99 protein-coding genes and 7 tRNA genes (2 of these 106 cut by a window edge) are annotated in these 115,343 nt (G+C 40.9%); 29 read left to right on the top strand and 77 right to left on the bottom strand.

What is annotated here, in order from left to right; translation table 11 throughout:
• The 3 genes from L0657_RS15580 to L0657_RS15570 all read left to right on the top strand — a co-directional run.
• Positions 1–352 carry the 3' portion of a hypothetical protein gene (locus tag L0657_RS15580; protein WP_235151709.1) on the top strand. 53 nt of this gene lie to the left of the window's left edge, so 352 of the gene's 405 nt are visible here — the last part of the coding sequence; its start codon lies off the left edge, out of view; the stop codon is at positions 350–352.
• Positions 353–493: 141 nt separating this feature from the next.
• Positions 494–697 carry a hypothetical protein gene (locus L0657_RS15575; protein WP_235151708.1) on the top strand — a complete coding sequence of 68 codons (204 nt, stop codon included), beginning with the start codon at positions 494–496 and terminating at the stop codon, positions 695–697.
• Positions 690–950 (top strand): type II toxin-antitoxin system RelE/ParE family toxin, encoded by a 261-nt coding sequence (locus L0657_RS15570; protein ID WP_235151707.1) that lies wholly within the window; start codon positions 690–692, stop codon positions 948–950. The genes L0657_RS15575 and L0657_RS15570 overlap by 8 nt, the downstream gene beginning before the upstream one ends.
• A 15-nt stretch (positions 951–965) precedes the next feature.
• Here L0657_RS15570 and L0657_RS15565 read toward each other — a convergent pair whose 3' ends face one another.
• From L0657_RS15565 to L0657_RS15555, 3 genes are all read right to left on the bottom strand, one after another.
• The gene (locus L0657_RS15565; protein ID WP_235151706.1) at positions 966–2,633 is read right to left on the bottom strand and encodes a NuoM family protein; all 1,668 of its coding nucleotides are present in this window, start codon (positions 2,631–2,633) and stop codon (positions 966–968) included.
• A gap of 60 nt (positions 2,634–2,693) precedes the next feature.
• The gene (gene nuoL / locus L0657_RS15560; protein WP_235151705.1) at positions 2,694–4,658 is read right to left on the bottom strand and encodes an NADH-quinone oxidoreductase subunit L; all 1,965 of its coding nucleotides are present in this window, start codon (positions 4,656–4,658) and stop codon (positions 2,694–2,696) included.
• A gap of 61 nt (positions 4,659–4,719) precedes the next feature.
• Complete coding sequence (locus tag L0657_RS15555; protein ID WP_235151704.1) at positions 4,720–5,991, bottom strand: serine hydrolase; 1,272 nt, start codon at positions 5,989–5,991, stop codon at positions 4,720–4,722.
• Positions 5,992–6,194: 203 nt separating this feature from the next.
• Between L0657_RS15555 and L0657_RS15550 the strand changes: the two genes are divergently transcribed.
• On the top strand, positions 6,195–6,917 hold the full coding sequence (locus L0657_RS15550; RefSeq protein WP_235151703.1) for a class I SAM-dependent methyltransferase: 723 nt from the start codon (positions 6,195–6,197) through the stop codon (positions 6,915–6,917).
• A 16-nt stretch (positions 6,918–6,933) separates the two neighbouring features.
• Here the strand turns inward: L0657_RS15550 and asnS are convergent, their stop codons facing one another.
• On the bottom strand, positions 6,934–8,370 hold the full coding sequence (gene asnS / locus L0657_RS15545) for an asparagine--tRNA ligase (RefSeq protein ID WP_235151702.1): 1,437 nt from the start codon (positions 8,368–8,370) through the stop codon (positions 6,934–6,936).
• 170 nt (positions 8,371–8,540) lie between these two features.
• Between asnS and L0657_RS15540 the strand changes: the two genes are divergently transcribed.
• From L0657_RS15540 to L0657_RS15525, 4 genes are all read left to right on the top strand, one after another.
• The gene (locus L0657_RS15540; protein WP_235151701.1) at positions 8,541–9,200 is read left to right on the top strand and encodes a hypothetical protein; all 660 of its coding nucleotides are present in this window, start codon (positions 8,541–8,543) and stop codon (positions 9,198–9,200) included.
• 167 nt (positions 9,201–9,367) lie between these two features.
• Positions 9,368–10,147, top strand: a complete 780-nt coding sequence (locus tag L0657_RS15535; RefSeq protein ID WP_235151700.1) for an enoyl-CoA hydratase/isomerase family protein — start codon at positions 9,368–9,370, stop codon at positions 10,145–10,147.
• 90 nt (positions 10,148–10,237) lie between these two features.
• Positions 10,238–10,311: transfer RNA gene (locus tag L0657_RS15530), tRNA-Arg, on the top strand.
• Between the two features lie 60 nt (positions 10,312–10,371).
• Positions 10,372–10,445: transfer RNA gene (locus tag L0657_RS15525), tRNA-Pro, on the top strand.
• A gap of 119 nt (positions 10,446–10,564) precedes the next feature.
• Here the strand turns inward: L0657_RS15525 and L0657_RS15520 are convergent.
• The 5 genes from L0657_RS15520 to L0657_RS15500 form a co-directional block, all read right to left on the bottom strand.
• Positions 10,565–12,544 (bottom strand): gliding motility-associated C-terminal domain-containing protein, encoded by a 1,980-nt coding sequence (locus L0657_RS15520; RefSeq protein ID WP_235151699.1) that lies wholly within the window; start codon positions 12,542–12,544, stop codon positions 10,565–10,567.
• Between the two features lie 79 nt (positions 12,545–12,623).
• Positions 12,624–13,409 carry an IS982 family transposase gene (locus L0657_RS15515; protein ID WP_235151987.1) on the bottom strand — a complete coding sequence of 262 codons (786 nt, stop codon included), beginning with the start codon at positions 13,407–13,409 and terminating at the stop codon, positions 12,624–12,626.
• A 400-nt stretch (positions 13,410–13,809) separates the two neighbouring features.
• Positions 13,810–14,205, bottom strand: coding sequence for a DUF2958 domain-containing protein (locus L0657_RS15510; protein WP_235151698.1), 396 nt, complete (start codon positions 14,203–14,205; stop codon positions 13,810–13,812).
• A 514-nt stretch (positions 14,206–14,719) separates the two neighbouring features.
• Positions 14,720–15,295, bottom strand: coding sequence for a TetR/AcrR family transcriptional regulator (locus L0657_RS15505; RefSeq protein ID WP_235151697.1), 576 nt, complete (start codon positions 15,293–15,295; stop codon positions 14,720–14,722).
• Between the two features lie 173 nt (positions 15,296–15,468).
• A complete protein-coding gene (locus tag L0657_RS15500) occupies positions 15,469–17,037 on the bottom strand; it encodes a glycoside hydrolase family 43 protein (RefSeq protein ID WP_235151696.1) in 1,569 nt (522 codons plus the stop codon).
• 79 nt (positions 17,038–17,116) lie between these two features.
• Here L0657_RS15500 and nfi point away from each other — a divergent pair, with 79 nt between their 5' ends.
• On the top strand, positions 17,117–17,917 hold the full coding sequence (nfi, locus tag L0657_RS15495; RefSeq protein WP_235151695.1) for a deoxyribonuclease V: 801 nt from the start codon (positions 17,117–17,119) through the stop codon (positions 17,915–17,917).
• On the opposite strand, the gene L0657_RS15490 is transcribed toward nfi, so the two are convergent.
• From L0657_RS15490 to L0657_RS15405, 18 genes are all read right to left on the bottom strand, one after another.
• Entirely contained in the window at positions 17,909–18,997 is a 1,089-nt protein-coding gene (locus L0657_RS15490; protein ID WP_235151694.1) for a glutaminyl-peptide cyclotransferase, read from the bottom strand. The genes nfi and L0657_RS15490 overlap by 9 nt on opposite strands.
• A 175-nt stretch (positions 18,998–19,172) precedes the next feature.
• Positions 19,173–19,502 carry a DUF3467 domain-containing protein gene (locus tag L0657_RS15485; protein WP_235151693.1) on the bottom strand — a complete coding sequence of 110 codons (330 nt, stop codon included), beginning with the start codon at positions 19,500–19,502 and terminating at the stop codon, positions 19,173–19,175.
• A 153-nt stretch (positions 19,503–19,655) separates the two neighbouring features.
• Complete coding sequence (gene rpoC, locus L0657_RS15480) at positions 19,656–23,978, bottom strand: DNA-directed RNA polymerase subunit beta' (protein WP_235151692.1); 4,323 nt, start codon at positions 23,976–23,978, stop codon at positions 19,656–19,658.
• 93 nt (positions 23,979–24,071) lie between these two features.
• Positions 24,072–27,935, bottom strand: a complete 3,864-nt coding sequence (rpoB, locus tag L0657_RS15475) for a DNA-directed RNA polymerase subunit beta (RefSeq protein ID WP_235151691.1) — start codon at positions 27,933–27,935, stop codon at positions 24,072–24,074.
• Between the two features lie 333 nt (positions 27,936–28,268).
• Complete coding sequence (rplL, locus tag L0657_RS15470; protein WP_235151690.1) at positions 28,269–28,649, bottom strand: 50S ribosomal protein L7/L12; 381 nt, start codon at positions 28,647–28,649, stop codon at positions 28,269–28,271.
• A gap of 96 nt (positions 28,650–28,745) precedes the next feature.
• A complete protein-coding gene (rplJ, locus tag L0657_RS15465) occupies positions 28,746–29,276 on the bottom strand; it encodes a 50S ribosomal protein L10 (protein ID WP_235151689.1) in 531 nt (176 codons plus the stop codon).
• Position 29,277: 1 nt separating this feature from the next.
• On the bottom strand, positions 29,278–29,976 hold the full coding sequence (rplA, locus tag L0657_RS15460) for a 50S ribosomal protein L1 (protein WP_235151688.1): 699 nt from the start codon (positions 29,974–29,976) through the stop codon (positions 29,278–29,280).
• Positions 29,977–30,009: 33 nt separating this feature from the next.
• A complete protein-coding gene (rplK, locus tag L0657_RS15455) occupies positions 30,010–30,459 on the bottom strand; it encodes a 50S ribosomal protein L11 (protein ID WP_090339956.1) in 450 nt (149 codons plus the stop codon).
• A 79-nt stretch (positions 30,460–30,538) separates the two neighbouring features.
• Positions 30,539–31,093: a transcription termination/antitermination protein NusG gene (gene nusG / locus L0657_RS15450; protein ID WP_159469231.1), complete on the bottom strand. Its 555-nt coding sequence runs from the start codon at positions 31,091–31,093 to the stop codon at positions 30,539–30,541.
• Between the two features lie 32 nt (positions 31,094–31,125).
• Positions 31,126–31,317 (bottom strand): preprotein translocase subunit SecE, encoded by a 192-nt coding sequence (gene secE / locus L0657_RS15445; RefSeq protein WP_090340809.1) that lies wholly within the window; start codon positions 31,315–31,317, stop codon positions 31,126–31,128.
• An 18-nt stretch (positions 31,318–31,335) separates the two neighbouring features.
• Positions 31,336–31,406 (bottom strand) — tRNA-Trp (locus L0657_RS15440).
• 101 nt (positions 31,407–31,507) lie between these two features.
• A complete protein-coding gene (gene tuf, locus L0657_RS15435) occupies positions 31,508–32,695 on the bottom strand; it encodes an elongation factor Tu (RefSeq protein WP_235151687.1) in 1,188 nt (395 codons plus the stop codon).
• Between the two features lie 186 nt (positions 32,696–32,881).
• Positions 32,882–32,953: transfer RNA gene (locus L0657_RS15430), tRNA-Thr, on the bottom strand.
• Positions 32,954–33,093: 140 nt separating this feature from the next.
• Positions 33,094–33,166: transfer RNA gene (locus L0657_RS15425), tRNA-Gly, on the bottom strand.
• A gap of 58 nt (positions 33,167–33,224) precedes the next feature.
• Positions 33,225–33,307: transfer RNA gene (locus L0657_RS15420), tRNA-Tyr, on the bottom strand.
• 165 nt (positions 33,308–33,472) lie between these two features.
• Positions 33,473–34,582 (bottom strand): outer membrane beta-barrel protein, encoded by a 1,110-nt coding sequence (locus L0657_RS15415; RefSeq protein WP_235151686.1) that lies wholly within the window; start codon positions 34,580–34,582, stop codon positions 33,473–33,475.
• Between the two features lie 19 nt (positions 34,583–34,601).
• Complete coding sequence (locus L0657_RS15410; RefSeq protein WP_235151685.1) at positions 34,602–35,402, bottom strand: hypothetical protein; 801 nt, start codon at positions 35,400–35,402, stop codon at positions 34,602–34,604.
• Positions 35,383–35,973: an RNA polymerase sigma factor gene (locus L0657_RS15405; protein WP_235151684.1), complete on the bottom strand. Its 591-nt coding sequence runs from the start codon at positions 35,971–35,973 to the stop codon at positions 35,383–35,385. The genes L0657_RS15410 and L0657_RS15405 overlap by 20 nt, the downstream gene beginning before the upstream one ends.
• Before the next feature lie 251 nt (positions 35,974–36,224).
• Between L0657_RS15405 and murI the strand changes: the two genes are divergently transcribed.
• Positions 36,225–37,034 carry a glutamate racemase gene (gene murI / locus L0657_RS15400; protein ID WP_235151683.1) on the top strand — a complete coding sequence of 270 codons (810 nt, stop codon included), beginning with the start codon at positions 36,225–36,227 and terminating at the stop codon, positions 37,032–37,034.
• A 55-nt stretch (positions 37,035–37,089) separates the two neighbouring features.
• On the opposite strand, the gene L0657_RS15395 is transcribed toward murI, so the two are convergent.
• The 21 genes from L0657_RS15395 to smpB form a co-directional block, all read right to left on the bottom strand.
• Positions 37,090–39,615, bottom strand: a complete 2,526-nt coding sequence (locus L0657_RS15395) for a glycosyl hydrolase (RefSeq protein WP_235151682.1) — start codon at positions 39,613–39,615, stop codon at positions 37,090–37,092.
• Positions 39,616–39,774: 159 nt separating this feature from the next.
• Positions 39,775–40,062 (bottom strand): hypothetical protein, encoded by a 288-nt coding sequence (locus L0657_RS15390; protein ID WP_235151681.1) that lies wholly within the window; start codon positions 40,060–40,062, stop codon positions 39,775–39,777.
• Positions 40,059–40,598 carry a DUF420 domain-containing protein gene (locus tag L0657_RS15385; protein ID WP_235151680.1) on the bottom strand — a complete coding sequence of 180 codons (540 nt, stop codon included), beginning with the start codon at positions 40,596–40,598 and terminating at the stop codon, positions 40,059–40,061. Before L0657_RS15385 ends, L0657_RS15390 begins: the two co-directional genes overlap by 4 nt.
• An 11-nt stretch (positions 40,599–40,609) precedes the next feature.
• Complete coding sequence (locus L0657_RS15380; protein ID WP_235151679.1) at positions 40,610–41,254, bottom strand: hypothetical protein; 645 nt, start codon at positions 41,252–41,254, stop codon at positions 40,610–40,612.
• A gap of 12 nt (positions 41,255–41,266) precedes the next feature.
• Positions 41,267–41,596: a cytochrome C oxidase subunit IV family protein gene (locus L0657_RS15375; protein WP_235151678.1), complete on the bottom strand. Its 330-nt coding sequence runs from the start codon at positions 41,594–41,596 to the stop codon at positions 41,267–41,269.
• A gap of 27 nt (positions 41,597–41,623) precedes the next feature.
• Complete coding sequence (locus L0657_RS15370; RefSeq protein WP_235151677.1) at positions 41,624–42,394, bottom strand: cytochrome c oxidase subunit 3; 771 nt, start codon at positions 42,392–42,394, stop codon at positions 41,624–41,626.
• Positions 42,395–42,407: 13 nt separating this feature from the next.
• Complete coding sequence (locus L0657_RS15365; RefSeq protein ID WP_235151676.1) at positions 42,408–42,995, bottom strand: cytochrome c oxidase subunit 3; 588 nt, start codon at positions 42,993–42,995, stop codon at positions 42,408–42,410.
• Between the two features lie 17 nt (positions 42,996–43,012).
• Entirely contained in the window at positions 43,013–43,903 is an 891-nt protein-coding gene (cyoE, locus tag L0657_RS15360; RefSeq protein WP_235151675.1) for a heme o synthase, read from the bottom strand.
• A gap of 20 nt (positions 43,904–43,923) precedes the next feature.
• Positions 43,924–44,952 carry a heme A synthase gene (locus tag L0657_RS15355; RefSeq protein WP_235151674.1) on the bottom strand — a complete coding sequence of 343 codons (1,029 nt, stop codon included), beginning with the start codon at positions 44,950–44,952 and terminating at the stop codon, positions 43,924–43,926.
• On the bottom strand, positions 44,927–46,807 hold the full coding sequence (locus L0657_RS15350; protein WP_235151673.1) for a cbb3-type cytochrome c oxidase subunit I: 1,881 nt from the start codon (positions 46,805–46,807) through the stop codon (positions 44,927–44,929). Before L0657_RS15350 ends, L0657_RS15355 begins: the two co-directional genes overlap by 26 nt.
• Before the next feature lie 29 nt (positions 46,808–46,836).
• Positions 46,837–47,949 (bottom strand): cytochrome c oxidase subunit II, encoded by a 1,113-nt coding sequence (locus tag L0657_RS15345; protein WP_235151672.1) that lies wholly within the window; start codon positions 47,947–47,949, stop codon positions 46,837–46,839.
• 21 nt (positions 47,950–47,970) lie between these two features.
• On the bottom strand, positions 47,971–49,314 hold the full coding sequence (locus tag L0657_RS15340; protein ID WP_235151671.1) for a quinol:cytochrome C oxidoreductase: 1,344 nt from the start codon (positions 49,312–49,314) through the stop codon (positions 47,971–47,973).
• Between the two features lie 35 nt (positions 49,315–49,349).
• Positions 49,350–49,958, bottom strand: a complete 609-nt coding sequence (locus tag L0657_RS15335) for a cytochrome c (RefSeq protein WP_235151670.1) — start codon at positions 49,956–49,958, stop codon at positions 49,350–49,352.
• Between the two features lie 13 nt (positions 49,959–49,971).
• Entirely contained in the window at positions 49,972–50,502 is a 531-nt protein-coding gene (locus L0657_RS15330; RefSeq protein ID WP_235151669.1) for a DUF3341 domain-containing protein, read from the bottom strand.
• 47 nt (positions 50,503–50,549) lie between these two features.
• Entirely contained in the window at positions 50,550–51,983 is a 1,434-nt protein-coding gene (gene nrfD / locus L0657_RS15325) for an NrfD/PsrC family molybdoenzyme membrane anchor subunit (RefSeq protein ID WP_235151668.1), read from the bottom strand.
• Positions 51,984–52,038: 55 nt separating this feature from the next.
• Positions 52,039–55,137, bottom strand: a complete 3,099-nt coding sequence (locus tag L0657_RS15320) for a TAT-variant-translocated molybdopterin oxidoreductase (RefSeq protein WP_235151667.1) — start codon at positions 55,135–55,137, stop codon at positions 52,039–52,041.
• 47 nt (positions 55,138–55,184) lie between these two features.
• The gene (locus L0657_RS15315) at positions 55,185–56,486 is read right to left on the bottom strand and encodes a c-type cytochrome (protein ID WP_235151666.1); all 1,302 of its coding nucleotides are present in this window, start codon (positions 56,484–56,486) and stop codon (positions 55,185–55,187) included.
• A 242-nt stretch (positions 56,487–56,728) separates the two neighbouring features.
• Positions 56,729–56,799 (bottom strand) — tRNA-Cys (locus L0657_RS15310).
• A gap of 68 nt (positions 56,800–56,867) precedes the next feature.
• On the bottom strand, positions 56,868–58,730 hold the full coding sequence (gene rpsA / locus L0657_RS15305; RefSeq protein WP_235151665.1) for a 30S ribosomal protein S1: 1,863 nt from the start codon (positions 58,728–58,730) through the stop codon (positions 56,868–56,870).
• Positions 58,731–58,913: 183 nt separating this feature from the next.
• Positions 58,914–59,426: an HNH endonuclease gene (locus L0657_RS15300; RefSeq protein WP_235151664.1), complete on the bottom strand. Its 513-nt coding sequence runs from the start codon at positions 59,424–59,426 to the stop codon at positions 58,914–58,916.
• A gap of 168 nt (positions 59,427–59,594) precedes the next feature.
• Positions 59,595–60,053, bottom strand: a complete 459-nt coding sequence (gene smpB / locus L0657_RS15295) for an SsrA-binding protein SmpB (protein ID WP_235151663.1) — start codon at positions 60,051–60,053, stop codon at positions 59,595–59,597.
• A 61-nt stretch (positions 60,054–60,114) separates the two neighbouring features.
• Here smpB and L0657_RS15290 point away from each other — a divergent pair, with 61 nt between their 5' ends.
• Positions 60,115–60,594: a nuclear transport factor 2 family protein gene (locus L0657_RS15290; RefSeq protein WP_235151662.1), complete on the top strand. Its 480-nt coding sequence runs from the start codon at positions 60,115–60,117 to the stop codon at positions 60,592–60,594.
• A gap of 117 nt (positions 60,595–60,711) precedes the next feature.
• Here L0657_RS15290 and accD read toward each other — a convergent pair whose 3' ends face one another.
• Complete coding sequence (gene accD / locus L0657_RS15285; RefSeq protein WP_235151661.1) at positions 60,712–61,554, bottom strand: acetyl-CoA carboxylase, carboxyltransferase subunit beta; 843 nt, start codon at positions 61,552–61,554, stop codon at positions 60,712–60,714.
• A 263-nt stretch (positions 61,555–61,817) separates the two neighbouring features.
• Here accD and L0657_RS15280 point away from each other — a divergent pair, with 263 nt between their 5' ends.
• Complete coding sequence (locus L0657_RS15280) at positions 61,818–62,357, top strand: NADPH-dependent FMN reductase (RefSeq protein WP_255717872.1); 540 nt, start codon at positions 61,818–61,820, stop codon at positions 62,355–62,357.
• 33 nt (positions 62,358–62,390) lie between these two features.
• Here the strand turns inward: L0657_RS15280 and ftsZ are convergent, their stop codons facing one another.
• The 16 genes from ftsZ to rplM all read right to left on the bottom strand — a co-directional run bounded on the left by ftsZ (position 62,391) and on the right by rplM (position 77,324).
• A complete protein-coding gene (ftsZ, locus tag L0657_RS15275; RefSeq protein WP_235151660.1) occupies positions 62,391–63,821 on the bottom strand; it encodes a cell division protein FtsZ in 1,431 nt (476 codons plus the stop codon).
• 41 nt (positions 63,822–63,862) lie between these two features.
• The gene (gene ftsA, locus L0657_RS15270) at positions 63,863–65,206 is read right to left on the bottom strand and encodes a cell division protein FtsA (RefSeq protein ID WP_235151659.1); all 1,344 of its coding nucleotides are present in this window, start codon (positions 65,204–65,206) and stop codon (positions 63,863–63,865) included.
• A gap of 15 nt (positions 65,207–65,221) precedes the next feature.
• A complete protein-coding gene (locus L0657_RS15265; RefSeq protein ID WP_235151658.1) occupies positions 65,222–65,998 on the bottom strand; it encodes a cell division protein FtsQ/DivIB in 777 nt (258 codons plus the stop codon).
• A 25-nt stretch (positions 65,999–66,023) separates the two neighbouring features.
• Positions 66,024–67,415: a UDP-N-acetylmuramate--L-alanine ligase gene (gene murC / locus L0657_RS15260; protein ID WP_235151657.1), complete on the bottom strand. Its 1,392-nt coding sequence runs from the start codon at positions 67,413–67,415 to the stop codon at positions 66,024–66,026.
• A 42-nt stretch (positions 67,416–67,457) separates the two neighbouring features.
• On the bottom strand, positions 67,458–68,555 hold the full coding sequence (murG, locus tag L0657_RS15255; RefSeq protein WP_235151656.1) for an undecaprenyldiphospho-muramoylpentapeptide beta-N-acetylglucosaminyltransferase: 1,098 nt from the start codon (positions 68,553–68,555) through the stop codon (positions 67,458–67,460).
• Between the two features lie 7 nt (positions 68,556–68,562).
• Positions 68,563–69,717, bottom strand: coding sequence for an FtsW/RodA/SpoVE family cell cycle protein (locus tag L0657_RS15250; RefSeq protein WP_235151655.1), 1,155 nt, complete (start codon positions 69,715–69,717; stop codon positions 68,563–68,565).
• Between the two features lie 9 nt (positions 69,718–69,726).
• On the bottom strand, positions 69,727–71,073 hold the full coding sequence (murD, locus tag L0657_RS15245; protein ID WP_235151654.1) for a UDP-N-acetylmuramoyl-L-alanine--D-glutamate ligase: 1,347 nt from the start codon (positions 71,071–71,073) through the stop codon (positions 69,727–69,729).
• Between the two features lie 144 nt (positions 71,074–71,217).
• The gene (gene mscL, locus L0657_RS15240) at positions 71,218–71,550 is read right to left on the bottom strand and encodes a large-conductance mechanosensitive channel protein MscL (RefSeq protein WP_235151653.1); all 333 of its coding nucleotides are present in this window, start codon (positions 71,548–71,550) and stop codon (positions 71,218–71,220) included.
• A gap of 38 nt (positions 71,551–71,588) precedes the next feature.
• The gene (locus L0657_RS15235) at positions 71,589–72,551 is read right to left on the bottom strand and encodes a DUF3078 domain-containing protein (protein WP_235151652.1); all 963 of its coding nucleotides are present in this window, start codon (positions 72,549–72,551) and stop codon (positions 71,589–71,591) included.
• Positions 72,552–72,566: 15 nt separating this feature from the next.
• The gene (locus tag L0657_RS15230) at positions 72,567–73,394 is read right to left on the bottom strand and encodes a mechanosensitive ion channel family protein (RefSeq protein ID WP_235151651.1); all 828 of its coding nucleotides are present in this window, start codon (positions 73,392–73,394) and stop codon (positions 72,567–72,569) included.
• 48 nt (positions 73,395–73,442) lie between these two features.
• On the bottom strand, positions 73,443–73,625 hold the full coding sequence (locus tag L0657_RS15225) for a hypothetical protein (RefSeq protein ID WP_235151650.1): 183 nt from the start codon (positions 73,623–73,625) through the stop codon (positions 73,443–73,445).
• A 3-nt stretch (positions 73,626–73,628) separates the two neighbouring features.
• Positions 73,629–74,270: an RNA polymerase sigma factor gene (locus L0657_RS15220; protein ID WP_090340107.1), complete on the bottom strand. Its 642-nt coding sequence runs from the start codon at positions 74,268–74,270 to the stop codon at positions 73,629–73,631.
• A gap of 133 nt (positions 74,271–74,403) precedes the next feature.
• Positions 74,404–75,240 (bottom strand): translation elongation factor Ts, encoded by an 837-nt coding sequence (tsf, locus tag L0657_RS15215; protein WP_235151649.1) that lies wholly within the window; start codon positions 75,238–75,240, stop codon positions 74,404–74,406.
• A gap of 203 nt (positions 75,241–75,443) precedes the next feature.
• Positions 75,444–76,259 (bottom strand): 30S ribosomal protein S2, encoded by an 816-nt coding sequence (gene rpsB, locus L0657_RS15210; protein ID WP_234648219.1) that lies wholly within the window; start codon positions 76,257–76,259, stop codon positions 75,444–75,446.
• Between the two features lie 196 nt (positions 76,260–76,455).
• Positions 76,456–76,842, bottom strand: a complete 387-nt coding sequence (gene rpsI / locus L0657_RS15205) for a 30S ribosomal protein S9 (protein WP_234648220.1) — start codon at positions 76,840–76,842, stop codon at positions 76,456–76,458.
• A 38-nt stretch (positions 76,843–76,880) separates the two neighbouring features.
• Positions 76,881–77,324, bottom strand: a complete 444-nt coding sequence (gene rplM / locus L0657_RS15200; protein ID WP_090340119.1) for a 50S ribosomal protein L13 — start codon at positions 77,322–77,324, stop codon at positions 76,881–76,883.
• 345 nt (positions 77,325–77,669) lie between these two features.
• Here rplM and L0657_RS15195 point away from each other — a divergent pair, with 345 nt between their 5' ends.
• From L0657_RS15195 to L0657_RS15180, 4 genes are all read left to right on the top strand, one after another.
• Positions 77,670–78,377, top strand: a complete 708-nt coding sequence (locus tag L0657_RS15195; protein ID WP_235151648.1) for a DUF1080 domain-containing protein — start codon at positions 77,670–77,672, stop codon at positions 78,375–78,377.
• A 59-nt stretch (positions 78,378–78,436) separates the two neighbouring features.
• Entirely contained in the window at positions 78,437–79,243 is an 807-nt protein-coding gene (locus L0657_RS15190; RefSeq protein ID WP_235151647.1) for a Rossmann-like and DUF2520 domain-containing protein, read from the top strand.
• Positions 79,244–79,305: 62 nt separating this feature from the next.
• Positions 79,306–79,833: an HAD family hydrolase gene (locus L0657_RS15185; RefSeq protein WP_235151646.1), complete on the top strand. Its 528-nt coding sequence runs from the start codon at positions 79,306–79,308 to the stop codon at positions 79,831–79,833.
• A 12-nt stretch (positions 79,834–79,845) separates the two neighbouring features.
• The gene (locus L0657_RS15180) at positions 79,846–80,970 is read left to right on the top strand and encodes an acyltransferase (RefSeq protein WP_235151645.1); all 1,125 of its coding nucleotides are present in this window, start codon (positions 79,846–79,848) and stop codon (positions 80,968–80,970) included.
• A 52-nt stretch (positions 80,971–81,022) separates the two neighbouring features.
• Here L0657_RS15180 and L0657_RS15175 read toward each other — a convergent pair whose 3' ends face one another.
• Positions 81,023–81,871, bottom strand: a complete 849-nt coding sequence (locus tag L0657_RS15175) for a polysaccharide deacetylase family protein (RefSeq protein ID WP_235151644.1) — start codon at positions 81,869–81,871, stop codon at positions 81,023–81,025.
• Entirely contained in the window at positions 81,840–82,835 is a 996-nt protein-coding gene (locus L0657_RS15170; RefSeq protein ID WP_235151643.1) for a virulence RhuM family protein, read from the bottom strand. Before L0657_RS15170 ends, L0657_RS15175 begins: the two co-directional genes overlap by 32 nt.
• Before the next feature lie 145 nt (positions 82,836–82,980).
• Between L0657_RS15170 and L0657_RS15165 the strand changes: the two genes are divergently transcribed.
• On the top strand, positions 82,981–84,201 hold the full coding sequence (locus tag L0657_RS15165) for an exonuclease subunit SbcD (RefSeq protein ID WP_235151642.1): 1,221 nt from the start codon (positions 82,981–82,983) through the stop codon (positions 84,199–84,201).
• A gap of 100 nt (positions 84,202–84,301) precedes the next feature.
• Here the strand turns inward: L0657_RS15165 and L0657_RS15160 are convergent, their stop codons facing one another.
• The 5 genes from L0657_RS15160 to L0657_RS15140 form a co-directional block, all read right to left on the bottom strand.
• A complete protein-coding gene (locus L0657_RS15160; RefSeq protein ID WP_234648227.1) occupies positions 84,302–84,685 on the bottom strand; it encodes a TraR/DksA C4-type zinc finger protein in 384 nt (127 codons plus the stop codon).
• A gap of 204 nt (positions 84,686–84,889) precedes the next feature.
• Positions 84,890–85,870 carry a pyruvate dehydrogenase complex E1 component subunit beta gene (locus tag L0657_RS15155; protein ID WP_234648228.1) on the bottom strand — a complete coding sequence of 327 codons (981 nt, stop codon included), beginning with the start codon at positions 85,868–85,870 and terminating at the stop codon, positions 84,890–84,892.
• Between the two features lie 223 nt (positions 85,871–86,093).
• A complete protein-coding gene (locus L0657_RS15150; RefSeq protein WP_235151641.1) occupies positions 86,094–86,969 on the bottom strand; it encodes a transglutaminase family protein in 876 nt (291 codons plus the stop codon).
• A complete protein-coding gene (locus L0657_RS15145) occupies positions 86,959–89,514 on the bottom strand; it encodes a circularly permuted type 2 ATP-grasp protein (protein WP_235151640.1) in 2,556 nt (851 codons plus the stop codon). The genes L0657_RS15150 and L0657_RS15145 overlap by 11 nt, the downstream gene beginning before the upstream one ends.
• 36 nt (positions 89,515–89,550) lie before the next feature.
• Positions 89,551–92,973: a DUF2126 domain-containing protein gene (locus L0657_RS15140; RefSeq protein ID WP_235151639.1), complete on the bottom strand. Its 3,423-nt coding sequence runs from the start codon at positions 92,971–92,973 to the stop codon at positions 89,551–89,553.
• A 397-nt stretch (positions 92,974–93,370) separates the two neighbouring features.
• Here L0657_RS15140 and proC point away from each other — a divergent pair, with 397 nt between their 5' ends.
• From proC to L0657_RS15105, 7 genes are all read left to right on the top strand, one after another.
• Positions 93,371–94,174 (top strand): pyrroline-5-carboxylate reductase, encoded by an 804-nt coding sequence (gene proC / locus L0657_RS15135; RefSeq protein ID WP_235151638.1) that lies wholly within the window; start codon positions 93,371–93,373, stop codon positions 94,172–94,174.
• 143 nt (positions 94,175–94,317) lie between these two features.
• Entirely contained in the window at positions 94,318–95,172 is an 855-nt protein-coding gene (locus tag L0657_RS15130; RefSeq protein WP_235151637.1) for a hypothetical protein, read from the top strand.
• 187 nt (positions 95,173–95,359) lie between these two features.
• Complete coding sequence (gene fic, locus L0657_RS15125; protein ID WP_235151636.1) at positions 95,360–95,917, top strand: protein adenylyltransferase Fic; 558 nt, start codon at positions 95,360–95,362, stop codon at positions 95,915–95,917.
• 563 nt (positions 95,918–96,480) lie between these two features.
• Entirely contained in the window at positions 96,481–98,499 is a 2,019-nt protein-coding gene (locus L0657_RS15120) for a RecQ family ATP-dependent DNA helicase (protein WP_235151635.1), read from the top strand.
• 1 nt (position 98,500) lies between these two features.
• Positions 98,501–99,652, top strand: coding sequence for a DNA-processing protein DprA (locus L0657_RS15115; protein ID WP_235151634.1), 1,152 nt, complete (start codon positions 98,501–98,503; stop codon positions 99,650–99,652).
• Positions 99,653–100,047: 395 nt separating this feature from the next.
• Positions 100,048–102,597, top strand: a complete 2,550-nt coding sequence (locus tag L0657_RS15110; RefSeq protein ID WP_235151633.1) for an adenosylcobalamin-dependent ribonucleoside-diphosphate reductase — start codon at positions 100,048–100,050, stop codon at positions 102,595–102,597.
• 73 nt (positions 102,598–102,670) lie between these two features.
• The gene (locus L0657_RS15105) at positions 102,671–103,552 is read left to right on the top strand and encodes a KilA-N domain-containing protein (protein ID WP_235151632.1); all 882 of its coding nucleotides are present in this window, start codon (positions 102,671–102,673) and stop codon (positions 103,550–103,552) included.
• Between the two features lie 60 nt (positions 103,553–103,612).
• Here L0657_RS15105 and purB read toward each other — a convergent pair whose 3' ends face one another.
• On the bottom strand, positions 103,613–104,968 hold the full coding sequence (gene purB / locus L0657_RS15100; RefSeq protein WP_234648239.1) for an adenylosuccinate lyase: 1,356 nt from the start codon (positions 104,966–104,968) through the stop codon (positions 103,613–103,615).
• 158 nt (positions 104,969–105,126) lie between these two features.
• Here purB and L0657_RS15095 point away from each other — a divergent pair, with 158 nt between their 5' ends.
• Positions 105,127–105,867, top strand: coding sequence for an MIP/aquaporin family protein (locus L0657_RS15095; RefSeq protein WP_235151631.1), 741 nt, complete (start codon positions 105,127–105,129; stop codon positions 105,865–105,867).
• Between the two features lie 8 nt (positions 105,868–105,875).
• On the opposite strand, the gene L0657_RS15090 is transcribed toward L0657_RS15095, so the two are convergent.
• From L0657_RS15090 to L0657_RS15080, 3 genes are all read right to left on the bottom strand, one after another.
• Positions 105,876–108,059 (bottom strand): DUF2231 domain-containing protein, encoded by a 2,184-nt coding sequence (locus L0657_RS15090; protein ID WP_235151630.1) that lies wholly within the window; start codon positions 108,057–108,059, stop codon positions 105,876–105,878.
• A complete protein-coding gene (locus tag L0657_RS15085; RefSeq protein WP_234648243.1) occupies positions 108,060–109,517 on the bottom strand; it encodes a DUF1501 domain-containing protein in 1,458 nt (485 codons plus the stop codon).
• A 118-nt stretch (positions 109,518–109,635) separates the two neighbouring features.
• The gene (locus L0657_RS15080) at positions 109,636–111,960 is read right to left on the bottom strand and encodes a PSD1 and planctomycete cytochrome C domain-containing protein (RefSeq protein ID WP_235151629.1); all 2,325 of its coding nucleotides are present in this window, start codon (positions 111,958–111,960) and stop codon (positions 109,636–109,638) included.
• A gap of 216 nt (positions 111,961–112,176) precedes the next feature.
• Between L0657_RS15080 and L0657_RS15075 the strand changes: the two genes are divergently transcribed.
• The 4 genes from L0657_RS15075 (at position 112,177) to L0657_RS15060 (ending at position 114,026) form a co-directional block, all read left to right on the top strand.
• Positions 112,177–113,091, top strand: a complete 915-nt coding sequence (locus L0657_RS15075) for a DUF1338 domain-containing protein (protein WP_235151628.1) — start codon at positions 112,177–112,179, stop codon at positions 113,089–113,091.
• Between the two features lie 107 nt (positions 113,092–113,198).
• The gene (locus tag L0657_RS15070; protein ID WP_235151627.1) at positions 113,199–113,375 is read left to right on the top strand and encodes a hypothetical protein; all 177 of its coding nucleotides are present in this window, start codon (positions 113,199–113,201) and stop codon (positions 113,373–113,375) included.
• The gene (locus L0657_RS15065) at positions 113,362–113,739 is read left to right on the top strand and encodes a type II toxin-antitoxin system VapC family toxin (protein WP_235151626.1); all 378 of its coding nucleotides are present in this window, start codon (positions 113,362–113,364) and stop codon (positions 113,737–113,739) included. The genes L0657_RS15070 and L0657_RS15065 overlap by 14 nt, the downstream gene beginning before the upstream one ends.
• A gap of 50 nt (positions 113,740–113,789) precedes the next feature.
• Positions 113,790–114,026, top strand: coding sequence for a DUF4926 domain-containing protein (locus tag L0657_RS15060; protein WP_235151625.1), 237 nt, complete (start codon positions 113,790–113,792; stop codon positions 114,024–114,026).
• A gap of 29 nt (positions 114,027–114,055) precedes the next feature.
• Here L0657_RS15060 and L0657_RS15055 read toward each other — a convergent pair whose 3' ends face one another.
• Positions 114,056–115,343: the 3' portion of an SGNH/GDSL hydrolase family protein gene (locus L0657_RS15055; RefSeq protein WP_235151624.1), read on the bottom strand. It continues 662 nt past the right edge of the window; only the last 1,288 of its 1,950 coding nucleotides appear in the window; its start codon lies off the right edge, out of view; its stop codon occupies positions 114,056–114,058.

Genomic DNA, 115,343 nt, shown 5'->3' with positions numbered 1-115,343 from the left:
ATGCGCCACGTCGACCAACCAATCTTCAAAAGATTCTGATGATTATGAAGAAACCTCCACGGTAAATCCGAAGTTGAACAATAAGCGGCTGGAAAAAAATCTGGAAAAATTTGCAGCTGATCTTGATCTCTCAAAGAGACAAGTTAAGCAGATTAAGAAAATTGAGAAACGGTACGCGCGGAAGGATAGAAAACTTTCAAAAAATGACGATGCCAAACGTCGCGATCATAACCAGCTTTCCGAGGCGAAAAGAGAGGAGATTTTGTATGTACTAACAAATGAACAGCAACAAAAACTGGAAGTTTTGGCCAAGAAAAACAGGTTCAGTCTGGACCGGATTTTTGGGAAATAATAGTAACAATAGTGACTTCTATTGACATTATTCGTTAGGTTCAATAGAGGTCATTTTTGAAATTATAAGATCATTACTTAAATTGATATACCATAGGCCAAATTTCATTTCCCCAATTTATCGAATGTAACCAAAAAGATTATGATCGCTTTACATCCAAAATACGCAACGAATGATGATGGAGAAAAACTCGTCATACTTTCTCAGAAGGAATTTGATAACATTATTGAAGCATTGGAAGATCAGGAAGATCTAAGATTATATGATGAGGCAAAAAATGAAGACGACGGCACCCGAATCTTATTCTCAGATTTCTTAAAGAGCAGAGAATATAAAAATGTCTGATTATACTCTTTTCCTATCTAAAAAAGCTAAAAAACAATTAGAAAACCTTCCTGAAAAAATCGTCCCTACAATTATTTTAGCTATCGGTGCGCTTCAAAGTGATCCGCGTCCAGATGGATGTAAAAAATTGAAAGGTAGAAAAAGCGGTTACCGAATTCGTATTGGCAATTACCGTGTTCTTTATGATATTTTCGATCGGGAATTAGTTATTGAAGTTATAACCTTAGGACATAGAAAAGATGTCTATGAATAAGAGCCCTGAAAATAACTACTGTAACCGCTCCAAAAACGCCTGAACCGTTGGCCCGGTCATATCAAATAGCAATCCCGGAAAAATCCCAAGCAATACAGAAATAACGGCTAATGGCGTCAATAATGCAATTTCGCGGGTTGTCAGATCGGTAAGCATGATTGAATCGTCCGCTTTGTACCAAAACGTTCCAAAAAACATACGCTGGTAAGTCCAGAGAAAATAAGCCGCGGCAAGAACAATCCCCAAAGTTGAAAGTGCCGGAATCCAGACCGGCAAAGGACCTGCCTGAAACGCGCCCATCAGCGTGAATAATTCTCCAACAAAACCCGAAAATCCGGGTAATCCCAAGGAAGCAAAAAAGGCAATTCCAGTCAGAATGGTATAACGTGGCATCGGTCCGATGAGACCGCGGTAATTATCAATTTGCCGGTCGTGGGTCCGGTCGTAAATTACCCCGGCCAAAAGAAAGAGCATTGAAGAAAGTATACCATGGCTAACCATCTGATAAATAGCTCCGTTAATTCCTTCCGCCGTGAAAGCTGCAACACCTAATAACACAAAACCCATGTGTGAAACCGAAGAAAAAGCAATCATCTTTTTCAGATCCGTTTGTGCCAGAGCATTGAAGCCGCCGTATACGATAGAAATCATACCGAGTATTGCCAAAGGAATCATGCTGTATTGAGCCTCAGCCGGGAAAAATCCATCTACTATCCGGATAAAACCATAACCTCCGATTTTTAAAAGAATTCCGGCCAGCACAACCGAAATAGGTGTCGGTGCTTCAACGTGTGCGTCGGGCAACCAGGTATGCACCGGGAATACAGGAAGTTTGACAGCAAAACCGGCAAACAAAAACCAGAACGCAAGCAGGCGAACAGGTATACCCATTAAATTAAATTCTGTTTCAGGACTTAAAATGGAACCGGGAATATAATTTCCGGCATCCGTCAGATAGGCAAAGCGAAAAGTATGAACCAACTGATCCGGGGCAATTCTGCCATCTGCAAGCCATTGTTGAATTTGTAAAATAACATCCGTCTGTACAAGATCTTCAGGACCAACAATACCGACTGCGCGGGCTGTTTCCACAGGGTCGATCACGGAAAGATAAAGTCCGATCATCACGATCAGAATTAACAGCGATCCGAAAAATGTATAAATGAAAAATTTGAGTGCGGCATATTCCCTTCTTGGCCCACCCCACAAACCGATAAGAAAATACATCGGCAACAGCATAAACTCAAAAAACAGGTAAAACAGGAAGAAATCCTGCGCCAGAAAACAACCGATCACACTTCCGCTTAACACAAGGTATAAAGCAAAATAAGCCCTGGTTTTCTGGCTGATACTCCATGAACTGATCATACCGACGAACAATACAACAACAGCCAATATCACCAGCGGAAAACTGATACCATCTACTGCCAACGCATAATCAATCGAAACCACGCCAAGAGATCCGATTGGCAATGTGATCCAGTCAACCGTTTCGCTTAACTGATATCCCGTATTTTGATTCTGAAAAAAGAGAAATAAGGATAATCCGGTCAATAATTCCAGTAGCAATACTGAAAGCGCGATCATCCTGAAATCACCGGGACGTTGCGAAGGCCAGACAGAAACCGCAGCGGCTCCGAATAAGGGAATGGCGATCAGTAAAGAAAGTATATGGTCAATCATTATATAAACTGAAACAAAAATATATGAGATAAAAGAGCGCTGAACGCTCCAACTATTTTCCTATAAAACAGTAAGCCACAAAATCAGAAGTAAAACTCCCAAGGCGGTGACAAGGTAATAGGATTGTATTTTACCATTCTGAAATCCACGGACGCCCTGACCCGCTGATTTAATTGTGAAAACAGTCAGCTTAACCCCTCCATCCACAATATTCTTGTCTCCCCAACTTAGTATATGTGCAAACACAACGCTCCATTTTGCAACACCATCCACAAAAGCGTCGACGAACTTGCTTTCAAATTGTTTTAATCCGTTTGAAATAAAAGCAAATGATTTGATAAAAAATGCTTCTCTTGAAAATTCGTTAAGCCCGGCCAGCTTTTTCAATAAAGGAACCGAATTTTTAGAATTCCCTGCATAGATTGAGAATGGATCTTCGGCTTTTGTTTCGCGAAATGCCAGAAAAATTGATATCAAAGTTATACCCGTTGCCACAAAGGGCACCCAAAGAATATGACCGAACTCTTCCGCTCCGACAAGTTCTAAAAACCAGCCATGGGAAGCATCGAACGGATTCCACGAAAACCAGATGAAAACTGAAAGTGATGCAAGTAAAGCCATAGGCCCCCACATCAATACAGGAGATTCGTGTGGATGAACAGATTTAAAAATCTGGTATCGTTTTTCTCCCAAAAAAATCAACCAAACCTGGCGGGTCATGTAATAAGCTGTTATCCCCGCCGAAATCATAATGACAATTGGAAACAAATAAGCCCAGGCACCGTGTTTCTCTGCCCAGAAAAATGCCTCTACAATAATCGCATCCTTTGATAAAAATCCGGAGAAAAACGGAAGTCCCGCCAAAGCCGACGAACAGATGGCAAAGCAGACAAAGGTAACCGGCAGATATTTTCTCAGGCCGCCCATGGTACGCATATCCTGCGGATCAAAAGTTTCGTCCGTTTCAGAAGGCGTTACAGCGTGGATTACAGAACCTGCGGAAAGAAATAATCCTGATTTGAAAAATGCATGGGTTGCTAAATGGAAAAGCGCCGTGCGCCAGCTTCCCAGCCCGACTGCAATAACCATCAGTCCCAACTGTGACATGGTAGAATATGCCAGCACGCGTTTAATATCCCAAACCTGCGTTGCTTTCACTGCTCCAATTACCATCGTAATGGTTCCGATGCAGGCGATAACGATTTGGGCTTCGGGTGTTAATAAGAAAGATATTCTTGCTAATAAAAATATTCCGGCAGCAACCATCGTCGCTGCGTGGATCAGCGCGGATACCGGCGTTGGCCCTTCCATCGCGTCAGGAAGCCAGCCAGATAAAGGGAATTGGGCTGATTTTCCCATACAACCTCCAAAAAGGCATAAGCCGATTGCGGTTAAAATTCCGGCATCTAGCGACTGGATTGAAGTGGCAAGCACCTCAAAGTCGGTAGAACCAATATAGTAAAACAGCATTAAAATTCCGGTCAGAAATGCTGCGTCTCCGATTCTGTTTAAAACAAAAGCTTTTTGTGCAGCCCAGACAGCACGTGGCTTGAAATACCAGAAACCAATTAAAAGATAAGATGACAAACCAACCAGCTCCCAGAAGATATACATAACCAGTAAACTTCCCGACAGGACGATACCAACCATGGAAAACAGGAAAAGCTGAATGAAAGCAAAATAACGGTGCAGATTTTTGTCGCCATGCAGATAAGATATGGAGTAAATCTGCACAAGCAAAGCCACAAAATGAACGATGATCAACATAATGGCCGTCAGCTCATCAAAGAGAAAAGATAGAATTATTTTTGTCTGCCCGATCAGAGCCCAATTGAAAGAAACGGTATGAAGCGTGTCGATATCCGCATAAACGATACTTGCTCCCAGTCCAATTGCCGTTATGAAAGCGCCAATCCAGCCTGCTGATTTGTTCAGGTTCTTTCCGCCAAGCCACAATACAAAAAATGCCAGAATCGGTAAACCCAGAAGTAAGGAAGCAGGTACGGTATAATCGGTTTCTGACATTGAGGTGAGTATTCGTTTAGTCCGGCAAATATCCTGAATTACCGTCCGATTTCAAATTAAGCTAGAGATCTTTCTCAATATCTTCAAGCTTATCGCTTTCGCTGCCATGCAGCACAGTCAACAATTCTTTGATATCGTAAATATTTCGGTTGTATGAATTTCCCAGGATGATAATAACTGCCTCATCTTCCGGACATATCCAGAACATGGAATTATAACCTTTCCACCATCCGCCATGATAAATAAAACGGGTTGAGTGATCAGGTTTTACGTGCATCCGGAATCCATAACCATAATTCCTGATACCGTCGCGCTCGAAACTTCTTGGCGTCCAGGCTTCTTTTAAAAGATTTTTATTGATCAGCAAACCGGAAGTCAGGCCGGCATAAAAACGGTAAATATCTCCTGTCGTTGAGTATAATCCTTTATCTCCGACAACATCATCATAATAATCTTTCGCCAGCATCCGGCCATATTGATGACCAACCGTTCTATACATCATTGAAGCTTCGGAAGTGTCGGTCACCAAAACTGTGTTGTTCATGCCGAGCGGCGCGAAAATTTCATTGTGCAAATAATTGTCAAAAGACGCACCGGTCACCTTTTCGACGATTGCCGCCAGAACGCAATAGTTGGTGTTACAATAATTAAAGGACCGCCCCGGTCTGTTGTATGGATGGGGCGTCGGAACTACTTTCGCATACCAATCCATCACCGTCATATTGGTTGGAAATTTCTTGCCATGCCGAACACTATCCGGGAATGAGTAAATATAATTTGGCAAACCACTTCTATGACTCAGCAGCATATCCACTTTTACCCCATGGTATGGAAAATCAGGAAAAAATCTTTGTACAGAATCTTCCAAACTTACCTTTCCGTCCTGAATCAATTTAAGCACAGCAACCGCCGTGAACGGTTTTGACAAAGAGGCCAGCTGAAACTTGGAATGACTTTGCAATGAATCCTTATCTTTCAAATGCGCATAACCAAACGAGCCTTGATACAGGATATGTCCTTTCTGAACGACCAGAACATTTCCATTAAAACCGGCTCTTCTTTTCCTTCTGAATATATCTTCTATTTGTGTTATTTTAAGAAGTGTTTTCGCATCCGGATTTCGGATTTCCGTTGGATCCAGATTTGGGTTGGATTTGGCATTTCTCTTGAAATTTACAAGATCATGAGACCTGCTGTTGCTCACCCAAACCCAGGAAAGCACAATTACTACTACGGCAAACAACGCCGCCCACCACATTTTCGGCTGCACTTTTTTCAACATAGGCTTTTGGCCATTAAATTTTTCAAACGTTACATACCAACGAAAACTCATTGGCATTTTTTATATCTTGTCTTTTAATTTCAATCTAATCCAGGTCTGGCAATCCGGAATATTACTTTTTCGTTTTATATCAAAAAAATATACAAATCTTAGATTACCAGGCTTACAAAGATATAAATTAGAAAGTAACGACCCTAACACTGGTTTAGATTGATTCCAAAATAACTTAACACCAGCATTTTTCACGAATGACAATGACGACTTCCTTATCGCAAAAATCAACAATCCAGGAGATTCAGACACGATTTGACAATGATGTTGATCGTTTTAGCAAACTAGAAACAGGACAGCAGGCAACGATCGATGCACCACTGGTTCTTGATCTGGTTGCTCAAACGGCAGCTTTGCATTTGAAACCCAATGACACAATGCTTGACCTGGGCTGCGGAGCGGGCAATTTTACGCTGCGTGTTTTGCAGGAAATTCACCCGCTTGAATGCCATCTGGTTGATCTGAGCCAACCTATGCTAACCCGGGCCAGCGAGCGCGTCGAAGCGGCAGGCGTTAAATATGTGCAAACTTATCAGTCTGATCTGCGCGATCTGGATTTTGAAGAAAACACTTTCGATTGTATGCTCGCAGGCGCAGTTTTACATCATCTTCGCGATCATGAGGACTGGCAGGAAACTTTCGAGAAATTATATAAATGGCTGAAACCGGGTGGCAGGATTTATGTTTCCGATCTCGTTTCCTTTGATGAACCGGGCGTTAATAAATTAATGTGGAAGCGGTATGGCGATTATCTTGAATCTTTGGGAGGAGCAGAATATAAAGAAAAAGTCTTCGCTTATATCGATAAGGAAGACTCTCCGCGTTCGTTGCCGTTTCAGCTTGGTTTACTGAGGTATGCCGGCTTTTCTCATTATGATATTCTTCACCGCAACAGCGTTTTTGCTTGCTATTACGGTGAAAAATAGTTTCAAAAAGCGCTGATTAAAACTCAGCGCTTTTTGGATATCTTGGGAAAGGAATTACGTCGCGAATGTTGCTCATTCCTGTTACAAACAATACCAGACGCTCAAAACCCAGACCGAAACCGGAGTGAGGCGCGGTACCGAATTTACGTGTTTCCAGGTACCACCAGATCGTTTCAGGATCAATTCCCACTTCGTGAACACGTTCCAGAAGTTTCTCGTAATTATCTTCACGCTGGCTACCACCGATAATTTCACCAATACCAGGGAAAAGAACGTCCATCGCACGAACCGTTTTTCCATCGTCATCAAGTTTCATATAGAACGACTTGATTTCTCGTGGATAATTAGTCAGGATAACTGGTTTTTTGAAATGTTTTTCTACCAGATAACGCTCGTGCTCACTTGATAAGTCAATTCCCCATCCTACCGGAAACTGGAATTTCTTTTCTTTATGCGGTTTTGATTTTAACAAAATATCAATCGCCTCAGTGTAAGTCAGACGCTCGAACGCATTTTCAACAACAAAATTCAGTTTCTCCAAAAGCGGGATCGAACGTTCATTTTGCGGCTTGTTTTTATCTTCCTCAGCCAGACGGTTTTCAAGAAATGCCAGATCATCTTTGCAGTTTTCCAACGCATAACCGATCACATATTTGATAAAATCCTCTGCCAGATCCATATTATCTTCCAGCTCGAAGAAAGCCATTTCAGGCTCAATCATCCAGAACTCGGCAAGGTGACGTGTTGTATTTGAGTTTTCAGCGCGGAAAGTCGGGCCAAAAGTATATATTTTAGAAAGAGCCATAGCGCCAAGCTCTCCTTCCAGTTGTCCGGAAACAGTCAGGTTTGCCTCTCTTCCAAAAAAGTCTTCTTTAAAATTAATTGCACCTTCATCCGTTCTTGGCAATTTTTCCAGGTCCAAAGTGGTTACCCGGAACATTTCTCCCGCTCCTTCTGCATCAGAAGCGGTGATGATTGGCGTATGCAGATAGAAAAAACCTCTATCGTTATAGTATTTATGAACGGCAAACGCCAGTGTATGACGAATACGCAAAATAGCACTGAATGTATTAGTCCGTGGGCGCAAATGCGCTATTTCACGCAGAAATTCCAGTGAATGTCTTTTCGGTTGCAACGGGTAAGCATCAGGATCGGCAGCTCCATACACGTGTATATCCTCAATTTTAACTTCGACAGCCTGGCCTGAGCCCTGCGATTCTACAAGCTGGCCCGTTATTTTTAAACAAGAGCCGGTGGTAACAGTAAGTAAAAGTTCAGCTGAGAATTGTCCGGGAGCTGCAACCGCCTGTATATTATGAATGGTTGATCCGTCGTTGAGCGCTATGAAAATTGCATTTTTACTTTCACGCTTCGTACGTACCCAACCTTTCAGGGTAACGGATTGTCCATCCGGAGTCTGTTGTAATAATTCTTTGATCTGCAAAGGTCCCATCTTAATATAAATTCAATCCTTATATAAAACTCAACTGTAAACTTCTTTTTTATGAGGCGCAAAATTACAAAATACCCTACGAAAACCTATTTTAATAGACCAACTTACTTTTATGTTTTGAAAGACATTGTCTGAACTGGTTTATGGATTAAATTTGTTTCTTGCAAACTATGACTAACGTTTTTCCTGTTTTGAATACCCGTATCGCGACTTTTTTATCCGTAGTATTTCACCCTCTGATTATTACTACCTACCTGTTTGCAGTTCTTTTCCTGATCACTCCCGACCTTATGGGTGTCAGCGCACTGGAACTTCCGGGACTGGGCAGTTTACTGCTTTTGATATTTTTAAACACGTTTGTTGCGCCTACGATAATCATATATTATTTCTACCGTCTGGGCATCGTGAGCACTTTACACGTCGATTCCCTGCGTGAAAGAAGATTGCCCTATTTGGCTTGTGCGATCATTTATGCCATCGCAACGTATCTGTTCGGCTGGCAGCTGCAACCAATCGCAGAACTGGCACCACAGATTGCGATACTTTTAGGCAGTGTCACCGTCTCTATGATCGCCATTGCGCTCGTAAGTTTGTCATGGAAAATAAGTGCGCATGCTACGGGAATGGGCGGCGCCATTGGTATCATCACCGGTATGATCATTCGTTTTGATGAACAATTATTACTTATGCCACTGCTGGTTATCGTACTTATCAGTGGATTTTTATTAAGCGCAAGATTATATTTAAACGCACATACACCAGCCCAGATTATCGCAGGATTGGCTTGCGGATTGACGATCAGCAGCGCAACGGTATATTTGTTCTTTTAATTTGGCTGTCGGCAATCAGCTTTCGGCACTCGGCGGTTGATAGAAAATAGTTGTAGAAAAACGAAATGGCTCGCGTTTTGAAATTGTAGAATTCCAACCGACCTCCGGTTGCTGACAGCTGACAACCGACCGCCACATAAGAATTATTCATCTCAAACTGATTTGCCATGTACCAGAACCTCCTTTTTGATTGTAACGACGGCGTTGTCAGAATATCACTGAACAGGCCGGCGGTTCATAATGCTCTAAGCCTTGATCTGATCAGAGAAATTACCGAGGCAGTTCGCGAGGCAGAAGCAGATCCGACGGTTCGCGTGATTGTTTTGACCGGTGAAGGAGATAAGGCATTTTGTTCTGGGGCTGATTTGAAAACTGCGATGGAATCTGGAAAAACCGCTGGCGAAATGCTTCGCGATGGATATAACCCGATGATCGAAGCACTGAGAAATATTCCAAAACCAGTGATTTGCAAATTAAATGGCCTGGCAGTTGGCGCTGGCTGCTCGCTCGCTTTGGCCTGCGATATGATTATTTCCAGTGACGACGCCTATCTAAGCCAGATGTTTGTGCACATAGGTCTGATGCCGGATGCTGGGGCTTCCTTCTTTTTACCAAGATTGGTCGGTATGGCAAGAGCCTTTGAACTGGCGTCAACTGGTAGAAAAGTTTTCGCACCGGAAGCCGTTCAGATTGGGTTAATCAACAAATCAGTTCCAAGAGATAAATTGGACGAAGCAGTGGAAGAAGCAGTTTCTTATTACCGCAATGCTCCTACCCTGGCGATCGGTGCTATGAAAAGAGTTCTAAACCGATCTTTCGAGTCGAATCTGTCTGAAATTCTAAATATGGAAATGGAGAATCAGGATATGCTATACAAAACCCGGGATGCAGCCGAAGGAATTTCTTCTTTTTTACAAAAGAAAAAACCTGATTATCAGTGTAGATAGTAAGTAGTTTAAAAATATTTCAAAATTATTTACCCCGATACTTGCATAAGCCGAAGTCATCTTCTACCTTTGCAGTCCAATTCAAGGAATGGATTTGTAGCTCAATTGGATAGAGCACCTCACTACGGATGAGGAGGTTTGGGGTTCGAATCCCTACAAGTCCACAAAAAAAGCACTTATCACTATTGATAAGTGCTTTTTACTGAAAAGAAAAATTCTTGATTCGGGGAGTGGCGCAGCCCGGTAGCGCATCTGGTTTGGGACCAGAGGGTCGCAGGTTCGAATCCTGTCTCCCCGACAAAAAAGTCTCTGAATTTTCAGAGACTTTTTTTATGCCCTAGCGGGAAAATTTATTTCCGCTATCCGTCAATCTGTGATGATACCAAAAGTTTGACAACAATGACAAACAACTTCAAACTACCGAATCAGTAAAACTGTGCCACTTCTGTTAAGCACTTCTCCATCATCGGTCACCGCCTCCATTTTCCATACATAACTACCATTATCCAACTTAATACCTTTCAAACTTCCATCCCAACCTTCGCTAAGCTCTTTCGAAAAATAAATAACTTCTCCCCAGCGATTGAATATTTTTAGATAGTTAAGCGAAGAAATGTTGTTAAAAACCGGCCTTAATAATTCGTTTTCATTGTCTCCGTTGGGAGTAAAAACATCGGGCAGGTTTATCCAGGTGGGAGGTATTATCGTCAATTTAACTGTACCTGCTCCGCTACATCCCTGGGGTGTAGTAACTGTAACGACATAAGTCTGACTGGAATTAATGGTTGCGGTTGGATTCGGAATAGCAGCGTTGTCAAGCCCGGCAGGCGGACTCCACAAATAACTTCCATTCGATATTCCAACCAACTGGTCAGACGAGGCCTTGAGCTGGTATGCGACATTGGGTGGAATCATGGCGTTTGGAGAAACTTCTAATTCAATCTGCTGAATCACTTCTATTTGTACTGTATCTTTTAAAACACAGTTTTCCCTGACCGCTGTTATGATATAATCCATTGTCTGAGCAGGCGAAGCATGTGGATCTTTACTTGCTGGGTTATCAAGCCCAATTTCCGGGCTCCAGGCATACGATATCGCATCGCCCGTCGTAGCAAGTTGAATTTCCTGGCCAACACATATGGTCGTATCGGGAATACTTTTAAGTGAAAGATTTCCATTTACCTTAATGACAACGGACGTATCCTTAACGCAGCCATTATCATCTTTTGCAAAAACCCTGTAATTACCTGCTGGTAAATTAAAGATCGCCGATGATTGGAAAGTCACAGAATCCAGAGAATATACATACGGCTCAGCACCATTCGTGGCCAAAACCGTCATCACAGACTGACCTTTACATTCTTCAGGAATAATTTCCAGGGAAATCGTTGGCAAAACTGCTGTGGTAATGTTTTTTATATTTATAATTTTATTTCCGCATGTACTATTTGTAACTGTCAGCCCAACAAATTTCTTGCCCACAATATTCCAATGGATCAGATATGGGCCCCTTCCTGAACCACTCAGAACGGTGGCACCGTCGAAAGTCCATTGAAAATCGTATTCCGTATCGGATGGTAAATTACCCGTATACGCAACTTTAACATTACCAACTCCACACAATGGATTAGGATCAACCAGAAAATCGGCAGCCTGATTTATGGAGGAAATAAAACAGATGTCTGTAAATTCTTGTCTGACTTCCGCTTCTTTCAGGTATTTATTTCTAACAGACAAAAACGCAAAATTGGCTTCACCAGACTCACAGGGCACCACACCATCATCTTTATAAAAACTGATTGGTATTCCTGCCTTACCCACATATTTTTTGTCAACGTCTTTATAACTGGCAAACAGGATTCCTTCGGCGTATAAAGTCACAATGTCAGTTGCACTTTCACGTGTTAAGGTGAGCAGATAATAGGTGTTTTCTTTAAAATATGGACAGGGGCCAACACTTCCGGTAACATCAAATTCAATACATCGTCTGTCTGCTCCACTATTACTAGTAAAGTAAATCCCCTCATCTTTCTGACCATTTGAAAAATCGATAATCCTTGTTCTGCCGCCTCCCCATTTCGTATTTTTTACATACAGCTGAATGGTATAATCATCGCCAATTATGCCATCTGTATTTGGATACATCAAACCGAAATTCTGATTATTATGGTAAACCCTTCGCTGCAAGCCACAAGATAATTCATCATCAACGAAGCCCCCCGGATTATTAGAAGTAGTACAAGTGCCAATAGCTTTCGTTGGAATAAGATCGGGAGCGCAAGTGGGTTCGGCGACTTTAAGATTATTTACAAAACGATAAGCGTGCTCGACAGTTTGGGCGTGCGCATTGATATACAAAAAAAGTATAACGATCGTTTTAAGAAATATCGACTTCATGATGAGGGTGTATGCATACGCTTAACGTGAGTAAATAGAATAATTACATCGAATTATTTCTACAACCTGTTGGGTGAAATTATGTGATTTGAATTTTGATGTTGTTTATATTCCTTTTAAATACAAATTTGTTAAGGTATTGAATCAAAGTAAGAGAAGTAATTTTTGCAAGGATTCTTGTCCTAAATCCATCAAAACTTTTCGCATAATTTCTCCTAATCATGAATTGATCACATAGTTGAGAGAATAGCGTTTCTATTCTTTTTCTGGTTCTTCTAAAAACATATGCTTGTTTTTTATATTTCTTTTGATTGCTTCTCATCGGCGTTTCCAGTCGGACATTGACATTATGAAACAGATCTAGTTGTTGTTCATTGGATATGTAGCCTTTGTCTCCAAGTAAAACAGAATCAGATAGTTGTGATTTAACATCTTTTAGATAAGCAATATCATGAACATTTGCCTTGCTAATATCAATAGAATGAAAAACACCAGACATCGTACAGATTCCATGGAGCTTATAGCCATAAAACCATGTGTTTTGAGACGCACAAAAGCCTTTTTCGGGAGCTGTCTCAAAAGATTCTTTACAGATTTTGGCCCTTTTATGTCTAGCCATTTTACATATTTCCAATGGCATTGAGTCAACTACAAAGTAGTCCTCAAATTCAATGAAACTTTGATTTAATTTCGTTCTGATCAATTCGGTATAGGCAAATAATTTTCGGCGACGTTTGTTAAATTGGCTTCTCTCTAAAATATTGGAAATCCCGTCTTCTGGTATCATTTGAAATAAGAGATTCTCGCTATCTATGCTCATAAATTCAGCTGTCAAACTTAAAGCAACAACTTGGTTATCAGACATCTTAGGTTTACGACCAGCTTTCTTTACTCTACAATCGATATTTAGTAATTCAATTGTTTCCAGGATTTTATAATAATTTTTTGCTATTTTTGACATACATATTGGGGTTTGTTTGGCGACTTTAAGATACTGAATTTCAGTATCTTAACCCAATATGTGTTTAACTTTCTTCCTTAATTCTATTTCACCCAACGGGTTTCTACATTTTAAATTTACGAGAAAACTCGCAATTCAGTCTTGAAGTCAGAATAATTTATTCGGTAAGATATCTGGATTCAGGTATCCAGTTGACAGGTGAAGGAGTAGTAAGTTTAGACCAATCCCAAAATAAAATTGGTATGACTGGTAAAAGGCCGCACAAGAACCCTGAGTTCAGATACGGCCGTAAAGTGGTGTAAGTTTAACTGAATTCCCGTTCTGCAATAACCTTTACAGCGCGTTTCAAAATCTCTTCATCCTCCGTTATTCTTTTAACCATTTTAGCAGCTTCCGCATAAACGCTCATGGGATATTGGGGCACAAAATTCGTATCCATTTCCACCATCGGCACTTTCAGCCTTGCATGTTTGATACTTTCAAGATGTTCGATCGAAACGTAACTTAATTCAGTTAGCCCCTGGCCCAAATCGCAAAGGCCAAATGCGATGTTGTTGGTCGCATCAAGTTCTGATAAAAGCCAGATCGCTTTACCATATTGTGAATATAATTTTACTACCGGAGCATGATCTTTGCCAAGTTCGTTTTGAACTTCAAGAGCATTCTGGATCATGATCGCTCTGAGATCTTCTGTAATCATTTTTGACATGTTCCAAATATACTAGCTTAGGGAATATTTGACAATTAATAACAATAGAGAAAAATATCACTAGTCGTTTTCATCTTAATTTTCATCCCCACAAACGAAAAAAGGAAACCACAAATGCCGGCTTCCTCTCATTATTCTCGACCTATTTCAGGATAGAAGAATTATTGGATGATAATCAATAATCTCATTATTGAACTTTTCGGAATTTTCAACCCACCACTTCACCCATTTTTGGTAAGCTTTTTTGCGCAGCCTCTTTTTCATATCAAATCTTTTTTAAGTAGAGCACAGTTAACTCAAAAAGCAGGCCAACAGTAAAATGTTAGTTTGTTGTTTGACAAATTGTGCGACAATTTAGGAGAATCTTACTATGCTGTAATAACATATAATACCCTAAATTATTGTACGTTCAAAAGATCTGCTGGTCACAATTTATTAACTATTTATTCTCTACAACTTATACGATTATCAAGCTTGTAATTTTAGACTTTTAACTCCGAAAATTCTAGTTTTTAATCATATCTATCAAAAATTGAGCCAATTTCTCGACCTGCTTTTTGTCCTTCGATAATATGTATGTTTGCCATAATCCTGTAAAATTGGCCGCTATAAACTCAGCCAATAATCGTGGATCTTTGTCTGCTGATATCTCGCCAACTTCTTTGGCATCCGTGAGAAGCTGTTCAAAAAATTCAACAATATCTTTCCAATTGTTATTAATAATGGAATGAACACTCTGATCCACCGTAGCCAGCTCAAATGTTGAGTTCACTGCCATACAACATTTCCCTGTATTAACAGTAGCTTCTACGACGCTTAGGATCATATTTTCCACCTTTTCCATGGGAGAAGTTCCCAAAGCGGCTTCCTTATGCTCTCTTAATTTTTCAGCCGCATAGTTTCCCAGGCATTGCAAATAAAGGCTGTGTTTATCGCCATACGTGTCATATATACTACCCCGGTTCAGCCCCATAGTCTGTACGAGGTCCTCCATGGAAGTTGCGTTATAACCTTTCTGCCAAAAAAGATCACGCGCCTTTTCCATCCTTTCTTCCGGATCAAACTCTTTCTTACGTGCCATGATGCAAAATTACTATCCGGAACATTTGTTCCAAAATATTTATTAAATACAATCTTGTTAGTAAAACAATTAATTTTCGGTATTCGTGCGTCAACTTGAATAATTATGACTAACCTCAGGGATAGTTACTTATAGCGTAATGGAGTTGGGAAAGATGCAAAAACTCATCAGCCTTAATCATACTTCATTTGAACGGCTTTGATCTCACCTTTGCCCGCCTTGTTTCCTGCAACATTAATTCCCACACGAGGCGCTCTGTCCCAACGGGGCAACCACGGCGCTTCTATTTTTACAGAATTGGTCAGAGAATCAATTTTCTGTCCTTTCACATCCCAGCTAAATTCGTATAAACTGCCGTAACGTGTTTTTAATTTCAGCTTGATGTCTTTATATTTTTCAGGAATTTCCTGTTTATTGATCACTTCAACCACACCGTCTTTAATCTGCCAAAGTTCAACATGATCCTTCCGAACGCCATAACCGACGGCATTATTCGCATCTCCATATATGATAATATTCTGAGTCAGATCATTTTTAGAAATCACCTCTGCCGAAAAAGTGAAATTGCCCTTTTTGACCGTTAATCCAAGAAAATTTCCCGTGTTTGTGTGGTTATTGTTTTCAATCTGAAGTGATCCGTTCTGCACTGTATATTCTGGTTTTGGAAAACTGACATCATAAACCCACGGAGCCTTCAGCGTATCCTTATCATAATTGATGAGCAGATTGGAATTGATTACAGCACTCGTTCCGATAGGAGCTTCTGCTTGTGCCGGCGGCGTTTTTCCGTAACGAAAAGCAGGCCATTTTGAGGCTTCGTCCCAAATAAGCTCGCTAAGAATTCCTTGTCTGCCTGAAAAAGTAAAATCTACACCATTGTAAGCATGATGTAAATAAAAATAACGGTTATCCGGCGTTACAACGACGGTTCCGTGCCCGGGACATTTCCAGGTATCGTCGCCGAACAGAACGGGATTTCCCGAATATTTTGTCCAAGGGCCCTGCAATTTCTCTGCTCTGGCAAAGCCGACCTGATAGTCACATTTATCACCACAGCAAGCGTTTCCCGAATAAAGCATATACCAGAAATTCCCCCTTTTAAAAATTGCCTGCCCCTCTGCCCCACCCGATTCCCATCCGGCAGGATCTGCTTTTATCAAACTAAACTCTTTGCCAATAACTTTCAAACCATCAGGTGATAGCTCAGCACCAAGAATTTCTATACCTCTGTCCTTATCCAGCCCGTATGCTTTCCAGGTAATAAATAATTTCCCTTTATCTTCTACGATAAAAGCATCGATAGCTTCTTTCGTCCACTCAATAATGACACCCTGATCGTTGAAACCCTGTTTTAAATTTTTTGTAGTTGCGACGCCGATAAAAGACTGTCTGTCTGATTTGCGGCGGGCGGTATAATAGACGAAGAAAGTACCGTTACGATAAAACAATTCCGGCGCCCAGAAACTGCCCATCGTCCATTCTGGTAATTCAGCAAAGACAGGGCCAACGTATTCCCAGTCAACCAGATTTTTGGAACTATAAATGGGATATGCCGGTCCCCATTCTGACGAAGTGCCGACTGCATAATAGGTATCTCCCACACGTATCACGGACGGGTCTGCAAAATCACCGGAAATAACCGGGTTCCGATAAGTGACTACTGGCCCCGGATTTAGCTTCTGAGCAACTACGTTTCCGATCAGCGTAATTGATATTAAAAATATTATTGAAAGAATTTTCATTCGGGTTAGGATTGATTGGTCGGCTAAGGAAGCAATTTATTTTAATATAAGACAGACGATCGCAGGTTAATTTCGTAATATGTTCAATCGCCGGGAACTGGTAACTTGTCAGATAGAGATGTGGAATGAGTTTTGTAATTCATGCATCCTAAATGACAGCATGATGGAAGAGGACGATTTAAATTACGATGAACTTAATCTGGCAGAAGCCAAAGCAATACAATCGGAACTTAGAGAAAGAATAATTATCGAACCTTTAACGAAACCAATTCAGACCATTGCCGGCGCTGATATTTCTTTAAACAGGTTTAGTGAAGTAATTTTTGCAGGAATTGTTGTACTAAGTTATCCGGATTTACAGCCCATTGCATACTCGATGGTAGAGAGCAAAACACGTTTTCCGTACATTCCCGGATTTTTGGCATTTCGGGAGGTCCCAGCTTTGGTGCAAGCATTTGATCAAATGCCGGTAAAACCTGATGTAATTATGGTTGACGGCCATGGTATCGCCCATCCCAGGAAAATGGGAATTGCCGCTCACTTCGGGGCAATAACGGGAGCTACAACGATGGGCTGCGCTAAAAATATTTTGTTCGGAAAATGGCAGGAACCAGGACTTCAAAAAGGGGATTTTTCTCCCATCATGACGAAGGACGAAATAATCGGTTATGCCTTCCGATCCAAATTTAAGACAAATCCGGTTTTTGTTTCCCCAGGCAATAAAATGGATTTGCAGGACAGTCTGGATATCATGCAGCATTGTTCAGGCAGTTATCGGTTGCCTGAGCCAACGCGTCGCGCACATGATTTTGTCAACCTATTTCGAACAGGAAAATTAGAAGCCGGCTATCATGAATTAACCCCACAATTATTATTTTGAAGCTATTGTTTTTTGGGACTTTTTTGCGGCACCAGACACTTTAATTTTAAACAAAGTCGGCCAGTTTTTTCCTGTTATATAAAAAGCATTTTCCAAGGCCTGAAAAGCGATTCCGTTTAAAACACTGGATCCGGTCTGATCAACTTCGGCCGGAATTATTTTCTTCATGTCCATACTGCCAACAACTTTTCCGGAGGAAAGATCAATCTGAATTATTTTGTCAGTTTCCCAGATATTAGCGAAAACATAACCGTCGACATATTCCAATTCATTTATTTTCAAAACCGGACCTTTGTCGTCATAAACTTCCAACTCGCCTGTTTTTTTAAACTCTGCGTCGAAGTAATATAGTTTGTTAGAACCATCTCCCATGATGATACTGGAATCGGTATGCGTCATCCCCCAGCCCTGGGTGTAATATGTGAAAGTTTTATCCAGTGTAAAATCCATATTATATCTAAAACCTACACCGGTCGTCCAGGTGAGCTGATAAATTTTATCTTTAAAAATGGTCAAACCTTCTCCGAAATACTGATCGGTAAGCGGCACTGATTTCAGCGTAGCTCCTGTTTTTAAATCGATTTTTAGTAAAAGGGATTTTCCATTCTCACCGGTACTTTCATACAATTCACCTTTATAAAATTCAAGTCCTTCTGTAAAACTTGTTTTCTGGTGTGGGTATGAAGATAACACGGAGTAAGTAAGCTCTTTGGGTGTGATGTCTGACAAGAGTTCTACGGATAAAGTGTCAGCAAATGTTTCTTTGCTTTTCGTAGTACCACTCACAATCAGTTGCTTCCACCCGGTTTTTTCAGAGACTGCACTTACGAAAACAGAATCAGAAACTAATTTGGTATCAGGAACCAACACACCATTCCATTTTACTTCAATTTGAGAAACAGGCTGGGAAAATCCGATTGCTATGGAATCGCCGATAGTGAATCTTGTTCTGGCCAATACTGCTGTTGCTGGTTTTTGTTCAGTTTCCGGATTTCTCTCCGTTTTCTTCTCTTGCTTACAAGAAAATACAGCAAGGCTTATTAATAGAATAAAAAGAAAATGCGTGTTACGGGTATTCATAAAAGGTGTTTTACAATTCTACTGCAATATCCGCAAAAAGGCTAAAACCATTTCTTCTTTGTTGGGATAAAAAATAATTATTGAATTGAAATGGCTGAATCAACCGCATTATAACAAGAAATCCTGCCGCCAAAGTATTCGAGCAGCAGGATTTAAACAAAAAATTATTTACTTATCAGGCTTCTCCGCCCGGTCCTCCGAAACTGATTGGAAAGTTGAAGGACGGATCAGCGTCGTGATTGCTTTGGATCGGACCATATTGATCCTCGTATTTTTCAATATTGTCGTTCAGTGCAGCAACCAAACGCTTGGCATGCTCAGGGGTGATGATTATTCGCGCCTTCACTTTTGCACGAGGTACTCCCGGCATCAGACGAATAAAGTCCAGTATAAATTCGCTGTTTGAATGAGCGATCATGGCAAGATTAGAATATACACCCTCGGCCATATCTTCCGAAAGTTCTACATTGATCTGCTGCTCGGTTTCTTTGTTGTTATCTTCCATCGTCAAGTTTTCGGTAGTTATTCAGGTGCTGGATAATTACTTATGATTTTCACAGGTTTCAAAGGTGGAAATTACTAAAATAATATGTATCTAAAAACAAAGAGTCGGTTCCGCTTGCACAGAACCGACTCTTTTATTCTATTAAAATTCCGACTAAACTAATTCACGTTTTTTACGTGATTGTTTTTCGCGGGATTCAGCTAAGGCATCATATTCTTCTTTCGAACCAACAAGGATGTCTATGTATTTACGCATACCTGTACCGGCCGGGATCAAATGACCAACGATCACGTTTTCTTTCAGACCTTTCAGTTCGTCACGTTTTCCACGTACAGCAGCCTCAGACAATACTTTGGTTGTTTCCTGGAACGAAGCCGCAGAAACAAAACTCTCAGTACCTAACGAAGCTTGTGTGATACCCATCAAAGTAGGTTTCGCCACAGCTGCCTGTGCATCACGAGCAGTCACCAATTTAAGGTCACGACGTTTTAAGCTTGAATTCTCATCACGCAGACGGCGTACAGAGATAATCATACCTGGTTTCAGTGTTTCGGAGCTACCAGCTTCCTCAACCACTTTCATGTCAAGAATCTTATCATTTTCTTCACGGAACACAACTCGGTCAACCGCTTGCATTTCCAGGAAGTTAGTATCACCTGCATCAAGGATTTCAACTTTCTGCATCATCTGGCGTACGATACACTCGATATGCTTGTCATTGATCTTCACACCTTGCAGACGATATACCTCCTGAATTTCATTCACAAGATATTCCTGAACTGCTGTTGGCCCTTTGATAGACAAGATATCAGCTGGTGTGATCGCTCCATCCGATAACGGATCACCTGCTTTCACGAAGTCACCATCCTGTACAAGAATGTGTTTCGAAAGAGCAACCATATAGCGGCGTTGTGTACCATCTCTTGATTCGATATGAATCTCACGGTTACCACGTTTAACACCACCATAAGCAACTACACCGTCAATTTCAGAAACTGTTGCGGGGTTTGATGGGTTACGTGCTTCGAATAATTCCGTTACACGCGGCAGACCTCCCGTAATATCGCGGGTTTTTCCAACCACACGTGGGATTTTTGCCAAAGGCTGACCAGCTTTGATATTCGCACCAGCCTTCACAACCAAACGAGCTCCAACCGGAAGGTTATAACCTTTTTCACCCTGATCTTTCAACAACGTGCTCTTCCCTTTCACCACGATAGCCGGGTTTTTGGTTTTATCACGTGTTTCAATAATAACTGATTCCTGGAAACCTGTTTGCTCATCAAATTCTTCACGGTAAGTAATTCCTTCTTCAATAGCGTCGAAAGAAACAACACCAGTGAATTCAGAAAGGATAACTGCGTGATATGGATCCCAAGTACAAAGCTCCTGTCCTTTCGTTACCTTGTCGCCATCTTTTACAAGAAGCTGAGCACCGTAAGGAACGTTATTAGAGATTAGCAACTGACCAGTTTCAAGGTTAACGATTTTTACCTCACCTGAACGGCCCATTACCACTGTAATCGGATCTCCGTCATTATTTACAGAATCAACCAGACGAAGTTCTTCAAACTGAATTGTTCCGTCAAACTTCGCTTTGATGTTGGCATCAACAGAAATGTTGGATGCCGTACCACCCACGTGGAAAGTACGAAGTGTAAGCTGCGTACCTGGCTCACCAATTGACTGCGATGCAATTACACCCACAGCTTCACCGATGTTAACCATGTAAGCCGAAGCAAGAGAACGTCCGTAACATTTCGCACAAACACCATTACGCGTTTCGCAAGTAAGTACAGAGCGGATTTCTACGCTTTCGATACTAGTTTCATCAATGTAGTTAGCAATCTCTTCTGTGATTTCCTGACCAGATGTAAGGATAATTTCTCCTGACAAAGGATCAAAAACATCATGTACACTAACACGGCCCAAAATACGCTCAGAAAGTGGTTCAACGATATCTTCGTTGTCTTTCAAAGCAGAGATTGCAATACCACGAAGCGAACCACAGTCGTTTTCAACTACTACAACATCCTGCGCAACATCATGTAAACGACGGGTCAGGTAACCTGCATCCGCTGTTTTCAAGGCTGTATCCGCAAGACCTTTACGCGCACCGTGCGTTGAGATAAAGTATTCCAAAACGTCAAGACCTTCTTTAAAGTTAGAAAGAATTGGGTTTTCAATAATTTCACCTGCTCCACCAGCCATGTTTTTCTGAGGCTTGGCCATAAGACCCCTCATTCCACCCAGCTGACGAATTTGTTCACGGGAACCACGTGCACCGGAGTGCATCATCATATAGATGGAGTTAAATCCACCCTGATCTGTTTCCAATTGCTTCATCAACGTTTCTGTGATACGTGAGTTCACACGTGTCCAGATGTCGATAACCTGGTTGTAACGTTCGTTTTCAGTGATAAGACCCATCAAGTAGTTACTCCAGACGTTTTCAACGTCTATTTTCGCCTGCTCGATCAGTTTTACTTTTTCGTCTGGTACCATTACATCATTAAGCCCCATTGACAAACCACCTTTAAAGGCCATTTGGAAACCGAGTTCTTTGATCTCATCCAGGAATTGCGCCGTACGGGCAACACCTGCAAGTTTGAATACCAAACCGATGATCTGCTGTAATTTTTTCTTGGTAAGCAATTCATTAATATAACCTACCTCAGCTGGAACCGCCTGGTTGAACAGGATACGGCCGGCAACTGTGTCGACTAATTTAATTTCAAAGGTTCCGTCATCGTTACGTACACGCAGACGGCATTTGATATTGGCATGCTTAGAAAGTTTGCCTTCGTTGATCGCGATGATAACTTCATCAGGACCGTAGAAAATCATTCCTTCACCAATAATTGGATACTCAGGAGTACTTACACGACCTTTTGTTACATAATACAGACCCAAAACCATGTCTTGTGAGGGTACCGTAATCGGTGCACCATTCGCAGGGTTAAGGATGTTATGAGAAGAAAGCATCAACATCGAAGCTTCCAAAACGGCTTCCTGACCCAATGGCACGTGAACGGCCATCTGGTCACCGTCAAAGTCAGCGTTGAATGCAGTACACACCAATGGGTGCAACTGGATCGCTTTTCCTTCGATCAACTTAGGTTGGAACGCCTGGATACCTAAACGGTGAAGCGTTGGAGCACGGTTTAGAAGAACAGGGTGTCCTTTCAAAACGTTTTCCAAAATATCCCAAATCACAGGATCCTTACGATCTACGATTTTCTTAGCTGATTTTACAGTTTTAACAATTCCGCGCTCGATAAGCTTGCGAATGATAAACGGCTTGAATAATTCAGCAGCCATATCTTTCGGCAAACCACACTCATGCAGTTTCAATTCCGGTCCTACAACAATTACAGAACGACCAGAATAATCGACACGCTTTCCGAGTAAGTTTTGACGGAAACGTCCTTGCTTACCTTTAAGCATATCAGAAAGTGATTTCAAAGCACGGTTCCCTTCAGAACGTACTGCGTTCACTTTACGGCTGTTATCAAAAAGCGAATCAACCGCTTCCTGCAACATACGTTTTTCGTTACGTAAGATTACCTCAGGCGCTTTGATCTCGATCAAACGTTTCAGACGATTGTTACGAATGATAACGCGGCGATACAAGTCATTTAAGTCAGAAGTCGCAAAACGACCACCATCAAGAGGTACAAGCGGACGAAGTTCTGGTGGAATTACCGGAACCATTTTGATCACCATCCATTCCGGGCGGTTTTCAACACGAGTATTTGCATCACGGAAAGCTTCAACAACTTTCAGACGTTTAAGCGCTTCCGCTTTACGTTGCTGAGAAGTATCTGTTGCAGCCTGGTGACGAAGTTCGTATGAAAGCTCATCCAGTTTGATACGGTTCAAAAGCATTTCCAGCGCATCAGCACCCATCTTCGCGATAAACTTATTTGGATCCGTGTCAGGAAGCAATTGGTTTTCACGAGGAAGTTTGTCAACGATGTCAAGATATTCGTCTTCTGTAAGGAAGTCAAGGTAGCTAACGCCATCTTCTTCTTTAACACCCGCCTGAACTACGGCATATCGCTCGTAGTAAATGATCTGATCCAGTTTTTTGGTAGACAATCCCAGCAAATAACCGATTTTGTTCGGTAAGCTACGGAAGTACCAGATGTGTGCAACAGGAACCACAAGTTCAATGTGTCCCATACGCTCACGACGTACCTTTTTCTCAGTAACTTCTACACCGCAACGGTCGCAGATGATACCTTTATAACGGATACGTTTGTATTTTCCACAATGACATTCCCAGTCCTTCACAGGACCGAAAATACGCTCACAGAACAAACCACCCATTTCCGGCTTATAAGTCCGGTAGTTGATAGTTTCAGGCTGGGTTACTTCACCGAATGAACTTTCCAGTATCGATTCAGGTGATGCCAGACTGATTGTCATTCTGGAAAAATCACTATTTAGTTTTTTGTTCTTTTTGAAAGACATAATTAAAGAGTCGTTTGTCTGTTAGTCGAAACTCAATTTGTATTGCATTTCTAAGCAGAGCGACATTACTGACGCTCTGCTTACGACTAAAAATTAGTCCAGCGTAATTTCCAATGCCAATCCACGAAGCTCGTGAACAAGTACATTGAATGACTCCGGAATATTAGGTTTCGGAAGGTTTTCACCTTTTACGATAGCTTCGTATGCTTTGGCACGACCCACTACATCATCCGATTTCACGGTAAGGATTTCCTGAAGAATGTGAGATGCACCGAATGCTTCAAGTGCCCACACTTCCATTTCTCCAAAACGCTGACCCCCAAACTGAGCCTTACCACCCAATGGCTGTTGTGTAATAAGCGAGTATGGTCCAATCGAACGTGCGTGCATTTTATCGTCAACCAAGTGACCCAGTTTCATCATGTACATAAGTCCAACTGTAACTGGCTGGTCAAAACGTTCTCCGCTAAGTCCGTTGTATAGATAAGTACGTCCCCAATCCGGCAAACCAGCTTCTTTCAATTCAGCCGCAACTTCTGCTTCCGTAGCTCCATCGAAGATCGGAGTAGCATAGCGACGACCAAGTTTAAGACCTGCCCATGCAAGAATTGTTTCGTAAATCTGACCGATGTTCATACGAGAAGGTACCCCAAGTGGGTTCAACACGATGTTCATTGGCGTTCCGTCTTCAAGGAAAGGCATATCTTCATCACGTACGATACGGGCAACTACCCCTTTGTTACCGTGACGACCCGCCATTTTATCCCCTACTTTCAATTTACGTTTCTTAGCGATATATACTTTCGCAAGTTTCACGATACCGGCAGGAAGTTCATCTCCAACTTCAAGAGCGAAACGGTCACGTTTGAAACGGCCCATCAACTCGCTGCGAGCGTTAAGATAATTCTTCAATGCAAGAGAAACCTGACGGTTTGTATGCGCATCCTCAGTCCATGAATCAGTTAATACGTCACCGATTAAGTTTACTTCCTCAACCACTGCATACTGGCTTTCATCACGGTATGGGTTGTTTGCTGGGAACAAATTCTCAGAGATATTTCTCACGTTGAATTTCATTCCTTTGCTGATCAACTCATCACCAAATTTATGCTTAACGCCCTGACTTGTTTTACCATCAGTCAAAGAAACCAATTTCTCAATAATACGTCCGCGAAGTGCTGTCAAGTCACGGCCATATTTCTTCATAAGTAACTTCAACTCGTCTTTGTGCTTAGCACGCTCTTCTTTCGTAGGACGAGAGAAAAGTTTAGTATCAATAACAACACCTTTCATAGATGGTGGTGCTTTTTTCGAAGCATCCTTCACATCACCAGCTTTGTCACCAAAGATCGCACGAAGAAGTTTTTCTTCCGGAGTTGGATCTGACTCACCTTTTGGAGTGATCTTACCAATCAAAATATCTCCTTCTTTTACTTCAGTACCAACTTGTACGATACCGTTTTCATCAAGGTTTTTAACAGTTTCCTCACTTACGTTAGGAATTTCAGCAGTAAGTTCTTCTTCTCCACGTTTCGTATCACGAACTTCCAATTCAAATTCTTCAATGTGAATAGAAGTAAAGATATCATCACGAACTACTTTCTCCGAGATTACAATCGCATCCTCAAAGTTGTATCCCTGCCAAGGCATGAACGCAACCAAAAGGTTACGACCCAAAGCAAGTTCTCCACCTTCTGTACCATATCCCTGGCATAATGCTTCACCTTTTGAAACTTTCTGGCCTTTAAGAACCATTGGTTGAAGATTTAAGCAAGTATCCTGATTGGTACGACGGAATTTAACAAGATCGTAAGATACGCTGTCTTCGATAAAGCTAACAAGACGCTCTTCATCTGTTCTTTCGTAGCGAACAACAATTTTAGTTGCATCCACATACTCAATCACACCGTCACCCTCAGCTACTACCAATGCACGTGAATCCATCGCAACACGTTTTTCAAGGCCCGTTCCAACGATTGGCGCTTGTGGGCGCAACAATGGAACACCCTGACGCTGCATGTTAGATCCCATCAAGGCACGGTTGGCATCATCGTGTTCGAGGAAAGGAATAAGAGAAGCTGCTACCGATACAATCTGGTTAGCGGCAACGTCCATATAAGAAGCCTGAGAAGGATCAACCATCGGGAAGTCACCTTCAAAACGCGTCTTGATTTTGTCTACCGTAAAGTTTCCTTCTCCATCAACTGAGGCGTTAGCCTGCGCGATGTATTTGGAATCTTCTTCTTCGGCAGTCATGTATATAAGCTCGTTCGTCAATTTACCTGAACCATCGATTACGCGGTATGGAGTTTCGATGAAACCCATTCCGTTAACTTTGGCAAATACGCAAAGAGATGATATCAAACCAATGTTCGGTCCTTCCGGAGTTTCGATTGTACACAGACGACCGTAGTGGGTGTAGTGAACGTCACGAACCTCGAAACCTGCTCTTTCACGAGAAAGACCACCAGGTCCAAGCGCAGACATACGTCTTTTGTGAGTAATCTCAGCCAATGGATTTGTTTGATCCATGAACTGTGATAACTGGTTGGTACCAAAGAAAGAGTTGATAACAGAAGAAAGCGTACGCGCGTTGATCAAATCAACAGGCTTGAAATCTTCGTTATCACGTACGTTCATACGTTCTTTTATGGTACGGGCCATACGAGCCAAACCTACACCGAACTGTGCGTAAAGCTGTTCACCAACAGTACGAACACGACGGTTTGACAAGTGGTCAATATCATCGACAACTGCTTTCGCATTGATCAAACCGATCAAATACTTGACGATTGAAACGATATCACCTGTTGTCAGAACGCGAACGTCAAGACTTGTATCAGAACCCAGTTTTTTGTTGATACGATAACGACCAACATCTCCAAGGTCATAACGTTTATCACTGAAGAACAAACTTTGGATTACATCTCTGGCAGTTTGTTCATCTGGTGCCTCTGCGTTACGAAGCTGGCGGTAAATTTGCTCAACAGCCTCTTTATCAGAGTTTGAGCTATCTTTTTGCAGCGTATTATAAATGATATTATAATCCGCAACATTCATGTCTTCTTTGTGAAGGATCACTGACTTCTGGCCAGATTCCACAATAACTTCGATATCCTCAGGAGTGATTGTTGAATCACGCTCTAACAATACTTCGTTACGCTGGATAGAAACTACCTCACCGGTATCTTCATCCACGAAATCTTCTGTCCAGGTGCGAAGAACTCTCGCAGCCAAACGACGGCCAACAGCTTTTTTCAAGTTTGTAGGTGTCGCTCCGATTTCCTCAGAAAGTCCGAAGAGATCAAGAATATCCTTGTCAGAACCAAAACCGATGGCTCTTAATAGCGTAGTAACCGGGAATTTCTTCTTACGGTCAATATATGCATACATGACATTATTCACGTCAGTTGAGAATTCAATCCATGAACCCTTAAACGGAATAATACGTGCAGAATATAATTTAGAACCGTTTGTGTGCTTGCTCATTGAGAAGAACACACCCGGCGAACGGTGTAACTGAGAAACAATAACACGTTCAGCACCATTGATCACAAACGAACCTCGGTCCGTCATGTAAGGGATATTTCCTAAAAATACCTCTTGTTCAATGGTTTCAAATTCTTCATGATCAGCATCATTACATATCAAACGTAATTTTGCTTTTAGTGGAACTGCATAAGTCAATCCACGATCAATAGATTCATCAACAGAATACTTTGGTGGCTCTAATAAATAATCGATAAATTCGAGCACGAAGTTGTCGCGAGAATCGGCAATAGGAAAGTTTTCAGCGAAAACTTTGTACAATCCTTCGTCAGAACGATCTTCTACTGATGTATCAAGACTGAAGAAATCCCGGAATGATTGTACCTGGATTCCCAACAGATCCGGATAATCAATGATTTGATTGATCCTGGAGAAATTAATTCTGGGAGTTGCTTTAATTGTAGCCAAGGCTATGTCTGATTTGGGTTAGTAGAACGAAAACAAAGCGACGTGTAACAAGTTACAACACGCAATCGTACTAATTAGTTTAAAACCTTAATCGTTTGCCTCGTAGGAAAAAAAGAATAACGGCCCCTGTTCTTCTTTTCTACGAGTAAAGAAGTGTTTCAGACCAATTATCCGGAAGGAGAATTAGATTTACCAGAAATAAAATTTATTCCCGGCCATACATACCAAACGACAAGAAGTAAAATTTGTTTGGTCTACATGCAAAATAGGAAAAGACCTGACGAATGTCAGGCCTTGTTCCCAAGATTTTATTGATGATTGGTATAAAGCAAATTACTTCACTTCAACTTCAGCACCAGCTTCTTCAAGTTGTTTTTTCAAAGCTTCTGCTTCGTCCTTAGCAACTCCTTCTTTAACTGGTTTCGGTGCACCGTCAACAAGTTCTTTTGCTTCTTTAAGTCCAAGACCTGTAAGGTCTTTAACCAATTTCACAACAGCTAGTTTACTAGCACCTGCTGCTTTCAAAATTACATCAAAAGACGTTTTCTCTTCAACTACCGGAGCGTCACCGCCACCAGCTGGACCTGCAACCATAACTGCACCTGCAGCTGCTGGTTCGATACCATATTCGTCTTTAAGAATTGCAGCCAATTCGTTCACTTCTTTAACCGTAAGGTTAACAAGCTGTTCCGCGAAAGCTTTCAAATCTGCCATTTTTATTTTTGATTTTGTGATTATACAAATAGATGAATTTTTGAGCTCAATATTATCTCTGACCCGCTGAGCTCAACCGGGCAGATATTCAATAAATTAGTCTTCTTTCTCAGATAAAGTCTTAAGAATACCAGCCAATTTGTTGCCACCGCTCGAAAGAGCCGAGATAACGTTTTTGGCAGGAGATTGCAACAGACCGATAATCTCTCCAACCATCTCTTGTTTAGATTTAAGAGCGATCAGAACGTCAAGCTGGCTTTCACCAACAAAAACAGATGAATCAACAGAAGCTCCTTTAAATTTAAGCTTGTCACTACCTGCTTTTTTCTTGAATTCTTTAATCAGCTGTGCAGGAACTTTACCTGACTCCGGGTGAAACATTACTCCGGAAAAACCTTTCAAAACTGTGTCGAAAGAAGAATAATCCGTATCTAGTGTTTCTAATGCTTTTCTAATCAGAGTATTCTTTACAACACGATACTCGATACCGCGCTCGAAGCACAGGCCTCTAAGTACGTTAACCTCACTTACAGTCATTCCTGCAGCACTGGTGATATAGAAGTATGGCGTGTTCGAGAATTTCTGACTTAGCTCGTCAATAATTACTGCTTTCTCTTCCCGTGTCATATTATAATCCTGGAATCGTGTTTTTGTCAATAGTCACACCCGGGCTCATCGTAGACGACAAGTGAATGCTTTTTACGTAAGTACCCTTTGCCGACGAAGGCTTAAGGCGGATCAAGGTGTTAATAACCTCAGTCGCATTCTGTGCAAGTTGGTCTGGTCCAAAAGAAACCTTTCCTACGCTGGCGTGAATGATTCCTGATTTGTCAACCTTGAAATCAATTTTACCTGCTTTAACTTCTTTCACAGCTTTAGCTACATCTGGTGTAACTGTACCTGATTTAGGGTTTGGCATCAGACCACGAGGACCCAATACTTTACCTAACTTACCAACTTTTGCCATTACACTAGGCATTGTGATAATCACGTCGATGTCAGTCCAGCCTTGTTCTATCTTTGTGATAAACTCGTCAAGACCAACGAAATCTGCTCCTGCTTCTTTCGCTTCGGCTTCCTTATCAGGCGTACACAAAACCAATACACGAACATCCTTTCCGGTTCCGTGTGGCAATGTTACCACGCCACGTACCATTTGATCAGCTTTACGAGGATCAACGCCCAAACGAACGTCAATATCAACAGATGAATCAAATTTAGTATAAGAAATCGTCTTCAGGACCTCCGCAGCTTGTTCCAAGGTATAAGCCTGGGTTGCGTCGTATTTCGAAAGAGCGTCTTTTTGCTTTTTGGTCAATTTTCCCATGTTCTTTGTTTCTTTAGCGTAATTAAACTACGCTTAGTTGTTTTCTTCCCACGGGGCTTTGCCAGCTACGGTAATACCCATACTACGAGCCGTTCCCGCGATCATTTTCATAGCAGAATCAATTGTAAAGCAGTTTAGATCAGGCATTTTAGTCTCAGCGATCGTACGAACCTGATCCCAAGTAACTGAACCAACTTTAAGACGGTTTGGCTGAGCCGAACCAACTTTTACTTTTGATGCTTCCAGAAGAAGATTTGCGGCCGGGGGAGTCTTAATGACGAAGTCAAAAGACTTATCCTTGTAGTACGTAATAACTACCGGCAATACCACACCAGGTTTATCCTGAGTACGGCCATTGAATTGCTTACAAAACTCCATGATATTCAAACCTTTCGAACCTAATGCCGGCCCGATTGGAGGTGAAGGGTTGGCTGAGCCACCTTTTACCTGTAGTTTGACGTATCCACCTATTTCTTTTGCCATTGTTTTGGAATTTGTGCGGTTCACTGATTAATTAAACGGCTTACATGCAAGTGGAAGCTTACCCTGCCCGTTCTTTCAATCAATTATCCTTTTCTACTTGTGCGTAACTTAATTCAACGGGTGTATTACGCCCGAATATTTTTACAACTACATTGAGTTTTTTCTTCTCATCAAATACTTCTTCCACCAAACCGATGAATCCACTAAAAGGACCATCTACCACTTTAACAGTTTCACCTTTCATGAACGACATGTTCGGTGCTTCTTCGTGGTGTTCAGCTTCGTCTACTCTTCCTAAAATCCGGTTAATTTCTGCCTGACGCAGCGGCACCGGTACTTTGGAATTTCCCTGAGCATTTCCCAGAAATCCGATTACTCCTGGAATACTTGTTATAATGTGCAAAACCTCACCTTTTGACAGATCGGCGGAAATGATAATGTATCCCGGGAAAAAGTTCTTTTCCCTAACCCGCTTCTTTCCATTACGCATTTCATATATCTTCTCAGAAGGAATAAGAATCTGCGGAACGAATTCTGTGAGTTTCTGCCGTGTTATTTCATTTTCAATATAGGACTTGATCTTTTTCTCTTGTCCTGACACAGCACGCAATACAAACCAATTTAATCCACTCATACCATTCAGGGGGTGTCGCTAAAAAAAATACCTTAGAAAGACTGATAAAACAGTCTGAGTGCGTTTTCAAAGACAAAGTCCATTATCCCTACCACAAAGGCAAAAATAAGTGATCCAACAAGCACCAATGTTGTGTTCGCCTGAAGCTCGTTAAAGGGAGGCCACGTAACATGCTCGGTCATTTCTTCCCAAGATGCTTTTAGAAACGAAGTAAATTTATCCATTTTTGCTTTTTGCTTATGCACGGGTGGAGAGATTCGAACTCCCATCAACGGTTTTGGAGACCGCTATTCTACCCTTGAACTACACCCGTATTCCGTGCTAACCAATGTTTCGGGCTGCAAAGATACACTATTTTTATAAAAAACAAGTGCATTTCATCAGAAATGCACTTGTTTTTAAATCTTTCCCGACTTAGTCAAGAATTTCAGTTACCTGACCTGCACCTACGGTACGTCCACCTTCACGAATCGCGAAACGAAGACCTTTTTCCATAGCAATTTTGCTGATCAATTTCACTTCAATTGTGATGTTGTCACCTGGCATAACCATTTCAACACCAGCAGGAAGAGTGATCTCTCCAGTTACGTCCGTAGTACGGAAGTAGAACTGAGGGCGGTATTTGTTAAAGAATGGAGTGTGACGTCCACCTTCTTCTTTTGAAAGTACATAAACTTCACCTTTGAAAGATGCGTGAGGTTTAACTGAACCTGGCTTACAAATAACCATACCACGACGGATATCCTCTTTGTTAATACCACGAAGCAATAGACCTACGTTATCACCAGCTTCTCCACGGTCAAGGATTTTACGGAACATCTCAACACCAGTCACAACTGATTTAAGACCTTCTGCACCCATACCAAGAATATCAACGGCTTCACCTGAGTTGATTACTCCTCTTTCAATACGGCCAGTTGCTACAGTACCACGACCAGTGATCGAGAATACGTCTTCAACAGGCATAAGGAAAGGAAGATCAGTCATACGTGGAGGAATTGGAATGTAGCTGTCAACAGCGTCCATCAATTCTTCGATCGTTTTAACCCATTTGTCTTCACCATTCAATCCACCCAAAGCAGAACCTTGGATAACTGGAATGTTGTCTCCATCATAATCGTAGAAGCTAAGAAGCTCACGGATTTCCATTTCAACAAGTTCAAGTAGTTCAGGATCATCAACCATATCCACTTTGTTCATGAATACTACTAGTTGAGGAACACCTACCTGACGAGCCAAAAGAATGTGCTCGCGAGTTTGTGGCATAGGTCCATCAGTTGCAGCAACTACAATGATAGCTCCATCCATCTGAGCAGCACCAGTAACCATGTTCTTCACATAATCCGCGTGACCTGGACAGTCAACGTGAGCATAGTGACGGTTTGCTGTTGCGTATTCTACGTGCGATGTATTAATTGTGATACCACGTTCTTTCTCTTCAGGTGCATTATCAATTGATGAGAAATCACGCAATACTGCTAAACCCTTTTTTGCCAATACAGTTGTAATTGCCGCTGTAAGAGTAGTTTTACCGTGGTCAACGTGCCCGATAGTACCAATATTCACGTGGGGTTTCGAGCGGTCATACGTCTCTTTTGCCATGTCCTAAGTACGCTTAAAATTTGAAGTTATTACGAATTTATTAAACACTATTGATTGATCCCTTTTAGCTTACATTTACCAAGCCCTTCAAAATCAAAAAAACTAAATGCAAGGATCAAAATCTTCATTTAAACCTGACTGTTTTCAGCAGCTTTAAATTTCAGAATATTTTTAAATATTCTTCCGAGCTATTGAGGGGATTTGAACCCCTGACCTCTTCCTTACCAAGGAAGTGCTCTACCCCTGAGCTACAACAGCAAAATTTCAATATATCGAGTTGCTACGTTAAGCACCTTCGCGTGAGAAATTAATCTCAGTTTAGACCACAGCCAAAAGCGACCAGCGAAAGGGCTTCAAAATGAATGTTTTCGCTAGTCGCTTGACGTGTCTTAAAAATGAGCGAAAGACGAGGTTCGAACTCGCGACCTATAGCTTGGAAGGCTATCGCTCTACCAGCTGAGCTACTTTCGCAATTGTTATAAACCTTTCTTTATACTGGTAAACATAAAGAAAACTCTGGTTTAAACTGTGGGGGCGGATGGATTCGAACCACCGTAGGCGTACACCAGCAGATTTACAGTCTGCCCCATTTGGCCACTCTGGTACACCCCCGATCAACATTTCAATACAACCGTGAGAACCTCTTGTCTCACTTTTGGAGCTGCAAAATTATGACCTTTTTCATTAATGTCAAATACTTTATGAAAAAAATATTCAGAAAATTTTAGTGCCTGCTAGAAAAAGGATCCTAGCAGGCACTAAATCAATAACTTATATCTAAAATAATTTTATTCCAAAACTTAACATTTTCACTGACGGACCGTGATTTTTCTCATACAACTCATTCAAATCATAGTTTACGAACAAATCCGGAAATCTGCGGATGCCAAGCTCGAAGCCTAAGCCATACCGGACATCATTGGCAAAAAAGTTACGGCGATCAAAAGATTTGTCATCACTTTCCCGTTCGACAATCTTGGAATAACTCCCCAGCCTATACCCACCATAGACTCCTGCGGTGATATGTGATATAAAAGATCTGCGAAAACTTATTGTTGGCATGATTGACAGATTTACAAAAGGCAGCACGTACTTATTTTTCTGTAAATTTATCTCGTTTCCCTCGTCATTCAGCACCGGTTCAAAAATCACCATATCCTGATTTTTAATAATCTTATTATTGCCTTCAAACATCAGATTGTACCAGGAAAAATCTATCCCGAAATCAAAGCTCAACCTTGCCTTTTGGCCTCTTGCAACTGTTGTAGATGCGATATATCCCAGACTGATATACCTTGACCCAAAAGGTTTTAATTCGGGCATTTCAACCAATGTGCCTGCGGCTGTGCTTAAAGGTGTATTACTTCCATAGGTATTCAAGCCCAGGGCAATGTTAAAACCTTTCCGCGGGCTCGATCCCCAGCTTGGTACATAAGATTTTGCTGTTTGCCCTATTCTGGCAAAATTCCCATCACCATCACTCACCTCTACACTTCCGCTTTCAATCTCAACCTTCGTATCCCCGTTCCTGATACGCAGTCCCCCGCGTTTTCCAATCCGCACATAGTTTTTGTCGTCGCCCAGATCCGGCTTATTTTTCAAATAGTCGTCGCCGCTGAATTCCTCCACAATTAACGTTGTATCCTGCTGTGTACTATCCAAACGAATTTTAAGATCTTTCAGCAAAGCGTTCAAATCGTATTTCAGGATTTTCTCCAGTTCTCTTTTATTCTCTCCGTAGATGACCATTCTGGTTTTATTACCAAACCTTACAATGATCGAATCGTTCTTTATATTTTTTGTAACGGAAGAAGGGATAATGTTCTTTGCCCATAACTCTGTCAAAGACAAAAGCATAACAACGGCCAAAATGATTTTCATTTTCATGACATAATAGGGTTACCGATTAATTTTTTCTTTCACGCTTTCCTGATACTTTTCCATCATCATTAGTTCGGTCATCTGCCCTGGCAATAATACTTTTGGGATTAAAGCCTACGTCTTCCCAATCGACCGGCTCTGCTTCTCTCACATTTTTAAGCTGACGGAAAACACGTGACAAACGGGATTTTGATTTGTCTTTACCTTCGCTTTCAGGCTCCTCAACTTCGACAATAATCGTACGGTCCGGCTTTTTTTCATCGCGCTGCGCTAATTCAACTGTCTTCGGAATTACCTTTTCAGTAGAAATTGACCTTTGGATCTCCGCATTTTCTATCTTCACTTCCTCCGCTTTAACAGGCTCAATTTTAGCAATCTGAACCGGAGCTGGCTGATTTGCACTATTGATTTCAGCCTGACGTTCCGCCTTGGCCTTTATTGAAGGAGACTCCTTAACAATTTCCCGCTTTGCCAAAGTGGGCTGTTCTGAAGGCAGAGAACTTTTCGCTTCATCATTCGACAGACTTCCGCTTTCCGTTTGAATTGAATCTGCTACCTCAGCTTGCTTACTTGTAGACTTTTCGACCTTTGCAATTTCAGAACCTGCATGCATCGGAGAAGAAATGTCGTTTTGTCCCTGCCATACCAAATAACTTGTCACCAACGTCAAAACTACGCTCGCTGCCGCATACCATACCCACGCCACTATTCGCCGCGATTTCTTTTTCTGTCCTTCCTGAATTCGTTTCCAGGCGAGTTCAGATGGTTTTTTCTCCAATGAAGTGAGTCTCTTTTGGAAAAGATCATCAACCGGATGCTTTCTCATAATTCAGTTTTTTTTTGAAGTCATTTTCCCAGGCTCCCACCATTTTCTGCAACAAGGCACGTGCCCGGTGAAGCTGAGATTTCGACGTACTTTCCGTTATACCTAACAATTCTGCAATTTCGCTATGCGCATAACCTTCAATTGCATATAAATTAAAAACAGTGCGATACCCGAATGGCAACTGCTCGATCAGATCTAGCAACTCCTGTGTTTCGATATGCTGGTCGGCGTAGTTGTAATCCGGAATATTCGCCGCTTCATCAGATAAAATATCCTCAGGCATTTGCTTTCTTTTCCGTAAAAGTCCCAGCGCCTCATTTACCATAATTCTCCTGATCCACCCCTCGAAACTGCCCTCGCTATTGAACTGGTCAATTTTACCAAACACTTTCAGGAATCCCTCCACCATCACATCTTCCGCCGTCATTTCATCACCCAGATAACGAAAGCATACCCCCAGCATGCGCGGGCCATACTTTTCATACACTTGCCGCTGCGCCCTGGCGTCTTCCTGCCGGAGTGCTTTGATCAGCTGTGCTTCCTGGTTAAAAAATGATAAAATTCGACCCATTCTAATGTTGTTTCAATAGTAAGATGCAAAAGACTATTGCCGAGGTTGCATGAGGCAGGATATTTTTTAAGATTATTTTTCAAATAAAGATTCAAATGACTTCGTATACTTATAAAGACCTAACTTTCAACATTTTAATTTCGGATCTATATTAAAATTGTTATTACATAAATATATTTATCAGGATAAGAAAGATAATTACGAAGCTTCCTTTAGTTTTATAGCCGATTAGCTATTTATTCCCGATTACCATGTTCGATTCCTCAGCGCCTATTGGCATATTTGATAGCGGCATTGGCGGTATGACTGTCGCCAGCGCAGTTACCCGACTTTTGCCAAATGAAAATACCATTTATTTCGGAGATACGGCTCATTTACCTTATGGCGACAAATCCACCGCGTCCATCCAGGCATATTCTATCAAGATTTGCAATATGCTCTTACAACAAAATTGTAAGCTGATTCTGATCGCCTGCAACTCTGCGTCCGCCGCAGCATTTGAACTCGTCCGGGAGTACGTTGGCAGCAAAGCGAAAGTTCTAAATGTAATTGACCCGGTGGTTGATTATATCAAGGAGCATTATGATGGAAAAACGATCGGACTTATTGGAACGAAACAGACTGTTTTATCCAATGTCTACAAGAAAAAAGTTGATGCTTTAAATAAAAATATTCACTTAAAATCTCTTGCAACGCCGCTACTGGCTCCCATGATTGAAGAAGGTTTTTTTGATAATAATATCAGTGAAAGCATTATTGACAGCTATCTCTCAGATCCGACTCTGGAAGGAATTGAGGCACTGATTTTGGGTTGTACCCATTATCCGCTTATCAAAAACCAGATCAGTAAATATTACGAAAACGATGTTGAAATTTTGGATACTTCTGAAATTGTTGCACACTCGTTACGTGCCTGGCTTGAACAACATTATCTAGTCAACGAAAAGGGCACAGGGAAACGGCAGTTTTATGTTTCTGACTATACACTTTCTTTTGAGCAGTCAACAAACATATTTTTCGGTCAGCAAATCCAGCTTGAACATTATCCTTTGTGGGAATGATTTTTTCCCACGAATTTTCCCGAATGCGATTAGTGAAAATTCGTGGCAAAACAAATCAGTATAACAAACGAATCGGTCCCAGCAAGCCGGACGGCATAGGTTCCCAGTTGTCTGCATTGAATTTTTTATACGTTATATCAACAATATTGATATCGTAAAATTTCTTCCACTCGGGAGCCTGTTTGTCGCGCAGGCGCATGTAATTAGCCGAAAGATTTGTTACTTCGATCTCAATTTTATTTCCTTTTTCTTTAAGTGTCTCCGGAATCACTTTTAAATGAAAAGGAATAGACCACGCCGTGCCGATTTCTTCACCATTAAGCTTAACAGCGGCAACTTCGCGAACATCTCCTAAATCCAGGATGATCGATTTGGAAGATAACAACCCCGCTGGTACATCAAAGTCAAGGGCATACCTGGCAGTTCCGGAAAAATATCTGGCGGTATCAGATAATGAAACCCATGAACCTGCTTTTTTCAGTTTACCTGACGCTGGCAATGAAGGCTTGCCTTTAACAAAATCAACTGCCCAATTTCCATCGATAGAATACTGCTTTTCCGGTTTTGAAGCAGGAACGATTTCCATTGATTGGCCAGATGTCCTTAAGAAGCAAGATTCGCCTGGAAGTAATTTGAGGAAAACTTCGCTTTTACCTTTTTCCGTACGAGTGGCTAGCGTGATTAATTCATCTGTTAACGGATCATAACGTTCAACTTTTCCAGTCAGTTTACCAATATGAATCCAGCCTTCCCTGAAACCATTTGCCAGATTAGCTATAAAATATATTGAGTGGTCGCCCGACTTTTTCCTTATAAAAGTTAACCCTTGTTTGGCCCATTGTTCCTGAACAACACCATGTTTTTGCAATGCAATTTCCCAATCTTTTGATACAACAACGCCAGCGTTTTTTGCTTTCAATTCGCTAAGTTTCGTTACGAATTCCTTCTGGCGCGTTCCGTTTAAATTATAACCTGTAACGTTTGCTGGAAAATGGTCTGCGAAAATAATATTGGCGCCTGATTTTGCCAGTCTGGTCAACTCGTTTAAAGTCTCCTCCGGCATATATGTCGACGGCGGGATCAGGATCGTTTTATAAATTGATTTACCAGACGAAACATCTCCATTTTTTGTGGCGGATAATCTCGAAAATTGTCTGTCGGAGACATAGTCAAAAGCATATCCCTCCTTCCACAATTTTGTTGTCAACTGCCCGAATGGTAATTGCAATAACCAGCGATCAACATGATGAACTTCAAGTAAATGCACACCACCAGCGGATTTTGCGGGCGTCGACCAAAGATCATGGATTGGAAAATAAACCAGAATATCATTATCCGGCTGACTTTCCTGTAACAGCTTCTGACAACGCTCTACGTATTGATTTAATAATGAAAAATGCTCAGCGAAATGTGAAGCCGGTCCAAAGTTCGTTGAAGCATAGAACAACCAACCCGGATATGCTTCCTTAACCGGCGAGTAGGTTGTGCCATGATAGAAAATATGATTTATTCCACTCGTAAATAATTCGTCAATTTGCGGCTTCACCTGAGACAACGAAACTTTAAAGTGATTGGCAAGCCAAGTACCGGTTTCTGAACTCACCAACTTTTTTCCGGAAAAATGAGCAGCAGAAGACGCGAACTTCATCGCAAGCGGATTGGGCGTACCAAATTGTTTTATCGAATAGTCAGGATCAATTCTCAGTCCGGGAATCCCGAATCTACTCGTACCGAAGGATTCTGTTTCCGGAATATCGGCCTCGTCGTAAAGTTCAAGAAGATTTCCAGGAGATCCGTGTGCCTGGTATCTGGTTAAAAATCCTTTCTGCTTACTCCAGCTTGTCCAAGCGTGTGCATATCTTTCGCGGAGAAGTTCGGATAAGGTCTGGTGATAATCAATTTTCACCAATAATGATTCTGACTTTCCCGTCGAATCGGTCAGAAGTGCTGGCTCGTTTTGCAGATCATATCCCCTCCGTTTTTTGAACTCACGAAGAAAATCATCCGTCCAGTTCGCTCCGTAGGCCTCGTAAGAATCCATATACATAGATCGTGGTAATTCTTTTGCGTGAACAAAAGCGGAATCAAACCTCACCAGATAATCGGCCATGGCTGTTGGATGAAAGGGATCAAAAACCAAACCTTCTCCACCTGGTGCTGCACGTTTCACCTCCTGCTTGGTTGGTAGGATTTTCCATTTCCCATCTTTGAAGTTTATTGTTTTGGCAGCCATCTGTTTGGTAACGTTAGGTCCGCCGAATGGCCACCCGGTACCAGTTGTCATATCCACACCAAGGCCCAATCGTTTCGCTTCGATGACAGTATGTTCCATCACTTTTAACCAATGATCGGTAAGAAACGGAACAAAGTCGTTTTCGTAACCCTTTACACCATAAATCGGAATAATATGAACACCGCCTAAGCCGGCTTTTGAAAATCCTTCAAGTTGCGCTGTGATGTCTTCCTGGGTGACAGCACTCCCCATCCACCACCAATATGTCCAAGGCTTCGAAGTTGATATGGTCTGCCCGTGGCCCGGCAAACAGAAAAAAAATAATACTAAAAGAAGAATGGATCTCATGATCAAAACTGGTTTTTCAATTTAAAGACTCCATCTTCAATTTCTACACCTACAAAATCGATTTATTTTCAAAACAGGCAATATATTTTTCATCATCACCAAAAAACAAAAAGAGGCGAAACCAACAATTTGATTTCGCCTCAGCCTTTATCTTAACGTCTATTTTTGATGCAAAGCCTGCTGAACGCGAGCAGTAACAAACTGACGTTCCTGCTGATTTTTCTTGCTGCTTCTGTACCACATATACCCAATCACCGCAACCAAAATATAAGGCATCATAAATAAATAAACAATTCCAGTATTCAGGCCTACACCTACGTTATTTCTTCCATTCCCCATTGAACTTTCAACACTTCCTCTGCACATAGCACATTGCGCCATGGTTGACGGAACTGTCAAAACAAAAAATATAATTATAAACCCGCAAACCGCCAGAAGCTTTTTCATACGTAATAGGGACTAATCAATAAATAAACAATCACACCACTCACACTCACATAAAGCCAAATTGGAAATGCCCATTTAACGGCTTTCCGATGTTCCGCTAACTGATTGCTATAACCAAAGTAAACAGCTCTCAATACAAACCAGACGACTACGATTGATAACAAAATATGTGAAATCAATAAAAAATAATATATCGGCCTGATGAATCCTGAACCACCGAACGGCGTCGACTCGTTTGAAATATGATAAAGAATGTAACAAACCAGAAATATCGCTCCGAGGACAAAAGCAAATGTCATCATCAGTCGGTGCAAATTTCTATTATTCGTTTTTATAAAATAAAAGCCCATGAGAAGTAAGATCGCCGTCGCAGTATTTAACATACCGATCACGTGCGGCAAAACTTTCGTCCACGTTCCTAAATCTATCTTCTGTCTGATACCAATAAGCACGGCCACAGCAACCGGAATTGCAATGGCAAGGATATTAATAATTTTTCTGTACTTCTTATTTTCTTCAACCAATACAGTTGCCATAACAATTCGTATTAATTTGATTTTTTCTCGTAATCCAAAATTTTGATCTCACCCATCAACCTGTCTGTTTCTTCCAAATCAGATAAATTATAATATCCTCTGATCTGGCCTTTCGTGTCTATCAATACTAACTTAGATTCGAGCGAATTGGTTTTAGCTTTTGGCACTTTTGTTTCCATTTTTAAAACCCTTTTACAGACATCGTTAATCTCGTCAGTCGAACCGGTAAGCACAAGCCAGTTTTTCGAATCCATTGAGGCTGGATAACTAGCGTTCTTACCGTTCCAATTTTCAGTAAGAGTCAACAGTTGAAGATTTGGAATACTTTCTGTCAATGCAGAAATTCTTTCTATCTGTCCCAGAACAATTTTACAACTGTCATCACATGCCTGTGGCAGGAAATTTACTATCGTCATCTTGCCATCTTTGAATTTCTCAACGAAAGGATTTCCGTCAGTTTTTTTCAACGAAATATCTGGCACCTGATAAAACACAGTATCGCCATTATTCATCGCTAATTCACCAGTCGCTGTGAATTCCGGATGGTAATATGGCAAATCGTAATGATTGGTAGCAAATAGCTTAAGGAACACAAAAACCAAAGCCGGAATTACTAATGTCAATATTAGTAATCCGGCTTTACGGAAGTTTATCATAACGAGTAGCCTCTACTTGAAAATAGCCTGAAAAATAGCATTTCCTTCTAAAAGAAGCGCAAGAATCAGCCAGGCCACAAAAATAACCGGAACGATGATAGACCAAATCAGCGACTTGGTTTCATGCTTAAGGTGCATAAATTCACCTACGATATAAAATGCTTTAACAATTGTCATCACGATGAAAATTGTAACTTTCAAAGTACCGTGAGGTACAGTGAATGCAATAAGGAACTCAAGTGCTGTCAGGACCAGTAAAATCCAGAAAGTTTTCCAGATAGCTTTTCGCTGTTCCGCGCCTGCGTTAGGATCCTGCTCGTGTATATGATGTACTTCTGCCATGTGCTTTAGAATTGAAGAGGTCTACGATTAAACCAGATAAAAGAATGTAAATACAAATACCCAAACAAGGTCTACAAAGTGCCAGTAAAGACCAACTTTTTCAACCATTTCATAACTTCCGCGTTTGTCATAGAAACCAGTCGCTGAACGGAAGAATATAAGAATATTTAAAATAACACCACTAAATACGTGTGTTCCGTGGAAACCTGTGATGAAGAAAAAGAAATCTGCAAAAGCAGGAGGTCCGTATTGGTTTTCAGTAAGGTTCGCGCCATGCACCAATTTATCGACCCATGTTCCGTTCTCCATAACTTTCATCACAGTACCAGCATCCGTCCCGTGGATAAAGTGAGCCCATTCCCAGGCCTGGCAGCCAAGGAAAGTGAAACCGCCTAAAATTGTCCAGAGCATATATTTTTCAACATTTGCACGGTCCATACGGTGACCTGCTTCCACCGCAAGTACCATTGTAACACTACTTGCAATAAGAATGAATGTCATGATACCGACAAAAACCAATGGCAACGAAATTCCATGCAAGAATGGAACAGATTCATAAACCTTTTCAGGAATAGGCCAGTACAAATTTGAAAAAGTGAAATTTGCAGCTTCGCCAATATATGAAGGGAAACTAAAACGTTGCGTTCCGTATGCTACAAGCAAGGCAGAAAAGGTGAACGTATCTGAGATGAGGAAAAACCACATCATCAATTTCCCGTAACTTGCTTTCATCGGCTCGATCCCGCCCATCCACATTTTGGGTTCTACCGTGCCTGGTGTTGTTACATGTGCAGCCATTGGTGAAAAATTATCAATTAAAAGTCAATAAAAAAACAAAAAGATATAACCAGAGTAAGTCTAAAAAATGCCAGTATGTGGCGCAAATCTGTATTTGACGCAAATTCTTTGAATGCACTTTCTGCTTGAAAACCGCGATCCATGCATAGATCAGAACAATGATACCACTTATAATATGGAAACCATGAAGTCCGGTAAATACATAAAAAAACGAACCAGAAGGGTTTCCAACAAAGTAAACATTCATTGCCACCAACTGTTTCCATCCCTCAAACTGCATCCACAGAAACGTCAGGCCAAGTACAAAAGTAATAGAAATTGCTATTTTCAATAATCTGAAATCATCTTTTTTTGCTGCAAAATAAGCAGCCTGCATTGCAAGACTACTTACCAACAGTACACCGGTACTATACCAGAATATCCTGGGCATCTCAAATTCAAGCCAGTTACCTTCTGCTCTACGCACAAGATAAGCACTGGTTTGCGATGCAAAAAGCATTATTATGCTCACTACAAACAACCAAAGAATGAATTTCATTGGGTCCATAGAAAGCGTAGCCTGAGGCTCCTTGTCTACTTTCAAATGTTGAATGTTTTCCATTTCACTAAATTACGATATCACAATTTATCCAACAAAAACGCAATTTGAACGATCGGCAAATATATGAAAGAACCAAACATAAGTTGTCTTGCCGTTTTATCCGTACACTTACGCATCAGATGAAATGTTTGTGCTAAAAACAATACACCAAAAACTGTCGCTATAAAAGCAGAATTGATTCCCGTCATACCCAGTTTGTATGGCAACCACCCAACCGGCAATAAAAACAACGTGTAAATCATAATCTGCATCGTTGTATCTGCGTCTTTCAAACCATTTGCAGGTAATAATTTAAAACCCGCCCGTTTGTAATCATCATCTAATACCCATGCAATCGCCCAGAAATGTGGGAATTGCCAAAAAAACTGGATCGCGAACAAAATTCCAGGTTCTAATCCAAAGTGGTTAGTCGCTGCTACCCACCCAATCATCGGCGGAAATGCTCCTGGAAACGCTCCAACAAAAACTGCGATAGGGCCAACACGTTTCAACGGTGTATAAACAAACCCATACAAAACCAACGACAAAAGCGCCAGTAATGCACTGATCATATTAAAATAAACAACGAATACAATCAATGATGAAACTCCGAGAAATACAGCCCAAACAATCGCTTGCTCAACCGAAATTCTTCCACTTGGAAGAGGACGATTTTGCGTTCTCTTCATCATCTTATCCAGATCCTTTTCAAGAATCTGATTAATAATATTTGCGGATCCTGTGATACCGATAGACGCGATACAGAAAAGAACAATCTTCACCCAACTTACATCGGAAGCTCCGAGACAGTATCCCATCGCACCTGAAAAAGCGATCAGCGAAGCCAGCCTGAATTTTAACAATTCAAACAAGGCTTTTACTTTATCTCCAACGCTATTTAAACCTAAGCTTTCCTCTACTGATGTCATTATTTAACTCTATTTCCAATCTACACTAAATCCCTTTTCAGTCTAACAATTTCTTTGCCCCAAGAAAAACGACTGGCATTCATAAGCAGCCACATCATAAACTGTAATCCAATCATGATGACGGCCAATGTCAGGTGAATGGGTTGAGCAAATGCAGGAACGCCAAAATACGCCATTACGATCCCTGTGAAAATCTCGACACCTAAAATTACCAAACAGCCTAGACCCATTTGTTTAATTCTGGATTCTCCGGGTATAGAACGAATAATTTTATTAATCCAAAACAAATTCGCAGCAAGTACCAATATGGAAAAAGAGCGGTGTATATAAAATGGAACTCCAAGCTCTTCAACCCATTTCGCACGTCCTTCATAACCCAAAGCTCGTATCACCTCATCCATCAACTCACGTACCTGCGTTCCAATCAAGATCTGTATCAGTGATAACGTCAGGACAAGCAAACTAAATTTGTTAATCAGCCCCTGATCAGCGAACAATTTCCCATCCCTTTCCGGAGAATAAGAAGCACGGATGAACAGATATATCAAAATGAAGACAATTACAATGGCCAAAAGCATATGAATTGTAATCATCACCGGATGTAACTCTGATGATACTACCTTCGACCCAAGCCATCCCTGCAAACCAACCAGTATGAAAGCCAACAAGCTATAAAAAAACAAGCTTTTTCTGTCGGACTTCAAATAAGGAATTGAAGCAATTAGCGTCCCGAAGATCATTATCCCCGTAAAAACTCCAAAAAGCCGGTTGACATACTCAATCCATGTTTTCACAGGATTGAAAATTACCTCACCTTTTAATTTAGCTCCATAGATTTCCTTATAATCTAATGGTAGCTGAGAGACCTCCGTTGGAGGTATCCAGCTACCAAAGCATTTTGGCCAATCGGGACAACCCATGCCAGCGCCTGTACTTCTTACAACTCCACCAACCATAATCAGGATGTAAAGCGTAATTACAGTATTCAGTGTCAATCGTCGGAAACGACGATTGACACGTGAATTAATGAGCTGTGTTAAATTGGTCATTAAAATTCTGAGCCTCTATTTCTTTTTCTGTCGCAATCAGCTCGTTCTCGTGAGGGAAGTTAGATTCCAAAGTTTGAGAATAAGGAATATTCTGAGGTATAAAATCCTCTTTTGCGCCAGGTTTGCTATAATCATATGACCAGCGATAAACTGCTGGAATCTCACCTTCCCAGTTACCATGACCAGGAACAATTGGTGTAGTCCATTCCAATGTATTCGATCTCCATGGATTTTTCGGAGCAGTTTTGCCTTTGAAAATGTTCACGAAGAAATTATAAAGGAATATAAACTGTGCAAGGAATGATAAAATCGCAGCAACGGTAATGAACATATTCATGTCCATAAACTTGTGCGTGAAGTCATAACTTGTGAACTGATAGTAACGACGTGGGAAACCTGCGATACCAACATAGTGCATTGGAATAAAGACAAGATAGATACCAATGAATGAGAACCAAAAGTGGATCTGACCCAAAGTATTGTTCATCATCTTTCCAAACATCTTAGGGAACCAATGGTAAACCCCGGCAAACAATCCGAACGCCGATGCCGCACCCATTACAAGGTGAAAGTGAGCAACTACGAAGTATGTATCGTGAAGTTGAATATCGAGAGCACTGTTACCCAAAATAATACCAGTCAAACCACCTGATACGAACAACGAAACCATCCCGATTGCAAAAAGCATAGCAGGAGTGAAAACGATATTTCCTTTCCAAAGTGTAGTAATATAGTTGAACCCTTTCACAGCAGATGGAACAGCAATGATCAAAGTCAGGAACATAAATACCGATCCAAGGAACGGATTCATACCAGTCACGAACATATGGTGAGCCCAAACGATAAAGGCAAGGAACGCGATACCAAGCATTGAGGCAATCATAGCGCGGTAACCAAAGATTGGCTTACGTGCATTTGTAGCGATAACCTCAGAAGTAATACCAAGACCAGGAAGAAGGACAATGTACACCTCTGGGTGACCAAGGAACCAGAATAAATGCTGGAACAAAATTGGGCTACCACCTACATTCGGTAATGCCTCTCCATTGATATAAATTTCAGACAGATAAAAGCTCGTTCCAAAATGGCGGTCAAAGATCAAAAGCAATACTGATGATAGAAGAACCGGGAATGAAATAAGCCCAAGAACCGCAGTAATAAGGAACGCCCAGATTGTCAATGGAAGACGATCGAATGACATACCCCGTGTCCGAAGGTTAATTACAGTTGTGATATAATTGATACCACCTAAAAGCTGAGATACAATGAAGAAAGCCATACTAGCTAACCACAAAGTCATCCCCATTCCTGAACCTTGATGCGCTTGTGGCAATGCACTTAATGGCGGGTAAATAACCCATCCACCTGCCGCAGGTCCTGTTTGCAGAAATAAAGATGCAAACATGATCACACTGGCAAGGAAGAAGAACCAGTAAGATAACATGTTCATAAATCCAGATGCCATATCGCGTGCACCAATCTGCAATGGGATAAGGAAATTACTGAATGTTCCGCTCAATCCTGCCGTAAGTACGAAAAATACCATGATGGTACCGTGCATTGTTACGAGAGCAAGGTAGAAGTTAGGATCTAACTTACCTGACTCGCTGATCCAGGCACCCAAAACAGGCTTTAACCATGACAGGTTAGAATCCGGCATCCCTAATTGAATACGGAAAATAACCGACATTGTTATCCCGATAACTGCCCACATGATACCTGTGATCAGGTATTGCTTGGCAATTACTTTGTGATCTTCACTGAATACGTATTTCTGCCAAAAGCTTTGTGGCTCGTGATGGTGCGCTTGCTCCGGGTGGTGTACAGCGGTGTCCAATCCTTCAATAGCTGACATATACTTGTTTTGAATTTAATGTAATAAAATTAGCGAAGAGCCGCAGTTGTTCCAATTCCACCCCCTGTCGAAGCCGTCTTTGCAGTATCGGCAGGAGTTGCTGTATCAGCTGGCAAACCTTTCATCGCTTTTGCTTTCAAATTGTCTGGCACTTTTGCCAGATACTCCGGGTAGGTCTGTAGAAAAGTTGATTGTTCTGCACACCATTTCTTATATGACGCTTCGTCTTCAACAACCAGATTAATTTTCATTGAAAAGTGACCTTGTCCACAAACCTCTGTACAAGCGATTTCATATTTGAAATTTGGATTACCTGTCTCCGCACGCATATCAGCCGTTGTTTTGTCCGGAACAAACCAGAACTTCGTCGGCATACCTGGAACAGCATCCATCTTCACACGCATATGAGGGATAAATACACTGTGCAAAACGTCACGAGCACGGATTTTCAAAAGTACAGGACGTCCAACAGGAATATGCATTTCGGTAGGGTTCAAGAAATCGTCAAATGAATTTTCATCGGATAAATCAATACCTACTTCATTTTGGGCGTCTATTAACTTATAGTTATAGTTCCCCAATTTGTTATCACTAACACCGCCATAACGAACAATCCAGTTGAATTGCTTTCCAGTAATTTCGATTACTTCGGAATCAGCAGGAGCGTCAGAAGTGATATCAGACCAAGCTTTCCACCCTGTAAAAACCAACATGGCCATTACAATTGCGGGAATGATCGTCCATATTAATTCTAGTTTGTGGTTATCAGGATAAAAAGACGCTTTATTTCCTTTTTTATATTGATACTTCCAGGCAAAAAAGAATATTAAAAAGTTAACAAACGCGAAAGGAATTGTAAGAATTCCCATTGAGAACCAGAACAGATCGTCTGTTCTTCTACCGTGAACGGAAGAAGCAATCGGTAAAAAATGTTCTCTCGCATGCATATATGACCAGGTGATCCCAACAACAGCGGCGATTATGATCACAATAAACATTGCACCATTCCAACCGTTTCCTGAAGGAGCTTCGTCAGCTGATTCTGGTTTCTTTACATTTTTAAGAACATCCTGCAGCCGGGTTACCACGATGACCGTGAGAACCACAAAAACTAAGGCAACTAATCCAATGATAAAATACATGATAATAACAGGTTAAGCAAATTAGGCGATATCGTGATGCAATGACTCTTCCAACATTGGATGATGTTTTGGAATCAAATTTGCTTTTTCCAACTGAGTCGCCATTGACCAAACAAATCCACAAATGAAGACAATGAAAAATCCCCATTCCAACGGGCCAAATCCCGCCGTATCTCCAGCACTACCTGGCATAATGTTCGTGTAAAAATCCATATAGTGACCGATGATTACACTCCAGCAAGCAACTTTAAGAATCGAATGCGTAAACTTAGAGTCCCTTGTCATCAAAACAAGGAATGGCAAGAAAAAGTTAAGGAACAATGTAATAAAGAATGGAGCCTTGAAAATACTTCCGTGACCTCTGAAACGTTCGATGAAATAAATAATCTCTTCCGGCTGATTTGCATAATAGATCAAAAGAAACTGAGCAAACCATACATAAGTCCAGAAAATACTAAATGCAAAAACAAATTTTCCTAAATCGCGAAGGTGGCTAGAATTTACAGCTTTCAAATAACCTCTTTCTCTTAACATAACAACGGTCAGCGTGATAACGGCCAGACCAGCAACGTGCCAGCTTGCCAATGTATACCATCCAAACATTGTACTAAACCAGTGAGGATCTACAGACATTACGAAATCCCATGCAGATGTTGATGACGTAACGCCAAATACAACAAGAAATGCTGTTCCTAAACGTATTGATTTATCATATAATTCTGTTCCACCGATTTGATCTTCTTCCAACGAAAATTGACGAATTTTCCTCCACATAAAATACCAGGCAACAAAGTAAAATATCATTCTGCCAACAAAAAATGGCGTATTCAGATATCCTTGTTTTCCAGCTAGTACCTCATCATATTCAGGTCCGCCAACTTCGTAAACTTCTGAGTGTGTCCAGTGAAAAAGATCATGACCACCTAAAAAGAATACTACAAGCATAATAATCCCAGTCACAGGTAAAAATGCAGGCATTGCTTCCGGTACCCTTTTAAAAACTGCTGACCATCCCGCTTGTGCAAGATAGTTATATGATATAAAAAACATACCCACAACGGAAATCCCGGTAAAATAAACCGCGTTTACCCAAAGGTTTGCCCAAATACGTGTTAACCAGCTTACATGATGCTCTTCGGCGTGACCTGCTGCTTCATGTCCGGCTGCTGCATGTCCGGTTATAGCATTCACTGCACCATGTGCTGCTTCTGCTTCCTGATGTCCACCTCCACCGGTAGCTGCTAAATAAACACCTACCACAACCAAAGCCGCACCAATTGCGCCCCCAATTATCAGGTTTCTTTTAGCTCCCGAAGTGAATTCAAACCGTTCTTCAATAGAAGGAATCGAATGTGCTGATGCCATTATTCAAATATTATTTCTCAGTTATCAAAAATAGACTATGCTCCCTTTTGCAGCTTTTGCACGTAGTGTACAATTTTCCAGCGCTCCTCAGGATTAATTTGCGAACCATGAGGCCACATCCGTGCTTTACCGTAAGTAATAACATGGAAGATATGTCCTTCATTAAGGTTTTTGTAAGCATCACTCGCGTAGTTGGGAACCCCTTTATATATAGCGGCTACTTTTCCATCACCTGCTCCTGCTGCACCATGACAATGCTGACAGTATCTTTCATACAACACTTTACCTTCTGCCAATGTGTTCTCGTTCAAAGGAACCGGGTTTTTCAAAACTCTTTCTGAAATAGAAATACTATCAGAAGCAATGTTGTAAACCATCAAATCGACCTGAGCTGAATCTCCATCACCAAAACTGGTGTTGTAATTACGACGAGCAACAGTACCATCAACAGGCAAGCGCATAGTCAATCCCATCGGGTTGATTGGATTTGGTTTTTCCTGTCTGTATGGTTCATAACCAACCGGCAGGTACATATTCGGAGCATATTCTTTACCAGGATTGCTAGGATCACGTTTGCAACTTACTGCTGCAATCAGAATGATAGCAAAGGCTATTGAATACTTATATAAACTTTTCAATTTCATCGATCCAAGCACATTAAAATTGTTTGATGTTAACCTCTTCGGCACCGCTATCTCTAAGCGCACGGGATATTTCATCTTCACTCATTGAATTTCTACCCAAGTTAATTGCCATTACAAATTTGTTATCCGTCGCGCGAACATCAAATCTTTCATGTTTGTGGGCAGCAGGACTTAACCCGTTTGAGATGAAAAATGTAGTAACCATACCAAACGCAGTGAAAAGTACAGTCAACTCAAATGTAATAGGAATATAGTTTGGCAGAGAAATAGAATCTTTACCACCAACGATCATCGGCCAGTCAATTCCCATTGTCCAGATCATCAACGTTAAGGCTACGCAACATCCGGTAACACCGAACATGAACGCTGCAATCCCGATTCTTGTACGAGGGTGACCAAGGGCATCATCCATTCCATGGATTGGAAATGGAGAATACACTTCCTGTATTTTTACTCCTGCCTTTCTGAGTCTCGGTACTGCGTGTAATACAGTATCGTCATCGTCGTAGACTCCAACTAAATATTTACCAGATAATTCTGCCATATTTATACTAATGTTAAATATTATTCTTTCGCTGTCAGCGATTTTACTTATTCTATATCCTTGTTAAATAACGGAGCGGCAGCTTCGCGTTGTCTTACTTTCGCAACACCTGCAATTTTCTTAGGCAAGTTCGCAGAAGTCGATCTGATTACCGCTTTCACTTCCGCCATGTTTACAACCGGTAGATATTTTGAGAAAAGCAGGAATAACGTAAAGAACAACCCGAAAGAGAAGATGTAATCCCCAATATCATAACGGGTAGGGGAGAACATAGCCCAGCTCGATGGAATATAGTCACGGTGAAGTGATGTAACAATAATTACAAAACGCTCGAACCACATACCAATGTTTACAATAACAGAGATAAAGAAAGTAAATGTAATGCTGCGACGAAGTTTTCTTGACCAGAACAACTGTGGAGAGATTACGTTACAAGTCATCATCGCCCAGTATGCCCACCAGTAAGGTCCGGTAGCACGGTTGATAAATGCATAACTTTCATATTCCACTCCTGAATACCAGGCAATAAAGAACTCAGTAATATAGGCAACCCCTACAACCGAACCAGTCAAGGTAATTACCTTGTTCATGGTTTCAATGTGTTCAAGGGTGATATAGTCTTCCAGCTTGTAAACCACACGTGTGATCAACATAAGGTTTTGTACCATCGCAAATCCAGAGAAAATCGCACCCGCTACGAAGTATGGAGGGAAAATTGTTGTATGCCATCCCGGAATTACCGAAGTAGCAAAGTCCATACTTACAATCGTGTGTACTGAGAGTACAAGTGGTGTTGATAAACCTGCAAGAATTAAGCTGATATATTCGTAACGAGACCAGGTTTTTGCTGATCCGTCCCATCCCATCGCAAAAGTTCCATACATGAAACGAGAAACTTTGCTGGTTGCACGGTCGCGAATTGTAGCTAAATCAGGAATAAGACCGATATACCAGAAAACAAGGGATACAGAGAAATAAGTACTGATCGCAAAAACGTCCCATACAAGAGGAGAGTTGAAGTTTACCCAAAGAGAACCAAATGCGTTAGGCAGAGGCAAAGCCCAATATGCCATCCATGGACGACCCATGTGCATCAGGATAAAAGATGCCGCACAAATTACAGCGAAAATTGTCATCGCTTCTGCCGCACGGTTAATGGATGTTCTCCATTTCTGACGGAAGAGTAAAAGAATTGCCGAGATCAAAGTTCCAGCGTGACCGATACCAACCCACCATACGAAGTTTGTAATATCCCAGGCCCAACCTACTGTCTTATTTAATCCCCACACGCCCAGACCTTCCCACCAGGTCCATGCCAGACAACAAGTTCCATAAGCCAAAACAAGCAAAGAAATACCAAAAGCAATTTTCCATTCCTTTGTAGGCTTTCCTTCGACATGCCGGCAAATATCTTCCGTTACGTCTGCATACGTTTTCCCGCCTTGAATAAGGGGCTCTCTTACGGGTGAAGTAACATGCATACTACTGTAATTTATAATGATTTAATCTTCAAACAAATACAAAACTTTCAACTACTTAGGCGTGTTCTTTTTTAGCTTCTGCCTTTGGTGCTGCTGCTGCATCCTTATTTCTGATCTTCGTCAGATAAGAAATCTGCGGACGAACGTTAATTTCTTCCAACATGTGAAATGCGCGACCTTCTCTTTCGATTTCGAGCATCTTGGAGATACGACTTTCTGGATCATTCATATCACCGAAAGTGATTGCATCAGTCGGACAAGATGAAGCACAAGCCACATTGATCTCGCCGTCAACTACACGTCTCCGCTCTTTCTTAGCTGTTAATTTACCTTCCTGAATCTTGTGAACACACATTGAGCATTTTTCAATAACTCCGCGTGAACGCACTGTTACCTCAGGGTTGATTACCATTTTACCAAGATCATTATTGAAATGGTAATCATAGTTATCATTATCGAAATATTTAAACCAGTTGAAACGACGTACTTTATATGGACAGTTGTTTGCGCAATAACGAGTACCTACACAACGGTTATAAGTCATTTGGTTCAAGCCTTCCGAGCTATGGGTTGTCGCCAATACCGGACATACCGTTTCGCAAGGGGCATTATTACAATGCTGGCACAACATTGGCTGAAACGTAACCTCAGGGTTTTCAGAAGCAACTTCCATTGCTGTGTAATCACCTACTTCCGCGTCGCTACTGTAGTAACGGTCGATACGAAGCCAGTGCATTTCGCGGCTGTTGATAACTTCCTGACGACCAACAACTGGAATGTTATTTTCAGACTGACAGCTAATTACACAAGATCCGCAACCAAAACATGTGTTAAGGTCGATAACCATACCCCACGAGTGGTTTGGGTATTTGTGTCCATTCCAAAGAGAAAGATCCGTAGCATCTACTGATCCCTCAGAAGTTTCGATTTTTGGAATAAAACGTCCTGCCAATGGGTCTTTCTGGAAATGAGCCAACACAGTTTCCTGCAGAACCGATTTACGGCCCATGACAGTATTATGTGTTTGCGTCTGAGCTATTTCGCGTGTTTCGCCTGTTTTAGAAACAGTAACTTCGCCAGGAACAAAAGTCAAATAGCCCGCTGAATAAGATGCAAGTGGGAAAACATTTTTACCAACTCCATTTGCAGACTTACCTGCTTTCTCACGACCATAACCGATTGAAATAGCAACAGTACCATTTGCCAGACCTGGCTGAATGATTACCGGAACTTCAACAGATTTACCTTTCAAGTCCACTTTTACTACATCACCCTGAGACAATCCGAGGTCTGTGGCAGTTTTTTGTGAAAGATTTGCATGGTTGTCCCAGGTTGCTTTCGTAACAGGATCCGGCAACTCTTGCAGCCATGGGTTATTTGCAGCTGAACCATTACCTACGCCGACATTTTCAAATAGCGCAAGTTCGATTCCTGTCGAAGATGCTTTATATTTTTTGCCGATTGCCGATGCTGCTTCGTCAACATTTCCTGCAAAAACTGCCCCGCCAGCAGAAGCTGTACGGTTGGTTTTGAAAAAGCCATCATGCAGTGATTGTACCCAGAATTTTTCAAAACTTCCGGTTCCACCTTGCGTAAAGATATTCTTACTCCAGTATGACTCAAGATATGCATGGAAATCAGATGGCAAACCTGCCCATTTCAGCAAGCTTTCCTGAGCCTGACGTGTGTTGAAAATCAAGCTGATAGTCGGCTGTGTCAAGCTGTAAAATCCTGCCATTGGTTCTGCATCATTCCATGATTCCAGATAATGAGGTGCAGGAGCAATATATTTTGTTAATGATCCGGTTTCGTCTGCGCGGTCATTGAATGTAATACTTAAAGATACTTTCGGAAGAGCAGTAGCTAGCTCTGCCCCACGTGGATGGTCATAAACAGGGTTGGCTGCATAGAAAATCACCGCATCGACCTTTCCGCCTTTTATTTCATCAACGAATTCATTCATCGCGATATCATTTCCCTGACGGAAATTAACCGGCGTATCCAAATCAATTGTCGTTCCGTAACTTCCAAGTAAAGAGTTAAGCGCATTTACAACAACCTGAACAGACGGATCATTAATACCACAAACTACCAGAGCACTTCCTCTCGCCGCTACCAGATCCACAGCAGCTTTATCAAGATTAGGCACATCCAATGCAGGAGCAGAAATTGCTTTCCCTCCAAGTTTTGAAGCTACTTTATTGTAAAGAGCAGTAACAACCAAACCCAGCTGAGATGGTTTTACAGCTGAACGATAATCTGCATTTGAACCAGTCATTGAAAGAACTGATTCAAACTGATAATGACGGGACATATCCTTTTTGCCGTCTTTCGCACTGCTGACACGACGTGTTTCGGCATATTGACGAGAGAAATCGTCCGGCGAAATCCAAGCTCCTAAAAAGTCTGCATCAATACCTACGACAACCTTAGCTTTACTGAAAGCGTAATAAGGAATAACAGCTTTTCCAAATGAAAGCTCATTCCCTTTAACGATTGCGGAAGAACTATTAGCGTCGTAAATGATATGACGCGTTGTTGGATATTTTGTTGTAAAATCAGCAATTACTGATTTTGTTGAAGGACTTAATATTGTAGATGATACAATTCGAATAGCTCCTCCTTTGGCTGCAATGGAAGAAAGTTGACTTGTAATGTCTCTATCTATCGCTTCCCAGGAAACCTTTGTATCTTCACCTTTTTTCGGGCCTCTTAGTTTTTCATTATCATAAAGACCTAACAATGAGGCATGTGCTCTTGAACTAACACCTTTCGTTATACCTGAAAGTGTATTTGGCTCAATTTTAATAGGTCGTCCTTCACGTGTTTTTACAAGTATGCTTGCATAATCTCCACCTTCTGAATAAGTTGAAGCATACCAGTTAGCGATCGTTGGAAATTCACCTTCTGGCTTATTAACGTAAGGAATTGCTTTTTTCACAGGTGTTTCGCAAGCAGCCAAAGAAACAGCAGCCATACCAAACCCTAAAACTTTTAAGAAATCGCGACGGTGCGTACCTGCTCCGTCAACCAGACTTTCATATTGATTTTCTGTTGGTGCATCAGAAAACTCTGAACCTGCGTTTTTAATGAATTTTTCGTCATTACGCAGCTCTTCAAGCCCTCTCCAATATCTTTTATTAGTGTTTTCCATAAAACTTTTAATACAATGAGTTGTATTCTAGTAATTATTTGCAGTGATTAATAGTGGCACTTAGAGCATTCAAGACCACCGATATCAGCTACTTTTAAAGCTTCTTTACTATCTGATGCGTGTAATTGTACCAGCTTGTCGTAATACTTATTATCCTTAGTATTAACTTCAGTCTTACGGTGACAATCGATACACCAACCCATTGTTAATGAAGAACGCTGTTGGATAACTTCCATTTGAGCGATATCTCCGTGGCAATTTTCACATTCCAATCCGCCAACATTAACATGCTGAGAGTGATTGAAATAAGCAAGATCAGGAAGGTTGTGTACACGTACCCATTCAATAGGAGTGTTATTTTCTATTGATGTGTATATTTTTTGAATTTCAGGAGATTCTTTTTTGATCACACCGTGACAGTTCATACAAATATTCGCTGACGGAATGTGAGCGGATTTACCTCTGTTCACACCTGTATGGCAATAATTACAGTCAATCTTATATTCTCCTGCATGTAGCTTGTGAGAGAATGAAATTGGCTGCTTAGGAGCGTATCCTTGCTGAACACCAACGCTATAAGCTCCGTCAATAGTCGCCTTAGTTACCAGAAGTATAAATATCCAAAGTGTTGCTGAACGTATCGCTGGATCTCCGGCAACTCTTTTTAGCGAAGCACCAAATCGTGTCATAAAGTCTCCTTTACTTACATCAGCACCATCGCCGCTAACAGCTTTTGAAAGAATTGTTACAATGACAAGCAAGACGCCTAATACTAAGAGCATTACAACAACCAAAGCAACAAGAACGATCATGAACAGATCAGAAGGTCCGCTTGCTTGTGCAGCTCCGGCCGCAGGAGCAGCTCCGCCAGCACCCGCAGCGGCAGGAGCCGGAGCTGTAGCAGCCTGATCTACATAAGCAAAAATGCCCTTTATGTCATCTTCCGAAAGGTTCGGGAAAGCTGTCATCTGAGCCTTGTTGTACTCATTGTAGATTTTAACTGCGTATGGATCGCCTGAGGCAATCACCGCTTGGGAGTTGTGAACCCACTTAGTAAGCCACTCAATACTGTTACGTGTCGTTGCACCTTTCAAACCAGGACCTACAACTTTCTCGTCGGTTACTGCATGACACTGGGCGCAGTTATTTTTAAATATTGCTTCGCCTTTTGCAGCATCACCTCCTCCAGCGGCCGCGGCGGCTGGGGCAGCACCAGCTGCGGCTGTGCTATCCTGAGCCCATGAGAGGCTACAAGTGCTTAAAAGAATAGCTACAAAAATAGCCAAAAACGATTTTGAGCGGGGAAAGAAGGAACAAAACTTAGAGTCTTCTCGGAATGGTATATTCATAATCAACTATTCATTATACTTCAACAGACAAATCTAGTGCACGATTTTTTATCCACAAAAGTATTTAAGGGATATTTTGGATACCATACTTATTTATAATTCTTCTAATTTGACAATTTACGACAAATTAGGCCATGCGCCTGGTACCCATTGAATTTCAGCATATTAACAAAAAAATACCATTTAAAAAAAAGGCAAAAAGCCACTTTTTTAAATGGTATTTTCTCAAGAATTTTATGATGAGGTTCCGAGCGGATTCGAACCGCTGTACGAGGTTTTGCAGACCTCTGCCTAGCCGCTCGGCCACGGAACCATATCGGGTTAGCAGTAGTGATTACCCGCTAACTGCTAACCCGGGTGCAAAAGTATTAAAAAAATTGACTACTCCTCAGTTTCGTCGTCTTTTTTCACTACTTTTTTTCCTTTTCTTTCAGTTTCTTCAAATTGTTCTTTCAAAGCTGAAAGAACGCTTAGATCACCAAAGGTAGATTTCTCTCCTTCTTTGGCAGAACTGTCAGTATTTGAAGGTGCATTTTTAGCCTGGTTTGAAGCAGGTTTAGCAACTTTCTCTTCTTTTTTCTCTTCAACAGCAGGAGCAGCAGAAGGTTTCACTTTGGAGTGCGTAAGAACGATTTTCTTTTCGTCTTTCAAGAATTCCAAAACTGTGAAGTCTAAGCTTTCTCCAACCTCGGCAAACGTGCCATCTTCTTTCGTAAGATTTTTAACGGCTGCGATTCCTTCGATACCGTATGGCAATTCCAAAGTAGCGAATTTGTCACCTTTCGCTACGATTGTACTACGGTGTACAGATCCGATTGCGAAGATCGTTTCGAAAGTATCCCATGGATTTTCTTCAAGTTGTTTGTGACCAAGTGCCAAACGACGGTTGTCAGCGTCAAGCTCAAGAACAACAACTTCAAGTTCGTCATTAACTTTTACGAAATCCGAAGGATGTTTGATTTTCTTAGTCCACGATAAGTCAGAAACGTGAACCAGTCCGTCGATACCTTCTTCAAGTTCGATAAACAAACCGAAGTTGGTAAGGTTACGTACTACACCTTTATGACGAGTACCAATTGCATACTTATCTTTCAATGAACCTTGAGTCCAAGGATCTTCAGTAAGTTGTTTGATACCAAGAGACATTTTGCGCTCCTGACGGTCCAGTGTCAATACAACTGCGTTGATCTCATCGTTTACGTTCATAAACTCCTGAGGATTGCGCAGGTGCTGAGACCATGACATTTCAGATACGTGGATCAAACCTTCAACACCTGGTTTGATTTCAAGGAATGCGCCGTAATCAGCAACATTAACAATACGTCCTGTAACTTTTGATCCAACCTGGATATCTTCTGACAACGAATCCCATGGGTGAGACTGAAGTTGTTTCAAACCAAGAGAGATACGTTTTTTCTCTTCGTCAAAATCAAGAACCACAACGTTAAGCTTTTGGTCAAGTGCCAAAAGATCTGACGGATGGTTGATACGACCCCAAGAAATATCTGTGATGTGCAACAAACCGTCAACACCTCCAAGATCAATGAACACACCGAAGTTTGTCATGTTCTTAATAACACCTTCAAGAACTTGTCCTTTTTCCAGGTTATTAAGAATTTGCTGACGTTGTGCTTCAAGATCTTTTTCGATCAATATTTTATGAGAAACTACAACGTTATCGTTTGCGTAGTTAATCTTAACAACTTTCACTTCCATACGCTTTCCAACAAAAATGTCGAAATCACGAATTGGTTTCACGTCAATTTGTGAACCTGGCAAGAAAGCTTCGATACCAAATATATCTACAATAAGACCACCTTTGGTTCTTCTCTTTACGTTAGCATCGATTACCACATCCTCGTCAAACGATTTCTGGATGTTATCCCATGCAGTAATTACTTTTGCTTTCTTACGTGAAAGAACAAGCTGACCTTGTGCGTCTTCCTGGTTTTCTACATAAACTTCCACTTCGTCACCAATTTTCAGAGCTGGCAAGTCACGGAATTCATTAAATGAAACGATACCATCAGATTTGAAACCGATGTTAAGAATCACCTCGCGGTCTGTAATACCTACAACCACACCTTTAACAACTTCTTTTTCCTGAACAGGAGAAATTGTCGTTTCGTACATTTCTTCAAAACGAGTACGGTCAGCAGCTGAGTAGCCTGTACCGAATCCTTTGTCTTCTGCTTTTTCCCAATCGAAATCAGGCAATACTTGTGTTTGTTTTTCCTTAGACATAAATAGGAATTAAAGCTCTCGATTACATCAACTGGCGAGCCACGCAGTCGAAAATTAGTTTAACTTGTTATTTAAAAAGAGGACGCAAAGGTAGGTATTTTCTAAATAAAAATCCTTATCTCTAGGATTTGATTTAGAAAAAAATTATAAGTTGCCAAAACAGGCGAAGTAGGGGAGTTTCAATCAGTTAGCAGCTCTTTCTTTTGAGCCGAGATAAGGAAGCCATTCTGCATCAGTAAAACCTGAAAAGTCGCGGATAAACATCAGAAACGAAGGTCGGAATGGGCGTTGCCTTAAATGCATTCCGGCTTCTTCCGGTGTGTAATCCCCTTTTTTTGAATTGCAACGTTTGCAGGCAGTCGCTAAATTATCCCAGGTTGTTTTTCCTCCTCTGGACTTGGGCATAACATGATCCAGGGTCAGATGATCATGGGTTCCGCAATATTGACATCGGTTCCCATCCCTTTTAAAAATATTATGACGGGTCATCACGACACCACGATAGGGAAGATTTATATAGCTGTTGAGCCGGATAACAACAGGCATTGGATAGTTATCCCTGACAGTCCTGAGAAAATGAGTCGGCGACTCCGCCAGCAATTCAGCTTTGTTTAAATAAACTAACAGAAATGCTTTTGGCACTGTGCAAACGCTAAGCGCGCTGTAATCTTGATTAAGAACCAGAACTTTACCCATGAGTCTTTACGGCAATTAATTCCCACAATATAGGAAATTTACGTAAAAAAACGTTTTGTAAAATTCAATTATTGTTGAAAAAGACTTTTCGGTACCGCCTGAGATTTATGTATATAAAAATTTTCTGAACAATACATCGTATAACCAACTCTTGCACGCATTAAGTGTTTAGTAATCGGCACGATCATTTTCGCGTTTCAGATCTTTTTCTTTAATGCTGTCGCGTTTATCATAAAGCTTCTTACCCTTTGCAAGTGCAATATGCAATTTGGCAAAACCACGATCAGTTGTAAAGAGGCGTACGGGAACAATCGTTAATCCCTGATCCTTTAAATTCTCACTGAGTTTTCGCATTTCGCGTTTGGTAAGCAAAAGCTTCCGGTCGCGTAGCGGATCATGGTTCCAGTGTGTTCCTTCTGTATAAACGGATACGTGCATGCTGCGCACATAAAGTTCTCCATCCATGAACAAACAGTATGCATCGGTAAGATTGACTTTACCCTGACGTATTGATTTTATTTCGGTTCCTGTTAAAGACAAACCGGCTGTAAACTCTTCAAGGAAAAAATATTCGAACGACGCACGTCTGTTTCGGATATCGACTTTTTTTACTAATTTCTCTGACATATTCTATTACTAACACAAAAAGGTCTGCAAAATTACAGTTTTGCTAAAACTATACCAACAAATGAAAAGAACAACCAACAGGCGCCTATACAAATCTGCAATTTCAATTTGCCTTTTAATAACTATTTCAAACTTGGCCTTTGCACAATCAGAAGAAACTTCAATCCGCGCATCTGTCGACAAATTATTTGATGGAATGAGATCCGGGGATTCGTCGCTTGTCAGAAGCGCCTTTACATCACAGGCGATCTTGACATCTGTATCAATAAATGAAAAAGACTCCGTTGTGATATCGAACAGCAAAGCAGATGGCTTTGTGGCTGCGGTCGGGAAACCCCACACGGAAAAATGGGATGAAAGAATTTCAAATGTAAAAATTTCAGTCGACGGCCCGATGGCAACTGTCTGGGCTCCGTATAAATTTTTCCGCGGCGAAACATTTTCTCATTGTGGTGTTAATGTTTTCACAATGATTAAAACTAAAACCGGCTGGAAGATTAATGCAATCACGGACACGAGAAGAAAAGCAAATTGTCCATGACTTGGTTTCCAATACTCCAATTCAGATGTTCAAATAAATTTGAAAAAATAATAAAAGCCACAACCCCGCGATAAATCTTACGAAGAGTTGTGGCTAAATATTATCAGTGCGTATCCGCTATTTCAGCATTGTAAGCAGACTGCTTAGTTTATCCTTCAAATCTTTACGGTCAACGATAAAATCAAGGAAACCGTGTTCCAAAACAAATTCTGCACTTTGGAATCCTTTTGGAAGATCTTTACCAATTGTTTCACGAATAACACGAGGACCAGCAAAACCAATCAAAGCTTCGGGCTCAGAAATATTAAAATCTCCTAACATGGCATAAGATGCAGTTACGCCACCTGTCGTAGGATCTGTCAGCAATGATATGTAAGGAATTTTCTCTTCAGACAATAACGCGAGTCTTGCAGAAGTCTTAGCCATCTGCATCAATGAGAATCCCGCTTCCATCATACGCGCTCCGCCTGATTTGGAAATCATCAAAAAAGGCTGTTTGTGTTTCAATGAATAATTGATGGCACGGGCGATTTTTTCTCCTACCACAGATCCCATAGAACCGCCGATAAAATTAAAATCCATACAGGCAATAACGACTTTAACATCGTTCATTTTTCCGTGGCCGGTGCGAACCGCATCTTTTAAACCAGTTTTTGCCTGGGTAGCTTTGATACGATCCGGATATGCTTTGGTATCTACAAAATTAAGAGGATCACCAGAAGTCAGATCGGCGTCCAGTTCTGTAAATTTATTTTGGTCAAATAGTAGTTCAAAATAAACATCAGAGCCCACCTTTTCATGATAGTTGCAATGTGGACAAGTGTAAGCGTTCAATTTATGCTCTCTTGTAGCTGTAATTTTCTTACAATTTGGACATTGATACCACAACCCATCCGGAGCTTCACGTTTCATTTCGGTGGGAGTGTTGATACCTTTTTCTTTCCGAATAAACCAGGACATATTTTTAGTGGGTTAATATCTTTAATTATTGTCTGTAAAAAAATTCTTATAGACTTAATTCATAATGAAATTAGGGATCAAATATACTAATAAATGTTTGGTATCGTCAAAGAGTGATGAAGCCATGCTTCTCATTTATTAATTTTTACCGTGGTTTAACAAATTGGGCAAGGATAAAATTTATTTTTACCTTGTGGACTTATTCGCTTAATCAAGATTTCATAACGAACTCAAATCCGCGGATTTCGTTTCGTTCTTAACATATGACAGCTACTTCTTCCATTGTGATTATTGTCGGCACCAACAGGCCGAACTCGATGTCACGACGCATCGCAGAATATTACCAAAAACTTCTCAATCAGAATAATACGGCAAGTACCATTCTTGATTTAGTTAACCTGCCTCATGATTTTACTTATACGGCCCTTTACGGTAACAGTGGTAAAAATGACGCATTCAATGCACTCAGAAGCCAGATTGACGGTGCTGAAAAATTTATTTTTATTACACCTGAATACAACGGTTCTTATCCCGGGGTTTTAAAAGCCTTTATTGACGGACTTCCTTATCCCAACAGTTTCACAAATAAAAAAGCTGCGTTGGTAGGTTTGTCATCAAATATGCAAGGCGCCGTTACTGCGTTGAGTCATTTGAATGACATTTTCAGCTACCTGGGGATGAATACTTTGGCACTTCGCGTTAAGCTGGCACAAATTCAGGCACACTTTATCGACAATGAAATCACCAATCCATTATATAAAGAATTGCTGGAAATCCAGGCAGAACAAATTATCCGTTTTTAAAAGAAAAAGGAGCTTCGTGAGCTCCTTTTTCTTTTATTTCAACCAATGTTGTTCCATTTCGTTTGCCGGAATCGACGGGCGTTTCCATAATTCAATGTGGCTGCGACGGTAAGCAGGCCCTTCCAAATCACCCCATTTAACAAGGCCGCTCTGGAAAGATTTTATCATAGCTTCAATTTTCGCCGTTTCTTCGTTTGACCAGTCATTGTTTTCTCCAAGCTCCACATAAGAAACGTGTGTGAATGAAGATGTATTATTATTATCCAAAGTTAGCACGTCGGGATCAACCATGAAGTCGATTGAACCTGTGGCAGTATTTTCTTCGAGCTCCTGCGTAAGAACCAATTCAGATTGATGATTCTCAAAAACCTCGGAAACTTCAGGTACTACCTCGTGAGGATTTGTCTTTCCGTTAAATCCGTTTTTCAACGCAATTCCCGGAATAGGAGATTCAATGCTATCGAAACCTGCTGCTACAATTGTAACGCGAAGTTTGTCACTGAGAGAATCGTCTGTAATCGTACCAAGTTTAAACATTCTGGCTTCGCCTCCAACCTGAGAAAGAACATACTTCCAGATTTCGCGCTGCTCCTTCATGGTAGCTTCTCTTTTCTTGCTCGTAGCCAATGTAACAAGGATACGTTTCGCACCCCGGATATCGCGGTCGTTTAGAAGCGGCGAGTCCAGCGCCTCTTTGATGGCTATCTGGGCGCGATCAAGACCAGTCGCCTCAGCAGTTCCCATTACAGACTGTCCCGCGTTTTTAAGAACTTTTTCAACATCTTTAAAGTCAGTATTGATATTTCCATTCGTCGTGATGATTTCGGAAATACTTTTTACCGCGTTAAGAAGAATTCCATCAGCCTCGGCAAATGCCTGGGTCAATGTCATATCTTCATAGAGTTCTTCAAGTTTATCATTCAGTACCACCAGTACAGTGTCACTGAATTCTTTCAATTGTTCGATACCTTCAAGTGCCTGCTCCTTTTTGTCAAGACCTTCCCAGGTATATGGTGCTGTAACTACCGCCACAGTAAGTTTCCCCATTTCCTTGGCAAGCTGTGCGATAACAGGTGCTGCTCCGGTTCCCGTTCCACCGCCCATACCGGCCGTGATAAAAACCATCTGCGTTGAACCTCCTAACAAAGCTTTGATCTCTTCAATCGTTTCAAGAGCCGCTTCTTTTCCTTTTGTTGCATCTGTACCTGCTCCCAGCCCCTGGGTCAATGTAGCACCAAGCTGAATTTTTACAGGAACCGGACTATTCGCCAAGGCCTGTCTGTCTGTGTTACAAACCGCGAATTCTACATCTTTGATTTTCTTTTCAAACATATAGTTAACGGCATTACTTCCTCCGCCTCCAACACCTATCACTTTAATAATAGCTGGTTCAGTCATGGGATCCTTCACGATTTCGTTCACTATGTAGTCCTGGTCTAAGGAGTGCAACAAATTTTTATTCATAGTCCGGGTGGTTGATAAAAGTGCAATTCTTCCAAATAATTTCAATAATCTCCTATGCTGTCGTCTTTTCTACCGATAATGCGATCCCAAAACGAACCGTCATCTTTCGGCAATCTTTTTACTTCTTTTGGTTTAGTGGGTGTTTCTCTTAACGGGGCGCTTTGATGTACAGGAGGTCTACATATTGATTTTACGCGTGGATCTATTGACTTAATACCAGCCCAGGCTAATCCTATCGCAGTTGAATACGAAGTATTGCTAACAGCATCAGCTTTTGCAGTATGCGCCAGACGTTCAGGTAATCCGACCCGAACAGGCATATTGGTCACTTTTTCAAATAATATTTCAATTTCAGGAATGTTGGCTGTTCCGCCGGTCAGGACAAGGCCGCCAATTAAATGCTCCTCATATCCGGATTTAACAATTTCGGCATAAACCATTGCCGCAATTTCCTTCAGCCGTTCTTCAATAATCAGCGCAACATTTTTCTTTAAAACTTGCTTTGGCGCTCTTCCTGCAAGAAAGTTAACCAAAATTTCAATATTTAGCGGCACATCAGCAGAAATTGCCACGCCATGCTCCTTTTTTAATTTTTCAGCATTGGGCAATTGAATCCCGCATCCCGTTTTCAAGTCGGCGGTGATAAGTCTTCCAGACACCGGAAAAGAAGCGATATGCCGAATAATGCCTTCTGAGTAAATTACAAGATCTGTGGTATGATCACCTATATCAACCATGGCAATACCTGCTTTCATTTCACCTTCGTCAAGCACAGCCAGACTTGTTGCAAGCGGCGCGTAGATCATCTTGTCACATCTTAGATGCGGGTCGGCTTCAATCAGACTTTTCCTCGTTCTTTGTATCGATTGATTATTTGCAGAAACAATTAAAAAATTTCCTCCAAGCTTGATACCTGTCCTTCCAACAGGCTGACGAACACCCATAGAATTATCCACAACGAATTCCATTGGCAAAACATGAAGCACATCATAATTTGCCTCAGTTTTTGCCCGATACATATCGTCAACTAATTGATCTACATCCTTTTGCGTAACTTCATCACCTGCTGATGATGTCGGGCGTATGCTACCGTCACTCTGCGGTGTTACCCGTACATGACTTCCGCTAAAACTTACATTTACAATACCAATATCCAGATCGGAGCGTGATGAAGCCTCTGCGAGCGCTTCACGTAACGCAGTTCCAACCTGCATAATATTTTCCACCGAACCATTTATTACGGCTCCTTCAGGCACAAGAACCTCACTAAATCCCAAAATCTCAATATTGTCAAAACGAGATCCCGTTGCTTTGCCTTGTGCTGCGATAACGGTAATTTTCGTGCTTCCAATATCTACTCCTACTACAATATTATCCTGTGCCATGTTGATGGTGAATTATTATTCACAAACTATTTGATCTTGAAACTTAACACTAATTTTCGAATATCTGCTCCAATCTTTGCTAAGTACCCTGTCGTAAAAAATACGCAACTTGTCAAATTTCGGTGCAAAATCCTCCGGCATTCCCAACTCAATACGCTGGTCTCCCAACAAAGTCATTAACTGAACTTCGCCGTCTTTATCTACATACATTTCAGCGATCTGAGCTTTCCAGAATTCGTCCTTATTTAAAAAACGAATCAGATCCATCAGCATTACTCCTTTTTTACTTTTCAATTGCTTTGAATTTATAAAAAAAGGCCCTGAAACTAACAATGTCCGTGCTGAATAACTATCTGACAACGGAAAAAAAACGCCTTCATTATTAATATAGTATCCTGACGTATTTCGCCACTCCCCATTTTGCGATGTATTGATCCATCTTGCAAGCGGTTTTTCCTGCTCAACTTCTACGACAACATTACCTTTTAGGTCACGAAAAACCTGACATTTTTTTACAAGTTTATTTTTCCTGACCCTATTTTCAAGGTCGGAAAGATGAACATCCCGCAATCTGCTTCCCAATAATGGATCATTTCCGTTTTCAGTCAGGAGCATTTGAATATCTGTTTTATCCAGAAAATGCATCCCCGAATCACCGTCAATTGAGATGATAATATTGTTACAGCGCTGATTACCAAGGCGACTTTCGGCCATACCTATCCCAATAATAGGCAAAATGAGCCACAAGCTACGTTTAAATAAATGCCAAGAATATTCAAATTTACGTAACATCTTAGTAATTTTAAAAGGGCTGGTGCTAATTATTACTAAATGGGTTTTGTAGAATATTTTTGATAGGACCGACAAGTGTGTCAATATCACCTGCTCCAATCGTCACCACAATATCCGTATTTAATTTTGGTAAAAGGTCTAAAACATCTTTTTTACTAACCAAATGTTTGTCATCAATCTCAATTTTATCCAAAAGCATCTCAGAATTTACTCCTTCAATGGGCAATTCTCTGGCAGGATAAATATCCAAAAGTAATAGTCTGTCTACAAGTGATAAGCTTTCAGAAAATCCGTCGGCAAAATCTCTCGTGCGTGTAAATAGGTGGGGTTGGAAAATCCCAGTAATATGCCTTCCTGGATAAAGCGCTTTTACAGAAGATAAAAATGCTTCGATTTCCGAAGGATGGTGAGCGTAATCATCTATATACACTTTCGCAGGAAGTTCAACCTGATATTCGAAACGTCTCTTAACTCCTTTGTAACTTTCGAGCGCTCCTTTTATATTTTCACCGGAAACACCAAGATACAAAGCCACTGCGCTTGCCGCGATTGAATTCTCGATATTGTGATATCCGGGAATTTTCATCGCAACATCTTTGATCAAACCGTCCGGATAAATGATATCAAATACAAAACGTGCATTTTCTATTCTTATATTCCCCGCATGATAATCACCGCTATCCAAAGAATAAGTAAAGACCCGCGCTTTACTACTGTCAGCAATTTCCAATCCCTCGCGCATAAACAATGCTCCCCCCTCGTCGATCTGACTCACAAATTCTCTGAAAGATGCTAAGACATTTTCGTGTTTTCCATAGATATCCAAATGATCAGCATCTGTGGAAGTAACAATTGCGATTTCCGGAAATAGTGTTAAAAATGATCTGTCAAATTCGTCAGCCTCAACCACGCATACAACCTCATTCAAGTTGTCTGTTGGGGCATTTAACAACAAATTGGTACCATAATTCTGAGTTATTCCACCTAAAAAGGCTGTACAGTTCACGTCTGAATATCGCAGGATATGGGCAACTATCGATGAGGTTGTCGTTTTACCGTGCGTTCCGGCTACTCCTACTGTTTTTAAATTTTTCGTCAGTAGACCCAATACTTGTGACCTTTTCAGGATCATAAAATTTTCCTGCCTGAAATAATTCATTTGCTTATGCTGGATAGGTACAGCCGGCGTGTAAACAATTAAAGTTTCAGACGGATCGGTTAAAAATGCTCCGGGAATACTTTCTACTTCGTCTTCAAGCGTAACAGGAATCCCCTCTGCGATCAGATTTTGAACCAGCGGAGTTGACGTTTTGTCATAACCCGCCACTTGAAAATCGTTTGCTTTGAACCATCTGGCCAATGCGCTCATTCCTATTCCGCCTATTCCTACAAAATATATGTACTTCCAGTTATTCATAAAGTCCGGGGGTAAAAAATGTTATTGGTAAAATGTAAAAACCTACTTAATTAATTTTAAAACTTCTGCCGCTATATCGTAAGCCGCTGTCGGTTTTGCCAACTTCTGAATATTCAATTTTAAAATATCCTGTCTCTTCTGATCTTCCAATAAATTCATGGCTGCCGGAATCAATTCCTCAGCCGCATTTGAATCTTTAATAAAAACTGCCGCATCCTGCTGAACGAGATTCATTGCATTTTTCGTCTGATGATCTTCTGATGCAAAAGGAAACGGAACAAGAATCGATGGCTTGATGGCCAGACACAACTCAGAAACAGACAATGCGCCAGCTCTCGATACAACTACATCAGCTGCCGCGTATGCAAGATCCATTTCATAGATAAAGTCAAAGGCTTTTGCACGATCTGATTTCAGACCCGAAATGGTTGCCTGTGCTGTCGAAATAAATCCTTTTCCAGTCTGCCATAAAACCTGATAACCGGCTTCTACAAGATTGGCAATTCCCGCATTTAAACTTTCATTAATGGATTTTGCTCCTAAGCTGCCTCCCATAACAAAAAGCGTTTTTTTACTATCCTGAAAACCAAAATAGTCAAGCGCTTCCTTGCGTTTGGAAGTCACATCGACGATATCACTTCTTACAGGATTTCCATACAGCCTGATTTTTTCTTTTGGAAAAAAAGCCTCCATTCCCGGATAAGCTACACAGATTTTGCTGGCTCTTTTTGCTAAAAGTTTATTGGTAATACCGGCGTAAGAATTCTGCTCTTGAATTAACGTTGGAATGCCCAACAAAGACGCGATCATTAATAAAGGCCCGCTGGCAAAACCACCAACGCCCACCGCCACATCAGGACGAAAATCTTTAATTACCGATCTCGCCTTCCATAAACTGTTTGTCAGCTTGAAAGGAAAAGCAAGATTATCAATAGAAATTTCCCGCTTGATGCCTATAATAGGCAAACCTATTATTTCATATCCTGCGCGAGGTACTTTCTCCATTTCCATCTTCCCAAGCGCGCCTACAAAAAGGATATCAATACCCGGTTCAATTTTTTTTAAAGCATTGGCTATCGCGATGGCAGGGTAAATATGCCCGCCTGTTCCTCCTCCGCTTATTATTACTCGCTTAGACATAGTTTTTTCAAATCTTTTTCTCATCCATTTTTTCGCCTCTGCTCACGCTGAGGATCATTCCCATTGCCACACCGGTAAAGAGTAGCGATGTACCGCCCTGGCTAAAAAATGGAAGCGTCTGACCTGTTACCGGAACCAGGCCGACGGTAACCGCCATCGCCGAAAATGCCTGGGCGACGACTACGAAAGTGAGGCCGGCGGACAAGAGTCCTCCGAATGGCCTCTTTGTAGCTTCGATGGCTTTTAGGCCCCGATAGAGCAGGATTAAATAAGCAAGCATCAGGGTTAGTCCACCCAGTGTTCCATATTCTTCTACTACGACGGCAAAAATAAAATCTTTTTGGGGTTCGGGTAAAAATCTCCGTTGCCGGCTTTTTGCCGGGCCCTCTCCATAAAAACCTCCACGCGCCATAGCCATATAGGATTGCTGGGATTGATAGACGACTACATCCTTATCCAAAAATGCAGTGATCCGGTTTTGCGCTGTCCCTGACCTTTGCGTTGAATTAAGCAAAATTGCCAGTCCTGCAAAAAACACCAATCCCATGGCCGTAAACAGAAGATAATGAATCGGCACCTTGCCGACAAACATTAACAGGAAACAGATCCCCGCAAGCATAATAGCTGTCGAAACATTACTCGTAAAAATCAAACCGCAAACAACACCTACCAGCGCAAGTGGTTCCATAAAAAGTTCACGCGTATTCCATCCACCTTTTATATGCCGTGCAAGAATAAGAGACAAATGCGCAATGAGCGCAACCTTTGCCCACTCCGAGGGTTGAAAACGTTGACCAATGATCGGTATCTCGATCCAGCGTGAAGCTTCATTCACAGATCTCCCGAAAAACATGGCAAAAATGAGCAACAGAATAGAGCTCCAGACAGCCATCCTGGTCACATATACAAACTTGATATAAGGGATTTTGTGCACCCAATACATAATCAGGAGCGATAGAACGCAGAGGACAGAATGTTTGAAAAGATAATATTCAGTATCGCCCTGCTTCAAACTATATGCATCTTTCACACTCGCGCTATACACAACCACAATACTCGAAAGCAACATTCCTACGCAAATGCCCCAGATCCAGCGATCTCCTTTCAGGTTTCCCGCAAACCAGGCCTGTGTTTCCTCTCTTACTTTCTGAATAGCATCCATATGCGGTAATTATTGGGCTAGGTTGATAACGGCTTGCTTAAATCTATCTCCCCGGTCTTCGTAATTTTTAAATAAATCGAAACTTGCACACGCTGGCGATAGTAAAACAATATCTCCGGGAGCGCTTAATTTCTGGGCCGTATTAACCGCATCCTGTACATCCTGCGTCACATAAATTTCCGGAACGATTTCTCCAAAGTATTCTTTCAGCTTTTCAAATTTTGGGGTTAGAATAATCAGCGCCTTTACTTTCTGACGAACCAATTCTTCTATCTGGCTGTAATCATTTCCCTTATCCACACCACCAGCTATCAAAACAATAGGTTGTTGAAAACTTCCAAGCGCATAGAAAACTGAATCTACATTTGTTGCTTTGGAATCATTCACGTAGGTTACTCCAGCGAGAACCGCTACTTGTTCAAGGCGATGGGGTGCATTTTTAAATGATACCAAACCCGCCTGAATCACTTCGGCAGTTAACCCAACACATTGAGCCACCAGAATGGAAGCAAGCGCATTGACAGCATTATGAGGCCCTTTTATAGGAAGTTCTGAAAAGTTTTGTTCGTATCTGAAATCATCCTTGATTGAAACCAGTTTCTGATCCTTAAAAAATCCTCCTTGCGGCAAACTTTCGTCCAGAGAAACCCCCCATTTTTTCGACGGAATAGATCTCTTTGTCAATTCCAGACTTATCACGTCACTGTCTGCAAAATAGATAAAATTATCCTCAGAGGTCTGCTTCTGAACAATTCTGAATTTTGAGTCAACATAATTCTGAAAATTGTAATCATAACGATCCAGATGATCTGGTGTTATGTTAAGTAAAACAGCGATGGAGGGACGAAAATCATAACTATTATCCAACTGAAAACTACTGATTTCCAGTACATAATAATCGAAATTTTTCTCCGCTACCTGCCAGGCAAAACTCTCGCCAATATTTCCCGCCAGGCCGACATTTAAACCTGCTTCAACCAGCAAATGATATGTGAGCAGCGAAGTCGTTGTTTTTCCGTTGCTTCCGGTCACAGCAATGAGTTTTGCATCCGTGTAACGGGAAGCAAATTCGATTTCAGATATGACAGGAATTCCTTTGGATACCAGCGCAACTATAATCGGAGCTTTGTCCGGAATACCAGGGCTTTTGATAACTTCGTCGGCATTCAGAATGATCGAATCGGTATGAAGTCCTTCTTCGAAACTTATATTTTCACGAAGCAAAACCTCGCGGTATTTTTCAATGATCGGATTACGGTCTGAAAGGAAAACATCAAACCCTTTTGATTTACCAAGTATTGCCGCTCCAACCCCGCTTTCTCCTCCACCTAATACGACGAGTTTTTTCTGCACCATATTTTAACATTTTAACTAAGAAGTAAAGTACGCAGTTTAATCCCTTTCAATGAAGACTTTTTTACGCTTTCTTGAAAAATTATTATTTACAAAAAAAGAGGCATGAAAACACGCCTCTTCAAAATTTTGGTAAGTATATTGATTTTATACTTCTTTCTTCTCTGACTCTGAAAGCCTTAGGCGGTTTGCAGCCTTAACTACAAGGAAAATAACCCATGCGATGATTAAGAATTGAATCAGCGTCTGGATAAAGTTACCATACTTGATAGCTACTTCCGGAGTTTCGCCAACGGCTTCCTTCAATACAACTTTAAGTTGGGTGAAATCAACCCCGCCAATTACGATCCCTAAAACCGGGTTTATAATATCTTCAACCAAAGATGTGGTAATTTTTCCGAATGCTGCTCCAATAACAACACCAACAGCCAGATCGAGCACGTTTCCTTTGGCAATAAAAATCTTAAATTCTTGAAGCATAAGTTATGTAGTTTAGATGTAACGTTGACGAAATCTAATCAAAACGTATATAAAAAACCAATACTCAATCCCTGCGCAAATTGAATATCATCTACTTGCGTTTTGTTGTATACCACAATGGCTCCTAAATTTACATTGAAGTACTTGGCAATTTTTGCAGTCAGCATTGCATCCAGCCTGTGATCATTTTTAAACTCACGTTTATCTGTAATTTGATTTTTATTATAAGCCGTGAAAAGTAGATACCTGAATTTAAGGTTTATATTTTTTGCAAGGTCCTTATCAAAGTTTGCTACCAGCTGGGCAATTCCCACTTCGTTACGCACTCTTTTCCCAATCTTCACACCATAGTTCAATGGAATCGCTTTGTATAAATTTTTATCTGAGACGATTGTCTGGCGAACTGCACCGGGAGCAAGATCTATGAAGAAATAAGGGACAGGTCTGTATTCGATACCAATTGCTTCGGTTAAGTACGCTGGCGCAAAAAGACCGGAAACCTTCGTTTTAAAACCAACGGAATCAGGTGAAGTCGAATAGTTATATCCATCGCCGAACTGAGACAACAAGTTAAAGTTTGCGAAAAGGCTCCATTTTTCGGTTAGCTCATAATTGTATTTTGTATCAAAGAATAATCTGTCAAGATTTTTTCGGCTGCCCTGGGCCTGATTTTTCACGATACCGTATTGCGATTGGAAATCATTACGCCAGGAATTTCTCCCTGTTTTTTTCTCGCTGAGTGCATTAAAAAATACGCCCAAAGCGATGGAAGAGACACCCCCGCCAGTCCAGTTTGAGCTAAATGAACCCTGTGTAAGGTTTACTCCGAACTCAACCTTTTTCCATGCCGTGTCTCCCTTCACTTTTAATAAGCCGTTATTAAGGGAGTTGCCGAGATCTACCTTTTTTTTGATGTCGTCCTGTGCGAAAGCCATCGAGGTGCCCAGCATTAAAAAGCTAATAAATAGTGGTGTGAATTTTCTGATACTTCTTGTCCTCATAAATCAATATTCATTTTAGTTGAAAATTTCCACCTGCTTTGTCTGAAAAAATTGCAAAGGCAGGATCGTAGTGGTGTGGTCGTTTACTATGGTAACTGTGGTATTGTCAATTTTGGAAATAACGCCTTTAATGTCATCGATCTTGACCACCTGACCTTCACGAAAGTTCTTTCGGCTGTAAAATGAGGAGATAATGTTTGATAACACGTCTTTGGATGCGATACCATAACCCAGCGAGAATGCGAGGATCACTCCGCCGATTACAAGGATAAAACTAGATTCAAGCAAGGTGGTTTCGATGCCAATCTGGCCTAACGCACTTATAAACGTTATGATCAGAAAAAACACAAATGCGATATTTCCAATCAGTTTTGAGGACGGAATATTGAAAGATTTACAGGTTGCAACAACAGCGCTTTTGATGGCATCTGAAATCATGATACCGATTTGGAGCATGACGGCTGCTGCAATCAGTTTCGGAATGAAATTAACCAGAGACAACACCATACTGGTAATGGCGTCAACGCCAAGGGTTTCCGTAGCAGCCGTTAGGAAGATCAGAAGGATAAAATAATAGACAACCTTCGCTACGATGTCGCTTAACCTGATTTCAGTTTTTAATTGTTTTATAAGGCCAATTTCATTGAGTTTGTCACCGATTCTGTCAAAGCCGATGGTGACGAGCACCTTCCTGATAACAATCGTGATGCCCTTTGCAACCAGATAACCAATGGCGATAATAATAAAACAGCCAATCACACGTGGGACGAAGATTACAAACTGGTTTATTAAGGTATTAAAAGTGTTAAGTAGAATTTCTGAAATATTGGGGAGGCTGTTCATATGTGAGAGTAAAATGTGTGTTGCTTGTAAGAAATTCTCAATTTCTGGTCAATCTGATTCTCCAACGGATAGGCTGACAACCAATGCACCCAGGAAGTGCTCGGTAAAGTGGGTTACTACGTGCATGGTATCACGAATTGTATTCACCTCTGAGACAAGTGCCCTTTTTAGATATTCCGGCACTTCCTCTGTTGACTCTAAATCCTTAAAAACCGAATTTCCAGAAGACATATATTAAAAATTTATCAAATACTTTATTAGCTCTATCAGTTTAATAAAGAATATACCCAGGAAAATCATGGTTTCCAGATACTTCTTCCGAAGCTTTTCTCTTGATCTGAGAAGTCGCATTTTAACAGCACTTTCTGTTATTTTAAAAATATCAGCGATGTCTCTAATACTAAGATCATCGGTATATTTCATAAACAATATACCCTTTTCATCCACGGTTAACGTATCCAGGGCAGTTTTGAGATTTCTCGCCTCGATATCATCGCCATCGAAAAGATTATTCAGATCAATATCATCAGGGACCTCCATGGGCTCATCCTGATAAACTTCTCCTCTTTTCTTGTTGGAGCGCAACTGATCCATACAATGATTATACGTAATTGAATACAACCATGTTGAAAATTTGGCATCCTCCTTGAAGGTTCCGAGTTTGAAAATTAATTTTAAAAAGATGTCATGTGTAAGATCCTCGGCTTTCGCGGAATCTTTGACAAAGGACAGGCACTTATGATATACCTTATCAGCATATCTTCCGTACAGTTTCTCGAAATAGTGGTTACGCTGCGTATCCACAAATAGCTTAACTAACTCTTCGTCAGTGTAACTATTTTCTTTGAGTTCTTCTTTAAACGTTTTGACCGCCATACATGCAAAAAGTAACTGAGCGAGGCCTATGTTGTGTGTAAATATTTTTTTCTTGACGGCAAATAACAAAAACAACGCCTGGTATACAAGTATACGTCAGGCGTTGTTTTAATTTTTTAAATATTTTTTTTACTTATGCTCCAATTGATACTCTTTTGAATGACTTTACAGTCAAACCCTTAGCAGTTTTCTCAACCAATTGGCGGATTGTAAGTGAAGAATCTTTAACAAATTCCTGGTTCAACAAAGTATTGTCTTTGTAGAATTTCTGCAATTTGCCCTGAGCGATTTTTTCAAGCATAGCTTCTGGCTTGCCTTCTGCACGAGCTTGTTCTTTACCAACTTCGATTTCGCGTTCAACTGTCGCTGAATCAACACCGTCTTTGTCAAGAGCAACCGGCTTCATTGCAGCAATCTGCATAGCAACGTCTTTTCCAAGTTCGCTAACGTCTGTTCCGTTAACGCCTTCGAACGCTACCAATACACCAAGTTTTCCGTTTGAGTGGATGTAAGAAACAACCTGATCAGCTGTTACGTTTTCGTAAGCAGCGATAACCAGTTTCTCTCCTAGTTTACCAACAAGGTCAACAATGTTTTCACTTACAGGACGGCCATCCGCCAAAGTCGCAGCAAGTAAAGATTCTTTATCCTGGATATCGTCAGCAACAGCTTTATCCAAAATGCTTTGTGCAAGCGTTTTGAAATCTTCAACGTTAGAAACTGGTTCAGTTTCGCAAGCGAAAGCAACAAGTTTACCATTAGTACCGTCAGCGCTGATGGCTACCAATACAGTTCCTTCTGCTACTTCGTTGTCAGCACGTTTTGCAGCAACTTTTTGTCCTTGTTTACGTAGAATATCAACGGCATTGTCAAAATCACCATCAGCCTCCTGAAGTGCTTTTTTACAATCCATCATACCTGCACCAGTCATCTGGCGAAGTTTATTTACATCTTGAGCGGTAATTGCCATGACTTATTTCTAAATGGTTAAAAACTTTTTACAAAACAGTTCAATTCCTTTGATTAACAGATTAAGCAAATGTTAACGATAGGAGGTAAACTATTTTTCAATTTGAATTTTAAAAAACTGTAGCCCATAGCAAATGGCTATGGGCTACTTTATCTATCAGAAAGAACAAGAGTATTTAAAAAACCCTGTTCATATCGCCCTGACTATTCTTCGTCACTTTCAATTGCCGGAACTTCTGCACGTGGTGCAGCAGCAGCTTCTTCACCACCTTTGTCAACCTGACGTTTGGCTTCTTCTTCCTCTACAAGACGCTGATCGTCTTTATCCTGCTTGCGTTCCATAAGACCTTCTTCGATTGCCTTACCGATTGCCAAAGTAATCAATGAGATCGCTTTGTAAGCATCATCATTACTTGGAATTGGGAAATCAACCAATTCAGGGTTTGAGTTTGTATCACAGATCGCAAAAATAGGGATGTTCAATCTTTTTGCTTCTGAAACCGCAATATGTTCACGTTTCACATCAACGATGAAAAGTGCAGCAGGAAGGCGCGTTAAGTCAGCTACACCACCTAACACTCTTTCCAATTTGTCCTTTTCACGTGTAAGCATCAGGCGTTCTCTTTTCGCGATATTGCTAACCGTGGTTTCGTCTTTAAGCATCTTCTCAAGAGTCTGCATTTTTTTCAAAGACTTGCGAATTGTGCCAAAGTTTGTAAGCATACCACCCAACCAACGATCAGTTACGTAAGGCATTTTAAGGCGTTTAGCCTCTTCCGTTACGATTTCCTGCGCTTGTTTTTTAGTAGCCACAAACATGATCTTACGTCCTGAACGAACGATCTGTTTCAAAGCAGCTTCAGCTGATTCTACGCAGCTAAGTGTTTTGTTCAGGTCAATGATGTGAATACCGTTTTTTTCCATAAAGATATATGGAGCCATACGGGGATCCCACTTGCGGGTAAGGTGACCAAAATGCACACCTGCATCCAATAGGTCTTTATATTCTATTTGTGCCATTGCCAAATTTGAATTTATAAGATTGATAATTTTTTACGCAGCACAGCACATCGGGCACGATAAGTACTGTCTGGACATCTTTCTGTCAAAAGTTGTCATTTGTTGAAAGGGATTGTCATTTATTGTTTTGCTCCTAAGCCGAAACGATACCTGACTATTTCCTGACCATACTTGACTATTCCTGACAAAGAAAATATTAACGTTTCGAGAACTGGAATCTCTTACGAGCTTTCGCACGACCGTATTTCTTACGTTCAACCATACGAGGGTCACGAGTAAGGAATCCTTCTTTCTTCAACGCTCCACGGAATTCTCCGTTGTATTCAACCAATGCACGTGAAATTGCCATACGAACAGCCTCAGCTTGTCCTGAAATTCCACCGCCTCTTACGTTTACTTTCACATCGTAACCATTGTTACCGCTGATAGTAGCGAAAGGCATTTGCAAAACGATCTGGTGAACTTCGAAAGGGAAGTACTCCTTAAAATCGCGGCCGTTTACTTTGATTTCTCCTTTACCTGGCGTAAGGTAGATGCGCGCCACAGCTGTTTTTCTTCTACCAATTGTGTTGATAACTTCCATGTATTGCTTTTGCGTTATCAGTTTTAGACCTCAGAGGCTTAAAACTGTATTTCTTTAGGTTGTTGAGCACTATGCGGATGTTCCGCAGCGGCATAAACGAACAAATTAGTAAACAAACGACGTCCCAAACGACTTTTTGGAAGCATACCTCTCACGGCTTTCTCGATCACACGTTCAGGGTGTTTTTCAAGCAATTCGCGAGGAGTTTGAAAACGCTGACCTCCTGGGTAACCCGTGTGACGAACATAAATTTTGTCTGTCAACTTCTTACCTGTCAACTTTACTTTATCGGCGTTGATAATGATAACATTATCACCACAGTCTACATGAGGAGTATAACTTGCTTTGTGCTTGCCTCTGATAATTTTGGCAACTTCACTGGCCAAACGACCAAGAACTGCACCTTTGGCATCCACAACAACCCACTCCTTGTTCACTGTGTTTTTGTTCGCCGAGATGGTTTTGTAGCTTAACGTATCCACGATTAACAAAAATTTTAATTGATTTTCAATAAATTACACTGTTATAGAACAGTCCCATCGCAAAATGGGAGTGCAAATATAGAGTTTAACAAATTGAATTACAAGTATGTTTGTAATTTTTCCCGGATGACTGGATTTTCCGAATACTTATGATATGGGTGACCGATACAGAAAATTGCATTTCCGGGACCTTCGGCGGAGTTTTTGGGTTACTGTGAGCTGTTAAGCAAGTATTACACAAACCAAATTCACTTTAATAAAATAATTTCCAGGACAATTTTTATTCCAAAAAAACCTAAACGCTATCACATGCAAATTCAAAATTTTACCATAAATAACATTTTTTTGAACAATCAGATTGTTAGGATTATCATCTTAGTGCTGTTTTCAATCCATACAGGTCAAGCGCAGCAATCAGATGCGCTAACTTTCCGTCCGCTTTTTAATGGAAAAAATCTGGACGGATGGATTGATGTCAACACTTCCAAAGAAACCTGGAAAGTAAAAAACGGAACGCTGATCTGTTCGGGATTACCGATCGGCGTGATGCGTTCAGACAAACAATATGAAAATTTTATTTTAGAAGTAGAATGGAAACATATAACGGCCGGCGGGAATTCCGGGATTTTTGTATGGAGCGAAGGAACGCAATTCAAAGACGATCCGCTGACAAAAGCGATCGAAGTGCAAATGCTCGAACTGGATTATGCAAGACAAAATAACGCTACCGACGATTATGTGCACGGCGAATTATTTCCAACCATGGGCATGACCGCCATTCCGGATAATCCGCGGGGCATTCGCAGCAAATCCCTTGAAAAACGTTGCAGAGGAAAAGGGGAGTGGAATAAATATGTGGTTGTTTGTGTGGACGGAACGGTTAAGTTATCTGTCAATGGAAAATTTGTAAACGGACTTCGTGCTTCGGAAAGGAAGAAAGGATATATCTGTCTTGAAGCGGAAGGAGCTGAAATTCACTTTCGTAATATGCGTATTATGGAGCTGCCTTCCGGTATAACATCCGCAGAACAAACCGCACCAATCGTAAACTGATTTGTGAAGTTGACTATGCCTTAATAACTTACGCAGGATATTACAATGTTCAATAAAAAATGAAAATCTCCTTTATCGGCGCCGGAAATGTTGCGTGGCATCTTTCTCAGGCTTTTGAAGATGCCGGCCATATTATTTGTGAAGTTTACAGTCGCGATACGCAGAAGGCCAGACAACTGGTATCGCTGTTGTATGATTCGGAAATTCAGCCGGATCTTAACTTTTCGGAAAGCGAAACGCAGATTATTTTTATTACAGTTTCAGACGATGCGCTGAAATCTGTCATTGAACGCATTGTTTTGCCAGAAGGCGTAATTGTCGTTCATACCTCCGGCACAAGAACGTTGGCCGAACTTCAAAATCTGCTGGAAATTTACAGTGATGTTCCGGTGCAGACTGGTGTTTTTTATCCTTTGCAAACTTTCACAAAGGAAGTCACGATGGATTATAAAACGTTACCGATTTGTGTGGAAGGGACAAGCGATATAGTGGAAACCCGGCTGACAAATCTGGCCGATAGTATCAGCAAATATGTTCGCCATGTTGATTCTGACGAGCGGTTTATTCTGCATGTTGCGGCTGTTTTTGCGAGTAATTTTACCAATCATTTGTTAAGTGTTTCGCATGATCTGCTTGCTCGTGAGCAAATGAGCTTTGATTTGTTAAAGCCGCTTATCAATACCACCATCAATAAAGCACTGCAATCGGAAGATCCGGCGCTTGGTCAAACAGGTCCGGCAAGGCGGGGCGACTGGGCGACAACTGGCCGTCATCTTGAATATTTACAGGAAATAAATCCCGAGTGGACCGATATTTATCGTTTAATGACCGAGCGGATCCGGACACGTCATATAGGAAATGAATAGGCGGTACTTCGCCGGGAAAAAAGTTAGACTATCTTTGCACACAATTCCAATCTTCAAATTTTATGAGTTCAGCCTTAGAAGAGCGTTTCAAACAGATTACAACATTCATTTTTGATGTCGACGGTGTTATGACCGACGGCAGTGTTATCGCACTGGAAAGCGGAGAACAGCCCCGGATATTTAATGTCCGTGATGGATATGGTATCAACCGCGCCGTCAGACTTGGGTATAATGTTGCCATTCTTTCTGCACAAAATCAGGTTGGCGTTCGTAAAAGGCTGGAATATTTAGGGGTAAAAGACATTTTCATTGGAACTACACCAGATGGAAAGTTACCAATCTTCAAAAAATATCTTCAGGAACGCGGTCTTACTGAAAAGGAAATTGTATTCATGGGCGACGACTTGCCGGATTATGAAGTCATGAAAACTTCTGTTTTAGGTGCTTGTCCTGCCGATTCCGACCAGGAAATTCTTGCGATAGCGGATTATGTATCTCCTGCAAAAGGCGGTTACGGAGCAGTTCGCGATGTAATTGAGCAGGTAATGCGTGCGCAGGGGAAATGGATGTCGTGGTTTGAATCGAAGTAAGAATTATTATACGTGGCACACTCGGAAAACAAACGTTACTTCCCCAACTTAAATGGTATCCGCTGCATCGCAGCACTTTTGGTGGTTTTTCATCATCTGGAGCAAGCCAAACATGCTTTTGGTATTGATAATTTTTATGATGTAACGATCATCAAACATGCCGGAAGACTGGGCGTAGGTTTGTTTTTCGTATTAAGCGGATTTTTAATTACCTATTTACTACTCGAAGAAAAAGGCCGTTTCGGTGATGTTGACGCAAAGAAATTTTATCTGCGCCGGGTTTTCAGGATCTGGCCGATCTACTTTCTGATCATCGGTCTTTCGTTTTTTGTTTTTCCACATATTGATCTGCTGTATTTTCCGGGTGCGAATGAAAAGCTGGCGCATGACGTCGCTCCCCGGCTCGCACTGTTACTTTTGGTACTTCCAAATTATGCTTTCGTGTTGTATGATCTACCTTACTGGTGCGCACAAACCTGGTCAATTGGTGTGGAAGAGCAATTTTATTATCTATGGCCCTGGATTATCAAGTATCCAAAAAAGAGCGGGCGCATTGTTTTTCTTTTCCTCTTAGTGACTGCGGTTTTGCTATTCGGTGGCGTTTATCTTTTGGATAAAACGGATGAGGAAAAAATGTCGGCAATCACTACTTTTTTCGGCCAATTTCGGATTCAGACTATGGCTTTGGGAGGTCTTTGTGCTTATCTGGTTTATTCGCAAAAAACCAAAGTTCTTGATTTCGTTTTTAGAAAAGATGTGCAAATTGCGGTTTACAGTTTGTTAGCTATTCTCTTTTTTTCCGGCGTTCACTTCACTGGTTTTCTGGAATTGTACGCGCTCTTTTTCAGCTTTTTTGTTTTGAATGTTTCTTGTAACAAAAACACAATTATCAGTCTGGAAAATAAGGTGATGCGTTATCTAGGTAAGATATCTTACGGCCTTTATATTTATCACGTTTTTGTGATTGTTTTTATAATCAATGCTTTAAGAACTTTTGCGCCACAAATTTCCGGCACTGCATACCATATTATTCTCTACATTCTGACTTTTGTATTGTCCGTAGCAGTGACGGCGCTTTCTTATAACTATTTCGAAAAACCTTTACTGGCTTTCAAGGATCGGCATTTCGGACGGTAGTTTTTGTTAAACGCAGAGTTATTTGAGTTTTTCGCGGAGTTTTTGGGAGGTTTTATTTGGCGGTTGGGAGTTCGGACATGGTGTAAAACCTCAGGTTTTGGGCTCTTGCTTCTTTCAGGATTGTTTCCAAAAATGCTACACTGAATCCGTATTCTCCGTTTTTAGGCTTTCCGTATAATGGCTGATGACCGAATAGCATGATGGCTGTGTTCGTCTCCTTTGCCTTTTTTAATGCTTCATTAATTTCACTCTCGCTTATATTCGTTCCTTCATCAATTATCAGCGCATCCACAATTTGTTCTTTGTTGAATGGATAATAAATCCAGTTCATAACTCTTGGAGCAAAGTGATAGACTGGTATTCCAAATAATTTCCTTTCAGCTTGCGCCACGTCTCTGAGAATTTTAAAACCATTTACCAGCAATATAGAATCTGCCTGATCTGTATGGTTTCCACCCGGATGGGCGTAGGAAGTTGGCTTTATTCCAATTCTTGCCAGATGTTCCAGCCCAGGTTTTAGTTCGGTTTCAATATATTGCTGCGCGCCTTGGGATTTCAACATTTCTGTTGCATTTCCATGTATTGTTCCGTGAAAACCAATTTCATGTCCGTCCTTTTGCAGCTGTTTTATTTTGACAATTTCGTCGGCAGTTAGTGAATCCGGGCAGGTTAGAAAAAAAGTAACTTTGGCGTTATACTTTTGAAAAAGTGGTCTTAATGCATACCAATCGTTTATAAAATGATCATCAAAAGAAATTGCGATACCGGCTTTTTCTGAGTTGGCTGGCTTTTGTTTGCAGGATGATAAAGCGAAAATGATAAGAAAAAAACCTAAAGACGACCATATCTGCCCGATCCCATTTAGATTCTCACTTGCCCAATTTCTTAATTTCCTTATCAAAATCAGATATTATTTTTTGTGTCTTATTAAATTTATCATATTCTGCAATTGCCCTTTTCCCTGCTTGCAGTCGGGAAACCTTTCCATTTCCATCTAATATTTTATATTCATTAAACGTAAGGAATTTGTTAACACTTTCCGCCAACCCTTCCATATTAAAGGTTGTCTGACGTTCAATTAAGCCTTCTATATAATCAAAATATCCGGTGACAGTTCGTTCCAGCTGCTTAATATCTTTCTCTGATAAATAATTTTTGGCGATTGTCACGTCTGATCTTAACACTCTTCCATCCGGCGCATTTTTCCAGGTAGTCAGCCCCATACTCTCTTTACTACTATCCACTGTTTTAAATACGATTTCAGCTGCGGTTTTCCCGGTAATTGCAAAATGAAACTTGTTCTGAACCGTAGCATAAAAATGTTTGGTTATTTCCGAATTCCTGTCGTAATCAATACTGCATTCTGCAAAAATATCTGTAACCTGTTGATAAATCCTACGTTCACTCGCTCGTATCGAACGAACTCTTTGTAATAATTCTTTAAAATAATCTTTTTCAAATACCGCTTGCCCCTGTTTCAAACGAGTGTCGTCAAGAACAAATCCTTTAATGATAAATTCCTTAAGCGTTTGTGTTGCCCATATTCTAAACTGCGTCGCTTTTGAAGAATTTACCCGATAACCAACGGAAATTATCATGTCGAGGTTGTAGTATTCCAACTCCCTACTCACACTTCGTTCTCCTTCCAACTGAACTGTTCGGAAATTCCGAACAGTTGACGTTTTGTTTAATTCATTGGTATCGTAAATATTAGCAACATGCTCACTAATAGTTGATTTAACTACTCCAAATAATGCAGCCATCGCCTTTTGCGTCAGCCAAACTGTTTCCTCTTCCAAAAAAACATCAACTCGTACCTCGCCCGACGGAGTAGTATATATAATAAATTTGTTTTCAGGTTCCATTAGTTGATCGATGAAGGTAATATTTTCTATACGAGAAGTTTGCCCTAATGTAACAAAACAATCCATCCAATAATATAATCCAGATTTCAGAAATATCCGCTAATACCATCCAAAGTATTAATTTCGCTAAAATAATTACCCAAAAATGAAAATTCTCCACACCGCAGACTGGCATATTGGAAAAAAACTTGACAACTTTTCCAGAATGGAAGAGCAAAGGCTGGTTTTAGACGAAATCTGTGAAATTGCGGATCGCGAAGCGGTTGATGCCGTCGTTGTAGCCGGTGATTTGTTTGATAATTTCAATCCGTCATCTGAGGCCACAGAATTGTTGTATCGTACACTTCATTGTCTGTCAGCAAATGGAAGTCGCGCTGTGATTGCTATTGCTGGAAATCATGATTCTCCCGAAAGGATAGAAGTGCCTGATGCTTTGGCAAAAGTTTGCGGGATTATTTTTGTTGGTTTTCCGAATGCAGAAATAAAGCCTTTCCGCACGCAAGCCGGACTTGAAGTTACGAAATCAGATAAGGGTTTTATTGAAATCAAACTCCCAAATTCAGCCGTTCCGCTTCGTGTTTTACATACGCCTTATGCAAATGAACAGCGTTTGAAAACATTTTTAGGTCTGGAAGAATCGGAAGAAAATTTACGGACACATTTGCAAAAACACTGGCAGGAACTGGCTGACAAATATCTGGATAACAATGGTTTCAATCTGCTGGTAACGCATTTGTATGTCATGAAAAAAGGCGATCCGGCGCCGGAAGAAGAACCGGATGAGGAGCGACCAATTTTACATATCGGTGGTGCGCAGGCGATTTATACAGAAAATTTCCCAGAACAAATCCATTATATCGCACTCGGTCACTTGCACCGATATCACCGTGTAGACAAAATTCCGGCCCCATCCATTTATTCGAGCAGTCCGCTGGCATATAGCTTTTCGGAAGCTAATCAAACAAAGTATGTCATTATCCTTGACGCAGAAGCTGGGAAATTAAATAATTACCGCGCTATTGAACTGACAAAGGGTAAGAAACTGCGTCGTGGAAAGTTTGATTCCATTGATGAAGCCATAATCTGGCTCCACGAGCATTCCAAAGATTTAGTTGAACTCACAATCGTTTCGGATAACTATCTGGAAGCTGCCGACAAAAAACGCTTGAATGAAGCACATTCCGGTCTGGTTCAAATTATTCCCCAGATCAAAAAAATTACAGAAGAAGGCAGCGCTTCAACCATCGATCTTACATTGAGTATGGAAAGTCTTTTTCAGGAATATTTTAAAAGTAAAAATAAAGGCCAGGAGCCTTCGGAAGGATTGTTAAATGTGTTTCGGGAAGTTTTAGGTGCCGAAGAATAATCCAGGAAATGATAAATGCAAAAAGGCAAGCTTACTAAAAAGTAAGCCTGCCTTTAATTTTTTGTATAGTAACGGAGTAAAGTTTTTTCAGATGAAATTATTAGTTTACCCGTTTCAATTTTGCTTCAATCGTTTGCTGCGTGTGAGGTACAATGCGTAGCCTTTCTTTTGGGATCAGTTTTCCGGAATCTATACAAACACCGTAAGTTCCGTTTTTAATACGAACAAGAGCATTTTCAAGCTGAATAGAATATTTCTGTAATCTGGCAGCTAATTGTGTAAGATTTTCACGTTCGCTCGCATCCGCACCGTCTTCAATTGACTTGGCTGTGCTTGCTGTGTTATCTGTACCGCTATCATTTTTTTTACTCAAACCTCCCTTAATATAGTTAAGTTCTTCGAGTGTACCTTCCAATTTGCCGCGAATCAATACCTCAAACTCCTTTAATTCTTCCTCGGAATATCTCGTCCTTTCTTCTTGCATAGTCTTAATTGATTTGAATCCGTATTAAGGTCCTGTAAAAAACAAAAATAATCAACTTCCTTTTTAACAATAAATTCCGGAAAAAGCTCCCTGCTGACCTGATTTTACTCAAAGAGGGAAGTACTGGCAAGACAAGGCACTCACATTTTAAATAACAAAGCCACAACCTGCGGCGGGAAATGGCTTTGTTATTTTTGTATTATTTTATTTGTACAAAACGCTTTTTACTGCTTCAACAACACGTTTTACACTTGGTAAAATTTCTTCAATCAGCGTTGGCGCATACGGAAGCGGCACATCGCGGTTGGTAACGCGGATCACCGGTGCATCCATATAATCAAAAGCATGACGCTGGATATGGTAAGCAATTTCAGTGGAGATAGATGCCAGTGGCCATGCTTCTTCAACCACAACACAACGGTTTGTTTTCTTAACAGACTCAATAACCGTAGCGTAATCGATTGGTTTAACGGTTCTCAAATCGATCAATTCAACGTCAATTCCTTCTTTTTCCAATTGAATAATCGCCGGCATCACCACGCGTGGGATCATTTTACCAAAAGAAACAATGGTAACATCTTTTCCCTGGCGTTTCACATCTGCTTTTCCAATCGGAATAAGGTATTCTTCCTCAGGAACCATCATTTTGTCACCGTACATAACTTCCGATTCCATAAAGATCACCGGGTTGTTATCACGAATGGCAGATTTCAAAAGCCCTTTAGCATCGTATGGATTTGAAGGCACAACCACTTTCAAACCTGGCGTATTAGCGAACCAGTTTTCAAAGTTTTGAGAGTGCTGAGCACCCAATTGACCTGCATTTCCAGTTGGTCCGCGGAATACGATAGGAGCACCGTATTGTCCGGCAGACATAGAAAGAATTTTCGCTGCGCTGTTGATGATCTGATCGATCGCAACCAGCGAAAAGTTGAATGTCATAAATTCAATGATCGGACGAAGACCGTTTCCGGCAGCTCCAACCCCAATTCCTGCAAAACCCAATTCGGCGATCGGTGTATCAATCACACGTTCCGGTCCAAATTCATCAAGCATTCCCTGACTGGCTTTATAGGCGCCATTATATTCTGCAACTTCCTCGCCCATCAGGAATACACTTTGATCCCGGCGCATCTCTTCCGACATGGCGTCGCGAATGGCATCTCTAAATGCTATTTCTTTCATCCGTAATTTTATGATTATTTAATGTTCCGTGGTTCCCCACCGGGATGTTACCAGGCAAATTTGTCCAAAGAGGGTAAAATTCTGTAACGCCTGCTTTCATCAAAATAAGGTTATCAATACTGGTTTCGAAAATGATGTGGTAAAATTAGAGAAACAAGGTCAATTCTCAAATTGTTTAAACAACCATTATCAGAAAAGTAAAGATATATTACAATTTTAAGTCTTAATACATAGGAATTACATCCACCTCAACGGATAATGTATGTTTGCCTGAACTGAAAATAATTCCTTTCAACGGCGGCACGTCGCTGTAATCTCTTCCCCAGGCCGTAATAATGTGACGCTCACCGGGAACGACATTATTTGTCGGGTCAAAATCGCACCAGCCATAATCCGGAATGAAAACCGAAATCCACGCATGCGAAGCATCCGACCCCTGCAATTTTTGTTTGCCAGGAGGCGGCAGCGTTTCCAGATATCCGCTCACATAACGCGCTGCAAAACCAAAACTCCGGATGCAGGCAATCGCCAGATGTGAAAAATCCTGACAAACGCCTTTTTTCGCCGCCAGTACTTCTCTGATCGGCGTATGGATCGTTGTAAAATCAGGAACGAAATCAAATTCAGTAAATATTTTCCTGCTCAAAGCATGAACACATTCGTACAGCGGTCGATCATCCTGAAAGCAATCCTCGGCGAAATGGATAATGGCCGGATCCCATTTAATCAACGGACTCGGCAGCAAATATTCCAGTAAGGAAACTTTCAACGAACGATCATTCATAAAACGTGACCGCGCTTCCGCGCAGGTAACATCCGAACGGATGGGCGCACCGGTTGTTTCTGTCAGACACTCAACGATACTTGTCGTTTTCACCGTCAGTTTTTTATGCGGTGAATGCAGCGAAAAGTAATGCGTCGTGTTTCCATAATAATCAACCCGCTCTTCAATTTCAGCCGGTGTTGGCGTCACTTCTATTGTATAATCCTGACAAAGCTGTTTAGGCAAAGTCCTTGGCGTAAGGCATACCAGACTGTGATAAGTGCTTACAGGCTCAACGTAACGATATTCTGTTAAATGGGTCAGCTTATATTTCATCGTTCTCTATCGGTTTAAAAAACGAATGTTGCATGATTGTATGGCTGAAATACATATTCGTCAGCGCCATGGATACCGACGAAATTAATCCGGAAACTTCTGACATCAGATTGAATAATTCTTCTCTTTCTAGAGTCACCGGATGATATTGACTTAGCTCCTGAACACTCGCCAGTTTTATTAGTGTTGATGCTTTCAAAACGGCTTTTTGCGCCTCGTTCATTCTTTCACCGGACGTTCCCGGCAAAGATTCCAGATTTACTTTGAGCGAATCAAGTAAATAAACAATTGAATAAGGCAAAGTCTTTTCCAGCAAAACCATATCTAACATCGCTTCAACACTTAACTGCGACTTATAGATCTGGCGATAATTGACCAGTAAATGATGATTTAGCAACGTCGCTTCAATCAATTCATTTTCGACATTTGCTTCATTTTTTACGCCAAAATTAGACTGAATAATACTCACTTTGGAAAGAATACGTTCAATGATTTTTCCGGTATCAAGCAGCAAATAACTATTGTCCCGCGGCATCGTTTCGGACATCACACCCAGAAAAGTCAGCATGCTGTTGTATAGCTTATCCAGCGTTTTCTGGATATTGCTGCTGTTCATCGTTGCTGCATTTTTTATCTCATGAAAACTGTTTTCAATCAGATCAACAATCCGCCAGATTTCAATATCCCACTGATTTCTGACTGCGCTGACAGCGTGAAGAAACGACGAAACATTGGAAGCAATAGTCCCTGGCCGGTAAACATCCGAAGCCAGTTTAATAATTTCAATATAAGGTTTTTGCAATAATTCCTGATTCTCGTCGCCTAAAAATCCGGGATAAGTTGAAGACAAGTGTGTGAGTGACTGAAGCAATATTTTAATATGTTCCTGCTTGGAAGAGCCGCCAAAATTCCGGTCAATGTTAAGCACATTGATCACGATATTCATAAACTTGGTAACCGCCATCGTCCGCTCACAATAACGCCCTACCCAGAAAAGATTTTCTGCGCTCCGGCTTGGTACTGAAACCTGTTTTTTATACGATGGAGTGACCGGAAGAATTATTTTTTCCTGAGGCTGATCTGTTTTATCAGAAACAATCCAGGTATCCTTTGATAAACCGCCATACTGGTTGGAAATAACAAAACGGTCTTTCACCGGAGAGCTTCTCGTCAATCCGCCCTGCATGACATGGTATCCTTTTTCATCTGAAACAAGAAACGCACGGATGGCCGCATAACGCGGTTCAATCAAACCATTAACAAGCGAAGGCGTTGTACTCAGACTTACTTCTTCCTGCGCAATATATTCGTGAGGCCGCTGCATCAGCGCCTTTTTGAGGTCTTCCTTATCTTTTGGCGTAAGCAAACGACCATAAACCGACCGGAATTTCGATTTCCGGTTTGCCTTTTTGATGATCAGTTTGTCAATATTATTTAGAACAAAATTCAGCTCTTTCGGCTGTCCGCACCACCAGGTCGCGACCGACGGCATGATCAAATCTTCACCTAAAAAGTACCGGCAAATGTTATGCATAAAAGCCAGAAACGCATGGTTTTCCAAAACGCTGGTACCCGGCGGATTCAGCACTTTTACATTTCCTTTACGAATGGCATGAAGCAAGCCCGGAACGCCTAAACGAGAATCTTCACGAAGTTCAAGTGGATCGCACCACTCGTCGTCAATTCTTCGGATGATAACGTCTACACGCTGCAAACCTTCAATGGATTTCAGCCAGACGTAGCCGTCGCGAACGAGCAAATCGTCTCCCTGCGCCAAAGTATATCCCAGATAAGACGCCAGATAAGCGTGTTCAAAATAGGATTCATTATTCGGGCCAGGCGTCAGATAAACAATATTCGGTGCTTCTTTTGTTTTTCCTGATAATCTTAAAACGGTACTCTGGATGTTGTTAAAAAACGGTGATAATTTGCTCACGTACATGCCATCGGCAAGCTCGGGAAGCAGCTTACTCATCACAACACGGTTTTCCAAAGTATAACCGGAGCCGGAAGGAGCCTGGGTGCGGTTATCCACGATCCACATTTGTCCGTCCGGGCCACGCGCCATATCGGCGGCGTATAACACCAATTGATTAGGTACCGGAAGTATCAAATCAGCACAGGGACGTGAAAATCCTACATTATCGAAAACAAGTTCCGCCGGAATAATCGCGTCCCTGACCAGATTTCTCGGACCATAAATGTCCCGAAGTATCAAATCAAGCAAAAGGGCTCTTTGCTGCAAGCCTTTTGCTATGGTATTCCACTCTTTTTGTTCAATCAAAAAAGGAATCGGATCCAGTTGCCACGGACGGTTTAGTCCATCAACGCCGTCATAGACATTATAGGTAACCCCGTTTTCACGCAGTTTATCAATAATCTCCTGATTCCTCGTTTTTAATTCATCAATACCAAGTTTTTCCAGCGTGGCAAAAAGGGCTTGCCAGTGTGGTTTCACACGACCTTTTACATCCAGAATTTCATCGTACGAATTTAACCCGCTGCGATAGGTTTGTAAAAGATTCACGGAAGCTTCAGTAAGCATAATAATTCAACTAAATAATTTATCACAGGGCGCGAATTATTTCGCTTTCCAGTATCTTCTCAAATCCAGTGTGTTTGGATATTCCGGATCGATTAATTCAACCGGCGTATCACTTCTTAGGTCCTTCTTCGTTTCTGCAACAAAACGGGAAACGGCAGGTGATGATTTGTCCACAATAGGTACTTCCTGACCAAAAGATGGCGTATGTCCAAAACCCTGGAACAAACTGATCTTCCTCGATTCCGCTTCGAAACTGTTCACAGGATGCGTATCAAAACTGCGGCCACCCGGATGCGAAACGAAATAAGTACAGCCTCCCAAAATACGGTTATTCCAGGTATCCACAATATCAAAAACCAATGGCGCATCCGCTCCGATCGTTGGATGTAATGCGGATGGTGGATTCCATGCTTTGTAACGAATTCCGGCCACAAATTCTCCTTTAATCCCTGAACTTCTCAATGGAACGCGGCAACTGTTACATACCAGAATATGGCGGCCTTCGATAAACCCGCTCACTTTTACCTGAACTCTTTCCAAAGAAGAATCTACAAAACGGGAAGTTCCTGAATTTGTGAGTTCTTCTCCCAAAACATGCCATGGTTCAATTCCCAGGCGGATTTCAAGCTGAATATTATCAACCGTAATTCCCCCATAAAATGGAAAACGGAATTCAAAAAACGGATCAAACCAGGAAATGTCAAAGTTATAACCGGCGTCTTTCAGATCGTTCACGACATCAACCATATCCATGTAAGCAAAATGCGGCAACAGGAAACGGTCGTGTAATTCGGTACCCCAACGGATTAATTTATGTTTGTACGGTTGTTTCCAGAATTTAGCAATCAGCGCACGAACGAGCAAGGTTTGCACTAAATTCATATGTTTGTGCGGCGGCATATCAAAAGCACGGAATTCTAAAATCCCCAGTCGGCCCGTTGAAGAATCCGGAGAATATAATTTATCCATACAGAATTCCGAGCGGTGGGTATTACCGGTAATATCTACCAGCAAATTCCTGAAAATCCTATCAACCATCCAGAACGGAATTTCTTCACCATCCGGAATCTGCTCAAATGCAATTTCAACCTCATATAATTTTTCATCCCGACCTTCATCAATACGCGGTGCCTGACTTGTCGGACCAATAAACGGACCGGCAAATAAATAACTCAGTGCCGGATGATGCTGCCAATAAGTTATCAAACTTCTCAGCAAATCCGGTCGGCGAAGAATCGGACTATCAGCAGGTTTTGCTCCACCGATCGTTACGTGATTTCCTCCGCCCGTTCCGGTATGGCGACCGTCAACCATAAATTTATCCGTACCCAAACGAGAGAAAAATGCTTCCTCATACAATGCACTGATGTTATCCACCAGCTCCGTCCAGTTTTTCGCCGGATGAATATTGACTTCAATCACACCCGGATCTGGTGTAACGATTAATTTCTGAACACGGTGATCAGAAGGTGAAGGATATCCTTCAATCCTGATCGGCATTTGCAATTTTTCAGCGGTAGCTTCAATCGACGCCATCAGATCCAGATAATGTTCCAGATAATCTGTTGGAGGCAGATAAACATAAATAATTCCATCACGTTCTTCTACGCAAAGCGCCGTTTTGATGATTGGAACTTCGAAAAGCAATGCTTGTTCTGCTTCTTTTTCTTTTACTTTCTTATCAGCTTCCTCATCTTCAATTACCTTATTATCTGGCGCAACATAAGCCGGTGAAACCGTTCCGTATCTCGCTTCCACAACATGTTTATAATCTCCCAGCGGCGGCAGATCCTCAAACGGACTGCGTTCAATCGGCTGCTCTCTTTTGTCTTTTGCAACTTCCGGCAAAGAATCGAGCGGAAGCCTGAAACCGATCGCGGAATTTCCGGGTATCAGGAAACAATTTTTACGACGAAATTCCCAGGCGCAGCTCGACCAGTTTTCATCTTTTACATTATATTTCAAAGGCAGAACATATCCGGTTGGATTGTTCAGGCCTTTTTGCAGCAATTGGGCTAATGTTCTTCTTTCAATGGAATCTTTGAGATTGACCTGTAACGGATCAATATTAACCGGCAATTTTCCTTCTTCCATCGCCCAATAAACCGGATCTTCATATGCCGGCGTGATATTATTGGTATCGATTCCTAAATATTTCGTCAGCTCGGTTGTGAAAATCTCAGCGTCGCGGAAAGTGTATTTTGTTTCACCTTCTTTCGCTACCAGCGCATCGTTTTTCCACATTGGCAAACCGTCGTTTCTCCAATAAAGCGCATATTGCCAGCGTGGAAATAATTCGCCCGGATACCATTTTCCTTGTCCGAAGTGAAGCAGACCGCCATGTGCAAAACGGTTTTTCAATCGTAATGCAAGATCATAAGCAAGTTGTCTTTTTAAAGGGCCGTCCGCAGCGGTATTCCATTCAGCACCTTCAAAATCATCGATAGAAATGAAAGTCGGTTCTCCACCCATCGTCATCCGCACATCGCCTTCCTGCAAATCTTTTTCCACATCGTGGCCAACCTGCATGATTTTATTCCATTGCTCTTCGGTATATGGTTTCGTTACCCGCGGATCTTCGTGGATACGGAAAACGCTGTTATCAAACTCAAAAGTCACCTCGCACCTGTCCGTCGCTCCCGAAACCGGCGCGGCGCTTGCATAATCAGGCGTACAGCAAAGTGGAATATGGCCTTCACCGGCTAAAAGTCCGGACGTAGCATCCAGTCCGATCCAGCCGGCACCGGGTACATAAGCCTCAGCCCATGCATGCAAATCTGTAAAATCTTCTTCCGGACCAGACGGACCATCCAATGATTTGATATCAGAAGCAAGCTGAACAAGGTAACCAGAAACAAATCTTGCGGCAATTCCTAAATGTCTTAAAAACTGAACAAGCATCCATGCAGAATCCCGGCATGAGCCACTTCTGGTCGTCAGTGTATCTTCGCAAGTCTGCACACCAACTTCCATACGGATATTATATCCAATGGAATTGAAAACACGCTGATTAACATGTACAAGAAAATCAACTATTTTAGTGCCATTTGCAGGTTTATTTTCTTCAATCCATTGCATCAGCTTTGGACCTGACTCTCTTGGTTCCAGGTATGGGCCAAGCTCCTTATTTAAGCCCTGTTCGTATTTAAAGGGGAAATGTTCGGCATATTCTTCAACAAAAAAGTCAAACGGATTGATTACCTGCAATTTGGCAATTACCTCGACTTCAATACTCAGCTCTGTTGCTTTTTCCGGAAACACAACCCTTGCCTGGTAGTTCCCAAACGGGTCCTGCTGCCAGTTGATAAAATGGTTTTCGGGTGTGATCTTAAATGAATATCCTTCGATGGCCGTACGGGAATGCGGCGCAGGACGTAATCTGAAAACATGCGGTGACAATGCAACACTCCTATCAAACTTGTACTTGGTCTTATGTGAAATAGCAACTTTTATAGCCATAGTTGGAGAATTACAATAATCTATAATAATTTGGCAGCAATGAATCTTGCTCGCTCTAAAAAAATGTATAATACGTATTTTTCAAAATATATCTCCACAAGAATTTATTTTAGCAGAATTTCCTGTGATTCTATTTTATTAAATACAACTTTTTCGAATTTGAACCCGAAGGTAAGAAGATAAACTACGAAATCGGCTGTCGGCAATCGGCAGTCGGCTAAAAAGTCGCTCTTTCTATGCTAAACAGCCGAAAGCTGATTGCCGACAGCCCTATGATATTCAACTAAAAGGTGCGTAATTCGTCGTGGCTAATGCATAATCCGGGGATGATTCTCCGGTATATCTTTTCCCAAATTTTCTTTGTACCCTGAATTTAATACCAAATACTTTTATAAAAATGAAAATTGCAATCATTGGCTGCGGAAACATGGGACTTGCCTTCGCCCGCGCATTCCTGAAATTTGATCTTGTCAAAAAAGAAGATTTTTTACTGGTTGAAAAAAGTGACGACCGCATGGAAAAGCTCAGCAGCTTCCAGCCCGGCGTAATTACCGGTTCCATAGGGCCACAAATCGGAAAATATGATCTGATCATTTTATCCGTCAAACCACAGGATTTCGCTTCGGTTCAGGAATCTTTGCGCGCCGTGATTACGCCAAAACAGGTCGTATTTTCCATTATGGCAGGTGTTACCATTGCCAATATTCAGACGGTACTGGATCATAAAGCTGTGATCCGCGCCATGCCAAATACACCAGCCATGCTCGGTATGGGTATTACAGCGTATACCGCTTCACCGGAAGTTGATATGACGCAGCTTCGCAAAGTCGAAAATCTGATCAACGCGACCGGTCGCTCTGTGTTTTTGGAAGAAGAAGAACAATTGAACGCCGTCACCGCATTAAGCGGCAGCGGACCAGCTTACTTTTTCTACGTAGTAAAAGCGATGATCGAAGCAGGAAAGAAAATGGGTTTCGAAGAATCCGTAGCCGCACTTTTGGTAAAACAAACGATGCTGGGTTCTTTCCATTTAATTAACACAGCTGACAAATCTTTGGACGAGTTGATCAAAGCAGTTGCTTCAAAAGGAGGAACGACGGAAGCTGCTTTGAAAGAGTTTGAAGCGGGAAATTTGGATGGGGCTTTGATTGGGGGGATTTTGGCGGCGCGGGAGAGGTCGGAGGAGTTGTCGAGGGGGTGAGGGGGTTCATTATCTACCATTAACATCATATTAATCCTATAATATCTTGCATTTAATGAGTTACTTGCAATGCGATGACGACCCAATTTAACCCGTATGACTCATGCCCGTGTGACAGCGGACAAAAAGCAAAGTTTTGTTGCTTGACTGGAAAACTGTGGAATAAAAAACCAAATCTTTTAAAACCTACGAAAACTATTACTGACCATTCACACGATAAGTGTTACGCTAAAATAACAAGAAACTGTTCTACAAAAATATCAGGAGAACATTTTATTTCTAACAATATATTGCAAGGTTTTGAACTAAATAAAAAAGTAAAAATTGTAGGATTACCTTGGCAAGAGAAGGAAACGTTTAACCTGCTTTCAAGAAGCAGTTTAGTTTCAAATATATTATGTACAACTCATAATGAATTATTGTCTCCATTTGACGCTGAAATGGGACGACTTCATAGAATTATCGTTCAGTTTGATGAAGATTTCAATTCAGAAAATCCCAAACATGATTTATCAGTATTCTGTGGAGAAAACCTAGAAAAGTGGATGCTTAAAACAGCTTGTGCTTTCATAGCCTCAAATCAAATTTATAGTGACGGAGTGAAAAAAGATTGTATTTTGAAAGACGAATATGTTGACATTCTATTCAATGACAAACCATTTCCTGACAATTGGGGGATGTATTTTAAAATACCAGATGACAAACAAATCCAAAAATATCATTCACTTTCTTTTCGTTCCTTGACAGCAAATAATGAACTAAAAGTAGTTGAGTTCCTAATAAACAATTTTATGTTTTATTTGGTACTTGGGCAACCTGACAATCCAAGGTCCTTCGGAATTTATAGACCCAGAGGCATACAATTAGCCAAAGGAAATATTAAAAAAACAATTGAAATTTGTTGGCAAGACAAAAAATACAACGAAGGGATTTTTATGGAACATGTAGGAACGACAAAAGAAGCTCCAAAGGAATGGGACGAGTACTTAAAAAAATAAACTGAACAACATTGACTAAATTAAGCACAGCAAGTAACAGCACATTTGCAATAGGCAGGGTTCCGTGCTTCGCAAACAGCTTTTAGGTAGCCGAAAATTCAGTTCTCCGCGCCTGCACTTGTAGTAAAAGCTCACCCATCATAAACGGTTACTCGAATTATGGCTAAATCTTGGTTCTAATCCTGATATGAAAAACATAGACAAAATAAGCCTCGAAAATGCTTTCCGTTTATTCGAATCCGGCGACATCGACAAGATAAAATCCGGAACAACGGAAGGCTTACAGCAGATACACAAGTACCTGTTCATAGGACTTTATGACTTTGCGGGAAAAATACGCACTCAAAACATTTCGAAAGGCGGATTCAGGTTTGCGACGGCTTTGTATTTGAATGAAATTTTGGTAAAAATTGAGTCAATGCCTGAAAACACATTTGAAGAAATTATTTCTAAATATGTGGAAATGAATATCGCTCATCCATTTATGGAAGGAAACGGCAGAACAATGCGTATTTGGCTGGATTTGATACTAAAAAATAATTTGAAAAAAGTAGTGAACTGGCAATTTGTGGATAAAACACTTTACCTGCAAGCCATGGAGCGCAGCCCAATTAACGATCTGGAACTACGAACTTTGCTTTCTGCTAATTTGACCGACGAAATTGATAACCGGGAAATTATTTTTAAAGGCATAGAACAATCCTATTATTACGAAGGCTATCGAAAAGAAGATGATGATTTTTAATATCAATACCCGCAGACGGAAGCAGTTTTTCGAAAAATATAAGACCCTTCCAAAACTCTCACCAGTGGTGAGAGAAATAAGTTGGACACATCATTTGGCTCCTTTCTGTAAATACAAAATGTTGCAGAGCGCAAATTATATTTAAAGTAACTAAACAAGAAAGTTTTAGCGTCCCGGGAACTCGGTCGACGCTGCAGTGCCAAATTCAACCACGCTGAGTCTCCTTTGCTCTTCTGTTAAATCTCGTATGCCATTTGGCACTTAAAATCTTCATATTCAGCAAAACCCTGGCCGTTATCCACAATCCATTGCCTGCCTAATTCCCACCTTAAAATGAAAAACCTTTTGAGAAGGCAACGCTATAACCATGGGTATCTGGCTGGATTAACCGTTAAATTATCTTCAAGGTTAAAGCGCAATACTATTTTTTAAGTTACCTAGAGGAAGATGATTCCGTCTAATAAGCCATTGATATTGAATGTAAAGGCAGTGGATTGAATAGCTAAAAAGGAGAAAAAACACCAAAGTACGATACGCACTTCCACACACTATAAAATAATGCTATGACCACACGACAAGAACAAGAATATAAGCTAAAGCAAATATTTGGTCTTGACCATTTCTTTGATGATCAATGGGAAACAATTGACCGAATTTTAAAAGGCGAGAGAGTTTTGTTGATTGAGAAAACCGGTTTTGGCAAATCACTTTGTTTCCAATATCCCGCCACAATATTTGAAGGAATAACCGTCATTTTTTCACCTCTTATTGCATTAATGAGAGACCAGGTGAAAAAGTTAAACAGTTTAGGAATTGCCGCAAAATGCATCAACAGTGAGCAGACGTCCGAAGAAAACTCGCAAATAATTGAGGATTCAAAAAATGGCCAGGTCAAGATTTTATATATAGCTCCTGAAAGACAAGAGAATAGTGAATGGATTGCAGCAACACGACAGATGAATTTATCAATGGTAGTTGTTGACGAAGCTCATTGTATTTCTGTTTGGGGCCATGACTTTAGGCCAGCTTTTAGACGAATTATTAATCTTGTTAAATTACTGCCAACCGGACTGCCTGTTTTAGCAACAACTGCAACAGCAACGAAAAAAGTAGAAACAGATATCGCTTCTCAAATTGGTGGAAATATCTCAGTTTTGAGAGGCAATTTACTTCGGGAAAATTTCAATTTGTTTGTTGTAAAAGTCACATCAGAGGATGAAAAACTAATCTGGCTTGGAAAGAATTTAGATAGATTAGGAGGAACCGGAATATTATATACAGGTACAAGGGTGGATACTGAAATTTATTCAAAATGGTTTGAACATCTGAAACTTTCTGCAATTGGGTATCATGCTGGCCTGGATACAGATTCGAGAATTTCTATTGAAAATGGATTAATGAGTAATAAATGGAAATGTGTAATATCCACCAATGCCCTGGGTATGGGGATTGACAAGCCAGATATTCGGTTCATTATTCACACGCAAATTCCGCAAAGCCCAATTCATTATTACCAGGAAATTGGCAGGGCAGGCAGAGATGGAAAACTTTCTAACATTATTCTATTTTATAATCCTGAGGACAAGAAACTTCCTGAGGCCTTTATTGAAGGAGGAAGACCATCAATCGCAAAATATGAAAAGGTAATCTATGCAATTCGAAATGACCTATTGGGTGAAAGAGAATTGATGATGAAAACCAATCTGAAACAGACACAATTTAGAGTTATTAAATCTGACCTTGTTGAACAAGGCATTATTAGAGAAATTATCGTTGGACGATATAAAAAATTTGAATACATAACAAATGCACCTGCACTAAACACCCAAGCGTTTGAAGAATTACGAAACGCAAAAAAAGCTGATTTGGAGCAAATGATTCAATACGTAGAGACTTCTCAATCAAGAATGAAGTTTTTGTGCGATTTCTTAGGAGATTCAACAACTCATAATTTTACTAATTGTGACAATACCGGCTTAAATAAAATTACGTTTAAACCAAATGAAGAATGGACGCAGAAACTTCAAAATTTTAGAGAAGATTATTTCCCTACCCTGCAAGTTGAAGGAAAAGATTCAAATATTGTGAACGGAATAGCAGCGAGCTACTATGGATTTTCAAATATTGGTGCTGCAATACATCGCAGCAAATACGAAACTAAAGAAGATTTCCCCGATTTTTTGCTTAAATTATGTTTGAAGGCCTATCGTAAAAAATTTGACCAGGAAAAATTCGATTACATGGCCTATGTCCCATCAACTTTATCAGGCGACCTTGTAAAAAACTTTGCTACAAAACTTTCAAACGTTTTACAATTTCCAATAACCCATGACCTGCTAAAGACAAGGCAAACAAAAGAGCAAAAGGTTTTTGAAAATGGTTATCTAAAATCTGAAAATGTTAGCGGAGCATTTTCATTTAACAATCCTGGCGTTTTAGAAGGAAAGAGCATTTTGCTTGTGGATGACATATTTGACAGCGGAGCGACAATAAAAGAACTGGGGAGATTATTCACTACCTTTGGAGCGATAAAAATTGCTCCAATTGTTATTGCAAAAACAGTTGGAGGAGACCTGGTATAAAATGAAAAACGAAGCAACGTACTGGATAACATTAGCCCATTTACCCAAGTGGGGCTACGGCAAGATCAATAGCCTTATCGTAAAATTCTTTCATGACGAAAAAATAACAATAGAAGAATTTTTCAACTTACCTGAATCGGTTTTAGATAGCAAATACCAACTTGACTCAAAAGAAATTTCTGATTTACAAAACGCAAAGTCTGAGCTTCCTAACAATGCATTTTTTGCAGAAAACTTGTTTAGTCAAGGTTATGAACTTATACCGATAACTTCTACTGAATATTCAAAAACACTAAAAAAAAATCTCAAAGCCACTCATTCTCCTCCACTATTGTATGTAAAGGGCAATAAGCAAATACTTCACGAAAAATCAATTGCCATTGTAGGTTCCAGAGCAGCAGAGGGAAAGTCTCTGGAGTTCACTGATCATATTGCAAAACTTGCAAGCAAAGATTTCAAGGTCGTTGTAAGTGGATTTGCAAAAGGTGTTGACAAACAGGCATTGGATTCTGCAATAGAGCACAAGGGTCAGAGCATTATCGTTCTACCGCAAGGAATTACGACATTCAATTCTGGCTTTAAAACTTATTACAAGCAAATTGTAGATGGTGATGTTTTGGTTTTAAGTACATTTCATCCTAAATCTGTTTGGTCGGCTGGATTAGCAATGGCTCGTAATCCTATCATTTATGGACTTGCCGACGAAATTTTCGTAGCTGAATCAAGCGAAAAAGGTGGGACATGGTCAGGCGTGATTGACGGACTTAAAAAGGGAAGAAAAATTTTTGTAAGGACGCCAGAGCCCAATGAAAAAAACGCAAACCTTCTTTTAATTCAAAAAGGTGCAATTGCTGTTGACTACAACGGGGTTGAAGATGCAAACACTATTTATGCTGTACAACCGTCTCCAACATTATTAGTCCAGGAATCGTTGAATTCTATTGACGAAGTCAATGAACGAATATCCAGGGTTTTTAATGGAAAGCCCCTTTCCGCAGAAGAAATTCTTGACAAAGCTGGATTGGATTGGACAACTAAAAAGTTAGCAACGTTTTTACAAAAAATGGATAAAATTCAAATAGTAAAAAAAGGCAGAACAAATCAATATAGTTTAAAAGCTAATCAAGTTGAACAACCGACGCTATTTGGTTAGACAACAAAAACTAGTGATGCTGACACGGGTTTGGTAAACTACATTTTCAGAATTGTCTAAGTCTATTGTTCAAAGAATATAGTCCCGTACCAACAGGTGTGGGATTTTTTATTGTCAGTGAAAATCAAATTGAATTTCCAACTTTTAATTCCCTAAACTTAGCTCTATCAGACAGATACCACTGAAAAAGAATTCGTTAACAAACTTTTTACAAAAATAATTACGCTTAATAATTATTTGTAAACTTTTAAACGATATAAAAAACGTATTATACTGATATATAGTTAATTATAAATATTTTTTGAAAACTTTTTAAATTTTAATGTTTAGAAAACTTAACAAATAATTAACTTTGATAAATAGATGAATCATCAAAAAGACTAAAAATATACAAAATGGAAATAACGAAACCATCTGAAAATAAGACTACTTACACATCAGATGAAGCCTACCAACAGTCGCTGGAATACTTCAAAGGCGACGATCTTGCGGCCCGTGTCTGGGTTAATAAATATGCACTAAAAGATTCTTACGGGGCTATTTTCGAGGCAACGCCAAACGATATGCACCGCCGTATTGCCAGCGAAATTGCCCGTATTGAAGTTCGCTATCCAAATCCGATGACGGAAGATGAAGTTTTTGATCTGATCAAGGATTTCAAATATATTATTCCACAAGGCAGTCCGATGACCGGAATTGGTAATCCATACCAGATTGCGTCGCTTTCCAATTGTTTTGTAATTGGCAATAACGGCGATTCAGATTCTTACGGCGGGATCATGAAAATTGACCAGGAGCAGGTTCAGTTGATGAAAAGACGTGGAGGCGTTGGCCATGATTTATCGCATATCCGTCCGAAAGGTTCGCCGGTTAAAAATTCTGCACTAACTTCTACGGGAATTGTTCCCTTCATGGAGCGTTTCTCTAACTCGACCCGTGAAGTGGCTCAGGATGGAAGAAGAGGCGCTTTGATGCTTTCCGTTGCGATAAAACATCCCGATTCCGGCGATTTCATCAATGCCAAACTGGAACAAGGCAAAGTGACCGGCGCCAATGTTTCTGTAAGAATTGACGACGCTTTTATGCGCGCGGTTGAAGCTCATCAACCTTATACACAACAATATCCTATCGATAGTGAGAATCCGGTTTATACAAAAGAAATCGATCCGACTGCACTATGGAAAAAAATCGTTCATAATGCATGGCAATCAGCTGAGCCGGGGATTTTGTTCTGGGATACCATTATCAGAGAATCTTTGCCGGATTGTTATGCTGACTTAGGTTATAAAACGGTTTCAACCAATCCATGCGGTGAAATTCCATTATGTCCGTATGATTCCTGTCGTTTGCTGGCAATCAATTTATTTTCTTACGTTGAAAATCCTTTTACCAAAAAAGCAGCTTTCAACTGGGAGCTTTTCAAAAAGCACATCAACGCGGCACAGCGTATGATGGATGATATCATCGATCTGGAACTTGAAAAAATCGATGCGATTTTGCAAAAAATAAACGAAGATCCGGAAGATGAAGAGATCAAACGCACGGAAAGAAATCTTTGGTTGAACATCCAGACGAAAGCAAGAGAAGGCAGAAGAACCGGAATCGGTATCACAGCCGAAGGTGATATGCTGGCGGCACTTGGCCTGCGTTACGGAAGTGACGAAGGTTCTGAATTTTCGGTTGAAATCCATAAAACCATTGCGCTGGAAGCTTACCGTGCATCGGTGAATACGGCAAAAGAGCGTGGTGCATTTAGCATTTTTGATGCAGACAGAGAGAAAAATAATCCGTTCATGCTACGTTTGAAAGAAGCGGATGGACAGCTTTACTACGAAATGCTGGAACATGGCCGTAGAAATATTGCGCTTCTGACGATCGCTCCGACTGGTACAACCAGTTTGATGTCACAAACAAGTTCTGGTATCGAGCCGGTATTTATGCCGGTTTACAAAAGAAGAAGAAAAGTGAATCCGAATGATCAGGACGCACGTGTTGATTTTGTGGATGAAGTGGGTGATTCATGGGAAGAATATGTTGTTTTCCACCATCGTTTCAAACAATGGATGGAAGTGAATGGTCATGATCTGACAAAAAATTATGGTCAGAAAGAACTGGATGATCTGGTAAAACAGTCTCCATATTATAAAGCAACTTCGAATGATGTAGATTACCTGAAAAAGGTGAAAATGCAGGGCGCAATCCAGAAATGGGTGGATCATTCGATCAGTGTTACGATCAATATGCCGAATGATGTAACCGAGGAATTGGTTGGTGAATGTTACCTGGAAGCCTGGAAAGCGGGATGTAAAGGAGTTACGGTTTACAGAGACGGTTCGCGTTCGGGGGTCTTGATTTCAAATGAGGAGAAAAAAGAAGAAGACAAAATCACCAACACGCCATTCCCAACCATAAGACCACAGATTTTGGAAGCCGAAATTGTTCGTTTCCAAAATAAAAAAGATAAATGGATCGCCTTTATTGGTTTGATCGACGACAGACCGTATGAAATTTTCACAGGTTTTGCTGATGATGAAGACGGAATTTTGATCCCAAGATGGGTAAACGAAGGTTTGATCATTAAAAACCGCGAAGCTGACGGCAGTTCACGTTACGATTTTCAATATAAAAACATGCGTGGCTACAAAACCACGATTGAAGGATTATCACACAAATTCAATCCTGAATACTGGAACTACGCGAAATTACTTTCCAGCACCTTACGCCACGGTATGCCGATTGAAAAAGTCGTTGATCTGATCAGCAGCTTGCAACTGGACGAATCGATTAATACTTGGAAAAATGGTGTGGCGCGTGCTCTAAAACGATATGTTCCGGATGGGACTGAGGTTAAAAAGCAAAAATGCCAGAATTGTAATTCTACTAATCTGCTTTACCAGGAAGGCTGTCTGACTTGCAAGGATTGTGGTTCTTCGAAGTGTGGATGAGAATGAGCTTATACCTGAATTTAAAAATAAAAACACACTGAATCATCAGTAGCATAAAGATCTTATCCGCGAAATGAGTAAGTATAATAAAATAACAGTTCAGGACATTGAAATAGGAATAACTACTGTTAACAATGAAGATTTTATCAGCCTTACTGATATGATAAGAGCTAAAGACGGTGATTTTTTCGTTAGTGACTGGCTTAGAAACAGAAACACATTAGAATATATAGGTGCGTGGGAAGCAATGCATAACCCCGATTTTAATTATGGCGAATTCGCCATAATTAAAGATAAGTCTGGACTTAACAACTTCAAAATGAGTGTTAAGGAGTGGTGTGAAAAAACAGGTTCAATCGGCATTACCGCTAAAACTGGTAGATATGGAGGAACCTATGCGCACAAAGACATAGCATTTAATTTTGGAATGTGGATTAGCCCAGTGTTCCAGTTGCATATTGTAAAGGAATACCAACGACTTAAGGAGCTTGAAAGCAATGAATATAATTTAGAGTGGAACGTCAAACGAATTTTAAGCAAGACCAATTACCGACTTCATACTGATGCAGTAAAAGATTACATTCTCCCCAAAGCCGAGTATTCAAAAGCAAAAGAATGGATATTATATGCTGACGAAGCTGATTTATTAAACATCGCATTGTGGGGTTGCACGGCAAAAGATTGGAAGCAAGCAAATACGCAGCGAGCCTTAAATGGAGAAAATATTAGAGATATGGCGAGCATTAATGATCTTGCCGTCTTATCAAATATTGAAAATTTAAACTCTGTATTTATTGCCCAAGGAATGTCTAAAACGGATAGACTCAGACTTCTTGCAGAAATTGCTAAAAAACAACGTCTGGCATTGGATGGACTGGATATTATAAAAGGTTTAAAAAAACTAGATAAACCACGTATCTTAACATTAAAGATACTGATCAATAATATTCAATGAAAAAGGAGTCAACCTACGAAAGGCTGACTCCTTAATTCCTAACAACAATTAAAACCTCAATTACTTCGTCTCCTCAACAACCCCCAAATAATTAAACGGAGTAATTTGTCTCAGTTCTTCACGAATACTTTCTGCCACATCTAATGTCTCAATAAAATGCGAAATAGATTCGTGTGTAATTTTTGCGTTGGTACGCGTCAATGATTTTAGGGCTTCGTATGGTTTTGGATATCCTTCGCGACGAAGAATGGTTTGAATTGCTTCTGAAACCACCGCCCAGTTATCTTCCAGTTCAGATTTCAGCATATCCTCGTTAAGTTCAAGCTTACCCAATCCTTTGATCAAAGAATTAAGCGCGATAGCCTGATGTGCCAAAGGAACGCCTATGTTCCGTAGCACAGTAGAATCTGTCAAATCTCTTTGCAAACGCGAAATTGGCAATTTCTGTGCAAAATGCTCGAACAAAGCCGAAGCCAGTCCAAGGTTTCCTTCCGAGTTTTCAAAATCGATCGGATTTACTTTATGCGGCATAGCAGACGAACCTACTTCACCCGCCTTAATTTTTTGTTTGAAATAACCCATGGAAATGTAAGTCCACATATCCCGGTTAAGATCTGTCAGGATTGTATTGAGTCTTTTCAGATTATCAAAAATCGCTGCCAGGTTATCATAATGCTCAATTTGTGTGGTATGGCGACTGCGTTTTAAACCTAATCCATCAACAAAATGATTACCAAAAGCCATCCAGTCCTGTTTTGGATAGGCTACATGATGGGCGTTAAAATTACCCGTCGCGCCACCAAATTTCGCAGAATGTGGAATCTTGTCCAGCATTTCAAGCTGACGTTCCAGACGTTCAACAAATACCAGAAATTCCTTTCCAACACGCGTCGGAGAAGCTGGCTGTCCGTGGGTGAAAGCAAGCATTGGAATATTTTTCCACTCAATTGACATTCTTTTCAATACAAAAAGAACCTGGCGGAACAACGGTTTGATCGTTCTTTCCAACGCATCTTTCAATGAAAGCGGAATAGCCGTGTTGTTTATATCCTGAGAAGTAAGACCAAAATGTATAAATTCCGAGTATGCATCAATGCCCAGTTTTTCAAATTCTTCTTTGATAAAATACTCAACAGCTTTTACATCATGGTTTGTCTCTTTCTCAATATCCTTGATGTGCAGCGCGTCTTCTTCATTAAAATCTTCGTAAATCTTACGTAAAGAAGAATAAAGTTTCTTATCAAATTCTGAAAGCTGAGGAAGCGGGATTTCGCAAAGCGCGATGAAATATTCTACCTCAACATATACTCTGTAATAGATTAAGGCATATTCAGAAAAATAAGAAGAAAGCTCAGATACTTGCTTATAATAGCGACCGTCGACCGGCGAGATAGCCGTAAGTTGATTTAATGACATGATTTACAATGCAGAAAGATAAATTTTGATGCAAAGTTAGTAGAAATCACGAGGAGAAACTTGTATAACAGGTATGAATATTCTTTTTGGTATTTGTCTAGGTTATTTTAATACTATTTACATATTTGCTAAACAATCTTTATTCCATAATCCATCCCATGCACCAAACCCCATTTATCGGAGAATTAGTCGGTACTATGATCGTTATTTTATTAGGAAACGGCGTCGTTGCCAACGTTGTTTTGAAACAAACAAAAGGGGAAAACGGAGGATGGATTGTCATCACTGCCGGCTGGGCATTTGCAGTAATTTTTGGTGTTTTTATTGCCAACGCTTTTGGAAGTCCCGGAGCGCATTTAAATCCTGCTGTAACGATAGCATTTGCTGTTTTAAAAAATGATTATAGTAATGTTCTTAGCTTTATAACTGCTCAGTTAATTGGTGCATTTCTTGGTGCGGTACTCGTTTATTTTCAATATCTGCCTCATTGGAAAGCCACCGACGATCCGGGCAGCAAACTCGCCTGTTTTTCTACAAATCCTGCCATCAAATCACCAGGAGCTAACTTTTTAAGTGAATTTATTGCTACAATTATTCTGATTATTGGTATTGCTGCCATTGGTTTCTCTGGCACTTCTGATGTGCAGCGCGGACCGATTCCTTCTGGCGTCGCGCCTTATCTTGTCGGTATGCTCGTTTGGAGTATTGGATTATCCTTGGGTGGAACAACCGGTTATGCCATTAATCCTGTGCGGGATTTAGGACCGAGAATTGCTCATGCTATTTTACCAATCCACAAAAAAGGATCTTCTGAGTGGGGTTATGCCTGGGTTCCCATTGCCGGACCTATTTTAGGCGCCATTGTCGGAGCTTTTATTTTAAGAATGTTTTCTTTTTAAGTTCTACTTTAGTTGACAAAAACCTCATCCATAAATACCCAGGCTTTCTGACCTTTTCCCGGATGCCATGACGGAAGTTTTGCCAAAGGTTTTGCTACAACTTTCAGACAACTTATTTCCTGAGGAGGAAATGTGAAATCGTAAACGAGGTTTTCAGAATTCTTAGTTGCCTTAACTGGCATTTCCGGTGTTATCACTTTCAGCAATTTCATCTGTTTTTCATCAGTCCCGCCCCAGACTTCGAGACGTACAGGCGGGAAAATATAACTGCCGATATTTCGCAGCATACTGAGCGTCACGCTTTGTGCTTTAACCGGATTCTTAAAATACAAATAAGCCTGCAAATCTTGATTGAGATAGCCAAGCCATTTCCCGCTTGATGTTGACTCATCGCTTTTCACACCGTCGTTCAAAGTTTTATTTCCCTGCGCCGGATATTTCAAATCAGCTTTTGTAATCAGCCTCACGCTATCAGGCCGATAGGTGGATTTAAAGAAAAACTTCTCGACTGGCTTACTACCATACCATCCCTTTTTGAAAGCTTTCGCAATGAGTTTTGTATTTTGAGTTACTGCAAACGGTTTGTTATAAATTTCCGAGGTCGTACTATCCGGCTCCTTTCCATCCAGTGAATACCGGATAACAGTACCTGGAATCTGATGCTTCATACGAATTAAGGTATTTCCGGCAAGAATTGGATCTTCATTTTCAACAATTGGAGGATTCAGATTCAGCACCACGGTGTCGCCTGCAAAGCCCGTTTCATAACTGATTTTAGAAGACTTTTTCAAAGTGAGCATTTCCTGCTTTGTCAGATCTGTATTCCAGACAAAGACATTTTTCAAAGCCGGAATTTCCGAAAGTGCCTGAATTTGCGGCAGTTTTACCTTCGTACCACTTATTGACAAACTTTTTAGTTTTGTTAACTTTTTCAATTCTGGTAAAGTAGATCCGTTAATATCTGTAAAATTCAGGATCAGTTTTCTCAATTCCGTAAACTGGGAAATAGTTTTCAGATCTTCATCTTTCACAGGCATTTTACTCAGATCCATTGCTATGATCTGTTCCTTCAAAGGTGCCAATGCAGCGATATCTTCACTTTTGAAATTAGCACGGTTGTAAAAGTTTACAGCCAAAGCAGGAGATTCAGCTGCAACGGATTTTATCAGGCGATAAGTTGAATTCAGCTTTTTAATTTTATCCGGACTTGCGGCACTGAAATCATACTTTTCTTCCGCCTCAGCACCTGCAAGAACATTTTGCGCATAACTATATATCGGGTTTTGCGGACTGACGGATTTTACCATTTCATCAAACCGTGAACCACCTTTTATCCACGCTTCCAGTAAAGCAATTTCATCATCGGTAAGCGGTGCTTTTCCTCTCGGCGGCATATGTTTTTTGTCGTCAAGAGGCAAATGAACGCGGGTTAATAAAACTCCCAGATCCGCTTTTGTAGTATCCCAGGGCGTTCCTTCTTTACCACCTTTTGCAAACAATTCTTTAGTCTGCATCTGGAGATTTCCTTTCGCCTTTTGTTCATTATGGCAGGAAATACATTTCTGTTCCAAAATCGGCTCAACCAGATCGGTATAAACGTTGGCTTCTTCAAAAGTTACTTTATCGTTTTCAACAACGGCCAACTGCATCGGCGCCGTCAGGAAATCTTCACCATGCGTGATATTTCCGCCCAAATGTCCGCCGATTAAAAGCATCAGAAGAAGCGAAACTGATATCAGTTTCGCAGGAATTTTCCAGGGAGGCAGATATTTTTTGTAGCTATACCAAATAATACTACATATCGAAATCGCAATTCCAAGCCATTTATGCCAGAAAAGCGCGTCTTTTTCGTAACCGTCTTCACGGGATAATACAAAACCGGAAAAAGCTGCAATTGCTGCCGTCACGATTCCGATCAGTAAAAGTATATCTGCCAAATCTTCATTCCATCTGCTTGATTCTTTCTTTTCTACAATAAGGATCCAGAAGGCATATAGCATCAAAACGACCAATGGAAAATGCAATACCAATGGGTGCATACGTCCCAACGATTGCATCCACACGGGCACTACAAATCGGTTTTCAAATAGTAAAAGAAAAATTAAAAGGCCGTTCAGGAAGAAGGCGAAATTATAAATCCATCCCTTCCAACTTGAAAAAGAACGGCCATTCGGTTGTGATGCTGACTCCATTTAAGCAATAATTCCTTTTACCAATTTGCCAGCAACGTCAGTAAGCCTGTAACGGCGTCCCTGATGTTTGTAAACTAATTTCTCATGATCCAGACCCAATTGATTTAATATCGTTGCATGGAAATCATGCACGTGCACGGGATCTTTTACTATGTTATACCCAAATTCATCGGTTTCACCATAAACAATTCCTGGCTTCACACCTCCACCCGCCATCCATACTGTGAAAGCTCTCGGATGATGATCACGGCCATAATTATCTTTTGTCAAAGTACCCTGACAATAGTTTGTCCGGCCAAATTCGCCGCCCCAGATCACCAGCGTTTCATCCAGTAATCCACGTTGTTTCAAATCGGTAATCAGTGCGGCGGAAGATTGGTCAACATCCATACACTGGCCTTTAATCTCATTCGGTAAACCTCCATGACTATCCCAGCCCTGATGATAAAGCTGAATAAAACGAACGCCTTGTTCGGATAACTTTCTTGCTAAAAGACAATTTGCAGCATAAGTGCCGGGCACCAGACATTCCGGTCCGTACATTTTCACGATAGACTCCGGCTCCTTTGTCATATCCGTAATTTCCGGAACAGCAGTTTGCATCCGATAGGCCATTTCATACTGCTGAATTTTCGCCGTCACTTCCGGATCTGCAAACTCGTCGAATGTATTTTGGTTTAATTGTGAAAGCTTATCCAGCATTTTTCGCCTTTCTTCCCGGTTCATTCCATCGGGATCATTCAAATAAAGCACAGGATTTTCTCCACTGCTGAATTGTACGCCCTGATGAACCGAATCCAGAAATCCATTTGTCCACAATTTAGAATAAACCCCTTGTCCGTTTCCCTTTCCACGCGACAAAAGCACGCAAAATCCCGGCAAGTTCTGATTCTCACTTCCCAAACCATAACTCAACCAGGAACCCATACTCGGACGGTTTCCAACCTGTGCGCCGGTTTGGAAAAAGGTCAATGCAGGATCGTGGTTGATTGCTTCGGTATTGAGTGATTTTATAATACAAAGATCATCCACAATTTTTGACATATGCGGCAACAACTCGCTCATCCATGCCCCCGATTTTCCATATTGGGCAAAGTTAAAAACTGAACCAGCAAGCGGAAATTTGGCCTGATTGGCTGTCATACCTGTTAACCTTTGACCAGCACGAATGGATTCTGGCAGATCCTGTCCGTGCATTTTATTGAGCATCGGTTTGTAATCAAACAAATCTAGCTGAGAAGGTGCGCCGTTTTGAAAAAGATATATCACACGTTTTGCTTTGGGAGCAAAATGTGGCAATCCGGCCATGAGCTCATTTACATCGCTTTCGCCGCCTCCTTTGAACATGTCAGGTATCAGCAGGGAACCTAGGGCAGCACTTCCTAAACCCAAACTAAGTTTGGATAAGAAATGCCGGCGGTTCGTATTTAAACCAAAATCAAATATCGGTTTTTCCATCTTCGGTTTCTTTTTTAACCGCAATAGTCGCTATGGGTTTCGCAATGGACGCAAGACTGGACTTCAATCGCGTCCATTGCGTAAACCATTTGCGTCTATTGCGGTTAAGTTTTAGGTCTTAGGATTTAGTGATCGTCTCTTCCATATTATATAGCGTGTTAATTACCCGCATCAACGCTGCTGCTTCATTTTCTTTCACTTTCACTTCATGTGGAAACTCGCCTACATTCAAAATCTTATGCGCCTGATTCTTATTTTTCCCAATCGATGACAACTCGTCGTTATAATATTCCGTCAGTAATTTGACTTCTTTGTCAGATGGTTTTCTACAAACAATTCTTTGAAATGATTCCGTAATTTTTTGTTCTGGAGACAAAGATTTTAAGGACATCTTCTCCGCCAAAACTCTGGATGCTTCCAAAACTGCCGGATCATTCAGCATCACCAAAGCCTGCAAAGGTGTATTCGTTTTTGAACGTTTCACTTCACAATGATCCCTGTTACTGGCATCGAAAATGATCATAGACGGCGGCGGAACGGTAAGCTTGATAAACGTGTACATTCCCCGTCGGTATAGCGCGTCATTATGGTCCTGGTTATATTTTGCCAGCTGTCCACGCCCGGAAGTCGCCGCTTCCCATAATCCCTTGGGTTGATACGGCTTAACGCTTGGTCCGCCGATTTTTGAATTTAACAATCCACTGCTGGATAAAACTATATCACGAACTGATTCTGCTGGTAGACGGTAACGAGGTCCACGAGACAAATAAATATTATCAGGATCGAGTTTCTCTTTTTCTTTGGTCAGTTTGGCTGATTGCTTGTAAGTACTGGAAGTCACAATCTGTTTTACCAAGCGTTTGATATCCCAGCCATGATTCATAAAATCTACGGCCATCCAGTCGAGCAGGGCAGGATGGGTTGGCAATTCACCCTGCATACCGAAATCACCTGTGCTTTTCACAATTCCCCGTCCAAAGAACTCCTGCCAGATTTGGTTTACAAAAACTCTGGCCGTTAACGGATTTTGTTTGCTTGTCGTCCAACTCGCCAATCCTAACCTGTTTTGAGGGATTTTCGTGGTATCAAACTTCATCACCGAAGGAAGGCCGGAAGCTGTCACAACTTTTCCCGGTGCATCATAAACGCCGCGGTTCAAAATATGCGTTGCCCGTAATGTATCTCTTTCTCCCATTACCGAAACCATTAATTTGCTGGTATCGGGCCGGTTTATAAATGTCAGTATGCTTTTAGCTTCCGCATCAGAAATGGTCATGATCGGATTTTTTGCAGGTTTCGTTTGAGAAATATCTCCCTCGTAACCCACTTCTTTTGTGTTATTAAAGAATGCAAAAAGCCTGTAATAATCTTCCTGGGAAATCGGGTCGTATTTGTGATCGTGGCACTGGGCACATTCTACCGAAAGACCCAGAATTCCCATCCCGTATGTTTTCGTTTTGTCAATATTATATTCAATCCGGTACTCTTCCGGAATTACACCCCCTTCTTCGGTGTACTTATGATTTCTGAAAAATGCTGTAGCAAGAATCTGTTCTTTGCTTGCATTCGGAAGCATATCACCTGCAATTTGCCAGGTCAGGAATTTATCGTAGGAAAGATTTTTATTGAAGGCGCTGATCACCCAATCCCGCCATGGCCATTGTGTCCGGATTTCGTCATCCTGATAACCATAGGAATCGGCATAACGGGCAACATCCAGCCAATGAAGTGCCATTTTTTCGCCATAAGTTTTTTGGCTGAGCAATTCATCGACTACTTTTTCATAAGCATTGGTGCTATTGTCGGCGGCAAATTTGTTTTGTAGCTCAATCGAAGGAGGCAGGCCAGTCAGATCGAGCGCTACCCGCTTTAACAAATGACTTTTATCCGCTTCATCATTAGGCGTTATTCCCAGACTTTCCATTTTGGCAAGAGTGAAATAATCAATCTCGTTTTTTGGCCAGTCCTTTTTATCAATTTCAGGTATTTTTGGTAGAACAGGTGCAGCAAACGCCCAGTGTTTTTCATATTTTGCACCCTGCTCAATCCACTTTTTCACCAACCCAATTTCCGATTCATTCAACAACCCCAAATGAGATTCCGGTGTCGGCATCTGTATTTCAGGATCCAGGGAAGTTATTCTTTTGTATAATTCAGATTGCTCAGGTTTACCCGGAAAAATGGCAACGGCTCCTTTTCCATCTTTCAATTTTGAATATGCGCTTTCCGCCATATCCAGCCGTAACCCTGCCTCCCTTTTGTTTGCATCAGGACCGTGACAGGCGAAACATTTATCTGATAAAATCGGGCGAATATGAAAGTTATAGCTGACAACTTCTTCGGAAGACTTTTTGGTGGCACTACCGTTTTTTTGAAAACAGGAAATAACACCAACAACTGTGGTAAGAACAATTCCAGCCAATAAGAGGAGTCGCTTATTCATTGTATTATTACCTTAATTATAAGAATTCTGGTACAGTATTACTTGATAAAATATTTCTGGTTATAATTATACTCTAAATATTTTAAATTATTTTAATAAAACGAATAAAATGTCAGTTATGTTTTTGTTTATGAAAGTTATTCATAAACATTATACGTTATTGGGTCTAAAACGACTATGAATATTTACACAAATAGTTAATTCAACATTATTTATATGTCATTCCCTGATCAAAATACAATTACATTGGATGTTGTTTTAGAAGGACTTATGCGTCGTTATCAAGACCGGGTGCCGGATGTTGAAACAATCCTGAATGCTATGGTTTCGGAGGGGATTATTCAAAGCGAATCGGCGATTGAGAATGATCATATTGCTTTCCGGACCATGGGCGTTCCACAGCTTGGAATCAGCTCTTTTGAAAAAATATTTCAGCATTACGGATATGAAAAACGGGACCATTATTTTTTTGAAGGAAAAAAACTGGATGCCTGGTGGTACAGTCCGCCAAGAGAGACTGATCCAAGGATTTTTGTAAGTGAACTTCGGGTCGGCGATCTTTCAGAGGAAAGTCAGCGCATTATTAAAAGTTATACTGATGAGGTTATAAGCGATCCGGCTGATGATCTTGATTTGAATGATGGAAAAGCCGTTGATGCATTTCTGCACACACCACTTTGGCGAACGCCCACATTAAGTGATTACCTGACTTTATTAAAAGAAAGTGAATATGCCGCCTGGGTGATTTACAACCGCTATTATTTGAATCATTTCACGATCAGCGTGCACAACTTGCCTAATGGATATAATACAGTTGCTGATTTCAATACTTTTCTGGAAAAACATGGAATCATACTGAACACAGCCGGAGGAAAAATAAAAACCAGTCCGGATGGTGGTTTAATACAAAGCGCAACTGTTGCACAGATGATCGAAGCCGAATTTGCAGGCGGCGAAACGTATGAAATTTCTGGTTCCTATGTAGAATTTGCGGAAAGAAGAGTTTTGCCAGAATTTGCAAACCTGCCAGCGGATCAAATTTCAAGAAAAAATCGCCGGGATGGCTTTGAAGCTGCAAATGCAGATAAGATTTTTGAGAGTACTTATACTACGCAAACCGGGAAATACTAACTAATTTAATCGAAGTAGTGGTACGGGCCTCTAACTTATTGCTAATCAAAAGCGAATGCGTAAATTAGTATTAAATTAAATAATTTAAAAAATTATCTTATCCAGTCATGGTTGTAGTTATTAAGAAAGATTCCCCGCCCACGGCAATTAAAGATGCTATGAAAGCAATTGAGGAAGACAGAGCTACCCGAAAAGGTTTTGATGCAAAAAAGTATGCAGGAAAAATCAAATTCCCAGTGGATGGTCTTACTTATCAAAAGCAAGTAAGAGATGAATGGGAATAGAGTATTAATTGATACGAATGCCCTGATCTATTTTTTCAATGGCCATCCAAAAGCAATAGAAGCTTTGGACGGAAATATTTTATACTTATCTGTAATCACTGAAATTGAGCTTCTAAGTTATAATGGGCTTACTGAAGAAAGTATCAAAGGAATTAAGAAGTTTTTGAAAGAGTGCTCAGTTATTGACGTGATTCCCAAAATCAAAGAATTCACAATTGACCTTAAAAAGGCGAAGAAAATTAAACTTCCTGATGCCATCATCGCCGCGACGGCTCAATTTCTCAAAATTGAGTTTGTAACTTTTGACAAAGGATTCGTCAATGTTCCTAATCTGGATTTGGTTTTACTGGATTTTGATCGCTAAAGGTTGGCCAGAACGACTTCTAGATTCCTTTTGGTTATAAGGAAAAACCTATGGAAAATATAAAGGAGTTTGATAAAATCATTTTAAACATTGCTTTGCCACAATCCGGTTTGGAAAGAGGTGATATCGGAAATGTTGTGATGATTTATAATAATGGACGAGGCTATGAAGTTGAATTTATAACTTTTGACGGCCAAACTGTTGCAGTTGAAACTTTATTAGCGTCCCAAATTAGAAAAGTTTCACATCAAGAGATTCCCCACGTCCGCGAAATGATTTCCGATTAAGGTATGCTTATATAAGTAATTATTCAATATCACTCATTCACCAAAAAATAAACCACCCGGCAAGCATTTCCATTACTCTTCTCATTTTTCTCCTGAGCAATATTTACCTTCAAAGTATGCTTTCCCGATGAAAGCTCATCGGCCAACATCAAATACCATGGCAAATGCAGTTGCGTACTCCACTGCGTGAATAAATCCAGTGTCTGCGTTTTTTTGCCATCAATTGAGTACGAAATTTTCCCGGCATCCGGGCCAGAGATTATTGCTAGTCCAACTGCACGACCTTTAAAATCAAATTCGAAAGATGCCTTTTCAGTTTCTCCAACCAGCATCGGAACATCAACAAAACCAGGCCTTGTGGAAACCTTATCAGCAGGTTTCCAATCCGGATCAATCTTAAAACCATCTAATTTTTTGGCTTTCGCCACAGGATGATAACTTGCTCTTTCGTAAGAAAACTTGTCAATAGCAACGGGTAGCTTCGCAATTTCTGTGGTTGCATTTCCCGGATTCAGTTTTAATAATTCCTTAATCGTTTGAGAATAAATTTCTTGTCCATAAGGCGACGGGTGCAGATCTTTGAAATCATATTTCCATGAAAACTCATCGGCCTTTATCCTGTCATAAACTTCCCGCGCCAGATTGATGTAAGCAGCACCGTAATGTTTAGCAATTCTTTGATGAACAGCAACTTCCACTGGTTCTTTCCCCGCATCATAATCGGCATTTTTAGCTGGTTCAGCAAAGGCCATCAGCACGACATTTGCCTTTGGATTTTTGGCATACATCTGGCGGATAATTCCTTCCAGACCCTTTATCTGTGCTTTTTCACTAAAACCATTTCCTCTATCGTTAACCGCCGCTTCAAGAAAAAGCAGATCGGGTATACCTTTTTCCAAGACATCACGCTGAAAACGGAAAGCATGCGGAGTACTTCCTAACGACGGAATTCCGGCCGCAATAAAGGTAAACTCAGTTTCAGGAAAATGTTCCTCTAAATATTTCGCAGTCTTATTGCGCCATCCCGGATTATGCGTGATAGAACCGCCTAGAAATGCTACGGTTCCTTTTTTTGTAGTTTTGAATTTTTTGTAGGCGTTGGCTAAACCGCGATTGACTTCGATATATGGCGTATGCGGGAGTGGTTTTAAAACCGGCACACTATTGTCATATATAAAATTGGCAAGTTTTTCGGGATTTTCAATGGGAAAATGGTGGCCTTCCAGAGCTTGTTCTCCGCGCGTCATGGGAATAACAGCGGCCGGTCCTCCAAGTTTTGTATAGTTAGCAATTAAAATATCGGAGTTTTCCGTCGGC

It is taken from the genome of Dyadobacter sp. CY345 (assembly GCF_021502725.1).
GTDB lineage: Bacteria > Bacteroidota > Bacteroidia > Cytophagales > Spirosomataceae > Dyadobacter.
This window is presented reverse-complemented; position numbering and strand designations above follow the sequence as displayed.

What these genes read in the sequence shown, in the direction of transcription:
- rplA (WP_235151688.1), bottom strand. Translation starts at nt 29,976, where the DNA reads ATGGGAAAATTGACCAAAAAGCAAAAAGACGCTCTTTCGAAATACGAC.
- L0657_RS15170 (WP_235151643.1), bottom strand. Translation starts at nt 82,835, where the DNA reads ATGGAACCTGAAAACAAATTTATTATATATACTACTCCGTCGGGCGAG.
- asnS (WP_235151702.1), bottom strand. Translation starts at nt 8,370, where the DNA reads ATGGGACCTTTGCAGATCAAAGAATTATTACAACAGACTCCGGATGGA.
- L0657_RS15090 (WP_235151630.1), bottom strand. Translation starts at nt 108,059, where the DNA reads ATGGAGTCAGCATCACAACCGAATGGCCGTTCTTTTTCAAGTTGGAAG.
- L0657_RS15395 (WP_235151682.1), bottom strand. Translation starts at nt 39,615, where the DNA reads ATGAGATCCATTCTTCTTTTAGTATTATTTTTTTTCTGTTTGCCGGGC.
- rpsB (WP_234648219.1), bottom strand. Translation starts at nt 76,259, where the DNA reads ATGGCACAAATAGAATATAAAGACCTATTGGATGCAGGTGTGCATTTT.
- L0657_RS15150 (WP_235151641.1), bottom strand. Translation starts at nt 86,969, where the DNA reads ATGAAATATAAGCTGACCCATTTAACAGAATATCGTTACGTTGAGCCT.
- fic (WP_235151636.1), top strand. Translation starts at nt 95,360, where the DNA reads ATGAAAAACATAGACAAAATAAGCCTCGAAAATGCTTTCCGTTTATTC.
- L0657_RS15330 (WP_235151669.1), bottom strand. Translation starts at nt 50,502, where the DNA reads ATGGCAGAATTATCTGGTAAATATTTAGTTGGAGTCTACGACGATGAC.
- L0657_RS15110 (WP_235151633.1), top strand. Translation starts at nt 100,048, where the DNA reads ATGGAAATAACGAAACCATCTGAAAATAAGACTACTTACACATCAGAT.
- L0657_RS15230 (WP_235151651.1), bottom strand. Translation starts at nt 73,394, where the DNA reads ATGAACAGCCTCCCCAATATTTCAGAAATTCTACTTAACACTTTTAAT.
- L0657_RS15500 (WP_235151696.1), bottom strand. Translation starts at nt 17,037, where the DNA reads ATGAAAATTCTTTCAATAATATTTTTAATATCAATTACGCTGATCGGA.
- L0657_RS15190 (WP_235151647.1), top strand. Translation starts at nt 78,437, where the DNA reads ATGAAAATCTCCTTTATCGGCGCCGGAAATGTTGCGTGGCATCTTTCT.
- L0657_RS15510 (WP_235151698.1), bottom strand. Translation starts at nt 14,205, where the DNA reads ATGATTACAGAAGATCTCAGAGCGATCATGATCCAGAATGCTCTTGAA.
- L0657_RS15105 (WP_235151632.1), top strand. Translation starts at nt 102,671, where the DNA reads ATGAGTAAGTATAATAAAATAACAGTTCAGGACATTGAAATAGGAATA.
- L0657_RS15235 (WP_235151652.1), bottom strand. Translation starts at nt 72,551, where the DNA reads ATGAGGACAAGAAGTATCAGAAAATTCACACCACTATTTATTAGCTTT.
- L0657_RS15380 (WP_235151679.1), bottom strand. Translation starts at nt 41,254, where the DNA reads ATGATAAACTTCCGTAAAGCCGGATTACTAATATTGACATTAGTAATT.
- nrfD (WP_235151668.1), bottom strand. Translation starts at nt 51,983, where the DNA reads ATGCATGTTACTTCACCCGTAAGAGAGCCCCTTATTCAAGGCGGGAAA.
- L0657_RS15390 (WP_235151681.1), bottom strand. Translation starts at nt 40,062, where the DNA reads ATGAAAAAGCTTCTGGCGGTTTGCGGGTTTATAATTATATTTTTTGTT.
- L0657_RS15355 (WP_235151674.1), bottom strand. Translation starts at nt 44,952, where the DNA reads ATGACCAATTTAACACAGCTCATTAATTCACGTGTCAATCGTCGTTTC.
- L0657_RS15365 (WP_235151676.1), bottom strand. Translation starts at nt 42,995, where the DNA reads ATGGAAAACATTCAACATTTGAAAGTAGACAAGGAGCCTCAGGCTACG.
- L0657_RS15070 (WP_235151627.1), top strand. Translation starts at nt 113,199, where the DNA reads ATGGTTGTAGTTATTAAGAAAGATTCCCCGCCCACGGCAATTAAAGAT.
- purB (WP_234648239.1), bottom strand. Translation starts at nt 104,968, where the DNA reads ATGTCATTAAATCAACTTACGGCTATCTCGCCGGTCGACGGTCGCTAT.
- L0657_RS15340 (WP_235151671.1), bottom strand. Translation starts at nt 49,314, where the DNA reads ATGGCATCAGCACATTCGATTCCTTCTATTGAAGAACGGTTTGAATTC.
- L0657_RS15375 (WP_235151678.1), bottom strand. Translation starts at nt 41,596, where the DNA reads ATGGCAGAAGTACATCATATACACGAGCAGGATCCTAACGCAGGCGCG.
- L0657_RS15520 (WP_235151699.1), bottom strand. Translation starts at nt 12,544, where the DNA reads ATGAAGTCGATATTTCTTAAAACGATCGTTATACTTTTTTTGTATATC.
- L0657_RS15225 (WP_235151650.1), bottom strand. Translation starts at nt 73,625, where the DNA reads ATGTCTTCTGGAAATTCGGTTTTTAAGGATTTAGAGTCAACAGAGGAA.
- tsf (WP_235151649.1), bottom strand. Translation starts at nt 75,240, where the DNA reads ATGGCAATTACCGCTCAAGATGTAAATAAACTTCGCCAGATGACTGGT.
- L0657_RS15185 (WP_235151646.1), top strand. Translation starts at nt 79,306, where the DNA reads ATGAGTTCAGCCTTAGAAGAGCGTTTCAAACAGATTACAACATTCATT.
- L0657_RS15385 (WP_235151680.1), bottom strand. Translation starts at nt 40,598, where the DNA reads ATGGCAACTGTATTGGTTGAAGAAAATAAGAAGTACAGAAAAATTATT.
- accD (WP_235151661.1), bottom strand. Translation starts at nt 61,554, where the DNA reads ATGTCCTGGTTTATTCGGAAAGAAAAAGGTATCAACACTCCCACCGAA.
- rplL (WP_235151690.1), bottom strand. Translation starts at nt 28,649, where the DNA reads ATGGCAGATTTGAAAGCTTTCGCGGAACAGCTTGTTAACCTTACGGTT.
- L0657_RS15535 (WP_235151700.1), top strand. Translation starts at nt 9,368, where the DNA reads ATGTACCAGAACCTCCTTTTTGATTGTAACGACGGCGTTGTCAGAATA.
- rplK (WP_090339956.1), bottom strand. Translation starts at nt 30,459, where the DNA reads ATGGCAAAAGAAATAGGTGGATACGTCAAACTACAGGTAAAAGGTGGC.
- L0657_RS15555 (WP_235151704.1), bottom strand. Translation starts at nt 5,991, where the DNA reads ATGAGTTTTCGTTGGTATGTAACGTTTGAAAAATTTAATGGCCAAAAG.
- tuf (WP_235151687.1), bottom strand. Translation starts at nt 32,695, where the DNA reads ATGGCAAAAGAGACGTATGACCGCTCGAAACCCCACGTGAATATTGGT.
- L0657_RS15485 (WP_235151693.1), bottom strand. Translation starts at nt 19,502, where the DNA reads ATGGAAGATAACAACAAAGAAACCGAGCAGCAGATCAATGTAGAACTT.
- rpsI (WP_234648220.1), bottom strand. Translation starts at nt 76,842, where the DNA reads ATGGAAGTTATCAACACAATTGGTAGAAGAAAAACAGCTGTGGCGCGC.
- L0657_RS15415 (WP_235151686.1), bottom strand. Translation starts at nt 34,582, where the DNA reads ATGAAAATGAAAATCATTTTGGCCGTTGTTATGCTTTTGTCTTTGACA.
- L0657_RS15570 (WP_235151707.1), top strand. Translation starts at nt 690, where the DNA reads ATGTCTGATTATACTCTTTTCCTATCTAAAAAAGCTAAAAAACAATTA.
- L0657_RS15080 (WP_235151629.1), bottom strand. Translation starts at nt 111,960, where the DNA reads ATGAATAAGCGACTCCTCTTATTGGCTGGAATTGTTCTTACCACAGTT.
- L0657_RS15280 (WP_255717872.1), top strand. Translation starts at nt 61,818, where the DNA reads ATGACAGCTACTTCTTCCATTGTGATTATTGTCGGCACCAACAGGCCG.
- smpB (WP_235151663.1), bottom strand. Translation starts at nt 60,053, where the DNA reads ATGTCAGAGAAATTAGTAAAAAAAGTCGATATCCGAAACAGACGTGCG.
- L0657_RS15265 (WP_235151658.1), bottom strand. Translation starts at nt 65,998, where the DNA reads ATGTTACGTAAATTTGAATATTCTTGGCATTTATTTAAACGTAGCTTG.
- proC (WP_235151638.1), top strand. Translation starts at nt 93,371, where the DNA reads ATGAAAATTGCAATCATTGGCTGCGGAAACATGGGACTTGCCTTCGCC.
- L0657_RS15550 (WP_235151703.1), top strand. Translation starts at nt 6,195, where the DNA reads ATGACGACTTCCTTATCGCAAAAATCAACAATCCAGGAGATTCAGACA.
- murG (WP_235151656.1), bottom strand. Translation starts at nt 68,555, where the DNA reads ATGTCTAAGCGAGTAATAATAAGCGGAGGAGGAACAGGCGGGCATATT.
- L0657_RS15335 (WP_235151670.1), bottom strand. Translation starts at nt 49,958, where the DNA reads ATGAAATTGAAAAGTTTATATAAGTATTCAATAGCCTTTGCTATCATT.
- L0657_RS15095 (WP_235151631.1), top strand. Translation starts at nt 105,127, where the DNA reads ATGCACCAAACCCCATTTATCGGAGAATTAGTCGGTACTATGATCGTT.
- L0657_RS15120 (WP_235151635.1), top strand. Translation starts at nt 96,481, where the DNA reads ATGACCACACGACAAGAACAAGAATATAAGCTAAAGCAAATATTTGGT.
- L0657_RS15405 (WP_235151684.1), bottom strand. Translation starts at nt 35,973, where the DNA reads ATGGGTCGAATTTTATCATTTTTTAACCAGGAAGCACAGCTGATCAAA.
- L0657_RS15155 (WP_234648228.1), bottom strand. Translation starts at nt 85,870, where the DNA reads ATGAAAGAAATAGCATTTAGAGATGCCATTCGCGACGCCATGTCGGAA.
- L0657_RS15220 (WP_090340107.1), bottom strand. Translation starts at nt 74,270, where the DNA reads ATGGCGGTCAAAACGTTTAAAGAAGAACTCAAAGAAAATAGTTACACT.
- secE (WP_090340809.1), bottom strand. Translation starts at nt 31,317, where the DNA reads ATGGATAAATTTACTTCGTTTCTAAAAGCATCTTGGGAAGAAATGACC.
- L0657_RS15115 (WP_235151634.1), top strand. Translation starts at nt 98,501, where the DNA reads ATGAAAAACGAAGCAACGTACTGGATAACATTAGCCCATTTACCCAAG.
- rplJ (WP_235151689.1), bottom strand. Translation starts at nt 29,276, where the DNA reads ATGACACGGGAAGAGAAAGCAGTAATTATTGACGAGCTAAGTCAGAAA.
- mscL (WP_235151653.1), bottom strand. Translation starts at nt 71,550, where the DNA reads ATGCTTCAAGAATTTAAGATTTTTATTGCCAAAGGAAACGTGCTCGAT.
- murD (WP_235151654.1), bottom strand. Translation starts at nt 71,073, where the DNA reads ATGGTGCAGAAAAAACTCGTCGTATTAGGTGGAGGAGAAAGCGGGGTT.
- L0657_RS15540 (WP_235151701.1), top strand. Translation starts at nt 8,541, where the DNA reads ATGACTAACGTTTTTCCTGTTTTGAATACCCGTATCGCGACTTTTTTA.
- nusG (WP_159469231.1), bottom strand. Translation starts at nt 31,093, where the DNA reads ATGAGTGGATTAAATTGGTTTGTATTGCGTGCTGTGTCAGGACAAGAG.
- rpoC (WP_235151692.1), bottom strand. Translation starts at nt 23,978, where the DNA reads ATGTCTTTCAAAAAGAACAAAAAACTAAATAGTGATTTTTCCAGAATG.
- L0657_RS15515 (WP_235151987.1), bottom strand. Translation starts at nt 13,409, where the DNA reads ATGTCTGATAACCAAGTTGTTGCTTTAAGTTTGACAGCTGAATTTATG.
- L0657_RS15085 (WP_234648243.1), bottom strand. Translation starts at nt 109,517, where the DNA reads ATGGAAAAACCGATATTTGATTTTGGTTTAAATACGAACCGCCGGCAT.
- cyoE (WP_235151675.1), bottom strand. Translation starts at nt 43,903, where the DNA reads ATGACATCAGTAGAGGAAAGCTTAGGTTTAAATAGCGTTGGAGATAAA.
- L0657_RS15065 (WP_235151626.1), top strand. Translation starts at nt 113,362, where the DNA reads ATGAATGGGAATAGAGTATTAATTGATACGAATGCCCTGATCTATTTT.
- L0657_RS15345 (WP_235151672.1), bottom strand. Translation starts at nt 47,949, where the DNA reads ATGTATTTTATCATTGGATTAGTTGCCTTAGTTTTTGTGGTTCTCACG.
- L0657_RS15075 (WP_235151628.1), top strand. Translation starts at nt 112,177, where the DNA reads ATGTCATTCCCTGATCAAAATACAATTACATTGGATGTTGTTTTAGAA.
- L0657_RS15060 (WP_235151625.1), top strand. Translation starts at nt 113,790, where the DNA reads ATGGAAAATATAAAGGAGTTTGATAAAATCATTTTAAACATTGCTTTG.
- ftsA (WP_235151659.1), bottom strand. Translation starts at nt 65,206, where the DNA reads ATGGCACAGGATAATATTGTAGTAGGAGTAGATATTGGAAGCACGAAA.
- nfi (WP_235151695.1), top strand. Translation starts at nt 17,117, where the DNA reads ATGTTCAATCGCCGGGAACTGGTAACTTGTCAGATAGAGATGTGGAAT.
- L0657_RS15315 (WP_235151666.1), bottom strand. Translation starts at nt 56,486, where the DNA reads ATGAATATACCATTCCGAGAAGACTCTAAGTTTTGTTCCTTCTTTCCC.
- ftsZ (WP_235151660.1), bottom strand. Translation starts at nt 63,821, where the DNA reads ATGAATAAAAATTTGTTGCACTCCTTAGACCAGGACTACATAGTGAAC.
- L0657_RS15250 (WP_235151655.1), bottom strand. Translation starts at nt 69,717, where the DNA reads ATGGATGCTATTCAGAAAGTAAGAGAGGAAACACAGGCCTGGTTTGCG.
- murC (WP_235151657.1), bottom strand. Translation starts at nt 67,415, where the DNA reads ATGAATAACTGGAAGTACATATATTTTGTAGGAATAGGCGGAATAGGA.
- L0657_RS15140 (WP_235151639.1), bottom strand. Translation starts at nt 92,973, where the DNA reads ATGGCTATAAAAGTTGCTATTTCACATAAGACCAAGTACAAGTTTGAT.
- L0657_RS15370 (WP_235151677.1), bottom strand. Translation starts at nt 42,394, where the DNA reads ATGGCTGCACATGTAACAACACCAGGCACGGTAGAACCCAAAATGTGG.
- L0657_RS15565 (WP_235151706.1), bottom strand. Translation starts at nt 2,633, where the DNA reads ATGATTGACCATATACTTTCTTTACTGATCGCCATTCCCTTATTCGGA.
- L0657_RS15145 (WP_235151640.1), bottom strand. Translation starts at nt 89,514, where the DNA reads ATGCTTACTGAAGCTTCCGTGAATCTTTTACAAACCTATCGCAGCGGG.
- L0657_RS15300 (WP_235151664.1), bottom strand. Translation starts at nt 59,426, where the DNA reads ATGGGTAAAGTTCTGGTTCTTAATCAAGATTACAGCGCGCTTAGCGTT.
- L0657_RS15575 (WP_235151708.1), top strand. Translation starts at nt 494, where the DNA reads ATGATCGCTTTACATCCAAAATACGCAACGAATGATGATGGAGAAAAA.
- L0657_RS15320 (WP_235151667.1), bottom strand. Translation starts at nt 55,137, where the DNA reads ATGGAAAACACTAATAAAAGATATTGGAGAGGGCTTGAAGAGCTGCGT.
- L0657_RS15490 (WP_235151694.1), bottom strand. Translation starts at nt 18,997, where the DNA reads ATGAATACCCGTAACACGCATTTTCTTTTTATTCTATTAATAAGCCTT.
- L0657_RS15160 (WP_234648227.1), bottom strand. Translation starts at nt 84,685, where the DNA reads ATGCAAGAAGAAAGGACGAGATATTCCGAGGAAGAATTAAAGGAGTTT.
- nuoL (WP_235151705.1), bottom strand. Translation starts at nt 4,658, where the DNA reads ATGTCAGAAACCGATTATACCGTACCTGCTTCCTTACTTCTGGGTTTA.
- L0657_RS15290 (WP_235151662.1), top strand. Translation starts at nt 60,115, where the DNA reads ATGAAAAGAACAACCAACAGGCGCCTATACAAATCTGCAATTTCAATT.
- L0657_RS15505 (WP_235151697.1), bottom strand. Translation starts at nt 15,295, where the DNA reads ATGGCACGTAAGAAAGAGTTTGATCCGGAAGAAAGGATGGAAAAGGCG.
- rpsA (WP_235151665.1), bottom strand. Translation starts at nt 58,730, where the DNA reads ATGTCTAAGGAAAAACAAACACAAGTATTGCCTGATTTCGATTGGGAA.
- murI (WP_235151683.1), top strand. Translation starts at nt 36,225, where the DNA reads ATGTTCGATTCCTCAGCGCCTATTGGCATATTTGATAGCGGCATTGGC.
- L0657_RS15350 (WP_235151673.1), bottom strand. Translation starts at nt 46,807, where the DNA reads ATGTCAGCTATTGAAGGATTGGACACCGCTGTACACCACCCGGAGCAA.
- L0657_RS15165 (WP_235151642.1), top strand. Translation starts at nt 82,981, where the DNA reads ATGAAAATTCTCCACACCGCAGACTGGCATATTGGAAAAAAACTTGAC.
- L0657_RS15410 (WP_235151685.1), bottom strand. Translation starts at nt 35,402, where the DNA reads ATGAGAAAGCATCCGGTTGATGATCTTTTCCAAAAGAGACTCACTTCA.